This is a genomic window from Arthrobacter sp. Ha26 (assembly GCF_059091705.1).
Genome location: NZ_JBNHGX010000002.1, coordinates 1 through 115,343 on the forward strand (window position 1 = coordinate 1; position 115,343 = coordinate 115,343).

Genomic DNA, 115,343 nt, shown 5'->3' on the forward strand with positions numbered 1-115,343 from the left:
AACCACGGGGTGGCGGCACAGCAAATTCAACCAATTTTTATAAAAAATCGGTATCAACAAACTTGGCACACTATTGAGTTCTCAAACAACAGACACACCCGGCACCACCCAAACAAACGTTCAAGATCGCTCCGGAGCAACTTTTCAAACTTACCCGCTGGACTCTCACTTGTCAAACCGGCGTCCGCGACCCTCATCACCGTGAGGCTTGATTGTCGGTTTTTCCGGCTGACTCTGTGGACCAGCGCGGAAATAAACTCTACCACCACTTGTCCGGGATAGCCAACCGGACCGGAGGCAGCATCCCCAAGCGAGGGCACGCCGGCACGAAAAGGCCCGGAACCACAAGGATTCCGGGCCCTTCGTCACAGGAAACGGGGAGCTAGCGCGTGGATGGTGTTCCGGGCTTGAAGTAGGCGGCACCAAGCGGCGGCAAGGTAACGCTCAGGGTGGCCGGCTGTCCGTCCTGCCCTTCCTCGGTGGCCTTCAGCTCTCCGTTGTTGAGCACACCGGATCCGCCATAGGTGGTGGAGTCCGTGTTGAGCACCTCGGTCCACGCACCAGCCTCAGGCACTCCCAAGGTGTAGGCGGCGTGCGGCGCTCCGGAGAAGTTGATGGCGCAGACCAGGGGGTTGCCTTCCTTGTCCCACCGGATGAACGAGAGGACGTTGCGCTCGGCGTCACCCCCGTTGATCCACTGGAAGCCGCCCGGTTCGTTATCGCGGGTGTACAGGGCCGGAGTGGAAGCGTAGAGCTCGTTGAGGTCCTTGGTGAGCAGCTGCAATCCCTTGTGCGCCGGAATGTCCGCGAGCCACCAGTCGAGGCCGTGTTGTTCGGACCATTCGGCTTCCTGGCCAAATTCCGTACCCATGAAGATGAGCTGTTTGCCCGGGTGGGCCCACTGGTAAGCGAAGAAGGCCCGCAGGTTGGCCAGCTGCTGCCAGCGGTCGCCGGGCATCTTGCGGAGCATGGAGCCCTTGCCGTGGACTACCTCATCATGGCTGATGGGCAACAGGAAGTTCTCGGTGAAGGCATAAACAAGGGAGAACGTGACCGTTCCGTGGTGCCACCTGCGGTTGACCGGATCCTCAGAGGCGTACTTGAGGGAGTCGTGCATCCAGCCCATGTTCCACTTCAGGCCGAATCCGAGGCCGCCGTGGCTGGTGGGCGCGGTGACGCCCGGGAAGGCGGTGGATTCTTCCGCGATCATCACTGCCCCGGGGTGCGTCTTGTACACCGTGGCATTCACTTCCTGCAGGAAGGAGATGGCTTCCAGGTTCTCGCGGCCGCCGAAGCGGTTGGGCCGCCACTGCCCCTCTTCGCGGGAGTAGTCCAGGTAGAGCATTGAGGCTACGGCGTCCACGCGCAGGCCGTCGATGTGGAACTCCTCCAGCCAGTACAGCGCATTGGCCACCAGGAAGTTGCGGACCTCTGTCCGACCGAAGTCGAAAATCAACGTTCCCCAGTCCGGGTGTTCACCCAGCGCCGGATCGGAGTGCTCATAGAGGGGCTCGCCGTCGAACTGGGCCAGGGCCCAGGCGTCCTTCGGGAAGTGTGCGGGCACCCAGTCCAGCAGGACGCCGATTCCCGCCTGGTGGAGTGCGTCCACCAGATACCGGAATTCGTCCGGGTGGCCGAACCGTGAGGTGGGTGCAAAGTACGAGGTGACCTGGTAGCCCCACGAGCCGCCGAAGGGGTGCTCTGCCACCGGCATGAACTCCACGTGCGTGAACCCGAGCCACTTGACGTAGTCCACGAGTTCCTTGGCCAGTTCCTTGTAGCCCAACCCCAGCCGCCAGGAACCGAGGTGCACTTCGTAAACGCTCATGGCGGAGTTGTGCGGGTCCCGCTTGGCCCGGGCCTCCATCCACTCGTCGTCCTTGAACGCATAGGAGGGTTCCACAACCCGGGAGGCGGTCAGTGGCGGGACCTCGGTCCCGAAGGCGAGCGGGTCGGCTTTTTCCACCCAGTGGCCGGCGCGGGTGCGGATTTCGAATTTGTAGCATGCCCCCGCTGTAACGCCGGGAACGAAGATTTCCCAGACGCCGGACGAGCCCAGGGAGCGGAGCGAGTTCTCGCGGCCGTCCCAGGCGTTGAAGTCGCCCTTGATCCGCACGGCCTGGGCGTTTGGCGCCCAGACGGCAAAGGACACACCGTCCACGTCGCCCAGGGACGATTTGTAGTGCTGGACGTGGGCGCCAAGCACTTGCCACAGCTTCTCGTGCCGGCCCTCGCCGATGAGGTGCAGGTCCACTTCACCCACGGTGGGCAGGTAGCGGTAGGGCTCGTCTACGATCACGGGCTCGGCGCCGGGGTAGGTCACGGCAAGGCGGTAGTCCGGGACGTGGCCGTGCTGCAGCGGCTCCATCACGGCCACCCACACGCCGTGCGCTTCGTGTTCCATGGGAAGCTCGCCCGCGGCGGTGATCACGGTGACGGCCTCGGCCAGGTGCTTCACGGTACGGATGGTGACGTGGCCGTAGTCGTCCAGGTGCGCGCCGAGGACGGAATGGGGGGCGTGGTGTTCGCCGTTCGCGATCTGGCCCAAAGTGCCTGCATCCACATGCAGCGGCACCCCGGGATGGTCGGTTCGTGCAGAGCCTGTCATTTCGTTACCTTCCGATGCTGCCCCGGCCTGGTCGCCGGGGCCGTTACCGCTGAGGAGCCGCCTGGCGGCGTTCACGGGGATCGCCAGCCAGTCGGGCCTGTTACGCATTTCATAAACTACTTCGTAGAGTGCCTTGTCCAGCCACAATGCCACAAAGAGGGGCGAGTCCTTGTCCACGGTGCCAGGGGTGACTTCGGCATAGCCTGCCAGGAATGCGTCGGCGCAGTCATCGACCCAGGAGGCGGGCACTTGGGCGCTTTCCTGCTCGCGCTGTGCGGCCCCCGCGGCGTAGTCGAAGGACCTCAGCATCCCCATCACGTCGCGGAGGGGAACGTCGGGAACGTTCCGTTCGGAAATGGGGCGCAGCGGTTCGCCCTCGAAGTCGAGGATCGCCCAGCGGGGAGGTTCCCCTGCATGGCCAGGAACCTGGAGGATCTGGCCCAGGTGGAGGTCTCCGTGGATGCGCTGCAGGGGGCCGGCAGGAACGCCGTCCAGGCCGTCCAGCAGCTTGTTCAGGGCTGTGTCATGAGGCCCGACGGCGGAGGCGGCTTCCGCCCACGCCTGGCGGATGCGCTGGGCTACAGCCGGCCCGATCACCTTGCCGGGTTCGGCTTCCTCTGACTGGCCGAGGGCTTCTGCCAGCCGGCTGTGGACAGTGGCGGTGGCGGCGCCGAGGGCCCGCGCCTCCGCCGTAAAGTCGGTTCCGGAGCGGGCCGCGTCAACAGCGAGGCGCCAGGCGTCAAGCCCGCCGGCCAGGAACTCGTGTGCTACCGCCAATTCCCCTTCCACGCGCCGGGAACGCGTGGCCGGGCCGTCCGGGGAAGGAACACCCTGCGCCAGCCACTCCCCCCTGACCCAGCCGAGGGTGGCCGGGACTTCGGCAGTACGGGCGGAAGTGAGGGCGGCCCCCACCTCAACTTCGGGGTTTATTCCTTCCGAGAGGACACGGAAGAATTTCACGATGGCCGCAGATTCGCCGTCGTCTACAATCACCGAACTGTTGGACTGCTCTCCCGACAGCACCTTGACCACGCCCCGCGCCGTGGGCAGCCTGTGCTCTCCGGGGGTCCGGTAGCCCGCGGCCGTGCCACTGGGCGCCTTCTCCCCGCTGCGCATCAGGTCAAGCCAGGCACCCACAAAGTCCGGATCGTGCACGGCGTCGTAAACCCATGGCCTGGAAGGATCCGTTCCGGCTGCCTCGCCGATCAGGGCACGCTCCATACCTGCCGCCGGTGCCGGCCGGAAACTCAAGGGGACCTGCACCACTTCGGTGCGCCGGCCGCCGTCGGGTCCCTTGGTGGTGACCTTCAGGAGGAACACGGCGAGGGCGGCGTGGCCGGAAGGGTCCTCAAGGCCCAGGCTGCCGGCCTGGGCGACCTCGAAGGCGGGCGTCTTCACGGGGAACCAGCGTTGCCTCGGAAGCCATTCCTGAAGCAGTGCGGTCAGGGCGGGAGTAAGGATGGGCTGGTTCATGTCAGTTCTCAATCGAGAGGATCGGCATAGCCTGCGTGTAGGGGGACGAAGGATTGGATGCTGCAGAGCGGACCCGCAGCCAAAAGAAATCATGGCTGCCAAGGGTCAACGTCAGCGTCCCGTCCTCGTTGATGCCGGGGAACGGCTGGCCTCCGAACACATCCCGAAGGCCGCGTCCGGCGTACTCGGGAATGCGCAGCCGGGCGGCCACTGGATGTTGTGAGAGGTTGAAGGCACACAGGACGGTCTCGCCGTCCACCCCCGCCGAGTTGCCGTCCGGCAGCTCGCGAAGGTAGGCCAGAACGGCGTCGTGGTCGGCCTCGACGTGCCTGAAGGCACCGAGGCCAAACGCGGGATGGTTCCTGCGGACGCTGAGGATCTGCCGTGTCCAGCGGAGCAGGGAGCCCGAGTGGGCGGCCTCAGCCTCAACGTTGGCCATGTTGTAGTTGTAGACCAAGGACTGGATCACGGGCAGGTAGAGCTTGCCGGGGTCCGCGTGCGAGAAGCCCGCGTTGCGGTCCGGGTTCCACTGCATGGGGGTGCGGACGGCGTCCCGGTCCTCAAGCCAGATGTTGTCCCCCATGCCGATCTCGTCCCCGTAGTACAGGAACGGGCTGCCAGGCAGCGACAGCAGCAGGGCATTGATCAGTTCGATCTCGGCCCGGGAGTTGTCCAGCAGGGGTGCCAGCCGGCGTCGGATTCCGATGTTCGCGCGCATCCGAGGGTCCGGCGCGTACCAGCCGAGCATCGCGGCCCGTTCGTCCGCAGTGACCATCTCAAGGGTCAGCTCGTCATGGTTCCGCAGGAAGGTCCCCCACTGCGCGCCCTCCGGAATATCGGGGGTGTCCTTCATCGTCTCGATGATGGGCGCCGCCTTTTGGTCCCGGAGCGCGTAGTACAGGCGGGGCATGATCGGGAAGTGGAAGGCCATGTGGCACTCGGGTTCCTCTTCCGTCCCGAAGTACTCCACCACCTCGTTGGGCGGCTGGTTGGCCTCGGCAATGATGACGCGCCCGGGGTAGCTCTCGTCCACCATGGCCCGGAGCCTGCGGAGGAATTCGTGGGTGGCGGGAAGGTTCTCGCAGTTGGTGCCCTCCTCCTCAAACAGGTACGGGATGGCGTCTGCGCGGAACCCGTCGATGCCCTGGTCCAGCCAGAACCGTACGACGTCGAACAGTGCATCAATGACCTTGGGGTTCTCAAAATTCAGGTCGGGCTGATGGCTGAAGAACCGGTGCCAGAAAAACTGCCGGCGGATCGGGTCGAAGGTCCAGTTCGATTCCTCGGTGTCCACGAAGATGATCCGGGCGTCCTGGTATTTCTCATCGGTGTCGCTCCACACGTAGAAGTCACCGAAAGGCCCGTCCGGGTCCTTGCGCGATTCCTGGAACCAGGGGTGCTGGTCCGAGGTGTGGTTCAGGGGCAGGTCGATGATGACCCGCACTCCCCTGGCATGTGCTTCGGCCACCAGCCGCTTGAAATCCGTGATGGTGCCGAATTCGTCCAGCACAGAGTTGTAATCGGAGATGTCGTAGCCGCCGTCGCGCAGCGGGGACTGGAAAAACGGGGGCAGCCAGAGGCAGTCCACGCCCAGCCACTGCAGGTAGTCAAGCCTGTCGATGAGGCCCGAGAAGTCTCCCGAGCCGTCACCGTTGGCATCCGCAAAAGCTCTGACGAGGACCTCGTAGAAAACGGCCTTCCGGTACCACAGAGGATCGTGCTGCAGGCCCGGCGCATTCAGTTCGAAGGTGCTCTTCGGCGTGAAGTGCTGGCCCGAGCTTTGCGGATTAAAACTCACTGATGCGCTCTCCTCACACTCAGGATGTGTGCGGGCTCCACGTGCGGATCGAGGCGGACGTAGTTGAACTCGCCCCATTCCCAGCTTTCCCCGGAAATGAGGTCCTCGACGTAAAAGCCGCCGTTCGCGGTGAGGTCGTTCGGGTCCAGTTCCAGGGCCGCGAGGTCCAGGGAGACGCTGCATTCCTTGGTCACGTGCGGATCCACGTTGACCACCACAATGATGGTGTCCTTGGACCCGTCGGGGAGCGTCTTGTGCTTGGAGTACACAACGGTGGAATCGTCGGTGCTGTAATGCACGGTCAGGTTCTGCAGGTCCTGCAGCGCCGGGTGCGCGTGCCGCACCTCGTTCAGCCTGGTGATGTAGGGGGCCAGCGTCCGCCCGGAGCGGGCAGCGGCGTCCCAGTCACGCGCCTTGTACTCGAACTTCTCGTTGTCGATGTACTCCTCGGCTCCCGGCCGGGCCACGTGCTCGTACAGCTCGTAGCCGGCGTACACGCCCCACAACGGGCTGGCCGTGGCTGCCAGCGCAGCCCTGACCTTGAAAGCTGCCGGCCCGCCGAACTGGAGGTATTCGGTAAGGATGTCCGGCGTGTTCACAAAGAAGTTGGGCCGGAAGAAGGCCGGGGACTCGTGGCTGACCTCTTTGAAGTATTCCTCGATCTCCTTCTTGGTGTTGCGCCAGGTGAAGTAGGTGTAGGACTGCTGGAAGCCGGCGCGGCCCAGCGCGTGCATCATGGCGGGGCGGGTGAAGGCTTCAGCGAGGAACACGACGCCCTGAACCTCTTTATTGACCTCCGCGATGAGCCATTCCCAGAACCACACTGGTTTGGTGTGCGGGTTATCCACGCGGAATATCTTTACCCCGTGGCTGACCCACAGCAGGACGATACGGAGAATTTCGTTTGAGAGCCCCTCCGGGTCGTTATCGAAATTCAGCGGGTAAATGTCCTGGTACTTCTTGGGCGGGTTTTCTGCATAGGCGATGCTGCCGTCCACGCGGGTGGTGAACCATTCCGGGTGGGACTGGACCCAGGGGTGGTCGGGCGCGGCCTGCAGCGCCAGGTCCAGGGCCACTTCCAGGCCGAGTTCGTTCGCCCGGGCCACAAAAGCGTCGAAGTCCTCGAACGTGCCGAGGTCCGGGTGGATGGCGTCGTGGCCGCCTTCCTTGGCACCAATGGCCCACGGCGAACCGGGATCGTTGGGCCCGGCAATGAGCGTGTTGTTGGGACCCTTGCGGTGCTGGACGCCGATGGGGTGGATGGGCGGCATGTACAGGACATCGAAGCCCATGGCGGCAACGGCATCGAGGCGCCCTGCGGCGGTACGGAAGTTGCCTGAGGTCCAGGCGCCGGTGTTGTGGTCCAGGACGGCGCCTTCGGAGCGGGGGAAGAATTCGTACCAGGCGCCCCGGCCGGCGAGGTCGCGCTCAACAAGCAGCGGGTACTGCTCGGAGACGGTGACCAGCTCGCGGATGGGCTGGTGCGCCACTACCCCGGCCACCTCGTGGCTGAATCCGGCCCCGAGTCGTTCTTCGGTGCTGAGGGACTGGTCGGCAAGCCTCTCGGCGGCGCCCCGGAGGATGCCCCTGTCCCAGTCGCTCCGGAAGTCGTCGTTGGACGCTTCACGCAGCAGCGCGGCTCCTTCGGCGAGCATCAGCTCCACGTCGATCCCGGCAGCCACCTTCACCTCGGCGTTGTGGTGCCAGGTGCCGTAGCGGTCATGCCAGGCCTCGATCAGGAAGGACCAGTTGCCAACGTCCGACGGCGTGAGGATGCCTTCCCAGCGGTCCGTCCCCATGCCGCGTTCCCCGCGCGGCGGTGCCAGCCGCACTCGCTGACGTTCGTTGCCGTCCGGATCCAGGAGCACGGCACTGACCCCCAGCTGGTCATGCCCTTCCCGGAAGGCTGTGGCCCCGACGACTATTCCCTCACCCGGCAGGGCCTTGGCGGGAAATTTTCCACCCTCAACTACCGGCTGCACGGCAGTGATGGGAAAGCGTCCAAACCGCAGGCCGTCAGTGATGCGGCCCTTCGGCTTATTGTCTAATGCGGCACTGGTTCCTGAGTTAGTCGTCACAGGCTCGACGTTAGCGAGAAATGGCCAGGAATGCTAAGCCTGCTCACTAATTTCGTGGCGGTTCGCGTCATTTCGGGGCGCCAACGGTCATTTACCCAAAAGAAACCCGAGGCTGGTTCCGGCTGCGCATGTTGTCGGTTAGTGTGACGCAGGTGAAGGCAATCCGCAGATTTACCGTCCGTACAGTGCTCCCCGAGCCGATCCGCCCGCTGGCCCGGTTGGCCAGCAATTTGCGCTGGTCCTGGCACCGCCCCACGCGGGAACTCTTTGCCGGGCTGAACCCCCGGATGTGGACCGAAAGCGGTGAAGACCCCGTCCGTTTCCTGGGCCTGGTGAGCCGCGAAGAACTGCAGCAGCTGGCCGCGGACCAGTCCGTGGTTGAACGCGTCCGCGCCGCCGAAGAGGACCTTGACCGGTACCTCGAGGAGCCGCGCTGGTACCAGGGCCTGGGACCTGAGACGCCGGCCTCCATCGCCTACTTCTCGCCGGAATTCGGCATCACCGAAGTCCTTCCGCAGTACTCCGGCGGCCTGGGCATCCTCGCGGGTGACCACCTGAAGGCGGCATCGGACCTCGGCGTGCCCCTGATCGGCGTTGGCCTGCTGTACCAGGCCGGATACTTCAAGCAGTCCCTTTCCCGTGACGCCTGGCAGCAGGAAACCTACCCGGTCCTGGACCCGGACGGGCTGCCGCTCACCCTGCTCCGCGAGCCGTCCCCGGACGGCAACGGCCAGCCCGTGCAGGTCTCGCTGCCCCTTCCCAACAACCGCCGCCTGCTGGCACATATCTGGCGTGCCGACGTCGGGCGTGTCCCCCTGCTGCTCCTTGACTCCAACGTCCCGGGCAATGACGAAGCTGCCCGGAGCATCACCGACCGCCTGTACGGCGGCGGCGGGGACCACCGGCTGCAGCAGGAACTGCTCCTGGGCATGGGCGGGGTCAAGGCACTGCGCGCGTTCCAAAAGCTCACGGGGACGGCAGCCCCGGAGGTGTTCCACACGAACGAAGGCCACGCCGGTTTCCTGGGCATCGAACGCATCCAGGAACTCATGGCCGGGGACGAGGCACTGACCTTTGACGAGGCACTGGCCGCGGGCCGCGCGTCCACCGTCTTCACCACGCACACCCCCGTACCGGCCGGCATTGACCGGTTTGAAATCGCCCAGATCCACCATTTCTTCCAGGCCGGCCTCGCACCGGCCGTGCCCGTGGACAGGATCCTGGAACTGGGCCGGGAAAACTACGCCGACGGGAACGCGTCAGTATTCAACATGGCCGTGATGGGCCTGCGGCTGGCGCAAAGGGCCAACGGCGTGGCGAAACTGCACGGCGAGGTGTCCCGCGGCATGTTCTCGGCCCTGTGGCCAGGGTTCGACAACTCGGAGGTGCCCATCACGTCCGTCACCAACGGCGTGCACGTGCCCACCTGGGTGGACAGCAGGATCTCCAAGCTCGCCCGGGACCAGTTCGGCAGCGAAGCGGAGGCCAACGGCCGCTGGGACCTGGCCTACAACGTCAGCGACGCAGACGTCTGGGCGCTGCGCCGCGAGATGCGGGCAGCGCTGGTGGAGGATGTCCGCAAGCGGCTGCGGGCCGCCTGGAAGAAGCGCGGCGCCGCCGACGCCGAATTGGCCTGGACGGACAACGTGCTGGACCCGGACGTGCTCACCATCGGGTTCGCCCGCCGCGTTCCCACCTACAAGCGGCTCACCCTGATGCTGCGCGAACCAAAACGGCTCAAGGCGCTGCTCCTGCACAAGGAACATCCCATCCAGCTGGTCATCGCCGGCAAGTCCCACCCCGCCGACGACGCCGGCAAGAAGATGATCCAGGACCTGGTCCGCTTCACGGACGATCCTGAGGTCCGGCACCGCATCGCCTTCCTGCCGAACTACGACATCGCGATGGCACGCACCCTGTTCCCGGGCTGCGACGTGTGGCTGAACAACCCGCTCCGGCCGCTTGAGGCCTGCGGAACGTCCGGCATGAAGGCTGCCCTGAACGGCTCGCTGAACCTTTCCGTCATGGACGGCTGGTGGGACGAGATGTACGACGGCGAAAACGGCTGGGCGATTCCCACCGCGAACAACGACGCATCGCCGGAGGAACGCGACGATATCGAGGCCGCCGCGCTCTACGAGCTCCTGGAAACCCAGGTTGCCCCGCGCTTCTACGGCAGCACCGTTTCCGAAGGCGCGGGAGCGGCAGGGCCATCCACGACGCCGGGCGCGGAAAAGGTGCCCACGCACTGGGTGTCGATGATCAAGCACACGCTCTCGCACCTTGGCCCGCAGGTTTCGGCCGAGCGGATGCTGCGCGACTACGTGAACATCCTCTACCGCCCGGCTGCGGAGGCCGGCCGGAGCGCCGGCGCAAATTCGTACTTGCAGGCCCGCAACCTCGCGGCCTGGACAGCGAAGGTGCGCGCAGCGTGGCCCCACGTGCATGTGGAGCATGTGGACTCGGTGGGGGTTTCCGAAGACCCGCAGATTGGCGACACCCTCCAGGTCAACGCGTACGTGGCCCTGCAGGGACTCACCCCCGAGGACGTGAGCGTGGAAGTGGCCTACGGCCGGGCAGAGGAAAGCGACACGCTGGCAGACATCACGGTGATGGAGCTGAAGGTCCAGGAGGACCTTGGCAGCAGCCGGCACCTGTTCAGCGGCTCCCTGGTGATTGACCGGTCCGGCTCCTTCGGCTACACCGTCCGGGTGCTGCCGCGGCATGACGCACTGGCGTCCAAGGCTGAACTGGGACTGATCGTCAACGCGTAAGGCCTGAACCCGGGCCTGGCAGGAGAATCGCAGCAGGAGGGACCCCGTGAACGACCGCACCGTGGCAGACCTGATCGTGGACCGGCTCGAAACATGGGGCGTCAGCCGTGTGTTCGGGTACAGCGGGGACGGGATCAACGGGTTTATGGGTGCCCTCCGCCGGGCGGCAGGCCGGGTGGAATTCGTGCAGGCCCGGCACGAGGAAACTGCGGCTTTTATGGCGGTGGGCCATGCGAAGTACACGGGCGGGGTGGGGGTGGTCACCTCCACCCAGGGGCCCGGGGCGGTCCACCTCCTCAACGGCCTGTACGACGCAAAGCTCGACGGCGTGCCCGTTGTGGCCATCGTGGGGCAGCAAAGCCGCACGGTGCTCGGCTCGGCCTATATGCAGGAAATAGAGCTCACGGTTCTGTTCAAGGACGTTGCTGCCCAGTTTGTGCAGCAGGTCAACGCACCCGAGCAGCTGCCCATGGTCCTTGACCGTGCCTTCCGGACGGCCAAGGCCACGGCGTCCCCGTGCGTGGTGATCCTGCCGCATGACATCCAGTCCGCGCCCGAGCCCGAACTCGGACAGGAACACGGAGTGGTGGTCACCGCACCATCCTGGAGTACATCTGCCAAAACCCCGCGCACGGAAGACCTGGAGGCGGCCGCTGCAATCCTCAACGGCGCGGAGAGAGTGGCCCTGCTTGTTGGCCAGGGCGCCCGGCACGCCGGCGCCGAAGTGGTGGCCATCGCGGAACAGCTGGGTGCCGGGATTGCGACCAGCCTGTTGGGCAAGCCGTATGTGGATGAGACGTTGCCCTTCGCCGTGGGCACGATGGGCCATTTAGGAACGACGGCAAGCGCGCACCTGCTGGGCAACTGCGATGCCCTGCTGATCGTGGGTTCGAACGATCCCTGGACGGAGTTCTATCCCCCGCCAGGCGCCGCCCGCGCCATCCAGATCGACATCGACGAGCGGAAGATCGGCAACCGCTACCCGGTTGAAGTGGGACTGGCCGGCGACGCTGCGGCTGCACTGCAGGCGCTCAGTCTGCGGCTGGCGGCACGTCCCCGCGGGCAGTGGCAGGACGACGTCGAGCAGGAGGTGGTGCGTTGGCGCGCCCTCGCCGAAGAACGCGCGGCGGTACCGGCCAGCCCGGTGAACCCCGAGCGGGTGGTGCGGGAACTGAACGGCAGGCTTCCGGCCAACGCCCAGGTGAGTATCGACGTCGGCAGTTGCGTGTACTGGTACGCCCGCCAACTGGTGCTGCCGCCCGGCGTTCCTGCCCACCTCTCCGGCACGCTGGCCAGCATGGGCTGCTCCATCCCCTACGGCATCGCCGCGAAGCTTGCCCACCCGGACCGGCCGCTGGTGGCCCTTGCCGGGGACGGCGCCATGCAGATGGCAGGGATCGCCGAACTGGTGACCGTGGCGCACCGCTGGCGGCAGTGGCAGGACCCCCGGTTTATCGTCTGTGTCTTTAACAACCGGGAGCTCACCGAAGTTACTTGGGAACAGCGGGAGTCCGAGGGCGAACCGCGGTTCCGGGACAGCCAGGAACTCCCCGACTTCCCTTTTGCGGGCTACGCTGACCTGCTGGGCTTGACCGGTATCCGCGTGGAAGATCCGTCGCTGCTGGGCGACGCGTGGGAGCGGGCTTTCGCGGCGGACAGGCCGGTGGTGATCGAGGTGCTGACCGACCCCGAGATCCCGCTCTTGCCGCCCTTCCCGGGCGGCAAGGAAAAGGCGGAAAGCATGCGCAAGGCCCTTGCCGAAGAGAGCGGCGGCGGCCGGGCGCTGGACCTGCTGGACACCTACACCGGGCACGAGGAACGCGGCTAGGCAGGTTTAGGGCACAGGGGGGCTGGGCAAGGGCTGGATTAGAGCAGGACTGCGGTGACGGCCAGGTCCTTTCCGGCGTAGCGCTCTGCGTCCTGGAGGATCTCGCAGATGATCCCGAAGGACCGGTCGCCGCGGAACGGGGCCGCAACCTGCCACAGCACCGTGACCGGCGCGTTGCCGTTGTCCGTGATGCTGTCCGCAAAGTCATGCAGGGAATCGTTGAGCGCATCCAGGTTCACGCCGTAGTGTTCCGGAAAGTTCAGGACCTCGCCGAATGCCTCCAGGACGGCCCTCTTGCTGTCGGCCGCCGGGACCAGCAGGCTGCGGCGCCCCGCGTCGGTCACCTGTTCCTGCAGCTCTTCCAGGGTCCAGGTATCGCCGGAGTAGATCTTCATGGTTGCGCTTAGCTGCCTTCCGCTATGAATCGAAATGTCTCGTAATGATCATCGGTGTAGTACTTCTCGCCGCCGTCACCGGCCACGATCCGCCGGGCTCCACGGTCTGATTCGCGGGGCGTGGGTACCGTGTACTCCCGGTAGTAGCCCCGGTCCTTCCGCGGGAGGACCCGTTCAAAATTCCCGAAAGGCTGGTCATCCTGGCTGTAACGGTAGGGCCCTCCGGCACGGATGAGGGCAAGGGTGCTGCGGGCTTCGGCGGGAAGCGCGGACTCGCGGACCTCCGGCAGCCCTGACGGGTTGTCCCGAGCCGGCGCCGGAACCGAGGCAGGGGGCGCCGCGGGGCGGGCGTCCGTGGCCCGGGGAGCACCGCTGGACGCACCAGGGTCCGGCGTTGCGCTGGAGGTGCCCCTCGCCGTCGTACTTTCCGTCAACTGGCCCAGGACGCCGGTGCCGCCGAACGCCAGCAGGGCCAGTACTATCAGGCCAGCCAGCAGCAAGGGCAGGGCATTGCGGTTGCGCATAGGTTGTCCTCCGGCGGACTACGTGCGGTAGATGCTGATGGAGTTGGCCTCGAGGAGATCCTGCTCCCCCGAAGATACCCTGGTCCCCTGGCGGAGCTCGTGCTGCGGCGAGGTGGTCAACCGCAGCTCGAATATCCGCTGCGGGGCCTCCGCCGCGCTGACCCGCGGGAGGGTGATCTGCACATCCGAGGTGCTGCCGTTCACCACTACCAGCCCGGCGAGGGTGCCGTCTTCAGAGCCCAGCAGGAGCTGCATCACGCGGTGCCGGGGATCATTCCAGCGTTCCATGGACATCGGCTGGCCGGCCTGGTCGAACCAATAGAGATAGGACTGTTCGTCCTGCACCGGGAAGTCGTTGGGCTGCGCGGCCAGGAACTCCTTGCGAAGCCGGATGTACCGCTTGGTGCTGCGGAGCATCTCGTGCGATTCGGGCGTTGTGGTCCAATCGAGCCAGGTGATGGGGTTGTCCTGGCAGTAGGCGTTGTTGTTCCCCTGTTGGGTCCGCGCCAGCTCGTCGCCGGCCGTGATCATGGGCACGCCGAGGGAAATCATCAGCGAGGCCATCAGGTTCCGGCGGGACTGCGCACGCCTGGCCAGGATGGAGCCGTCCTCGGTGGGGCCTTCAAAACCGTGGTTGTAGCTGCGGTTGTCGCCGTGCCCGTCCCGGTTCTGTTCGCCGTTGGCCTCGTTGTGCTTCCGGTCGTAGGAGACGAGGTCGTTCATGGTGAAGCCGTCGTGGGAGGTGATGTAGTTCAGCGAGGCCAGGCGCGACCGGCCGGACGCGGCGAAGAGGGCCGCGGAGCCGGACAGCACGTCCGCAAGCTTGGACACCGACCCGCCTTGGCCGCCGGACTCCAGGGCAGCGCGGTCCGTCAGCCAGAAGGAGCGCACGCCATCCCGGAAGTGGTCGTTCCAGTCCGCCCAGCCCGCCGGAAACCGCCCGGTCTGCCAGCCGCCGTAGCCCACGTCCCAGGGTTCGGCGATGAGCTTCACGTCGGACAGCACAGGATCGGAGGCGATTTCCGTGAGGAACGGGTGCTCGGGATCGAACTCGTTGGCTGCGTTCCGGCAGAGCGTCACGGCCAGGTCAAACCTGAAGCCGTCGATGTGGAATTCGTCCACCCAGTACCGCAACGAGTCCAGGACCAGCTGGACCACCTGGGGCTGGGAGAAGTCCAGGCTGTTGCCGCAACCCGTGGTATCGACGTACTTGCCGTGCCCGTCGGTGCGGTAGTAGCTGTCCTCCCCCAGGCCGCGGAAGTTGAGGGTCTGGCCGTCAGGCCCGCCCTCTGCGGTGTGGTTGTAGACAACGTCCAGGATCACTTCCAGGCCCGCGGCATGCAGCGCCTGGACCATGCCCTTGAATTCGTCCTGGACCGCCTGGGCGCCGGCGTCCTGCGCCGCCCTGGTGGCGTAGTGGGGGTGCGGGGCGAAAAACGCGGCGCTGTTGTATCCCCAGTAGTTTGTTAATCCCAGGTCCTGCAGGTGCGGCTCGTCCAGGTGGAAGTGCACAGGAAGCAGCTGGATGGAGGTGACGCCAAGGCTCTTGAGGTGCTCCACGATGGCCGGGTGTGCCAGGCCGGCGTAGGTGCCGCGGAGTTCCTCCGGCACGTCCGGGTGGAGCATGCTCTGACCCCGGACATGGGCCTCGTAGATGATCGTGTCCCGCCACGGCAGTTTCAGCCGCTCATCCTGTCCCCAGTCGAAGCCTGAAGCCGTCCGCACGCTGGCCAGGAACCCCTCGGACTGGTCCACGGCAGGGCCGTAAGGGTCCAGCAGCAGCGGCTGGCCGCCGTCGTTGTCAATACCGCCTGCCGGTACCGCCACCGGGAGTGACTCCCCCGCGGCTGCTTCACGGAAGCCGTACCTTGAACCGTACGGCAGGTCCTCAACCATCCCGTGATGCACGCCGTGGCTCACATTGGGCAGCGCTTGGACGCGCCAGTGGCCGCCGGGGGCCCTATAGGCAATTTCCAGGTTCCGCACGCCCGGGGCATAGCAGGCAACGTTGGCCGGCGCCGCGGGGCGTTCGCCGTTGGCGGCCGGACCCCTACCGGCCAAATGCCCGCGCGGGACGGTCACGCCGAGGGGAAGGGCTGTTGAGGCGTCGGTAGTGGAAACGGTATCAAAGAGCGGCATGACCATCACCTAAACCCAGCTGCCGCGCCGGACCCGCTACTTTGCCGCACGCTGGCGGGACACTTCGTACAGGGAGATGCCCACGGCCATGGAAGCGTTCAGGGATTCCATGGCCGAGTCGATGGGGATCGACACAATCTGGTCGCAGTTCTCGCGGACCAGCCGGCTGAGGCCCTTGCCTTCCGAGCCCACCACGATGCAGACCGGTTCGGTGGCGAGGGTCAGGTCCGGAAGCGAGACGTCGCCGTCGCCATCCAGGCCCAGGACAAAGATGCCCATGTTCTTGAACTGCTTCAGCGCGCTGTTGAGGTTGGAGGCGCGGGCCACGGGGACACGCACCGCCGCGCCGGCGCTGGTCTTCCAGGCGGAGGCGGTGACGCCCACGGAACGGCGTTCGGGGACGATGACGCCGTGGCCGCTGAAGGCGGACACGGAGCGGATGATGGCCCCGAGGTTGCGGGGATCGGTGATGCCGTCGAGGGCGACGAAGAGGGGCGCGTTTGCGACGTGGCCCTTCTTCCACTTCGCCACGGTTTCCTCTGCGAGCTCGTAAGCGTCCTGGTATTCGTAGGGCGGGATCTGGAGCACCAGGCCCTGGTGGACGGCGTCATCCGTCATCCGGTCCAGTTCGGGCTTGCCGGTCTCCATCAGGGGGATCCCGCGCTCCGCGGCGATCTTCAAGGATTCCTTGACGCGGTCATCCATTTCAATGCGGATGGCAACGTGGAGGGCCTTGGCGGGAATGCCGGCCCGGAGCGCTTCGACCACAGAGTTCCGGCCGGTGACCACTTCTTCGGTGGCACGTCCCTTGGGGCCTGACTTGGCCGCACCGGCGCTGCGCGCACCCGTGCCGCGCTTGGCCGCAGACCGCTCGGAGAGCTGCTTGGCCTTGTGCGCTTTGTGGTACGGGCGGTCCTCGGCCTTGGGTGTGGGGCCCTTGCCTTCGAGGGCCTTGCGGCCATGACCACCGGTTCCGATGGTTGGGCCCTTCTTCGCTTTAACCGATCGGCGACCATTGTTGGCCATTGTGTTCCACCCTTGATTGTGTTGACTGAGTCTGCCTACCAGTCTACTGACCGAAGAAAAATCCGCGGCTCCGGATCATGGGCGTGCTCTGGCGAAGGGGCGGATCAATCCCGTTTCAGGCTCCAGGTCGCCCCGTCCGGGCCGTCTTCCACCAGGATGCCGGCTGACGCCAGGGTGTTCCGGATGGCGTCGGACGCCGCCCAGTCCTTGTCTGCCCTGGCCGCGGCCCGGGCTTCCAGCTGGGCCTGCACCAGGACGTCCAGGGCAGCGGCTTCCTTGGTGTTGCCGTCACCGGTGCCGGCCACGGCGTTGAGCCCCAAGACCTCCGTCATGGTCATCACGGCGTTGAGGGCCTGCGACGCGGCGTCGTCGTCCCCTTCGGCGAGGGCGGTGTTGCCGGCGCGGACAGTTTCATGGAGTGCGGCCAGTGCCCGCGGGACGTTCAGGTCGTCGTCCATGGCCTCGGAGAACGCGCGCACGGCCTCGTCCGACGGCCCGAAGGCACCGGCGGGGCTTTCCATGGCCCCCTTCATGCCGCCGCCGAAGCGTGCGGCGGCTTTGGCGATGAAACCATCAATGCGTTCGACGGCGGCTGCAGCCTCCTGCAGAGACGTGGGACGGTAGTCCAGCACTGAGCGGTAATGCGCCTGGCCGAGGTAATAGCGGACCACCCGGGGTGGAGCGAGTTCCAGCATCTCCGCCGGGCTGATGGTGTTCCCGATGGACTTGGACATCTTTTCGCCCTCGTAGGTGACCATCCCGTTGTGCATCCAGAATTTGGCGAACGGGTGCCCTGCCGCCTGCGATTGGGCCAGTTCGTTTTCGTGGTGCGGGAACCGCAGGTCCAGGCCGCCGCCGTGGATATCAAACTCGGCCCCAAGGTATTTGGTGACCATGGCGGAGCACTCCAGGTGCCAGCCCGGCCGTCCGGCTCCCCAAGGGGACGCCCAGCTTGCTGTGGCCGGTTCCCCGGCTTTGGAACCCTTCCACAACGCGAAGTCGCGGGGATCCTTCTTGCCCCGCGGGTCGGCGTCGGGCGCTGCCTGCATGTCATCGATGTTCTGCCGGGTGAGGGCGCCGTATTTGCTCCAGGAACGGACATCGAAGTAGACGTCCCCGGAGTCGTCCAGCGCAGGGTAGGCGTGGCCGCGGTCGATCAGCTGCTGGATAAGAGCGTGCATCTCCGGGATGTGGCCGGTAGCCCGCGGTTCGTAGGTGGGCCGGGAGACGCCCAGGGCGTCGTAGGCCTTCAGGAATTCCTGTTCGTAGCGGTAGGCCAGGGCCCACCATTCTTCCTGCGCCACCTCGCCGGGTTCCGGGCTGAAGTCCGCGGCGAAGGATGCCTCGGACTTTGCCAGGATCTTGTCGTCGATGTCGGTGACGTTCCGGACCACCGTCACCCGAAGGCCGCGGTACTGGAGCCAGCGGGTGAGCTGGTCGAAGGCAATGGCGGAACGGATGTGGCCAACGTGGGGCATGCCCTGCACCGTGGCCCCGCAGTAGTAGAGGCTGGCCTTGCCCTCGATCAGGGGGACGAAGTTCCGGACTTCGGCGGAGGCGGTGTCATAGAAGCGCAGGGTCACCGCTCCAGATTAGCCGATGGCGCCGGAGTGGCTTGGATACACGAGCGCGGTGGCCACCGCGCTGATGCCTTCCCCCCGGCCGGCGAACCCGAGACCGTCACTGGTGGTTGCCGTCACACTGACCGGCGCGCCCGCGGCCTCGCTCAGAACCCGCTGCGATTCCTCCCGCCGTGGCCCGAACTTGGGCCGGTTGGCCACGAACTGGACTGCCACGTTGCCGATTTCGAAACCGGCGGCCCGCACGATCCGGGCGGCTTCCGCGAGCAGCGTGACCCCGGAGGCGCCGGCAAATTCAGGGCGGCTGGTGCCGAAGTGGGTGCCAAGGTCGCCCACGCCGGCTGCCGAAAACAGCGCATCCGCGGCCGCGTGCGCCACCGGGTCACCGTCGGAATGCCCGGCGAGGCCGCGTTCCCCCTCCCAGTAGAGGCCGCCAAGCCAGAGCGGACGCGGTGCGTCCTCAGCTGCGTAGGCATGGACGTCGAGGCCGATGCCGGTGCGGGGAAGTATCGGTGAAACGTCCATTCCTAGCCTTCCACCCAGCGGGCGCCCAGGGGCCCCTCCAGCAGTCCCTCGGCGAGGATCAGATCCAGCGGGGTGGTGATCTTCAGTGACTGGCTGGAGCCGCGGACGGCGTGGACTGGCGTGCCCAGCATTTCCACGAGCATCGCGTCATCCGTCACGGCGGCGGACTGCTGCTGGTCCAGGGTGGCTGCTGCCTGGTGAGCCTTGAGGAGGGTGCCGATCTGGAAGCCCTGGGGCGTCTGCACAGCGCGCAGTTCCTCCCGCGGAGCTGTACCGGTAACGATTTCCGGGGCCAGTGCGCTGTCCTCGCCGGTGGTGGCGGCCACGGTCTTGACGGTATCCACGACGGCGACGGCGGGAATCACTGCGGCGGCGCCGGCTGCCAGGGCGTCGGTCACGCGGTGGAAGACCGACTCGGGGGTCAGCGCGCGGGCGGCGTCGTGCACCAGGACCGCTTCGATCCCGTCCATCAGGGCAGCAATGCCCGCCCGGACGGAGTCGGCGCGGGTGTCGCCGCCGTCCACAATCGAGAGGAGGGGGCCGCCGTCGGCCAGTTCCTGCCTGAAGTCCTGGCACAGTTGCCGCAGCGCGGTGTCCCCGGCGGGCAGTGCGATGCATACCTGGCTGCTGACGCCGGAGGCGACGATTCCCCGCAGGGCGTGCATCAGGATGGGTTCGCCGCCGAGGGGCACGGCTGCTTTGGGCATGCCGTAGCCAAGCCGCTGCCCGGAGCCTGCGGCTACCAGAATCACTGCGGTGACCGGGCGCGTGGGAGTTTCACTCATGCGGACTAGCCTACGTCCCCGCCGACGGCCCTGCCCGGACCGAAATCCGGGCAAAAAGAAGCCCCGGTGGCACGTGGGTGCCGCCGGGGTTCAATTCTTAGGAAGCCAGGACCTCGTCGAGAACGCTTGCAGCCTTCTCCTCGTCGGTCTTTTCAGCCAGTGCCAGTTCTGAAATCAGAATCTGCCGGGCTTTGGCCAGCATTCGCTTCTCGCCTGCGGAAAGGCCCCGGTCGTGATCGCGGCGCCACAGGTCGCGGACGACCTCTGCTACCTTGATGACGTCACCGGAAGCAAGCTTCTCCAGATTTGCCTTGTACCTGCGTGACCAGTTGGTGGGTTCTTCGGTGAACTCGGCGCGAAGCACATCAAACACGTGCTCCAGGCCTTCCTTGCCCACTACGTCCCGAACCCCAACAAGATCAACATTCTCTGCTGGAACTTCAATGGTCAGATCACCCTGAGCCACCTTGAGCTTGAGATACATTTTCTCTTCGCCCTTGATGGTGCGCATCTTGATTTCTTCAATCTTCGCAGCACCGTGGTGAGGGTAAACTACTGTCTCGCCGACCTCAAATACCATGTGGACATTTCCCCTTTCCCGCAGACCAGTTTATCACGATTCAGGCATATGACCGGCCGGCAAAAGGGCCCCGAACCGCGAAAATCCGCGGAAAAACAGCACAATCGACCCCCTTCACCCCCTTGACGAACGCAGATAATAGTGCATCGCGCGTGCGCTGCCAAGGGTGATATGACGCCCTCGAATCCTCGTTTGAGGGGGTTTGCAGCTAGGCTATGGCTGAATAATTTTTCAAAACCCTCGAGGAGTACGTGACGTGCGTTTCACTGCGATGAACCGGGCCCAGCGCGCCAGACTGGCACTGACGGGGGCCGCCCTTGGCGTCGGCCTGCTGACGGCGGGCTGCGGATACATCACACCCCAGCAGACAAACCAGCAGTACTCCGCATCGGACGGTATCCGCACCGACCTCGGCCCGCTCCAGCTGCGCAACATCCTCATTGTTTCTTCCGGCGAGGATGAGCCGGGCCGCGTGATCGGCGCTGTCTACAATTCGTCCTCCAGCGATGTCACGCTGAAGCTCAACGGCGCCGAGGGCTCCCAGACCGAGGTTCCGGTCAAGGCGAACTCCTACACCCTCCTGAACAGCACCACCGATGCCGCCATCCTGAGCACCAGCGGCGGCGCACCGGGCTCGCTGGTCGACGTCAAGATCAGCGAAGACGGCACCAACGTCAACAGCACCGTAAAGGTGCCGGTGGTTGATGCAACCCTGCCGGAATACGAGGAATACCTGCCCGCCGGCAGCACTCCTTCGCCCAGCACCTCGGCTTCCCCGTCCTCCACGGCATCCGAAAGCGCAACAGCATCGCACTCCGCCGGAGGCACCGGCCACTAAGGCCTGCAGGCACCGTATGGAAAAGGGAGGGGCCGGCCGGCCCCTCCCTTTTTCCATACCACCCGTCTTTCCCATGCCACCCTTCGCTTGGACGCCGCTGCGTCTGCTTTCCCCGGGTTGTGCGGGCCTTGAGTTTGTGCGGTCCTACGGTTCGAACTTGTAGCCGAGTCCGCGGACGGTCACCAGGTAGCGCGGCGCTGAGGGGTCGGGTTCAATCTTGCCGCGGAGCCGCTTGACGTGGACGTCCAGGGTCTTGGTGTCACCCACGTAGTCCGAGCCCCAGACGCGGTCGATGAGCTGCCCGCGGGTGAGCACCCGGCCGGAGTTGCGCAGCAGCATCTCCAGGAGTTCGAACTCCTTCAACGGGAGCAGCACCTGCTCGCCGCCCACGCTCACCACGTGGCGTTCAATGTCCATCCGCACCGGTCCGGCCTGGACCGTGGAGGAGACCAGCTCCTCCGGTTCGCCCTGGCGGCGCAGGACGGCCCTGACCCTGGCGACCAGTTCCCGGGACGAGTACGGCTTGGTGACGTAGTCGTCGGCGCCCAGTTCCAGGCCCACCACCTTGTCGATTTCGGCGTCCTTGGCCGTCAGCATAATCACCGGGACGCTGGAGCGCTGGCGCAGCTGGCGGCAGACTTCGGTGCCGGACAGTCCGGGGAGCTGGAGGTCCAGCAGGACAAGGTCGGCGCCGTTCCGGTCGAATTCGGTGATGGCGTCCAGGCCGTTGTCCACCACCTCCACCTCGAACCCTTCCTTGCCCAGTAAATAGGACAAGGGATCGCTGAACGACTCCTCGTCCTCCACAATCAAGATCCTGCTCAAGCGGTAGCTCCTCGTTCTTTTGCGCCGGCGGCGCGGGGTACTTGCGTGACAGTGGGCTCAACCTGCCCGGCCGCGCCGTAGGCGGGCAGCGGAAGCTCCTCCTCGCCGTCCTGGCCCTCCATCTCCGGAAGGCGGAGGGTGAAGGTGGAGCCCTGGCCGGGCTGCGACCAAAGGGTCACTTCACCGCCATGGTTGGAGGCGACATGCTTGACGATGCTGAGGCCCAGGCCTGTGCCTCCGGTGTGGCGGGAACGGGCCGCATCAACACGGTAGAAGCGCTCGAAAACGCGCTCCTGGTCCTCGGCGCTGAGTCCCTCGCCCTGGTCCGTCACGGAAATCGACACCAGACCGTCCCTGGACCGGACACCGATTCCCACCCTGGTGTTCGCCGGCGAGTAGCGGATGGCGTTGTCGATCAGATTCCGCAGCGCAGTAACCAGGAGGTCCTGGTCGCCGAAGACCTTCCCCTCGGTCCGGCCGCCCACAACAATGCGGATGTTTTTGCTTTCGGCCGGAAGCTGGGAGCGGTCCACGGCCTCCGCGATCACCGTATTGACGTCGACGGGCCCGCCTTCCTGCGTGACGCTGGCGCCCTGCAGCCGGGAAAGTTCGATGATGTCCTGCACCAGGGCAGCGAGCCGCCCGGACTCCTTATGCATGCGCTTGGCGAACCGGCGCACGGCCTCTTCGTCGTCGGCCGATGACTCCAGCGCTTCGGCGAGCAGGGAAATGGCGCCCACCGGCGTCTTCAGTTCGTGCGAGACGTTGGCCACGAAGTCGTTGCGGATTTCCTCGGTGCGGGTGATCTCCGTGCGGTCGTCCGCCAGCAAGAGGATGTATTCCTCACCGAGCATGGCTGCGCGCACCTGCACAATGATGGTTCCCTGCCCCAGCGGTCCCCGCGGCAGCTCCAGCTGCCTTTCCAGGATGACGCCGTCTCGCCGGACCCCTGCCGTCATGTCCAGCAGTTCCTTGTGGACCACAGTGTGACCGCGGACCAGGCCGTAGGCGTAGGCGGCGGGGCTGGCGCGGACCACGCCGTCAATGGCATCCACCACCACGAAGGCCCGTCCGACGACGGCCAGCACCTCGGCTGCACCGCCCGGCAGTGCGAGTTCATCGGCGTCGACATCCAGCAGCTGGCGCTGCTTCTCGCTGACCCTGTAAGCAAGCACTCCGAAGGTACCGAGTGCCAGGCCAACGAGGCCGGCGACCAGACCGATGAGCATAGGATCCACAGCTCCACCTTATGCGCTGGCAGGCGGCCGTCGGGCCGTCCGGACCTGCTGAGCCAACGGTTCAACTAACGTTCATCTTCAAGGACTTAACCGTTTACCGGATACTGGGAGAGTAACGAGTTGGACTGCCGAACGGCGACATGAATTCCTGCTGTCCGGATGCGGGCGGGACGGGAGTTCCAAGGAAAGGACGCCTAGTGCGCAAGGTTTTTCAGGAAGAGCTGACCCAGGTGGGTGACCAGCTGGTGGAGATCTCCCGGCTGGTCAGCGAGGCAATGGACAAAGCCACCACCTCGTTCCAGGTGGCGGACGTGGATCTGGCCCAGGATGTCATCGCAGCGGATGCCCGCATCGACTTCCTGCAGAACAGCCTGGATGAACGGGCCATCGACATCCTGGCCCTGCAGGGTCCCGTTGCCAGCGATCTGCGGATGATCGTGGGCTCCCTGCGGATGAGTGCCTCACTGGAGCGCATGGGTGACCTCGCCCGGCACATCGCCCAGCTGGCCCGCCTCCGTTTCCCCTCGATCGTCATCCCGGAATCCATGACGGCAACATTCAAGAGCATGGCCGATCTGGACCAGGAGATCGCGGACAAGCTCACCGTCCTCCTGGAGACCCGCGACCTGGAGGTGGCACGGGACATCCTGAAGGCCAATACCGCCATCAACGATCTGCACCTCAGCGTCTTCAAGGCCATCGCGGATACGGAGTGGGCCGAGACGCCTGCCACGACGGTGGATGTGGCGCTGGCCAGCCGGTACTTTGAGCGGTTTGCGGACCACGGTGTCTCCGTGGCGCAGAAGGTCACCTACCTGGTGACAGGCGCATGGCAGCCGAACGGCATCGAACACAGCTGACAGCACCTGCTGCTGAAGGGACGACGGCGGGCCGGTCACCAAAAGTGACCGGCCCGCCGTCGTCCCTTCAACCTTCTAACACAGCGTGTTCTTCGGCCGGAGTGCGTCTAAGGGAGGAACGACCGAGCAACCGGCGAAGAACCGCGAAGTTTTACTTTTTACCCTGGTTGGCCACGGCCAAGATTGCCTCTGCAGCGGCATCGGGATCCAGGTAGGTGCCGCCCGGCTTGATGGGCTCGAAGTTTTCGTCCAGGTCGTAGACCAGCGGGATGCCCGTGGGGATGTTCAGGCCTGCGATGGCTTCGTCACTGATGCCGTCGAGGTGCTTGACCAGTGCGCGCAGGGAGTTGCCGTGGGCGGTGACAAGGACGGTCTTGCCGGCCTTCAGGTCTTCCTTGATGTCCGATTCCCAGTACGGCAGCAGGCGGACCAGGACGTCCTTCAGGCATTCGGTGCGGGGAAGGGCGTCGCCGAGGTCCGCGTAGCGCGGGTCGTGGGCCTGGGAGAACTCGGAGTCATCGTCCAGGGGCGGCGGCGGGGTGTCGTAGGAGCGGCGCCACTCCATGAACTGCTCCTCGCCGTATTCGGCCAGGGTCTGGGCCTTGTCCTTGCCCTGCAGCGCGCCGTAGTGGCGTTCGTTAAGGCGCCAGTCGCGCTTGACCGGGATCCAGCCGCGGTCAGCTTTGTCCAGGGCGATGTTGGCGGTGTTGATGGCCCGCTTCAACAGGGAGGTGTAAAGGATGTCCGGGAGAATATCGTTCTCAACCAGGAGCTCCCCGCCCCGTGCTGCTTCCTGGCGGCCCTGGTTGTTGAGGTCTACGTCCACCCAACCGGTGAACAGGTTCTTGGCGTTCCATTCGCTGTGGCCGTGGCGCAGCAGAATCAGCTTGTAAGTCATGATTTTCATCCTAGCCGAGCGCCGCTGCCGGCCGCCCAGCGTTACAGCCGGTGCTCCGCCAGCGTCACGAAACACCCGGTACGGGCCGCAAGGGCGGCAACGATAAGGTGGGGCGGTGGTGCAAAAAGCTGAACGGGTGGCCTCCCCGCAGATATCGGGCAGGAATCCGGCTGGCAGGCAGGGCCGGCCGGTGGGCAACGTCACCCGGGGCACCACCAACCCGAACCGCATGCGCCGGCTGGACCGCTGGCTGACAGGGCCGCAGGCCTGGCGGCTCCGGTCCTCCGCGGACCCTTTGGTGGTGGACCTGGGATACGGCGCCACCCCGGCCACCGCCGTCGAACTTTTTGAACGGCTCTCTGCTGTTCGGCCGGACGTCCGGGTGTGCGGGATCGAGATCGAGCCGGAGCGCGTCCGTGCCGCCCTGCCCCTGCAGCGGCCCGGGTTGAGCTTTCATGTGGGCGGCTTCGAGATTCCGATTCCGGGCAGGCCAGTCCTGGTCCGCGCTTTTAATGTGCTGCGCCAGTATGAGGAAGCGGATGTGCCCGGCATGTGGCGGCTCGTACAGGACCGGCTGTCCGGGGAGGGCTTGTTTATCGACGGGACCTGCGACGAAATCGGGCGGCGGGTCACGTGGGTTGCGCTGGATGCGGAGCGGCCGCTGTCATTGAGCATTTCGGTCCGGTTCGGCAGTTTTGCCCTTCCGTCCGATGTTGCCGAACGGCTTCCCAAGGCGTTGATCCACCGCAACGTTCCCGGCGAACCCGTCCATGCCCTGATGCAGGCGATGGACCGGGCCTGGCTGGAGTCCGCCCCGCACGGGGCCTTCGGGAACCGGCAGCGCTGGCAGTCCATGTGCCGCCTTTTGCGCGATGCCGGGTGGCCGGTGCAGGACGGGCCGGCGCGGTGGCGGCTGGGCGAGCTGACGGTGGACTGGGAAGCGGTGGCCCCGCGGGCCTAAGCGGGGCCCACGCCGGCAGGGTTCCCTGGGCGAACTTGCGAGCCCAGGGGGCCGGTGGGATTACCAGGGACCGTATGGGCCGGTATTGCGGCTGCCGCCTCGGCCTGCATCCTTGACTGCGGGCCGGACGTCAGCCAGGTAGACGGATGCTGCCACGACGGCTGCGAGCCCGAACAGCCCCAGCGTGCCGAAAAGGCCGCCGCCGCTGCCGAAAAACGAGATGACGCCCACCAGTGCGGCGCCGCCGGTGAGTGCCAGCCAGAAAGTCTTGGTCCTCTTGCCAGTGGCTTCGAAGGCATTTGCCCGGTGGCGGGCGCAGTCCACCACGGCCCAGAGTTCAAGCGCAAGTGCCACCAGGGCAAGAAGAAAGAAAATTGCCTGTTCTACAGGCCGAATAAGAAGTTCACCGTCCACAAGCCCAGCCTAGCCGCCCAACGCGTCCAGCGCCTGCTTCAGGTCGGCCCAAAGGTCCTCCACGTTTTCAATGCCTACGCTGAGGCGGACCAGGTTTTCGGGAACACTGGCCGGTTCCGCGGTGTGCCGGCGGCGCCTTTCGATCAGTGATTCAACCCCGCCCAGCGATGTCGCGGGAAGCCACAGTTCCAGCGCGCGCACCAGCGCGTCCGCGGCGTCGGCGCCGCTGCGTCCTCCCGCCGGTGCCACCTGGATGCAAATGATCGAGCCGAACCCCTGCATCTGTGCCTTCGCCCGTGCGTGTCCCGGATCCGTGGGAAGGCCTGGGAACCGGATGGATTCGGTCAGCGGGTGGGCCGCGAGCCGCTCCGCCAGGACCAGCGCAGATGCCTGGGACCGCTCGATCCGCAGGGCGAGCGTCCGCAGCCCGCGCAGGGCCAGCCATGCTTCGAACGGGCCCGCAATGCCACCGTGGATGATCCGGTGGTGAAGCAGTGCGGAGCGGATATCAGGGTTGGACGTCACGAGGGCACCGAGCACGACGTCGGAATGGCCCGCCAGGTACTTGGTCACCGAATGCAGGACGACGTCGGATCCCAGCAGCAGAGGTTGCTGGACCAGGGGGGTGGAAAAGGTGTTGTCCGTGACCACGATCGCTCCGGCAGCGTGTGCGGCCTCGGTGAGGGCAGATATCTCCGCGATCCCCAGCATCGGATTCGTGGGGCTTTCCAGCCAAAGCATGGCAGCGGACCGCGCAGCCGGGCCGCGGGGCGAGAGCGCTTCCTTGACGGCGTCAGTGTCCGCAATGTCCACGGTCCGGAGTTCGATGAAACCCTTTTGGGCAAGCTCGGCGGCCATTACCAGCGAACCCGAGTAGCTGTGCGTCGGCATGACCAGCACTCCCCCGGCCGGAATGAGGGAAAGTGCCGAACTGACGGCGGCGAGGCCCGAAGCATAGAGGAGGCCGGGCAGTTCCGAGCCTTCAAGCTGGCCGAGCGCTTCTTCGAAGGGATCCCAGGTGGGATTGGAGTACCGGCCGTAACCGCGGTCGCCGTCAGCAAGCGGACCGCTGCCGAAGTATGTGGAGGACAGGACGATGGGCGGGTTGACCGGCTGGTCCCTGCCCCTCGGGGGACGTCCGGCGGCCACCACTACCGTCTCAGCTGCCAGGGAAGCCGCTTGCTGCTCGGAAAGACTCATGGAGAAAAGCGTACTGTTCACTGCCGGCAGCCTTAAACGGCGCCACACTTCCTGTCCACATGGCCCTGGCCGCAAACTGCACTTGACGGTGCGGATCGGTAGGCTTGTGAAGTGAGCAAACAACGGGCGGGCCTTTTCATCGCGTTTGAGGGCGGGGACGGCGCCGGCAAGTCCACCCAGGCAGCCCGGCTCGCGGACGCCCTTGAATCGCGGGGACTTAAGGTCCTGCGAACGCGTGAGCCCGGCGGCACCCCCATCGGCGAGAAACTGCGGTCCCTGGTCCTGGACCATGGCCAGGGGCACATCGACGCCCACACCGAAGCCCTGATCTTTGCGGCCTCGCGCGCAGCGCACGCCACCCAGGTCATCCGGCCCGCGCTTGAACGCGGCGAGGTGGTCCTGACGGACCGCTACATTGATTCGTCCGTTGCCTACCAGGGAGCCGGCCGGAACCTTGGCAAGGACGCAGTCCGGTCCATTAATGCCTGGGCCACCTCCGGCCTGGAACCCCACCTCACTGTGCTGCTGGACGTTGACCCCGAAGTGGGGCGGCGGCGCAGGACTGCCGGTGATGCTGCCGAGGACCGGCTGGAATCCGAAGCTGACGAATTTCACGTGCGGATCCGGGATGCCTTCCTTGAGCTCGCGGCCAGCCGTGCCGGGTCCTACCTGGTGCTTCCGGCGCATCTTCCCGTCGATGACCTGGCCGCGCAGATCCTCCAGCGCGTGGAGGCCCTGCTCGCCGCCGCGGAGGTGGGCAGCGCATGACTGTATGGGACGACCTGCAGGGCCAGGCCGCCGTCGTCGAACAACTGCGCCAGGCCGCCAGCGGCGAAAACCTGACACATGCATGGCTCTTTACCGGCCCGCCGGGCTCCGGCCGGTCGAATGCTGCCAAAGCCTTCGCGGCCGCGTTGAACTGTGACCAGGAGGATGTCAGCCGGCGCGGTTGCGGGCAGTGTCCCGCATGCCTGACCATCCTGGGCGAAACCCACTCCGACGTCACGTTCGTACGGACCGAAAAAGTCACCATCACCATCGATGAAGCCCGTGAACTGGTAGCCACCGCAGGCAACCGGCCCTCAGCCGGCCGCTGGCGGATCATCGTGGTGGAGGACGCCGACCGGATGGCCGAGCGGACCACGAACGTGCTCCTGAAGGCCATCGAGGAACCAACCCCGCGGACGGTATGGATGCTGTGCGCCCCGTCCCCGGCTGATGTACTGGTGACCATCCGCTCCCGTTGCCGCAGTGTCGCGTTGCGCCTGCCGCCCGCCGCTGACGTGGCTGCCCTGTTGGTGAAGCGCGACGGCGTGGAGCCGGCTTTGGCGGAGCGTGCGGCCCGGGCGGCGCAAAGTCACGTGGGCATTGCCCGTCGGCTTGCCCGGGACCCTGCGGCCCGGGAGCGCCGCCTGGAGACGGTGCGGTTTCCATTGGGACTGCGCGGGGTCACCGCCGCGGTGATGATGGCGGAAAAGCTGGTTAAGATTGCCACCGCCGAGGCCACCAGTTCAAATGAGGAACGCGATGCCGCCGAGAAGGCGGCGCTGCTGGCAACGCTCGGGGCGCCGGAATCGGGCACGCTCCCGCCGGCCATGCGAAGCCAGGTGAAGCAGCTCGAGGAAGACCAGAAGCGCCGTGCCAAGCGGTCCGTCACCGATTCCCTGGACCGTACCCTGACAGACCTGCTGTCCTTCTACCGTGATGTGATGATCATCCAGCTCGGGAATGCTGTGGAGCTCGTAAACGTTGAGTTGAGGGGTGAATTGGAGGAGTTCGCCAGCCGCTCCACTCCAGAAGCGACCCTTGCCCGCATGGATGCCATCAACAAAGCCCGCGAACGCATTACCACCACCAACGTTGCCCCGCTGTTGACCATTGAGTCCATGGCAGCCAGCCTGATCTAGCCCCTCCAAGGAGACCCGATGACTGCCCGCCCCCTGCCCGCACGCCCCGCATCCTGGGTGCTTGCAGTACGCGCCGCCGGGGCTATGGCCCTTGCCATGGTTCTGGCCAGCTGCAGCCTCATGAACGGCGGCGACCGCAACCAGGAGGCAGCCACTGCAAAGGCCGATCCCTCGATTGTGGCGTCCGCTCCGGCCGGGTTGGAGGAGTTCTACTCACAGGAAGTGGTGTGGGAGCCGTGCGAAAACGGATTCCAGTGCGCCAAGGTCAAAGTGCCCATGGACTACGGCAACCCGGGCGGCGAGGCCATTGAGCTCGCGGCCCTGCGCGCCCCCAGCACGGGGAACAAAACAGGCAGCCTGCTCGTCAACCCCGGTGGGCCGGGGGCATCCGGCTACGATTTCGTCAAGGACGCCGCGGGAACGCACTTCTCGCAGGCGGTGCGCAACGCGTACGACGTCGTGGGCTTCGACCCCCGGGGAGTGAAGCGCTCCGCCCCCGTGGCCTGCATGACGGACGCCGAACGGGACGCGGCCCGAGCCAAGATCTACAACCTGGACACGGACGCCGGCCTGCAGGAAGTGCTGGCGGACAACAAGGCCATCGCCGCCAAGTGTTCCGAGCAGACCGGGCCAGTGCTGGCCCACATCGATACCGTGAGCGCCGCGAAGGACCTGGACATCCTCCGCGCCGTAGTCAACGACGCAAAGCTGAACTATCTCGGCTACTCCTACGGCACATTCCTGGGATCCACCTACGCGTCGCTGTTCCCGGACAACGTGGGACGCATGGTGCTGGACGGGGCACTGGATCCGTCCATCAGCAACGAGGAGCTGACCCGCGGCCAGGCACGCGCCTTCGAAAAGTCCATCCGGGCTTACGTTGAGAGCTGCCTGAAGCAGGATGGCTGCCCGCTGAGCGGAAATACCGATTCAGGAGTGCAGCAGATCCGCGACCTGATCAACGCCGTACAGCAGACGCCCCGCACCGCCAAGGACGGCCGGGTGGTTAACGCCACCATGTTCGTCAGCGGCCTGATTACCCCGCTGTACAACGATCAGAGCTGGCCTGCACTCACCCAGGCCCTCGATGCGGCCATGACCGGCGACGTTAGCCTGATGCTGCGACTCGCAGACCTCGGCGCCGACCGGGCCTCGAACGGCACGTACACGTCCAACTCAACATTCGCGTTCAATGCCATCAATTGCCTGGACTACCCCATGGAGTCCGACGCCGCAGCCATGCGGGCCGAACAGCAGCAGCTGATGCAGGACTCCCCTACCTTCGGGTACTTTTTCGCCTACGGCGGCACCAACTGTGCCGACTGGCCATACAAGAACGTCCGCACTCCGGCGCCGGTGGAGTACACCGGGGAAGCGCCGATTGTGGTCATCGGCACCACCGGCGACCCCGCCACCCCGGTGGAGTGGGCCGCCTCGCTCCGCAAGCAGCTGGGCAACGCCTCCCTGCTGACCTGGAAAGGCGAAGGCCATACAGCGTACGGCCGGTCCAACAGCTGCATTGAAGACCCCGTTGACCGATACCTGGTGGGCGGTCAAGCCCCGGCCGACAACACGGTGTGCTGAAGGCCTCAGCCCTAGGTTCCCGGCCATTTTGACCCGGGTGCGGGGACTCTATTACAGTTGACTCTTGCATGAAGGGCCCGGTTCGTCCGGGAAAGAATGCGGTGCTTCCTTAGCTCAGTCGGTAGAGCGTTTCACTCGTAATGAAAAGGTCATCAGTTCGATTCTGATAGGAAGCTCGGGATAAACCCCGGACAGCCCCTGGATTCAGGGGTTTCCGGGGTTTTTCGCTGGTTAAGCGGCTGGCACTGCCCGGGGGCAGTGCACACTTATGGCACACTTTGATCCCCTTCCAAATACTTCTGGCTCTTAGAGTTGCGATTCTAGCCATCACGGAGAATCTCTTGCCGGAGGCTATGGTGGGGCTATGAGCCTCACCCAGTGGGCTGACGATCTCGCCTACACCCTTAAAAACTCAGGTCATGGCATGGAGCAGGTCACCTTGGCGTCCGCCGAAGATCCCGAGGACTGCGCACTGATCCTCGACACCGCTCGAACAGTCGCAGCTGCAGCGGGATGGCCGGTTACCGAGCTATCACCGAAGGATCTCAGGGAGCTGCAGTCTCTTCCACGACACGGCTACCTGATAATTCACGCAGGTCGGACGGGCTCCCTCACGAGGTGCCCACAGCCGTGGCGGCATTCCAGCACTTAGTCGGTGAAGATTTGCAGGTTGCCCTACTGGTCTTGGGCGCACCGAAAGTCATTCGGACGCTGCGACGAGAACCAGGACTGGGTTGGCTGAGCCGCGCATGGCCCGTGAATGTTCCGAAGTTTCCCGAGGAAGGGTAATAGAACGGTGGCCATGGATCCGCAGCCGAGACAACCTCCTGCTAGCGCAGCTGTTGCCTAGTGCATAGGCACCCAAAAGCCCAGCCAAGCACCCCTAATCAGGGGCAGGAGCGGTTCCACCACTGCGACCCAAGGGCCCACATGCTCGTAAGGAACTACCTTGGGTCCCGATCCGATGCCCACGACCATGTAGAGACCGAATCCAGGCTTTAGGCCCGCGGCCGCAGACTGCGCCCAGACGCTCAACAAGTTTCGGGCCGATCAGACGGTCTAATACCGGCGGTCATCAACGCAGCAGGGCTTGGACAAGCGATTCAGGACCGGATTCTCAGCGGGGTGACCTCTGGCATCCTATTCTCCGCCCATTGGACAACAACGACGTTCCCGCCCCAGGAGCCTTCGTGGGCAAGGACGGGAAACCGAGAAGGGTGCGCTCTGCGAACGGGGCGCGCCTTTTTCGTGCCCTTGGGCTAGGGGGCGGTCAGCTCCGGCAGCTCCCCCAGGAAAACTGTCCGCGGGCCGAGGCCAACTGCCTCAAGGATGGGCCCGCGCAAGCGCCGGAGCGTGCTCCGCGCGGCACGACACAGATGCGGTGACACCGTCCGCCTGGTCGATTTGAAGCCATAAAACTCGACGACGTCCTCACCGAGATTGCCACGGCTGGCAGTTAGGGTGGTCCCGTGAATCCGTCGCCCAGCCCAATCCCCGTCACCGTGGTGGCCCCGCCGCCGGAGTGGTGGCAGATCGTTGCTGCCCTCAGTCCTTTCGCGGTGCTGATCGGCGCCATCGTCGCCGGCATCATTGGCTTCAACCAGATCAAGCAGAAGCGCGAGGCGGACAACCGGGCCGAATGGTGGAAACGGACCCAGTGGGCCTTGGACGCCGTCTACTCCGGGGACCCCAAACGGGGTACCGTCGGGCTGAAGGTCCTCACTGTGCTGGCAGAGAGCAAATTGGCAGGGCCCGGTGAGCTGGACGTTCTGGAGGCCGCATGGGAGGACCCACTCAGCGAGGTGGAGGAGCAGCAGGCTGAGCGCAGCTCTAAGCCGCCCACCCAGGGGACGTTCGTGGCTGGAACGGAAGAGCCGCGCGTGAAGCGCGGCGGTGGCGACGTGCTGCGTGACGGGCCGTTCGTCATTGACGGCACGGGGGCTCGCATTCTCGGGGTGGACGATGAGCCCGGACCACGGGACAATGAAGAAGACGACGAGCCACAACCGACCGGAGGAGGACCACGATGAGCACAGCAACCCATCCGACCCGCCACGGCGCCCACGCGGCCGCGTCAGGCGATTCAACGACGCGCGACCAGGACACCCGGGCCATGCAGATCGCCGCTGCGCAGCTCAGGTTGGTCACAGACCGCCGTCTGGGAAAAACGACCCCCGAATGGGTCAAGCAGCTGGCGGCCGAGAAGCCTCACTCCCGCGCGTCCTAAAGTGTCCTACGACATTGACCACTGACGAGCCGGTCCCTGAGAAGGGGCCGGTTTTCTGTTTTCCCAACAACTCCAATCCTTGCTAAGCCCGCGCTTGGCACATAGGCTCATGCCGTGAGCGGCCGGGACGGTATCCGACAAGCGGAACTGACCGGCAGCCCGTGAAGGATGCAGTAAATGGCAACAGGTACGGTCAAGTGGTTCAACGCCGAAAAGGGCTTTGGTTTCATCGCCCCCGACGACGGAAGCGCTGACGTGTTCGCACACTATTCGGCAATCGCATCGAGCGGCTACCGCTCACTGGATGAGAACCAGAAGGTTCAGTTCGACGTTACCCAGGGTCCGAAGGGTCCCCAGGCAGAGAACATCCAGCCGCTCTAGCAGCACCTAAGAAGGCTGGCCGGCCATTGTGGTCCGGCCAGCCTTCTGCCATGTCTGGCGTCGCCCGCGCGCCCTCTGCGACCGGCGCTGGGCCTCGATGATCAACCTCTACCAGCCACGGCTACCGGAGCGCCGTGCGTAGCCGTTCCGACAAGTCTTCGAGGGATTCGCGCCATTCGGGTTCATCGGCGTCATCCCACAGCTCCGCTAGCTCGGACTTCTCCCCAGCCACCCGCTGGATTGCCTCCAGCGCCCTCTCGACATCCTCCGCGGCGATCTCGGCTCCGTGCGCGGTCACCCAATCAGCGACGTTCTCCGGCAGATCCCCGGTCGGATTGCCCTGGCTGGCTGCGGTAATGTCGGCGGCCGCGATGGCGACACTACCCTCCGGCGCCCCCGACGTAGCCGTTGCCCGTTGCGGCAAGAGCCCCACGAATAACCTCCGGTCCGCCGGATTCGAGCTCGTCCAGCCAGTCAAACGCGTCGTCGTTCTCAAATGGAAGGAAGCCCCATGCGCCCATCGACCATCACCCTTTCCTAGCCGGTTGTTGTTGGCACCAGCATGGCAGTCCCCGGTCGGGTGGCAAGGCATTTCGGCTTATGTGTCCGGAGGGCGATATGCCTGGTGGAGGTGGGAGCCGGCATAGGATTGCCGGTATTGGGGGTCTCTTTGCTTGTGCTTGCGCCGAGGGTATTTCCGCCTCATACCTATCGACCAGGAGAGCACTTGCATCATGATCGCCGGCATCCTCCACTTCGCCAGGCACGGCGGTGCCAGCACACCGTTCAACGGGTGGATGAACTTCTTCCTCATCGCGGGCTCCATTGGCTGCCTCGTCACCGGAATCGTCATCCTGGCCAAGCAACGCAAGCGCGAGGGGCAACCCCTTGGCTGGTGACGTCATTCTCCGGGCTTACCGTGATCGCCTGCCTCGGATTCATGGCCGGCGGAAACTCGGGGCTACCGGGCGCACCGTTGATGATCTTGCCCTTCGCACTGGCCACTCTGGTCTTGGCAATCCTGGTCGTGACGAAGGACAAGTCGCAAGGCCCAATTCAGCACAGGTAAGCTCCTGGACGCCGGCGAGCCAGCAGATCCTACCCGGGAATGTTGAAGAAGGACTTCGGGTCGTCGGCGCCCAGGAGATCGTGATGGAAGGCGACGGCGTCGATCGGCCGGGTGTCCACAAACAGGACCGCAACCTGCCGGGAGTGGACCACGGTGTACCGCACGGGCCCGTCCAGCCAGGAGTGGATCCCGGTGTACTCCCCCACCTCCAGTCCGTCCCCGAGTAGTCCCCGCTCCTCGAGCAGGTCTTAGACAACATTCCAGGCGAGATCCATCAGTTCGTGGATCGCCGCCTCAACCGTTGGAGCCGTCATAGCTCCATGGTCCTCCCGGGGTGTGACAGGATTGCGGACCCTGCGATCGTTTCCTGAGGGGAGTGACCGTGGGCCGGTCCCCCAAGTAATGGCACCATGTCCCCTGCGGGCTCTCGCCCGTGACGGCTCTGTGCTGGACCAGCAGGAGAACGACCTGGAGTGGACCAGCAATGACCCGTTCAGCGCCTGCCCCGGTCCGTTCTCGACTCCCCCAATCATTCTCATTGTGAATTGACGCTGGGTATCAAATCAGACCCAATCCTGGTCTCTGATTGGGGCTAGCAGTCTTCCCCGGCGGGTGGCTGGGAAGGAGCCGTCGCGACCGTCGAAAGCAATGACTTCGCCGCCGACAAGGCCAACCTGCGCGGCGAAAAAGGTTGCCGTTCACCATGCCCTGAAGCGTCGGGGAATGCTCGACGCCGATGCCATTAGTCCCCCGGCGCCGCAGCAATTTATTTTGTAGGCGCTGCGATCAGGCCTTTAGGAAAGCACGCCTCCGAGTTAGGCAGCGTTTGACTTGCGCCTCAACGAGACGCTCCGTAGCCTAGGCCCCACTGCAGCGCAAACATTCATGGACTGCAGAAACACAGGCTCAGCCGAGTCTGAGAAATTCGTATTGGGGGATACATGTCGTACAACAAGCAAGCTTGGAAACACGTCTGCCGACTGGTTGCGACCATCACTGCCGTCATGGCAATCATGGTGGCATCGGTTGGACCCGCCGGTGCCGCTGGCGCCAAGACGATAGCCACGTCCGGCTCAGGCGTCGCCCTGCTTCAACCAACTCCCGCTCAGACGCAGGAGGCCCTGGACCGCCTAAGGCAAGCGAAGTCATCTGACCCGAGTGGCTTCGGGGAGCGGCTTCGCATCATTGAAGAATCAAAACCACTCACCGCTTTTCTTTCGTCCGACAGCCGCTTTGACAGCAGGCTTCAGCAAGAATTCCTAGCTGCTTCAATGCCAACTGACGTCCTTAGGGCCTTGGTCGAACTAACTGACAGCGGTTACCTTTCGCTGGAAGTCAGTGACGGACCGAATAGCTCCAAAATTGCGAAGATCGTCAAGGCAAAGCCAATCATGGTTGGCGGAGGAAAGGGCAGTATGGGCATGCAAATGGCGTTTCCGCAATGCCCTGCAGCTTGGGCAGCACTCTGGGCATGGTGGGGCACCAACGCCGCATTCTGTGGTGCACTCGGATTCTTCGGCCCGATGGCAGCCCTGGGATGCTCAGCCGCCATGGCCATCGCGGGATCTGTAATCGACTTCAACCGAGGATGCTGATGAACAAGAAATCAATCGCAAAAAACTACTGGCTTGCACTCGCGGCTATGTACGGACTGACCTTGAGCGTCGTCGCAGTGGCCGAAACGCCCTGGCCGCTGATCATGGGCGGCGCGTTTATCCTCTTCGCCGTCCTGCATAGCATCCGTTACCGCCAACTAAGCCGAAACATACAGGGCAAACTCGCAACCGCCAGCCCTGGCGTAGGGGTGGTGGGAGCCGTATTCGGCGCCGCGGCGGTCCTCATCCACGGCACTCCAATAGCCCTCTGGGCCGGGCCTCTTCTAGGTGTCATCGCCTTCCTCGGAATGTACCTTTACCTTCACCGGTTTGGACGATTCTTCAGCCAACCAAACGAAACGGCTACCTGACCTGACCTAAACAGGTGGCATGTGCCGAGCTGAAATAGTTGGGCCCTGGATAATATCCAGGGCCCAACTGCGTGGAGCGGCCCGACTAAGGAGAGAGCATGCAGGACAAGAGCTCAAGATCGAATCAGTTAATCCCGAGGATTGGCCAATTCGCTTCCGCGCCGTCCTCCCCGCCCCTTAGAGAGTTCCCACAGGCAGAACGACTACGTCGGGGGGACGTACGAGCATGAGTGGGATCCAGACCTCTAAGCTAGCGCGAACCGTACAGACAGTTCCAGCACCGCCCAGGAAGCCCGTGGCACGGCCGCGCCCAATACCAGCCTCCTGCCCGCAAGGGCCGAGAGCATGAGGTACGGCGCTTGATCCGCGACCTCGCCGAGCTGGCCGCCAGCGGTCACGGGAGAACTGCATGACAACCGGCGTTGACACGTCCTTCAACTACCACGACGATTCCGGCGGGAAGGATCCAGACAAGTACAGCCCGACCCTTCGAAGGCATCACCAGATCCTCTGGAGCAAGGAACTGCCCAAGCGCCGCGGCACGTTTTGCCTGGCACCGGAAAGCGGGTCCAAGCTTACCTACCAGTCCCCGCTTGGCATTCTCCGTCTCTCCAGCGATGCCATTACCACCGGGCTCCTGGGCAAGGCCGCGCGCCTCATACGCACCATTCCCGAGACAGAAATTCCTCCCTACGGCGGCTACACAGCAGGAAGCGCCCTCGTGTTTCCGGGCATTCAGGTTGACGGAAAGTGGACTATCAACCAAGAACGAGGCTGCAACTCTAGGATCTCTGACCGTTTTGACCTGACGTTGGAGTGCATCCGCCGCCACTATCTCGGGATCGAGCCGAACCCTCTCCGGGATGTCCTCAACAGATATGGGAAGTTCTTCGATCTGTTCGGCGGCTTCGACGGTTGTGTCGAGTTCTTCCTGCTGCAGGACCTCTTGAAGACGACGGCGTAACTATCAAGTTCTTCCACCATTTCGACGACTTCAAGACGCCCGCGGTCCCGAAAACCAAAGGCGAATATCTGGAATACCTGCACCGGAAAAACGCCTTCATCGCTGCCCGGAACCGCACGATCGACGCCCAGCCGTAGAGCCAAGTCGCTTCAGTTGAGGCCGCGCCGCCGTTCTAGTAGTCGATGGCCTTCCGATCGATGGACTTGAGCGCGGCGAGCCGTGCTTCCACTTCGGTCTGCTCGCCAAGGTCTTCCAGGGAGGCAAACTGCGCGTCGAGCGATGAGGCTGCGAGTTCCTGCTGGCCGCGGACGGTGGCTTCCTGGCGGCGGATGTTCTCCTCGTAGCGGCCGATGGCCGAGGTGGGGTCTCCGGCGTCCAGGGACTTGAGCGCGTCGTTGACCTGGGTTTGGGCTGCGCCGACGCGGGAACGGTTGACGAGCTCGTTGCGCTTGGACGTGAGCTCACCGAGCTTGCCGCGCATCTGGTCCAGGCCCTGCTTGAGCTTGTCAACGACCTCGTTCTGGGCGGCCAGGTTCGGCGCCTGAGCCTTGGCGGTGGATTCTGCAGTCATCTGCCGGCCGATGGCGACCTTGGCCAGGTTGTCGAACTTGTCAGCGTCCACGTGGTTCCCGGCGGCCCGGAACTCGTCAGCCTTGCGGGAGGCAGCGATGGCCTTATTTCCCCAGCTGTTGGCGTCATTCACGGCGCGGTTGTGGTCATCCTCTGCCATCCGAAGGTTACCGAGTGGTGGCGACGGCGGCTTCGGCCTCGCGGATATTCTCCGAGTAGTCGCGGGCCATTTGGTCCAGCATCTTCTGCGGGTCTTCGGCGGAGTCCAGGAGGGCGTTCAGGTTGGCCTTGGCCAGCTGGGCGACGCGGGCGAAAATACTCTGCTTCACAGGGATCTTTCTATCGGTAATGGATTTCGCATCCTATGTGTACTGCACTGCCGGTGACCAGTCTCGGGCGGCGCCGGATCCGCCCTACTAGGCTGGCTACCCAGTTGGTTAGCGCATGCTCGCCGTGATGTGGACGGCGCCCAACACAGCGGGTACGCACCGCGGAAGGCGCGTGGCTGGCGACCCCGTTTAGCCCGTCCCGGTACGCACAACCTTCCAAGCCAGGAGCCCGTGTAGGCTGACCGGACAACAAGCCTGAGGGGGCAGAGCCAATGAAGCACCACCACATCCTTGCCGTCATTCTCGGGGCGGGACTCCTGTTGATCGGCTGCACGTCGACGCCGAAAATCAGCGCTTTGGAATCCCAGTCCAAAGCAGAGGACCGTCTTCCGCCCGGCATCACCGTCTGGCCAGAGGAGGAAATCCCGACCAGCAGCGTGAGGTTCCTTGTCGAGCACAATCAGATCAGGTACTTCGGAGCCAAAAGTGCCGACGGCCACCGGGCCTGCGTAGCCGCCATACAGACCGACAAAGAACCTTCCTGGGTAGGCGGTTGCTCGGACCTGCGCGATGACAGGGAAATCGTCCATGTGAGCGGACTCGGAATAGCCGAGACAGTCCTGGTTTCGGACGGCTTTGACGTCGACAAGCTCATTGGCGAGGGGTGGGAGCCTATCCACAAGAACATCGTGATCAGCACGCCCTGAGCCCTTCCGGACGTGTCTGTAGGACCGTGGTCCATGTCGGTGAGTTTCTGCACCGCAGCCCCACGAGTGTGGTGGCGATCAAGAGTGCTGAGGTTTACTCCACGGGCTGTTCTTTCAGTTTGTCCTGGGTTTTCCGTCGTGGCGAAGAAAATGAGGATGAGTGGGCTGACAAGCACGCCCTGTTCTTTCAGCCAGGGATGGGTTTTCGCCCCCGACGCGATGGTCCCGATGGCGGCCCTGCCCCCGCTCTTCTTCCAGAGCTGCGGCCAACCGCGCTGGCCGGCCTCGGCGTCGGTGGCGGCACAAACTTCTTGATCAACTCTTAGGGACATTCCACTGCCTCCCTTGCGCCAGGTCCCCCATCATGAGGTCAGCTCGCCGGATACTTCCCGGCCTGCCGGGGCAGGGAGGCTGACAGCCCCCTTCTCAGTTCCGCAATGAGGATGGAGCTACCTACGTGATATTCCGTGTAGCACTCGGCCAGGACGGGGAACCGTCCTGGTGGCTTTATGGGGCCAATGGCGAGCTTCTGGCTTGGGCTGGCAGGTACTACGTTTCGCTGGCGTTCGCCCACAAGGAGGCATCAGCGTTCCGGTCAGCAGCGCTGCAGGCGAAGTATGAAATTTACGCCCACCCGGCCGGAGGATGGGGGTGGAGGGCACTGCAGCCGGTGGACTACTACATGGCGTATTCAGCAGCCGGCTTTGTCAGGGCGGCGCAAGCCCGCCACGCTGCCAGGAACATCAAGAAGGCGGCTCCCCGCGCTTCCGGCCTGGAAGGGGATATCGGCTGATTCAGCGAAGAACAAGGGGCAGTCTTCACGCTGTCCAAGGCATTGGTTATGAGGTTGAAGCCCGTGGCCGTGTAGCTTTCGGCCGCGCTTGCTTAGAACTGGCAGGTTGCCCACCATGGAAGTGTGGGTACCAAGGACAGGCGGCAGCGGTACGGATTTGCGCTGTGTCTGCTGATCCCTGTCAGCGCAGCGGCCGGGTGCGTGTATGACTACCCCGAACCCGTGGGCACGCCAATAACTGGCCCCGGACCTGTACACACCCGGAGAGCTGACGCCACGTCGGAGACCAGATCCCCGGAGCCGTACACTGATCCTTTTGTCCTCGCCCAGGAGGTCAAGAACTACGCTGAGCTGGACCGGCTCCTCAAGGCGGTGCCCGGGCCCGTCCTCCTTTTTGAGGAGGGGCCCCTGGATGGCCCGGTCAGGGGCTTTGGCACGACGGCGAAGGTGCCGGCCACCGGGCGCTACACAATCACTGCAGCCTGTGTTGGTACTTCCGGGGCCAAGGTCGCGGTGGGACAGGAGCACCCCGGTGCCCCCTTCCAGCCGGTGGAGCTCGCGCTGGATTGCACCCGGGCCACTTCCCAGGTCATTGCACTGCAGCAGGGGCACGTATTCGCGCATCTGTTGCTCCCCGGCCCCGGCGATACCCCCTGGACAGGGGCAGTGGGCGGAGTACGTGTAACCGGTTGAGGCGCGTCCCGCAGGCTACGCCATTCTTGAGCTCCCCGGCTGATGCCGTCGGATCACCAGCTTCTAGAACTTCCCGTACCGCGCACGGGCCATCGAGTACAGGCCATAGCAGATCAGCCCTGCCGCGATCGCGGCGAGCAGGAACACCCCGTAGGGCTGGGAACCCAGAGTTTTCAATCCCCCATCCAGGCCTGAGGATTTTGATGGATCCGCGGTCGCCGCGGCAAGAATGACAAGGACGCCCACCACTGCGAGAACAACGCCCTTGGCCGCGTAGCCGATGGTACCGATCCATTTGACCGCCGACCGGCCGTTGCCTGGGTCCTCAAGGTCCTTCATGAACTTCCGGGTTACGCCGCGATAGGCATAGACGGCGCCCACTGCGATGATGCCCAGGCCCAAGGCGATCAGGAGCACCACGCCCGCGGGTGCTCCCATCAGCTTGGCCGTAAAGTCGCTCGCGGACTGGCTGGAGTTCTTGCTTCCGCCAGAGGCGAAGACCGCGAAGATGAAGGCAAGGAAGGCGAAGACCACAGCCTTCCCCAGGGCAGCGCCCGCCCTCTGAAGCTTCTTCTTCGACTCTGTCTCGGTGCGAGCTTCGAAGAAGGCCTCGCTGACCATCCACAGAGCCAACGCCGCGCACGCCGCCAGCCCCGCCCACAGCAGCACAGGACCACCCGGTTTGGACGCGATCGACGCTATCGCACCGGACTGGTCCGCTTCGCCGCCCTGGCCACGGTCCACCTGAAGGGCGATCACGCCAATCAGGATGTGGACCAGCCCGATGAAAACGAATCCGGCCCTGGCCAGGACGCGCAGGACGGGACTTCGGCTCGCCGATGCCGCCTCAGATACCGCACGATTAGCTTTCCCCGAGGCACTGCCCATGGCCGGTCCTTCCCGAGATGTATCTGTTGTCGGAAGTCCGCGGCAGCCGGTGCCCACAACCTTGCGGAATACCTCAGTCTAGGTCCACGTGCCCCGTCCCGACAGGTCCGCAGCACCCTCAAACCGGCCCTGGTGGCGATCGCCGTCCAAAGGTGGTTGTCCCGCAATCACCTGCGCCAGTGATCAGGAGGCGGCAAGAACTGAGGCTGGTCGGAATGGTCGAAGGCTACCGGCTCGCTCACCTGCGGCGCGGGGTGCCGGGTTCCGTCGTAGGCTGAACCTCGCAGGCGACGGAGAGGAGCCCGAGATGGCTGGGACGGCATCGGATAGAACGGCGTTGCCCGGGACTGGCGTGGCCGAAGTGATGGCAGAACTGGCCGGCCTTGAGGACCCACGCGCCCGCGAGGTGAACGAAAAACACGGCGATGACCACGGTGTAAACCTCGGCAGGATCCGGGCAGTGGCAAAGCGGCTCAGGACACACCAGGAACTGGCCGTCGAACTCTGGGCTACCGGCGACACGGCAGCGCGCCTGTTGGCACTCCTGATCTGCCGCCCCAAGGCGTTCCGGCGGGACGAGTTGGACGCGATGCTGCGCGCGGCCCGTGCCCCGAAGGTACTCGACTGGCTTGTGAACTACGTGGTGAAGAAAAGCCCGCACGCTGAAGAGCTTCGCCTGGCCTGGCTGGCTGACCCCGATCCGGTGGTTGCCGGCGCGGGCTGGGCGCTGACCAGCGAACGCGCGGCTAAGCAACCCGAAGGCCTGGACCTCACCGTCCTGCTGGACGTCATCGAAGCTGAAATGAAGGACGCCCCGGAGCGGCTGCAGTGGGCGATGAACACCTGCCTGGCCACCATCGGGATCCGGCACGCCGACCACCGTGACAGGGCGGTCGGCATCGGTGAGCGCCTGGAGGTATTCAAGGACTACCCCACTCCCCCGGGCTGCACCTCTCCCTTTGCCCCCGCCTGGATAGCGGAGATGGTGCGGCGGCAGGACACCTGAGGGTTCTCCCAGCCCGTACCGGGCCGCTCTCTGGACTGGCCATGCCCGGCCTCCGGTGCCCGGCCGAAGCAACAGCAGCCGCCTAAGATGGCGTGCATGGATGACGAGGCCCTGGCAGAGATTGCAAACGAGCTCTACGCCAAGCCCTTGGACGATTTTATTGCCGCCCGTGCCGCTGCGGCGAAGGAAGCCGCCGGCTCGGATAAGCAGCTGGGCGCGGCCGTGCGCGGGCTCCCCAAGCCGTCGGTAGCCGCGTGGGCGGTGAACATGCTTGCCCTGCACCAGCCCGATGTGCTCGCCGGACTGGCTGACCTCGGGGGCCGGATGCGCGACGCACAGGCTTCGCTGGATGCGACGGCGTTGCGCGAACTGGGACGTGAGCGCCGCAGCATGCTGGCCGCCGCCGTCGACACCACCCGCTCGGTGGCGCAAAAGCACGGCCGCTCCATCAGCGATGCCATGGCAACCGACGTCGAGGAGACCCTGCGTGCCCTGACCGCCGATGAGGGTGCGGCCGCGGCTGTCCGGAGCGGCCGCCTCCTCAAGACACTCTCTGCCGATGGCGTTAACGCGGTGGACCTTGAGGGGTCGGTGGCAGTTCCGGCGGCCCTGCCGGCAGGGCCGCCGGCAGCTCCCCCTCGTGCCCCGGGGGAAGCGGGCCAGCCACAAAAGGCGAGGACGACGACGGCGGGCACGTCCCGACCCCAGCCCGACCAGCCACGGCTCCAGGCGGTCCGGCAGACCCCGAGGCCAGCGTCACCGCCAGCCCTGGACAAGGCAAAAGCCGCGTTGGCCGAAGCGGAGGCTGCACAGGCTGAAACTGCCAGGCTCGCCCGGGACCTGCAGGACCAGGCGGACGGGACACGCACCGAGATAGCGGAGCTCCTGCAGGAAACGGCCGAGCTCCGGGCCCGCCTCAAAGCGGCTGAGGACCGGCTGGAGCGGTCCCGCAGGAGCCTGGCCTCCACCGCCGCCGAGGCTAAGCAGGCGGCACGGGCTGCGGACAAGGCAGAGCGGACTGCAATGCTGGCGCAGGAGCGGGTCCTGCGGCTGGGCAACCGTGAGGCGTAGGCCTTGATGTGCAACACGCGGACCTGATTCCAAAGAATGTCAGACCCCGGTTGCACACTGGATTTATGGAAAACGAACTCGTGCAGGAATTTCACGTCACCTACTTCGACGCCGATTGCGGACGTACCCGGGCTGAAGTCTTTGACACCTTGGCAGAGGCAGAACGCTTCGCCGGCCGGCACTGCCATGGCGAGGACAGCTGGGCGGTTGTTGACGCTGTAGCGGTCCAGCACCTCAGCATCGCCGCCTAAGGCTCCCGCAGCCCTAAGCGCGCTTAAAAGCAACAATCCGCGCTGCCCGGCAAGGGCCCTGGCAGCGCGGATTGTAGGGGTCCGGCGGGATTACGCGAAGTCGGACACGGCGGGGTCGGCCCCAATCCGGCCCCCGCCGTCCGCCGTGCGGTCCAGCCCATCGATGGACTCGATGTCCCCGGCGTCCAAAGAGACCTTTAGGGCCGCGAAGTTCTCGCGGATCCGGGACTCCGTGACGGACTTGGGAATGACCACGTTTCCGATGGCAAGGTGCCACGCAACGATCACCTGGGCGGGCGTTGCCCCGTGCTTAGCCGCAATGGCGGCCACAGTCGCGTCCTCCAGCAGCTCGCCACCCTGTCCCAGCGGGGACCAGGCCTGCGTCAGGATCCCCTTCGAGGCGCCGAATTCGCGCAGTCCACGCTGGCTGAAGTACGGGTGCAGCTCGATCTGGTGGATGGCCGGGACCACCCCGGTTTCGTCGATCAGCCGCTGCAGGCCGTCCACCGTAAAGTTGGAAACACCGATGGACTTGACCCGGCCGCGCTTCTGGAGCTCGATCAGCGCCTTCCAGGTGTCCACGTACTTATCCTGCTTGGGCTGCATCCAGTGGATCAGGTACAGGTCCAGCGTCTCCAGGCCCAGCCGGTCCATGGACTCCTCGAATGCGGCGAGGGAGGACTCGTAGCCCTGGTCGGCGTTCCACAGCTTGGTGGTGATAAACAGCTGCTCCGGCGACAGGCCCGAGCTGGCAATGGCCCGGCCCACGCCAGCCTCGTTGCCGTAAATCTTTGCGGTGTCGATGTGGCGGTAGCCGGCTTCGAAGGCCTGGCGGACAACCTTCTCCGCCACGTCGTCCTCAACCTGCCATACGCCATAACCAAGCTGGGGGATCTTGTTTCCGTCGTTGAACGTCAGTGAGGGTGAAAGAGTCATGCTTTTATCCTGCCAAACCAGTAAGGCCGGACGTGGGAAACGGGCAGCGAGTAAGCCACACGCTTAACCGGGAATATCTTCGCGTCCGGCGCCCCGGCCCTCCTCCGCAAGGTGCCTTTCGGCGTCGGCCACCTGCTGGAACACCGCCTCGGCACGCCGGCGCACGGACACGGCCCCCACCGGGACGGGACCAACAGCGAGCCGGAGCATGGCGGCGGCTTCCGACGTGGTGGCCAGTGAATTGCCCGCTTTGGACAGAGCCCGATGGACCCCTGCCAGGCCTGGCGGTATGTCCAGTCCCTCGCTGGGTGAACGCAGCTGCGCTTCCACGCAGACAGCCCTGACCCGTTCCAGCAGCGCCGCCAGCTCATTGGCGATCTCCACCAATTCGGCATAGAGCTGGTCGTCCTCCACCCCTTCGAGGACCTGGTGGAATCGGTCCAAGCCCCGGTGAAAACGGTCATGGGCACGGCGCCACAGCCCGTTCCCCAATTCCGCGTCGTCCTTGCGCCCCTGCCTGGCGGCGCTGAAAAAGCCCAATGAACCTAGAGGTACTGTCCGGGACCGTGGTCCGGGTCGTTCGGCTGGCCTGGGCGCGCCGGTGCACCAGGCCGGGTGGCCGCCGGGGCCCGTTGCGGCTCGCCGTTTTCCCCGATCACCACGCCGGGCGCGATTACCGTGCCGGGCGGGAGCTGGCGGAGCTGCAACTGTGCCGCTGCATGCTCGCGCGCCGCGTGCTGGGCGGCGATCGCGGTCTGGATACCGTGGAACAGCCCCTCAAGCCATCCCACCAGCTGGGCCTGGGCTATGCGCAGTTCAGCATCGGAGGGCGTGGCCTCGTCCGAAAACGGCAGGCTGATCCGTCCCAGTTCCTCCACCAGTTCGGGAGCCAGGCCGTCCTCCAGCTCCTTGATGGAGCGCTCGTGGATTTCGGCGAGCCGCCCACGGGCGGCGTCATCCAGCGGGGCGGACTTCACTTCTTCCAGCAGCTGCCTGATCATGGTTCCGATCCGCATCACCTTGGCCGGCTCATCCACCAGGTCCTGCAGGTTGCTGCCTTTGGGTTTGCCGTTATTGGCCGGTGCGGGCACCGGCTGGGTGTCATCAATGGGGGTGCCCTCTACCGGGAGGTCCTCAGGTGCCTGAGTGTCGTTCGGATCGCTCATGCGTTCATACTCTCATGAGCGATCAGCCCGGGACCCACTCCGTGAACCCGCCAGCGCCCTGTCCGCTACCGGCTCAATCATCCCTGCCACGGCCCCATCAGCAGCACCGGCCCTGGGGGTTGGCGTCCTGGCGGTCCGTCCGGTCCCGCCAGAACTCCCGCTCGCTCAGGGGCGGCGTGGCGTGCCCGGCGGCCCTGTGGTGCTCCAGGTACTTGGTGTAGGCATCCGCGCCCAGGACACCGCCGACGTAGCGCGCAAATCCCCGGAAGCCCCGGTGAACGGCAGCGAATGTGTTGCTCATCAGTGGTGTCCTGCCCGCTCGAAGCGCAACTCGGCGGGGACCTTATCCCACTCAGCCAGCAGCTCCCGCTCGGCGGGAGTGGGAATCAGGCCGGCCGGGGCAAACACGCGTGAAGGTTTGGCGGGGTCCTCGTTGTCCTTGACGGCTGTCCCGTGCGCGCGGTTGCGGAACGCATTGACGGTGGCTAGCAGCGCCGTCGCGATCACGATGATGCTGAGCACCACAAAGATCACGGAGAGCCAGCCCTGGATGGCGGTGTTGCGCACCACAGCCTCCATCGCTGCCACGGACTTCGCCGTGCCAAACTCGGTCTTCCCGTCGGCAAGTGCCTTGCTGAAGGCTGCGTTGTTGGCGAAGTACCCCACCGCCGGGGTGGGCGAGAAGATCTTCTGGTAGCTCGCGGTAATGGTGACCACGGCGGCGAAAGCCAGCGGCAATGCCACCATCCAGAGGTACTTGAAGGTGCCTTGCTTGGCCACGATGGCCAGGCAGACAGCCAGGGCAATGGCGGCCAGCAACTGGTTGGCGATGCCGAAGAGCGGGAACAGCGTGTTGATGCCGCCCAGCGGATCAGTGACACCCATCAACAGCACCGCTCCCCAGGCCCCCACCATGACCGCTGTGCAGAGCCAGGCGCCGGGCCGCCAGGAAGCTTCCTTGAACTTCGGGACGAAGTTGCCGATGGAATCCTGCAGCATAAACCGGGCAACGCGTGTTCCTGCGTCAACGGCCGTGAGGATAAAGAGGGCCTCGAACATGATGGCGAAGTGGTACCAGAAGGCCATCATGGCAGTGCCGCCGATGAACTGCTGCATGATGTGGGCCAGGCCCACGGCCAGTGTTGGGGCGCCACCGGTGCGGGAGACAATGCTCTCCTCGCCCACGTTCGCCGCAGTCTCCGAGAGCAGGTCCGGGCTGAGGTTGACCCCGGCCAGGCCAAGGCTGTTGACCCAGGTGGCGGCTGTCTGGACGGTTCCGCCGGTGAGGGCTGCCGGAGAGTTCATGGCGAAGTAGAGGCCGCGGTCGATCGAGATTGCTGCCACGAGGGCCATGATGGCCACGAACGACTCCATCAGCATTCCGCCATAACCGATGTAGCGGGTTTGCCGCTCCTTTTCCACCAGCTTGGGTGTGGTGCCTGAAGAGATGAGGGCGTGGAAGCCGGACAGCGCGCCGCAGGCGATGGTCACGAACAGGAAGGGGAACAGCGCGCCGGGGAACACAGGGCCGTTCTCCCTGCTGGCGAACTCGCTGAACGCCGGAACGGTGATCTCCGGGCGGACCACAATGATGGCCAGCGCCAGCATCACGATCACGCCGATCTTCATAAACGTGGACAGGTAGTCCCGGGGGGCCAGGAGCAGCCAGACCGGCAGGATGGCTGCGATGAAGCCGTAAACAATGAGGCCCCAGGCGATGGTCACCCGGTCCAGGGTGAAGATGTCAGTGCCCCACGAGGTGTCGGCCACGAGACCGCCACCGATGATGGCCGCCATTAGCAGGACAAACCCGATCAGCGAGACTTCCATGACCTTGCCGGGCCGCATGAACCGCAGGTAGACGCCCATAAACAGGGCGATGGGGATGGTCATACTGACTGAGAAGACGCCCCAGGGGCTTTCGCCCAGGGCATTGACAACCACCAGGGCGAGGATTGCCACGATGATGACCATGATGAGCAGCGTGGCGATCAAGGCTGCCGTGCCGCCGATGACGCCGAGTTCCTCGCGGGCCATCTGGCCCAGCGAACGACCGCCGCGCCGCATCGAGAAGAACATCACCAGGTAGTCCTGCACGGCGCCGGCAAGCACGACGCCGATGATGATCCAGATAGTGCCGGGCAGGTAACCCATCTGGGCGGCAAGAACCGGGCCCACCAGAGGGCCGGCGCCGGCGATGGCGGCAAAGTGGTGGCCGAACAGGACGTTCCGGTCCGTCCGCACGTAGTCCTTGCCGTCGGCCTTGTACTCAGCCGGAGTGGCGCGCCGGTCATCCGGCTTGGTGATGTAGCGCTCGATGACCTTGGAGTAGAAGCGGTAGCCGATCAGGTAGGTACAGACCGAGGCAAACACGAACCAGATGGCGTTCACGGTTTCGCCGCGGATGATCGCGAGCATAAACCAGGCCACGCCCCCCAGCAGGGCAATCGCTGCCCAGAGAGCGATCTTTGCGGGTGTCCACTTCTTCTCTTCCGCCTCGCGGACTGCCTCGTCAACTGCCGACGGCGGGAGAGAGGTATCGGTGGCCACCGCACCTTCCCCTCGGGCTGCGCTCCGTCGATGATCCGGTGTTCCGGCCATGTCTCCTCCTTGAGATTCGTCCCCATCTGCTGACAGGCACCCTACCAACGGGGAGCTTGGACCGGACCGTGTTTTGCCGTGATCAGGACCAGCCTGCGCCGAACGGCAGGCACCCGGCGACGAGCGTCGGGCCACACCGCCGTCGAGGGTGCTGCGGATCCCTTGCGCGGCTGCCCGGAGGGCAGCTCCTAACCCCACGGTAAGCCTGCCGGCGCCAATCAGAAAGACCCCTCGCGGGATCCAACGGCCCTGCTCAGGTCCCCGGGGGTCCCACCTCAGGTGCCCATCGCGCGCCTGGACGCCGGCAAACGCGCACGCGTGAACAGCCATGCCAGCAGCGCGCCGGCCAGCGGAACCGCCACCAGGAGTGCCAGCAGCGGCATCCAGGGGACCTCAACGGCCCTGCGCAACTCAGTGGAGCCGGCAATGAGTACCGCGGGCACGGTCCCGGCAACGCTTCCGAGCACGGTCCCCAGACCGGACGTCAGCAGTGCTTGGGAACCCGCAAGGCTTTTCCGCAGGCGCGGAGATGCCCCAATCCCGGCCAGCGTCACATGGTCGGCCCGGGCATCGGCAAGGGAAAGACCCGTGGTGATGCCTGCAGCGCTGAAAGTGATCAGCGCGCTGATGGCAACGATGGACCACATCATCCAAGCGTCCCCCTGCGGGATGCCGGATTCAGCCCAGAATCCCATGGCAGGTTGCTGGTAGATGGCCGCGATCGCGCCGGATGCGGCATCCCTCTCCGCAGCGGAGGGGAGCCTGCTGAGCTGGATCAGGAGTTCAGCCGGCTGGGGATGCAAGTCCAGCCGCTGGGCTGTCTCCGGCGAAACGACTCCGTAGTAAGGAAGGGCAACGGCCGGTTCAACCACCACCGCGGGAAGCGTGCTGCTGGTCACCGTCTCATGCATGTGGGAGGAATCTGCCGGGTCCTGCATCTGCGTCCGCACATCCTGGCCTTCCAGCACCGCCGTCCCGTCCCGGACGAAGACAGGGTTGGTCACCACCATGCCGCCGGCCTCCAGTACCGCCAGTGCCTCAGGTCCGGCCTCGGCGCCGAGCACGGTACTGATCTCGTCCGCGCCGCCCACCAGGATGGACCGCTGGGAGCCCGGCGACTGGGCCAGCGAACCCCGGCAGCGCCAGTCCTGGGGGTCCACCACCCTCCGTTCCGGTGTCACTGGGCACTCGTTGCCGGCAGGCTTGGCGAGCGAATACTGCAGGCAATTGGAGGTGGCCGTCTGGGCTGGCCCCGACAGGTCAATGCCGGGCCCGAAAGCACAGTTGTGGACATATGCGGGAGCACTCACGGTTCTTGTCCAGGCCACGGTGTCCAGGGCCCCTTCCACGGCGGCGGTGAGCTTAGCCGGATCGACGCTGGCTGGCGGCGCCGTGCTGCCATCCGGCAGGATGGGCTGCTCCAAGGAAAGCGGCAGGAATGCCTGGTTTTCCAGCGCGGTCCACGAATGGTTCTCCCGCATCATGGCTTGCTGGCTGGCCGAAAGGACCAGTGCGGCGCTGGCCAGCGTGGCGGCGGCGAGAATGGCGCCTACAGCCGGTACCGTCCGGCCCCGGTTCCTGGCCGAGTCACGGGCAGCCATCCGCAAGGACAGCGACAGGGCGCCCGTCCGCGCGGTCAGCAGGGTCACGAGGTATCCAGCCAGAAGCACCAGTGCCACGACGGCGAGCACGGCACCTCCAATCAGCAGTGAGGTGACCACCGGCAGTTGCCCGGCCCTCTGGTCCGGATCTGCAGCCGACTCCCCCACAAGCCAGCCGCCGGACAGCAGTGCGCCGGCCAGAATCAGCAGCACGGCACCGGCCACGGTGGTTCGCTTCGCACTCCCGGCGGGGGCGCGGCCGGACTTAAGTCCGCCCATGGCGGCCTGCCTGGCAACCTGGTTGGCCGGGGCCATGGCTGCAAGCAGGCAGCACACTACTCCCAGGAGCATGGCCGCCAGCGTGAGCAGGAGGTCAGGATGGACGCCGGCAAAGCGGGCCGAGCCCATGGAACGGACCCAGTGAACCACTGCCGCCCCGGACCCGAGCCCCAGGGCCGCGCCGGAAAGAACAGCGATGCTGCCAAGCCAGAGCCCTGCGGACGTCACCACGGAGCGGACGGTGGGGGCGTCGGCTCCGGATGCTGCCAGCAGCGCCAGTTCCCGGACCTGCCTTTTAGCGCCGACGGCGAAAGCAGCTCCCGCCAGGAGGCCCACCTCCAGAAGCGCCAGGGCGGCGACCAGGCCGAACGTTGTGTACATCGCCACGGCTCCCGACGATGGCTGCGGCGGCGTGACGCCGTCGATGCTGCGCTCGGCCATGGAGGGCGGGTTGAGCACCACGCTGCGGGAGAGCACGCTGACTCCCTGCCGGTTGGCGGCGCGGATCTGCGGCCAGGTCACGGGTTCGGAGCCAACAAGGTAGTACGACATCCAGTGCGGGGATTTTGGTCCTGCATCCAGCGTCGCCTCCGGCACCTGCCCCGGCTGCAGGAAAATCACTGAGTTCCGGTCCGAGGTGCCCGCATCCCGGATGGTTCCCACCAGCACAAACGTTCCGGCCGACGTCGTGATCTCCTCGCCAAGCCCAAGGCGGAACCTTTCCAGGAATCCAGGCGACACCAGTGCCTCGTCGGCTGACCGTGGTGCCCTTCCCGCCAGGAGACTGAACTTGCCGGCGAAGGCAGGATTCAGCGCGTCCACAACCCTCCCTTGAAGGGACACCAGTGCTGCCCCAACCCCCGTGGTCAGGTTGAACTGCCGCAGGGGCAGAACCTCATACCCCGCCGGAATCAGCCTCTGGGGATCGGCGGCCTCGAAATCGGGATCATACTCTCCGGTGCTTGATGCCAACATGGCGTCATTGAGCGGGTCCTGGACAGAGCTGGCATTGGGTGCCGGCAAGGTGCCGAACCGGGCTTGTGTTCTCCCCAGCTCGTAGTCGACGATTTCCTCGGGCGTTCGTTGGGAGCTTTGGTACAGTGTGGCCGCCCCGGTCATGCCGGCAACCGGCAGCATGATCAGGAGCACGATCAGGAGGGATCGCCCGCGGTGCCGCCTGATGTCCCGGCGGGCCACGCGCAGTGCCACACGGAAGCTGCTTAGGCGTCCTTTCGGGGCCGGGGTGAGGTCGAGCCGCGTCACAGTCCGGCCTGGGCCAGGAGCATGGTGGGATCGTGCATCGCGGCTGCCTGGTCCACAATGCGCCCGTCGCGCAGGAACACCACCCGGTCCGCCCACGCGGCATGCCGGGCCTCATGGGTCACGAGCATCACGGCGGCACCGGCATCAGCCCTGGTCCGCAGTACTTCCATAACCCCGTGGCCGGTGGTGGAGTCAAGGGCTCCCGTGGGCTCGTCGGCGAGGATCAGGCGCCGTTGGCCCACCACGGCCCGTGCAATGGCCACGCGCTGCTGCTGGCCGCCGGACATCTGGTCCATAAAGCGGTCAGCGAGTTCTGGAATCCCTACCTGCCGCAGGGCATCCAGCGCCTGCCTACGGGCTTTTTTCCACGCCGTGCCGTCCAGTTCCAGCGGCAGTGCCACATTCTCGGCGGCCGTGAGCGTGGGCACCAGGTTGAAGTCCTGGAAGACGTAGCCCACGGCACGCCGCCGGAGCCGCGCCAGGTCGTTCAGCCCCAGTCCCGCCAGGGGCGTCGATTCCACAAAGACACCGCCAGACGTCGGGTGGTCCAGTCCCCCGGCCAGCGCCAGCAGGGAGGACTTTCCAGAGCCGGACGGCCCCATCACCGCAACGAACTCACCCGCTTCGATGGTAAGGTCCACATCGCGCAGGGCCGCGACCGACGTGGCACCTTCACCGAAGGTCTTGCTGACCTTCGCAAGTTCCAGGACCTGCTGCGGCCCCTGGACGCTCACCGGCGGCTGTCCGCGTTGAGCGGGGCGGCGTCTTCCGTGACCCCGTTGGACGTTTTGCGCGCCTGGCCCGGCCCGGCTGACTGCGCCTGCTGGACCATCCGGGCCTCACACAGGTCGAGCCAGCGGACCTCCGCTTCGGTCTGGAAGATCAGGGAATCAAGGACCAGCAACCAGGCAGTGTCCGCCGAACGCTGATTGGCGGTGGTGTCCCGCCGTGCCTTGGTGTAATCCTGCAGGGCCCGCATGGAGGCCACGCGCTGGGCCTGGATAATGGACTGGACATCCACTCCGGGCAACGTGACCGCGAGCGCCAGCTTGATGGCGAGCTCGTTCCGCGGCGGGTTGTTCCGCTCCACCGGGGCCGCGAACCAGTTCGTCACCTCCGCCTTGCCCGCGTCGGTGATGCTGTAGACCACGTGCCCGTCGCCGTCGTCGCCTTCCTTGGTGACCAGGGCGTCGCGCTCCAGCCGGTCCAGGGTGGTGTAGACCTGCCCGATGTTCAGGGGCCAGGTGGCCCCGGTGCGGCTCTCGAACTCGACCCGCAGCTGGTAGCCGTACCGCGGCTGGTCCTGCAGCAGGGCGAGGAGGCTGTGGCGGATGGACATTGGTGCTCCTTGCGCTTGGAAAGCGTCGGTATGCACAGTCCCCCAAGGCCTGTGCATACCGCGTATGGCACTGAGCCTAGCGCAGCGCTCTCTGAAGGGCAATACTCAGTATCTATCGGCCCGGGGCCGGCAGTTAGACGAGCAGGAGGATCTTGCCTACGTGGTCACCCGTATCAAAGTAGGCGTGGGCTGCCTGGACCTGCTCCAGCGGAAAGGTCTTAGCCACAAGGGGGCGGATCCGTCCGTCAGCGACCATGGGCCAGACGGCGTCACGGACAGCGGTCATGATGGCGCCCTTTTCCTCCACCGGCCTGGGCCGCAGGGCGGTGGCCACCACCGCGGCGCGCTTCTTCAGCAGCTGCCCGAGGTCCAGCTCCCCCTTGGTGCCACCCTGCAGGCCGATCACCACCAGGCGTCCGTATTCAGCGAGCGCATCCACATTCTGTGCGAGGTACTTGGCGCCAACGACGTCGAGGATCACGTCCGCGCCCCGGCCGCCATTCTGTTCGCGGAGGCTCTCAGGAAAGTCCTCTTCGGCATAGTTGATGGCGATATCCGCGCCCAGGAAGGCCTTCGCGGTTCCCACCTTTTCGTCCGTGCCCGCCGTCGTCGCCACCTTGGCGCCCAAGGCCTTGGCCAACTGGATGGCCATGGTCCCGATCCCTCCGGTGGCACCGTGGATCAGGACAGTTTCGCCCGCCTGGAGCTGGGCAGTCATCACCAGGTTGGAGTAGACGGTGGCGGCGACTTCCGGCAAGGACGCCGCCGTGACGAGATCGACGCCCTCGGGAACCCGCAGGACCTGCTCGGCGGGGACCGCCACCTGCTGGGCATAGCCGCCACCGGCCAGCAGCGCCACTACTTTGTCGCCGAGGGAGAAAGGCTTGCTGACTCCGGTGCCAAACCCGGCTATCCGGCCGGATACCTCCAGGCCGGGGATCTCTGAAGCGCCCGGCGGGGGCGGGTAGAAGCCCCTGCGCTGCTGCACGTCCGCCCGGTTCAGGCCGGCGGCAACGACGTCGATCAGCACCTCCCCCGGTCCTGGTACCGGAGTGTCTGCCTCGCGGACCTCCAACACCTCCGGGCCGCCCGGCTCCGAAATATAGACGGCTTTCATGGAACACTCCCGTTTCTGACTGAATACTCGCTGCAACCAGTGTGCACCGGGCACCTTGTTCGCCTCTGTTTTGTTGCAGGCAAGTGCCTATGAAACACTACTAGTCGAGGAAGGTTGTCCGAGCGGCCGAAGGAGCTAGTCTTGAAAACTAGTGTGCGGTAACCCCGTACCAAGAGTTCGAATCTCTTACCTTCCGCGATTGGGACCCCTGTCCGCCAGCATGCTGGCAGGCAGGGGTCCTTCGTTTTCTCCACGGCAGCCAAAAGCGGCGGCGGCCATTGCCAGTGTCAGACCCTGCGCATAGCCTCTTGGTGTCCCAGCGGAACGAAGATCGGCACGCCCCCGCAGAAACGCGTCCCTCACCTCAGCCCTGCACGGGACGTCGTACTGAACGTGTCACGAACACAGGAGATTGAAACGGCACATGCCGGAATCATGGATGCTTCCGGCTACCGCCCCGACGAAGCCCCTCCCACCGCACCGGTCAAGCCCGCCAAGTGGTACGACGTCCTGGGTGGATCCGTTACAGCATCGCCTGGCTGCAGTACCAGGCGTGCCTGCGCGGTTAGGAACCCAAGGCAAAAGCACGAGGTGCCCCTTCCCGGCAGTCCAGCCGGGGAGGGGCACCTGCTTTGTTGCGGGGTGTAATCGAATTAGCCCGGCAGCACCACCGTCTCCGAGTACGTGGACGAGTCGCCCTTGATGGCCGTGCTGCTGCGGCCATCAACGCCCACCGGGATGTCGCCGGCAATGGTCACGCGGTTCAGCGTGCGGGGCTGGCGGTCATAGTTGTCCGGGGCGTAGTGCTGGGTGATGCGGTTATCGAACAGGACCAGCTGGTCCGGCTCCCAGTTCACGCGCACCACGTTTTCGGGGCGGGTGATGTACGCCTGCAGGATGCGGAGGATGTCCTTGGACTCGGTGTTGGACAGCCCCACGATCCTCAACCGCTGCGCGAAACCGCCAATGAACAGCCCGCGCTCCCCCGTCAGCGGGTGGACGCGCACCACGGGGTGTGCGGTTTCGAAGTGGATCCGGGTGAACTCCCTGCGCCGCTCCTCCGCATTGGCATGCTCAAGGTTCTTCGGCACGGAGTAGTCGTAGTCGTTGGTGTGGATTGCCCAGAGCGTGTCGGCGAAGTTCCGGAGCTCATCGGGCAGGTCCTGGTAGGCCCCGGCCGACGACGAGATCAGGGTCTCCCCGCCGTACGCCGGCAGGGTGACGCTGCGCAGGGTGGATGCCTGGGGCGGGTTGACCACAAACGTCACGTCTGTGTGCCAATTGTTGGCGCTGCCGTTTTCGCTGTCGACGGGCAGCACCGCAGGCTTCCCGTCCACGGATGCCACCGTGGGGTGCGCCTTGGTGAGCGGACCGAACCGGCTGGCGAACCGGACCTGGTCTTCGTCCGTGCGGACGTTCGCCTCCCGGAACACGAGTGCTTTATGGGTGTTCAAGGCTTCGCGGATCTGGGTGATCGTGTCGTCACTGAGCTCGGCGCTGAGGTCCAGGCCGCGGATTTCGGCACCGATGCGGGCGCCCAGCTTGGTGAATTCGAGTTTGGTTTCGGTAATGACGGTCATGGTGGTTCGTTGCCTTTCGTGCGGTTGGTTCAGTTGATTGGGTTGGTGTTCAGTTGCCGGAGCCGACGGCGGTGCGCCAGCGGGAGAAGTGCCGTTCCAGTGCCACGAGCAGGACGTTCACCAGCAGGCCGAGCACCGAGACGGTAAGGATGCCGGCGTACATGTCCGGGATCAGGAAGCTCATCTGGGAATTGACGATCAGGTAGCCCAGGCCCGCTTTGGCGCCGACCATCTCCGCGGCGATAAGCACCAGGATGGAGGAGGTGCCGGCCATCCGGATTCCGGTGAAAATGGTTGGCACAGCGGACGGCAGGATCACCTTCTGGAAGAGCCGGAAGCTGCCCAGCCCCAGGGACCTGGCCGCCCTGATCAGCAGCGGGTCGACCGTCCGGACACCGGCGATGGTATTCAGCAGCACCGGGAAGAACGCAGCGTAGGCCACGATGGTGATTTTCGATTCCTCGCCGATGCCCAGCAGCAGGGTGAACACGGGCAGCAGCGCCAGGGTGGCAGTGTTGCGGAAGAGTTCCAGCAGCGGGTTAAGGAACGAATGCAGCCAGCCGTACCAGGCAATCAGGAGTCCGAGGACGACGGCGGACACCACCGCGATCCCAAAGCCGGACACCGACCGGGTCACGCTGGCCTGCAAGTGGTTCTGCAATTGCCCCGTGTCCAGAAGCCTGGCACCTGCCGTCAGCACTTCGTGCAGCGGCGGGAGGAACACCCTGGTGGCCGGGGCCGCCAGGAACGTCGGGCCGAATTCCCACAATGCAAGGAACAGCACCACCGCGAGCGATTTCCAGCCCGCCCGTGCGGCAAGGCCTGCCAAGGCAGCCAGCCCGGCTGCCGCCGTCGGGCGTGGCTCTGTTGCGCGCGCTGATGGTTCGGCCGGGCGGGAAGGGTCGACGGCGGCGGCCGCCGTGTGCGGTTGGGTCAGCAGTGCGCTCATCAGGCAGCGCTCCTTTCAGCGGGCTCTTCGTCGGGGGCGGTGCCGTCCGGAAGGATCTTCCGGTGGCCGGAGTCCTGGGCCAGCCGGACCTCGTCGTGCAGGAGCGACCAGACCTGGTGGCGGTGTTCCACAAAGGCCGGGTGGGAGCGGATGTCCTCGTCGCCGTCCCGGTCCGGGATGTTGATGTCAACAATTTCCTTGAGCCGGCCCGGGCGGGCACTGAGCACTGCCACGCGCTGGCCAAGGTAGACAGCCTCGTCGATGCCATGCGTGATGAACACGATGGTCTTGCCTGTGGCTTTCCAGATCCGCAGGAGCTCGTCCTGGAGCTGTTCGCGGGTCTGGGCGTCCAGGGCCGCGAAGGGTTCGTCCATCAGGAGGATGTCCGGCTCATAGGCGAGGCTCCTGGCGATGGCCACGCGCTGCTTCATACCGCCGGACAGTTCGTGCGGATACCGGTCCTCGAACCCGGCCAGGCCCACGAGGTCCAGGAATTCACTTGCCTTTGCGGCCCGCTCCTTCCTGGACAGTCCGGTGTTCTCGAGGCCGATGGAGACGTTGGCCGATGCCGTGCGCCAGGGAAACAAGGCGTACTGCTGGAAAACGACGGCCCGGTCCTGGCCGGGGCCTGTCACAGGCTTGCCGTCCACCAGGACGGTTCCGGAGGTGGGGCTGGAGAGCCCGGCGAGCAGGTCCAGCAAGGTGGTTTTGCCCGAGCCGCTCGGGCCCACCAGGGTGAGGAACTCACCGGCGGCAACGTCCAGGCTCAGGTCTGACAGGGCGGTGAGCACCGTTGGCCCTGCCTGCCGCCGGCTCGCCTTGCCCTTTCCCTTGGCCTGGCGGACGGCAAACTCCTTGGTCACGTTATGAAGTCTGATCTTGGGGGTCATCTCTTATCCTTTGGCGGTTGCTGCCGGCGCGGAGGTCTCCAACAGGTTGAACTCGTTCGTGTAGAGCTTGGTGGTGTCCAAGGCGCCGTTGATGATTCCGGCGGACTTCAGGTAGTCCTCCCACCGGGTGAAGTCCTGGTCCTGGATCCGCCCTCCCGGCGATGCCACGCCCACGCTCTTCCAGTACTTCAGCGCCTCGGTGCTTTCGTTGCGGCCGCGCTTGGCAATGATGTCCTCGAACTTCGCGATGACCTGCTCCCGCGGCGTGGTCCGCTCCCATTCGATGGCTTGGGCCACTCCGGTCACCAGGGTGCGGCTGGTCTCCGGGTTCCTGGCCAGGAAGTCCTTGCGCAGGACGTACTGGCCCGCGTCGAATGGTCCGCCGATTACCCCGACGTCGGTGAAGAGGGCCCGTATGCCGCCCTCGGCGAGCGCCCGGTCCTGCAGCACGCCGCCCAGGGTGCCCACGTCCACCTGCTTCTTGCGCAGGGCCACCTCGGTTTCGTTGGGCGGCACCACCACGAGCTGAACCTGCTTGATTTCGTCAGGCGTGAGCCCGCTGTTCTTCAGGTACGTGGTAATCACCGCTTCGTGGTGGGCGCCCAAGGTGTTGACGGCAATCTTCTTGCCGATCAAGTCCCTCGGGGTTTTGATCGGGCTTCCTTCCTCCACGTAGTACCCGGTGAACGTGTCATTGTCCTCGCCGTAGTAGTTGACGACGGCCTGGACCGGCGCGCCGGCCTGGATCAGCTTGGTCACCGCACCGGTGAACGCACCGCCGATGTCCGTCTGGTCGGTGGCGACCGACTGAATGCTCTGGGGTCCGCTGGTGGTGTTGCTGACCCACTGGAGTTTCACGTCGCCCAGGTAGCCCAGGTCTTCGGCCACTTCCAGCAAGGAAACGCTGTTGGGTGAGCCCTGGTAGCGGACGGTTTTTGTTTCCGTGCCGCCACCTTCTGCGCCTGGCTGGGCCGTTGCCGGCCCTCCGCACCCGGACAGCGCCAGCATGAGTGCCGCGGCGGCAGCGATGGCTGCTGCCACGCCTGCGGCGGGGCGGGTTCGTGCGGGGAGGGGTCCGTGTGTCATGGTGCTGTACTCTCTGCTGTTCGTCGGGAACCGGCGTAGTTGCGGTTCGGCTCAGTTGCGGGTTCGGCCCGGGCTGGCCGTGGGGACAACTAGAACAGGAAAGAATCCGGGGCAGAAGTAGCTGGTTAACCCTTGGAAATCCCGGGAAATCCGGGGAAATCCCAGGACGTGCGGCGTCATGGGACGTTCCGTGGCGTTGGCTGCTGACCCTCGGGGACACCGAAGGCAACACGCCGAAATACCGGTTAATACCCTGTAAGGGAAACGGGCCACGGAAGGTCACGTTCGGCCACGCGATGTCCCGCGGCGACTTCCGGGCGCAACGAATGGAGCCTGCGAGCGGGCGGATTTATGGGGGCCCCTGGCCCCCGGCGCAAGTCGTAATGGCCGCAGCCCGCCAAGCCCCTCCGGGAAGGCCAAATTATTTCTTCCCGGAGGCGGTGGATGTTACGTGTGGACGTCAGGCTCCCAGGATGGCGCCGGCGATCTCGTCAGCGTCGCGCAGGGTCCGCTGGCCGCTGCGGTAGTTCGGGCCGCCGGGCTGGAAGGCCTCGGCGGCAATGGCCGTACCCCACTGGACGGACGAGAGCTGCAGTCCCAGGACGTACAGGCCTTCCGTCACGGAACCGTTGGCTGCCACCGGGCGGTAAGGGTGCGGCTCCACGTCCAGGCCGGTGGACTGCACGGGGGCACCCTCCACGGTCATCATGAGGCGCGGCCGTACCAGCCCGTCCGCCAACAACTGACCCAGGAGGGGTGAATCGTTGGCGGAGACCCTGTTGCCCGGCGCCAGTGCCTCCACCATGGTCTTTGCCGCCACCGGCCGGTCATCCACCCACGGCGAGGCCGCGGTGAAGACGCGGTTTTTCCGGTCCACGGCGAACTTCGGATCGGGCCCCACGAAGCTCACCACCCCGGCACTGGCCAGGGCAGCAAGCTGCTCGGCACGCAGGGCCGGCGGCCCGCTGGCGAGCCCTTCCACAAATGATTCAAACCAGCCACGCAGTCCCGCCACCCACGATTCGTCGGTGATGCCGCCGTCGGCCGCTGCTGTTTTCAGGACGGCGCGGCCGTGGTGCAGTGCCCCGATGGCCATCTTGACGGGGTCATCCTCGCCGAGGGCGGACCGGCGGGCATCATCGAGCAGGTAGTCCACGACGGCGGCGTCCAGTTCGGCGCGGGAGGCAAAGGAGCGTCCTGCCAAGGGTGCGGCGAGCGCCGGCAGGTCCAGCCGGTGCCGGGGCCCGACGTGGACGGCGAGTACGCTGTCCACGCTGTCTTCCCAGTTCGCGGCGCTGTGGGCGTGCGGGTGGAGGGCTTCGTCAAGTGCGGCCAGGAATGCCGCGGGGTCTGGGACGGCGTTTGGCTGCGAGCGCACCAAGGTTGAGTAGTACGCCCAGAGCGCGTCGCGGTGCAGGAGCGGCCAGAAGTCGTGGTCGAACGCCGGGCGGATGCCTGCGGTACGGAAGCGTTCCAGCGCCGCCTCGGTGAAGTAGCGCAGGGTGACCGACGCCGGGTAGTAGCCGCTGAGCGCCGCCTTGGCACGGTAGGGCGTCCCGCGCCGGGAGGCCGCAATGATGTGCGGTTCCTGGCCTGAGGGCTCGTAGCGGAGCGCCGTGCCGTTGCTGAGGAACTTTCCGCCGCGGCCCTCGGTCAGCTGGACCATGGTGTCGAAGAAGTTCAGCCCCATCCCGCGGACCAGCACGGGTTCGCCGGCCGGAATCCGGGACCAGTCCACGTCCGCAGGAACCGCCGGCGGCAGGTACTGCAGGCCCAGCTGCCCCGCCGCGGCCTGCAGCTCCCGCTGTTCCGGGTTGAGCCGGGAGGGGATGTGGCCCAGTGCGAGCACCACGGATCCGGTGTGCAGCGATTCCCCGGTGGCCAGGCCGACGTCGAACGTTCCGCCGCCTGCGGGGCGCACGGACATTGCCGACGTTTCGTGGAAACGGATGGAGACGCCGTCGGGCAGGTTTCCGGTAAGGTCCTCCACGATTCCGCGCAGGTAGCGGCCGTACAGGGCGCGGCTGGGGAAATCGCTCGCTTCCAGGACGGCAAGTTCTGCCAGCTCTTCCTCGGTCAGGGAAGGCGAGGGATTTTTCCGCTGCCAGGCCCGCCACTGCTCAAAGGTTGTACCGGCGATCGGCGCCGCCAGGGCGGGGTCCTCCGGGATCAGCGTGGGGTAGAAAGACTGGGTGTTCATCAGGAACAACCGCGGCTGCTGTGGCTGCCACACGTGGCCGGGGCCCGCGGGATAAGGATCAATCACATCGATGTGGAGAGGCGCCAGTGCGGAACCTGAAGCGCTGTGCGCGGCATACCGGGCCAGCAGCCGTTCCAGGACGCTGGTGCCCCGCGGACCTGCCCCGATGATGGCGGTCCGTATGCTTTGCCTTATTTCCACGGCATCCAGCGTACGGGCTGAAAACAAAGTATGCGCTGACCGCTTGACTTGCCAGCCGTCCGCGGATGTTGTTTGGATGGGGCGCATGACCACCACTGCAGCTGTTCCAGCGCCCGCCCCCGGTTCCGGCGACATCCCCGGCACCGACCCGCAGGGCATTGCGCCCGAGCCCACGGACGAGAACGTCTGGCTTGAGGACATCTACGGCGAGGAGCAGCTTGCCTGGGTGAAGGAGCAGAACTCCCGCACCGAAGACCTGCTTGAGGACGCCGATTATGTGCAGCTTGAGGGCAACATCCTGGAGGTGCTCGACTCCACGGACCGGATCGCCATGGTGGGCAAGCGCGGCGACTGGTACTACAACTTCTGGAAGGACCGGCAAAACCCCAAGGGCCTCTGGCGGCGCACCACGTGGGAGAGCTACTGCTCGGAGACGCCGGACTGGGACGTCCTGCTGGACGTTGACGCCCTGTCCGCCGCCGAAGGTGAAGAATGGGTCTTCCACGGAGCCACCTTCCTCCGCCCTGCCGCCGGCGAAGATTACCGGCATGCGCTGCTGGCGCTGTCCCCCGACGGCGGCGACGCGAACCGCTACCGGGAATTCGATGTGGCAACGCGGAGCTTTGTGGACCCGGCGCAGGGCGGCTTTGACCTGCCGACGGCGAAGGGCAATGTGTCCTGGCTGGACGCGGACACACTGCTGGTGGCCTCCACCGCGGAGGGGCTTCCACGCACGGCCTCCTCCTACGCCCGCACCGCCGTTACCCTCAAACGGGGTTCCTCCCTCACCGAGGCACCCCGCCTGTTTGAGGTGCGTGAGAACCACATGATGGCCGTGGTGGCGCACGATTCGACACCCGGCTTCGAACGGACCTTCGCCGTTGACTACATCGACTTCTACAACCGCAGCAACGCGGTACTGCGGGATGGCGCCTGGGTGGGGATCGACGTTCCCACCGACGTCAACGTCAGCGCGCACCGCGAGTGGCTGCTGTTCCGGCCCCAGCAGGACTGGGTGCTCGACGGTGTCGCCTACCCGGCGGGTTCGCTCCTCGCTGCTCCGTTTGAGGACTACCTGGCGGGCTCGCGGGAGATGTCGGTGCTGTTCACCCCGGATGCCGCCACTTCGCTGCAGTCCTGGAGCTGGACCCGGAATTTCCTGCTCCTTAACCTGCTGAAGGACGTGTCCTCCGAGATCCGCGTCCTTGACCCGTCCCGGCCCGGCGGAGCCCCGGACGCTGCCTGGGCTTCAGTTCTGCTCGATGCCTGCCCACCGCTGCACGACGTCAACGCCTACGCCGTGGACGACGAAGACGACACCGACGGCGGTGCCGGCGACGACTTCTGGCTCGTCGCCACGGGCTTCACCACCCCCAGCACCCTGATGCGGGGCACTTTGGAGCGCGCCGCTGACGGGACCGGCGGCGTGGTGAGCCGGCACTCGGTGGTGAAGACGTCGCCGTCGTTCTTCGCGGACGAAAACTATGAGGTGCAGCAGCACTTCGCCGTGTCCGACGACGGCACCCGGGTTCCGTACTTCCAGGTAGCCTCGCGTGACCTGGCCCTGGACGGGCAGAACCCCACCCAGCTGTCCGGCTACGGCGGTTTTGAGGTCTCCCGCACTCCTGCCTACAGCGGCACGGTGGGCAGGGCGTGGCTGGAGCGCCGGACGTCCCAGTCCGCCGGCGCAAACGGGGAGGCGGCGCACTCCCGCGGCGGTGTGTACGTGGTGGCGAACATCCGCGGCGGCGGCGAGTACGGGCCGGCCTGGCACCGCGCGGCCCTGCAGGAAAACCGGTACAAGGCGTACCAGGACTTCGCGGCCGTTGCCCGCCATCTGATCTCCCGCGGCGTCACCTCTCCGGAGCGGCTGGGGTGCGTCGGCGGGTCCAACGGCGGCCTGTTGGTGGGGAACATGCTGACCCGGTACCCCGAACTGTTCGGAGCGGTTTCCTGCGGCGTGCCGCTGCTGGACATGCGCCGCTACACCAAACTTTCGGCCGGCCACTCGTGGATCGCCGAATACGGCGACCCGGACGTGCCGGAGCAGTGGGAGTACATCCGCACCTTCTCCCCTTACCACCTGCTCAGGGACGGGGTGGAGTACCCGGAGACGTTTATCTGGACGGCCACCTCGGATGACCGGGTGGGTCCGGTGCAGGCGCGGAAGATGGCTGCCCGGATGCTGGCCATGGGCATCCCCAATGTGTGGTTCAACGAAGCGCTGGAGGGTGGACACGCCGGAGCATCGGATAACCGGCAGGCAGCGGCATTGCAGGCCCGGAGCCAGCATTTCCTGTGGAAAGCGTTGGCCGGCGGGGACTCGTAAATTGGCCCTTGTGGTGCGCAAGGCTGGGCCCGGCGACGTGGAGCAACTGGCGGAGGTCCACGTCCGCTGCTGGCAGGAGACCTACCGCGGCATGCTGTCCGAGGAGTTCCTGGCGTCACAGAACGCCGGTACCCGGCTGCCGCTGTGGCGCCACCTGCTGGAGGCTGCGGAGCCCGCGCCGGTGTGGGTGGCCTCCGACGGCGGCACTGTAGTTGGCTTTGCTGGTATCCGCAGGGAGCCCAACGTTTCTTCGCACGGCTTCCCGCCGCCGTCGTCCGGTGAGCTGGAACTGTGGGGGCTGTACCTGCTGGCATCACACCAGGGGCTCGGCTTGGGGCGCCGGCTCCTTGCAGCGGCGCTGGGCGATCAAGCGGCGAGCCTGTGGGTGGCTGCGGACAATGCGCGGGCCATCAGTTTTTACGGGCATTTCGGTTTTGCGACTGACGGAGCGGCGGACACCATCCCGGAGTGGGAAAACCTGCGCGAAATCAGGATGGTTCGGCCGGAGCAGGCTGCGCGCCTGTAGTCGCTCGTAGTGCCTCGCTGGTCCCCCTTGGTGTCGCCGGCCCCTCCGCGAAGGCGCCCTGTCGGGGGCTGTGCGGTTCCGGCTATCCGTTTTGCACTGTGTGCCCGCTTCTGCGTATCCTTGGTGGGCTAGGAATAGCAATTGGAGACGTGCCAGAGCGGCCGAATGGGCTTCACTGCTAATGAAGTGTGGGGCACAACTCCACCGGGGGTTCAAATCCCCCCGTCTCCGCGTTTGGCCCCGGTCCTGGACCGGGGCCTTTTGCGTCCCTCACCCTGTTGCCTGGAAGCTCCCTGTTGCCTGGGAAGCTCTCCAAGTTCCCGCCGCAAATTGGGCAACGCTCCTTCGCTTCCCGTGCCCGAACCGCCCACGTCCTGCCGCTTGGAGACAGCCCGTCCGGGGTACGGACACCGGAAGCCCCGCGGGCGGCGGCGGTGGAAGGATGGGCAGATGGCAGGAAGAAACACCGTGGATGAGGCCCCCGGCACCACCCATGTATGGAGCCCACGCCTGGCACTGCTGGTGGCCGCGACCTTCTTTATGGAGTTCCTCGACGGCACAGTCCTCACCACGGCAATCCCCAACATTGCCGCCGACTTCCATGTTCCGGCCGCAGACGTGAATATCACCATGACGGCCTACCTGCTGACGGTTGCCATGGGCATCCCGCTGAGCGGCTGGCTGGCTGAACGGCTCGGGGCGCGTAGGGTTTTCTGCCTGGCCATTGCAATTTTCACCCTCGCATCGCTGGCATGTTCGTTGAGCCAGGACCTGGCCGCGCTGACTTTGAGCCGCGTGGCCCAAGGGTTCGGCGGCGCCATGATGGTTCCCGTCGGCACCCTCCTGGTGCTCCGCGGGACGCCCAAGGCAGACCTGCTCCGTGCGACGGCATTCCTGGTGTGGCCCGGGCTCCTGGCACCTGTCCTTGCACCGCTGGTGGGCGGGGCCCTGACCACCTACCTGTCCTGGCATTGGATCTTCCTGATCAACCTCCCGCTCGGCGTTGCAGCGTTCATTGCCGCACTGCGGCTGGTTCCCGCGGCGGCGGGAGATCCGGGACGGCTGCTGGACTGGTTGGGGCTGCTCCTCACCACGCTGGGCGTGGGCGCCTTGGTGGTGGGTCTGGAGCTGGTGAGCGGCCATCCCGAAGCCCCCTGGGCAGCCCTGAGCGCCGGATGCGGTGCCGCGTTCCTCGCCTGCGCGGTCATGTGGATGCGCCGGACCCGCAACCCGCTCTTTGACCTGAATGTTTTCAGCACCCGGACCTTCCGGGCCATGGCAACGGGCGGGTTCGTCTACCGGTTGACCATCAGCTCCGTTCCCTTCCTGCTGCCACTGATGTTCCAGGCCGGATTTGGCTGGTCCCCGCTGCACGCCGGAGCGATGGTGGCGGCGGTCTTCATTGGCAACATCGGCATCAAGCCGGCCACCACACCGCTGATCCGCCGCTTCGGTTTCCGGGCCATGCTGGTATTCGCGTCGCTCGCGTCTGCAGCTACCTTCGCACTGTGCGCCCTGCTGACGGCGGAAACGCCCCAGGCGCTGACGTTCGCGCTGCTGGTCTGCAGCGGGGCCTTCCGCTCCATCGGCTTCTCGTCCTACGCCTCCGTGCAGTACGCGGACATCGCACCTGCCCAACTGACCTCTGCGAACACTGTTTCCGCCACGCTGGTGCAGCTGGCAACCGGCGCCGGAATCGCAGTGGGCGCCTTGCTGATCCGCGTGTTCGACGGGCTGGGCTCCTTTCCGGACGACAACGCCGGGCCATTCCGCGGAGCTTTCCTCGCAATGGCAGTGCTGATGCTCGCAAGCACGACTGACAGCCTCCTGCTGCCGCGCCACGCCGGGGCCGAAGTCAGCCAGCGTAAAACCCAGCGGGCCTGAGCCAGCGGTTCAAACCAACGGCTCCAAACCAGCGGTTGCTAGCCAGGCCGCATCAGCAGGCGCTCCCGGACCCGCTACCTGCCTATCAGACCCGCTGCCTACTGTCAGCCGGCCTGGGCCAACACCAGCGGAAGCACAGCCCCAGCTCCGGCTTGCCGAAGGGCGCGGCCGGCCACCGTCAGGGTCCACCGGCTGTCCGTCAGGTCATCGACCAGCATCACTGCCTGGCCGTTGAGCCCGTTGAGCGCAGCGGCAAGCTCGGGCCCCACCACCAAACGGTCCCAGACGCCGGCGAGCCGGTAGGCACTGTTGCCGCCACGGCCCCCGGTTGGACCACCGTGTGCCAGCTGCAGCCCGCCGAAGTAGGGGATCCGCCCGATGTCCGAAATTCCCTTGGCGAGGGACTCCACCAGTTGCGGTTTGCTCCTGGAGGGAATGCTGACGATGGCGGCCGGCCTGCCAACGCCGCTCCAACCCGGGGTGCGGGCGTCTCCGGTACCCCATTCCCGCAGGACCTGAACGCAGGCCTGCAGCATGCCCGGATCCACGGGCCGGTCCTCCGCGCCCGCAGCGAAGAGTTCCCGCAGCGCGCCACCCCAGCCAAGATCGGTCAGGCGGGCCAGGACACGTCCCTCTGCAAGGCCTTCACCCGGCTTGAGCTTTCCCTTCACGGGTACACCCAGGCGTTCCATGCCGCTGGGCCATTGCAGGCGCGCCTCCAGGACCCCGCCGGCCCTGCTGAGCGTCTGGCTCGCCGCCTCCGTGGCAGACTCCGCTATCTCAGCCGGGAACCACCGGCCCGCGCAGTTGTCGCAGCGGCCGCAGGGCTTGGCGGTCTCGTCGTCAAGGACGGAGGTGATGTACTCCATCCGGCACCCTGCCGTGTCCTGATAGATCACCATGGAGTCCTGCTCGTCCACCCGCGCCTCGGCGATCCGCCGGTACCGCTCGGCGTCGTAGATCCACGGCTGGCCGGTGGCGCGCCAGCCGCCGCCCACCCGTTCCACGGCACCGTCCACGGACAAGACTTTGAGCAGCAGTTCCAGCGGGGTGCGGCGGAGGTCCACCCGTGCCTCCAGGGCCACCGTGGAGAGCGCCGTTCCGGCCTCGCCCAAGGCAGTGAGGACGGCGGCGGCCTTTTCTTCTGAGGGCATCGAGGCAGTGGCGAAGTACTGCCAGATGTCCCGGTCCTCCGCGCCGGGGAGGAGCAGGACGTCGGCATTGGCGGCCCCTCGGCCGGCGCGGCCCACCTGCTGGTAATAGGCCACCGGGGAGGACGGCGCCCCAAGGTGGACCACAAAGCCCAGGTCCGGCTTGTCGAAGCCCATCCCCAATGCCGAAGTGGCTACGAGGGCCTTGACCTGGTTGTCCTTGAGCAGCTGCTCGGCACGCTCCCGGTCCGCGGGATCGGTGCGGCCGGTATACGCCAGCACGTGGTGGCCGGCTTCGGCGAGGAGCCGTGCAGTGTCCTCGGCAGCAGACACGGTCAAGGTATAGATAATGCCGCTGCCCGGAAGATCTGCCAGGTGGGTCAAAAGCCAGCCGAGGCGCTGCTTGGAGTCCGGCAAGGACAAGACACCCATCCGCAGCGAATCCCGGCCCAGGGAACCGCGGATGGTAAGCACCGAGTCCCCCAGTTGCTCTTCGATGTCATGCACCACGCGGGAGTTGGCCGTGGCCGTGGTGGCCAGCACCGGAACAGTTTCCGGCAGTTGGGTGATCAGGTCCGCGATGCGCCGGTAGTCAGGACGGAAGTCGTGGCCCCAGTCGGAAATACAGTGCGCCTCATCGATCACCAGCAGGCCTGTCCGCCGGATCAGCTCCGGCAGCTGGGTTTCCCGGAAGGTCGGGTTGGTGAGCCGCTCCGGGGAGACCAGCAGGACGTCCACCTGGTCCGCGGCGAGCTGTTCACGGACGTTGTCCCACTCCAGCTGGTTGGCGGAGTTTATGGCAACGGCGCGCACCCCCGCGCGGGCGGCGGCAGCCACCTGGTCCCGCATCAGCGCCAGGAGAGGCGAGACGATGAGGGTGGGCCCGGCACCACGGCGGCGCAACAGCAGTGACGCCACAAAGTAGACGGCCGACTTGCCCCAGCCGGTGCGCTGGACCACCAAAGCCCGCCGGCCGCCGTCGACCAGCGCCTCAATGGCCTCAAACTGACCCTCGTGGAAGGCAGCCGCGGGGTGCCCCACGAGCTCGCGAAGGACCTCAAGGGCTTCACGGGAGGTTGCGGAAGGGGAAACCGGACCTGCGGACGGTGCACCGTCCGGCACGGGCTCCCGAAAATCCGGGGCAGGCTCAGATGTTGCTGTGGCGTACTGGTTATCGACCATTGATTCAGTATCCCAGCCGCCCCTGACACCCGGCACCGGGACCACCTGCTATGTGGAAATTCACAGGCCTGGCCGCCTCCTCCACCAGCACTTCCGCGGTCCACGTAAGATAAAGCCCGTGACTAGCGAACAGACAACGACTTTTGACCTCTCGGCATCCTTCAAGGCGTATGACGTCCGAGGAATTGTTGGCGAGTCCATCACGGCCGAAATCGTCGAAGCCGTGGGGGCCGCGTTCGTGGACATCCTGCAGCTCCAGGGCCAGACCATCCTGGTGGGCGGCGACATGCGCCCCTCCTCCCCCGAGTTCAGCAAGGCCTTTGCGGACGGTGCGGCCACCCGTGGTGCGGACGTCGAATTGCTGGACCTGATCTCCACCGACGAGCTCTACTTCGCCTGTGGTTACCTGAACCGTCCAGGAGCCACTTTCACCGCCAGCCACAACCCCGCCGGCTACAACGGCATCAAGATGTCCAAAGCGGGGGCAGTGCCCATCTCCTCCGAAACCGGCCTCAAGGACATCCAGGCCCTCGCCGAGCAGTACCTCAACACCGGTTCCATTCCGGCCGCGGAACAGCGGGGGCAAATCAGCGTCCGCGATGTACTCAAGGACTACGCCGAGTACCTCCGCAAGCTGGTGGACCTGTCCGGCTCGCGCCCCCTGAAAGTAGTAGTGGACGCAGGCAACGGCATGGCCGGCCTGACCACTCCGGCCGTCCTGGGTGACACCCTGCTCCCCAAGCTGCCCCTGGACATTGTTCCCCTGTACTTCGAGCTGGACGGCTCCTTCCCCAACCACCCAGCCAACCCGCTGGAGCCGGAGAACCTCCGCGACCTGCAGGCTGCGGTGCTGCAGCACGGCGCGGACATCGGCCTGGCCTTTGACGGTGACGCCGACCGCTGCTTCGTCATCGACGAGAAGGGCGAGCCCGTCTCGCCGTCGGCCATTACCGGCATGGTTGCGCGCCGCGAAATTGCCCGCGCCAAGGCCCTGGGCGAGGCAACCCCCACGATTATCCACAACCTCCTCACCTCGCGCGCGGTGCCTGAGCTGGTGGAGCACGACGGCGGCCGGGCGGTACGGACGCGCGTCGGCCATTCCTTCATCAAGGCAGTCATGGCGGAGGAAGGGGCAGTGTTCGGCGGAGAACATTCAGCACACTTCTACTTCCGCGACTTCTGGAACGCGGACACGGGCATGCTGGCCGCGATGCACGTCCTGGCAGCCCTCGGCGAGCAGGACGGGCCCCTGTCTGAGCTGGGCCGCGAGTACGAACCCTACGTATCGTCCGGCGAAATCAATTCCGAGGTCGAGGACAAGGCAGCGGCGGTGGAGCGCGTGCGGGCCGCTTTTGCCGGCGAGGACCTCACCATCGACAAAATGGACGGCAGCACCTTCACCGCCAATGACGGCAGCTACTGGTTCAACCTCCGTCCGTCAAACACCGAACCGTTCCTCCGGCTCAATGTTGAAGCCACGGACCGCACCACCATGGAGCGGATCCGCGACCACGTCCTGTCGATCGTACGGGCCTAGCCTGCCCATGGTTGAGGACGACGGGCTGGAATCCGGGGCAGATACCGGGCAGGAATCCTGGCGGGATTCGGTCCCGGAAAGCACTGCGACGGACCTTGAGAACCTGCTGGGGACAGGCATCAGCGCAGCCCAGGAACAACTCCAGCGCAACGGCGGCTTCCTGCCCTTCGCCCTGACCGTGCAGAACGACGGCGAAGTCCGCCTGGTTGCCGTCACGCCGGCGGATGCGGACGAGGGCTCGGACGGCGACTTCGATGCCGACGGCATGATCAGCGACCTCACCGCCCTGCTGCGGCAAAACCGGGACGAGTTCCGGGCCGCGGCGGTGGTCTGCGACATTCTCCTGGTGGAGGAAGAGTCGGACGCCATCCATGTGGCAACGGAGCACCGCGACGGCCAGGTCTTCGCGGCGGTCCTGCCCTATTCAGCCGACGCAGCCACCCGGACCTGGAACTTCGGCGAGCTTTCGGCTGACTCGAGCGAGCCCAGCATCTGGGTGGACTAGACCGGGCCGGCCCATGAAGATCAACGCCTTTGCTGATGTGAGCCTGCGGGCCCTGATGGTGCTGGCCGCCGTCCCCGGCGGCACGCTGCTCACCACGCAAAACATCGCCGATACTGTGGGGACGCCCTACAACCACGTCAGCAAGGCGATGGCAAAGCTTCGGAACCTGGGCCTGATCGAGGTGGAGCGTGGCCGGACCGGCGGTTCCCGGTTGAGCCATGCCGGACGGATTGCCACCGTGGGACAGATCCTGCGGCAACTGGACACCCGCACGGATGCGGCAGAGTGCGTGGCTGCCAGCGGCAACTGCCCACTCATCAACGAGTGCAAGCTCCGTTCCGCCCTGTCACGGGCCCGCGAAGCGTTCTACCGCGAGCTTGATACGGTAGTCATCGCCGATCTTCCCGCCTCGGGACAGATGGCGCCCGTCTTCGAAATGATCGGCCTCCGGCCCGGGCTGTAGCTCCTGCCGATGAGGCCCCGGGGCAGCGCCATCTTCCCTGCGCCGAACCACATGCCGCCACCTCGCCGTTCGATTTGGCCTCTAACTTCTACAAGGTGTAGAACTTGGGATATGAATATACGCATTTGCAATGCAGGTATTCACTAAGGCCGGACGAAGGCCCCGGCCGCTACCTCAGGAGTTCCTATGCTCTCGGACAAATCCCGCCCTGTCATCGAGGCCACGCTGCCGCTCGTCGGTTCCCGCATCGGCGCCATCACGCCCAAGTTCTACCAGCGGCTCTTCGCCGCGCACCCCGAACTCCTGGATGGCGTCTTCAGCCGCTCCAACCAGCGATCGGGCAACCAGCAGCAGGCGCTGGCAGGCAGCATCGCGGCCTTCGCCACCCATCTCATCAACAATCCGGGCACCCTGCCCGAGACGGTCCTGTCCCGCATTGCGCACCGGCACGCCTCCCTGGGCATCACCGAACCGCAGTACCAAGTGGTCTACGAGCACCTGTTCGCGGCCATCGCCGAAGACCTGGCAGAGGTGATCACGGCGGAAATCGCCGAAGCATGGACCGAGGTGTACTGGCTTATGGCGGATGCCCTGATCAAGCTCGAAAAGGGTCTCTACGCCGCACAGGCCAATGACAGGATGTGGATGCCGTGGCGGGTAGCGGCAAAAACTCCGGCGGGCGCAGGATCCATGACTTTCACCCTTGAGCCCGCTGACGAAACTCCTGTGACGCCCGCCCTCCCCGGCCAGTACATCAGCGTCAAGGTGGTCCTGCCGGAAGGCCTGCGCCAGGTGCGCCAGTACTCCCTGTCCGGCGAGGCGGGCACCCGCCGCAGTTTCACCACCAAGCTGGACGACGACGGCGAGGTTTCGCCCGTGCTTCACAACAGCGTGCAGGTGGGTGACATCCTGGAGATTTCCAACCCGTGCGGCGAAATCACCCTCAAGGACGGTGACGGTCCGGTGGTGCTTGCCTCCGCCGGCATTGGCTGCACCCCCACCGCGTCAATCCTGCGATCACTGGCTGCGGCAGGTTCCGGGCGGCAGGTACTGGTGCTGCATGCCGAAAGCACCCTGGACAACTGGGCACTGCGCACCCAGATGACGGACGACGTCGAACGCCTGGACGGTGCCGAACTGCAGCTCTGGCTGGAACGGCCGGAAGCAGGGGCCAAGGAGGGCTTCATGTCATTGCGCGAGGTGGACCTGCCGGCCAACGCCTCCCTGTACCTGTGCGGCCCGCTGCCGTTTATGAAGAATATCCGCAACGAGGCAATCAACGCCGGCATCCCGGCCACCCGGATCCATTACGAGGTATTCGGCCCGGACATCTGGCTGGCTTCTTAAACTGCACGACGCGGACACATCTACGGCGGCCCCGCACCTTCGGTGGAAAGGTGCGGGGCCGCCGTCGATCTTAAGACGCCGTTGTACTTAAGAAGACTCGCCCAGCCGGGACTTCAGGTTGGTGAGCTCGGACTGCAGGGCCTCCGGCAGGGAGCCGCCGAAGTTTGCGAACCATTCCTCGATGGAGGCAAGCTCCGTGGCCCATTCGGTGGGGTCCACCTTGACGGCTTCCTCCACCTGGGCGGGGGTCATGTCCAGGCCGTCAAGGTCAATGGAGTCGCCGGTGGGGACGAAGCCGATGGCGGTTTCCACCGCATCAGCCTTGCCCTCGAGACGCTCGATGGCCCACTTCAGCACCCGGGCGTTGTCACCGAACCCGGGCCATGCGAAGCCGCCTTCGGAGTTCCGGCGGAACCAGTTGACCAGGAAAATCTTGGGCAGCCGCTCCGGGTTGGCCTTGGCGGACAGGTTGACCCAGTGGTTCAGGTAGTCACCGGCGTCGTACCCGATGAAGGGCAGCATGGCCATCGGATCGCGGCGGACCACACCCACGGCCCCCGCTGCGGCAGCAGTGGTTTCCGAGGACAGGGTGGCACCCATGAAGATGCCGTTGGACCAGCTGCGGGCCTCGGTGACCAGGGGGATGGTGGTCTTGCGGCGGCCGCCGAACAGGATGGCGGACAGCTCAACGCCGTTGGGGCTGTGGTACTCCTCGGCCAGCATGTCGATCTGGTCGATCGGGGTGCAGAAACGGGAGTTCGGGTGGGCGGCAGGCTGGCCCGCATCCGGTGTCCAGGAGTTGCCCTGCCAGTCGGTAAGGTGCGCCGGCACTTCCTCCGTCATGCCCTCCCACCAGACGCCGCCGTCGTCGGTCAATGCCACGTTGGTGAAGATGCTGTTGCCCTTGGCGATGGCACGCATGGCGTTGGGGTTGGTGCCCCAGCCCGTTCCGGGAGCAACACCGAAGAGCCCTGCTTCGGGGTTGACGGCCCGCAGTTCGCCTTCCTTGCCGAACCGCATCCAGGTGATGTCGTCACCCAGGGTCTCCACCTTCCAGCCCTTGATGGTGGGATCGAGCAGGGCAAGGTTGGTTTTGCCGCAAGCGGACGGGAAGGCGGCCGAGACGTAGTACGTCTTTTGTTCCGGTGAGGTGAGCTTGAGGATGAGCATGTGCTCGGCCAGCCAGCCCTCATCGCGCGCCATGACGGAAGCGATGCGCAGGGCGTAGCACTTCTTGCCCAGCAGGGCGTTGCCGCCGTAGCCCGAGCCGAAGGACCAAATGGATCGCTCCTCAGGGAAGTGGACGATCCACTTGTCCGGGTTGCAGGGCCAGGGGACGTCCGCCTGGCCGGCTTCCAGCGGAGCGCCGAGGGAGTGCAGCGCGGGAACGAAGAAAGCGTTCGTTTCGGTGATGCGGTTCAGGACATCGGTACCGATGCGGGCCATGATGCGCATGGAGGCCACAACGTAGGCGCTGTCAGTGATCTCGACGCCGAATTTGGGGTCTTCTGCGTCAAGGTGGCCCATCACGAAGGGAATGACGTACATGGTCCGGCCGCGCATCGAGCCGGAGAAGAGGCCGCGGAGCTTCTCCTTCATCTCGCCCGGCGCCATCCAGTTATTAGTGAAGCCGGCATCATGCTTGTTCTCGGAGCAGATGAAAGTCTGTTCCTCCACCCGCGCTACGTCAGCGGGATCGGAGAAAGCGGCAAAGGAGTTCGGGAAGAGGTCCTGGTTGAGCCGGGTCAGCGTTCCCGCCGCCACCAGTTCGTCAGTGAGGCGGGTGTTCTCCTCTTCGGAGCCGTCCACCCAGTAGATACGGTCCGGCTGCGTTAGCTCAGCAACCTCCTCGACCCATGCCAGCAGCCCGGCATGTGTGGTGGGTGCGTTATCAAGCAGCGGCTTCTGCGCCAGATCGCCCATTGCGGTTCCCTTCCTCGGGTTCATCGGTGTGTGCTAAATGCTATGGTCCGGACCACTGGAGTTTTTTGGACGTATGCTGACGTTTTGGACCTCGCGAAATGCAGTTCCGCGCGAATTCAAGGAATTTCCCGCCGGATTTGCATTCTTAAGTGACGAAGGTCACCTATACCGGTCTAGTCGCTCAGATTACATCCCTTTCGATTTGGCATCGCGGCCAACCCTCGCGTAAAGTAATTCGAGGTTCAGGGAGAGCGGTTCTTCTCCTGGGACACAAGATGCGCCCATAGCTCAGCTGGATAGAGCGTCTGTCTACGGAACAGAAGGTCAGGGGTTCGAATCCCTTTGGGCGCACAGACAAGGTCCGCACCGGTTCGCCGGTGCGGACCTTTTGCTTTGCGCAGGCACCTGGCAGCGCCCCTCTGCAGCGCCGCCTCTGCGGCCCGGCCCCCTTGAAGCCAGATCACCCTCGAGCCCCCACTTGCAGTCCGCCGCTCCGCCTGTCACCTGGCCTGCCCGCCCGCTCAGCGTAGGCTTTCCCCATGATGCCCGAGGCAGTTTTGCGCGAATTTGATGTTGTGGTGATCGGCGCCGGCGCCGTGGGGGAAAACGTGGCGGACAGGGTTGTCCAGGGCGGCCTCACGGCTGTAGTGGTGGAAGCCGAACTGGTAGGCGGTGAGTGCTCCTACTGGGCATGCATGCCGTCAAAAGCCCTGCTCCGCCCCGGCACGGCCCTCCATGGGGCCCAGACTTTGCCTGGCGCCAAGGAAGCCGTGACCCAGACGCTCGATTCCGCAGCGGTACTGAAGTATCGGGACTATATGACGTCCAACTGGCAGGACGGCAGCCAAGTGAAGTGGCTGGACGATACGGGTATCCAACTGGTCCGCGGCCACGCCTGGCTGACCGCGCCAAAATCCGTCGAAGTTGCCGGGCTGGACGGGAACTCCTACCGGCTCCAGGCGCGTCACGCCGTGGTGCTGGCCACAGGCTCCACGCCCAACACTCCCCCCATCGAGGGACTTCAGGACCTGCAGGTGTGGGGAACCCGGGAGGCCACCTCCGCCAAGGAGGTCCCGGACCGGCTGGTGGTGCTCGGCGGCGGCGTGGCCGGTACCGAACTGGCCCAGGCTTTTGCGCGGCTGGGCTCCACAGTCACCCTCGTGGCGCGCAGCGGGCTGCTGGGAAACTTCCCCGTGGAGGCTGCCCGACTGGTCGCTGCCGGGCTGCGCGCGGACGGCGTGGAGCTCCGGCTGCACACGGCCACGGACAGCATCACCGAGAACGACGACGGCACTTTCAGCCTGCAGTTGGGTGACGGTTCCAGCGTGGCAGCGGACAAGGTCCTGGTGGCCACCGGGCGCCATCCCGCCCTGGAAGGACTGGGCCTGGAGAGCGCCGGCTTCGCGGCCAACGAGGCCGGACACCTGAAACTCAGCACGGATAATACGGGCCTGGTTGACGGGGCTCCCGGCGAGGAACCGTGGCTGTATGCCGTCGGCGATGCGGCCGGCAAAAACCTGTACACGCACCAGGGGAAGTACGAGGCCCGCGCCACCGGGGACGCCATCGCCGCCCGCGCCAAGGGGGAACTGGCCGGCGTCGCACGGGACTGGAGCCGTTACGCGCAGACAGCCAACGAGCACGCGGTGCCGGGGGTTGTCTTCACCGATCCGGAACTCGCCTCGGTGGGCCGCACCCTTGAAGCCGCCCGGAAGGATGGCTACAACGTCTCTTCCGTGGAACTTCCCATCCAGGTGGCAGGATCCTCTCTCCATTCGGAGAACTACCAGGGCTGGGCACAGCTGGTGGTTGATGAGGACCGCAGGGTCCTGCTGGGAGCCACGTTCGTCGGGCCTGATGTAGCAGAACTCCTGCACGCGGCAACCATTGCAGTGGCGGGCGAAGTACCGCTGGACCGGCTGTGGCATGCCGTGCCCTCGTACCCCACCATCAGCGAGGTCTGGCTCCGCCTTCTGGAAAAGTACGGCCTGTAGACCTATTTGAACTGACCAGTCAGTTTAGATACACTGGACGGAGCAACCGTCGGTGAAAGGCACTTCTTGCTCTCTGCTCAGCAGCTCCATGTCCGCGGCCGCCGCGACCCCCTGCTCCCGGCCACCTCTTTCCAGGCCAGCCGTGGCGAGCTGATGCTCGTGGCGGGCGAACGGCAGGATCACCGCACGGCACTCGCCCTCGTGCTCAGCGGCCGCATGAAAGCCACCAGTGGATCCGTCAGCTGGGATGGCAACCTCGGGATCAAGCGGGTGCGGCTGGCCAGCGCGCTGGTGGACGCTCCGGGCGTCAATGAGCCCGAGCGCCACCTCAGCGTCCGCGATCTTGTTACCGAGGACCTGGCCCTGATTCCCCGCCGCTACCGCGGGGCCCTGCTCAGCAACCCGTGGCTCAAGGTGAACAGCTTCGAGGACATCGCGGACCAGTGGATCGAGCAGCTGGACCCGTTGCGCAGACTGGAACTCCTGACCGCCCTGGCGCTGGCCAATCCCCACACGGACCTGCTGGTGGTGGACTCCCCCGACCGGCACAGCGCCGACCCCGCCAACTGGCTGCCGCGGCTGGAGCAGCTGGCATCCGACGCCGGGCGGCCGCTCGCCGTCGTGGCTACCGTAGCTGCCCTGCCGCCGTCGTGGTCCGGCCCCTTTGCCAGCATTGGCAACGCTGAGCCGTTGACTGAACCCGGCAGCGAAACCGACGCAGCGGCGGAGAGCCCTGTGGAAGACCAGCAACGTGAACTCGAGACCGAGGATGCCAAGTGACAGTACTGCGGCTGGCCCGTTCAGAACTCAAGCGGATGACCGGCGGGCTGCTGCCCAAGCTGACCATCCTCGCCCTCACCATGGTCCCCCTGCTCTACGGCGCGGTGTACCTCTACGCCAACTGGGATCCCTACGGCAACCTGGACCAGATCGACGCCGCACTGGTGGTTGAGGACGCCGGTGCCACCTCCAGCGACGGCACCCCGCTCCATGCCGGCGCGAAGGTGGCCGAGAGCCTGGTGGAGGGCAATGTCTTCCATTGGATCCCGGTGGCCAACGGGCAGGAGGCCGACGCAGGGGTCAGCAGCGGCAAGTACGCCTTCGCCTTGAAGATCCCGGAGGATTTTTCTGCCCACCTCGTCTCCCCCGGCAGCTTTGATTCCGCCAGCCAGGCAATGCTCAACGTCACCACCAACGACGCAAACAACTACCTGCTGAGCACCATTGTGGACAAGCTCACCACCTCCGTGCACAGCACCGTGGCCGCAGACGTTGGCGAAGAGACCGCCAACCAGCTCCTCACCGGCTTTGGCACCATCCATACGCAGATGGTCAAGGCAGCCGATGGCGCCGGGCAGGTGGCCAACGGCGTGGCCGCACTCCGGGACGGAACGGCCACCCTCCACGATGGAACCACCAGCCTGCGCAACGGTGCTGACGAGCTCTATGCGGGGCAGCTGAAGCTGCGTGACGGCGCCAACCAACTGACCGACGGCGCCGGCCAGCTGAGCAGCGGCCTGTCCGTCCTGAAGGACAAGACGGCCACCTTGCCCGGCGACGCGCAGACCCTTGCGGCAGGCGCCGCTCAGGTGGCCGCCGGCAACGCGCAGCTCAACACCAAGGTCCAGGATGTGGCCGCCCAACTGGAGGCGGCCGACCAGGGCCTGCGCACCCGGGTGGTGGAGTCAAACAACAGGCTTATCGCCGCCGGCGTGCTCACCCAGGCCCAGGCGGACAGCATCCTGGCGGATTTTGATGCCGCGGCTGCCTCAAGCCCGGTGGCAGCAGCCAAAACGAAGATCCAGACCGACACTGCCCAGATCCAGCAGCTGGCGGACGGTTCGGAGGCTGTCAGCGTCGGCGCAGCCCAGCTTGCCGCCGGCACCCCCGCCTTGAAGGAAGCCGTCGCCCAGGCTTCCGGCGGTGCCGACCGGCTCCACACGGGGGCGGCAACGCTGGCCACAGGTGAGCAGGCAGCCGTGGACGGTGCTGCCGCCCTCGCCCAGGGCGCACATCAGGTGGACGACGGCGCGGGGCAGCTCGAACAGGGAGCGGGCACCGCCGCTGACGGCTCCAGGACCCTGGCCGATGAACTCGGCAAGGGAGCCGGACAGGTTCCCAACCCCGACGACGCGCAAAAGAGCAACTTGTCCCGCGTAATCGCCGATCCCGTGGCCGTCAGCAACGTTTCGCAGGCGAAAGCCGGCTCCTATGGGGCGGGACTGGCACCGTTCTTCCTGACCCTCGCCCTGTGGATCGGTGTCTTTATGCTGGTCCAGGCCATGCGGCCGCTCACCCAGCGCGCCCTGGCCTCGAATGCCCGCTCATGGAAGATAGCGCTCGGCGGCTGGCTGCCCTTTTTCGCGGTCTCCGTGGTGCAGGCCACCCTCCTCACCCTGGTGGTCAACCTCGCGTTGGGCCTGGATGCTGCCCATCCGGTCCTGATGTGGCTCTTTATGCTGGCGGCAGCCATGGCGTTCAGCGCCATCATCCAGGGAATCGTGGCCCTGCTTGGCTCCCCCGGCAAGCTCGTGGTGCTGATCCTGCTGGTGCTGCAGCTGGTTTCCTCGGGTGGCACTTTCCCCTGGCAGACCACTCCGCAGCCCCTGCATGTGGTGCATGAGATCCTGCCCATGGGCTACGTGGTGACCGGGATGCGCCACCTGATCTATGGTGCCGACCTGTCGATGATCGTCCCCACCATCCTGGGCCTCCTGGGTTACACGGCCCTGGGGCTGGTGATGTCCACGCTCGCCGTTCGCAAGGGTAAATTCTGGACACTGAAGACGCTGCAGCCGGAGATCGCCGTATGACCAGCCAAGAACCGGCGGATCAGGAGCCGATGAAGAAGCTGCGGCCTGCACGGACGACCGCCACACGCCAGAAGCTTTTCGACGCCTCCATGGAGCTGATCGGCGAGCGGGGCGCGGCGGGTGTCACCGTTGATGAAATTGCAGCAGCTGCCGGCGTCTCCAAAGGGACGGTCTACTACAACTTCGGCAGTAAATCGGACCTGATCGCGCAACTGCTGCGGCACGGCGTCGATATCCTCAAGGGGCGGCTCCAGGGCACTCTGGAAGAAGGGGGCGCGGCAGCTCCTCACACCGATCCCCTGCTGGCCATGGAAGGCATGATCGGGCAGGCCATGGACTTCATGGCCGAATACCCGTCCTTTGCCCGGCTGTGGGTCAGCGAGAACTGGCGGACACCCAGTGAATGGCAGGGAACCTTCACCCTCCTGCGCGGGGAGCTCCTGGAAGTCATCGGCGCCGCGGTGGAGAACGTTGCCCGCGCGTACCCCGTGGATCCGGCCGTCTCGCGCGGCAGCCTGGAGACAGCCATCTTTGGTGCCTGCTTCGTGGTGGGGCTGGACCGGCAGACGTACAACCCGGAGCGCACCCGTGACCAGAGCGTTGCAGCAATCATGGCGATCATGCGCGGCTACGTCTTGAAGGATGCTGTACCTCAGGGATGATGGTGCACATGCGTCATATGGGGAACAGCGGAAAATTTGCCGTCATCACCGGCATCGTGGCGGCGGGGCTCCTGGTCCTGACGGGCATGACGCTGGCCGAGCCGGTTTTTGCCGCATTCCTTGGCACCCTGGCGCTTGCCTACGTCGCCGCCATCTGGGAGGTCCTGGCCCGGGGGCGGCGTCTGGTCCTCCTCGCGACCGGTGCGGGCACCAGCCTCACGGTGGGGTTCGCGCTGGCTTTTGTCAGCACCTGGGAGCTGGCGTTCGACGGGCAGTCGTCATTCATCGGAACCCCGCTCCCCACCGATGATCCTGACAACTACTTCATGGGAGCCGCCGCCTCTGCCGTGGCAACGCTCCTGGTCCTGTTCCTCGGTGCAGCATGGCCCACAGGCAAGCAGCTAACGCCGGCGGCCCGTCGGCCCGCCGATCCGAAAGGCGGTCCGGCCCCCGCCTCCCGCCCGGCGGCCAAAAGCGCCGTGGCTCAGCGGACTTCCGGCCCCCGCGCCCCGGCGCGGATACCCGTGGCAGCCAAGCGGCCGCCGTCGTCCGGTTCTCCCGCGCGCAAGCCTGCCACCCGCCCAGGTGCCAACTCAGCCCCGCGGCGGTGACCCCGCCCGCCGCCAAAAGTTACTACCGCTGTGGCCACCCCACTCAAGAGCAGCAGCCCGCCTGCCAGTTCCGCGGGCGTTGGCACCTCCCCCAGCATCAGCCATGCCGCCGTCATCCCCACCACGGGCACCAGCAGCGTGAACGGAACAACGGCCGACGACGGGTGGCTGGCCAGAAGCCGGTTCCAGATTCCGTAGCCCACAAGGGAAGCGAACACCGCTGTGTAAATGGCGCTCAGAACCGTGGGGGCCTGCAGGGTGGTGAGCGTGCCAAGCACCGCGTCCGGGCCGTCCACAAGCAGTGACAGCGCGGCGAGCGGCAGCGGCACCACGGCACCGGACCAGACCACCAGCCCCAGCCCGGAAGCGGCCTTGGCTTTGCGCGCGATCACGTTCCCGGCAGCCCAGGACAGTGCGGCGGCCAGCACGATTAACAGGGGCAGGATCGGCGCCACTGCGCTGCGGCCCACTGCCACGACTGCAAGGCCGGCGACGCCCAGGACAACGCCGGCCAGTTGCTTGCGGTGCGGCTTCTCACCGAGGAACAACGCGGCAAGCAGGACGGTCAGCAGCACCTGGGCCTGCAGTACCAGGGACGCCAGTCCAGCCGGTATGCCCAGTGCCATGGACAGGTACAGGAGGCCGAACTGGCCGGCACTCATGAAGAGCCCGACGCCGGCAATTGCCTTCCAGCTGACGTTGGGCTTTTTGACGAAGAAGATCCACGGGAAGACGACCAGCACGAAGCGCATGGCAACGAACAGCAGGGGCGGCACCTCGTGTCCTGCGGGGTGAAGGCCGATGTCGATGGCCACGAAGTTCAGGCCCCAGAGCAAAGCGACCAGGGCGGCGAGGAGGGAATCTCGGAGGTTCACGCTTTTACTGTCTCAGACTGCTCCTTGAAGCACCAGCGTTGAATAACGTGTAGAACCTTGTACATTTACTTCATGATCGACATTGGTTCGCTCCGCGCACTGGCCGCCGTTGAGCAGCACGGCTCGGTGGTGGCGGCTTCCAACGCCATGGGCTTCAGCCCTTCGGCCGTTTCACAGCAGATCAAGAAGCTGGAGAAGGAGGCGGACTTCGCTGTGCTGGAACGCCGGGGCCGGGGTGTCCTGCTCACGGAGCGGGGACTGGCCCTGGCAGCGTACGGCCGCCGGATCCTGTCCGAGCTGGAAGAACTGCAGTCCACATTGCTGGCGGATCCGGCAAAGCCGAGCGGTACCCTCAGGGTGGTTGCCTTCTCCACCGCATGCCGCGGCCTGGTGGGTCCGCTGCTCGCCCGGCTCGCCTCTACTGCCGCAGAACTGGATCTCCGCGTCCTGGCGGAGGATCCGCGCGAGGCCGTGGCCCGGGTTGCCAACGGGGAAGCGGACCTGGGCCTGGTGCATAACTGGAATTCCGTGCCGCTGGTCATTCCGGAGCACCTCACACTCGACTGGCTCTGCGAGGACATCGCTGACGTGTTGGTTCACAGCAGCCACCCGCTGGCGGGGCGTGCCGGCGTGGAACCGGCAGACCTTGTTGACGAGCGCTGGATCAGCACGCCGCACGGGGCTATCTGCAATGAAGCCCTGCTGCGGATCTTCGCCGACCTGGGCCGGGTTCCCGACATCCGGATCTACGATCCCGATTTCGCCACCCACATTGCCTTGGTGGAACAGGCCGCAGTTATCGCGCTGGTCCCCCGGTTGGGGAGGCCAATATTGCCCCCGGACGTAGTGGCGGTGCCTGTGGCTAACCCCGTCCAGGCCCGTCAGGTAGGGATTGTGCACCGCAGGTCCATGGCCGAGAGCCCGGCCATCCGGCACGTCTCCGGGCTCCTGCGGGAAATCGCCGACGCCAACTGACGGACATGCAGCGACTGGCCGGCGTCCTTGCCTATTGCGTTGGTGGGCGCTGCGCTAGTGGGCGCGCGGCACCTTGAATTGTGTGATGCGGGCGTCCTGCCCGTCCAGCTCAGCCCACGACTTCTCGGTTTCGAGGACAGTGAGGGCGCTGGTGGGGAACCGTGTGGCGGCGTCCATGTAGGCGTCGTGGTCTGAGTCGCGTGAGGCCAGGTGCATGGCGAGATCCTGGACGCCGGGAAGGTGCGCGATCAGCATCAGCGTTGTGACGGTGTCCGGAACGTGGTTGACCACGGCCAGCATCCTGAGGGCGGAGGCCGCGTACAGGCCGTCCTCAAGCTTGGGCGTGGGCGCCTTGTCCCCCAGTTCAGAGCATACCCAGGTGCAGGTTTGCCGGGTTCGAAGCGCGCTGGAGCACAGGATGAAGTCGGGTACGACGTCGTGCTTGAGCAGCCACTGCCCGGCCAGCGGTGCCTCCCGGTGGCCCCGTTCCGCCAAGGGACGCTCATGGTCAGCCACCCCGCCGGGCCAATCCGCCTTTGCATGGCGCATAATCACAAGGCGTCGAAGATGGTGCTCAGTCATGGCCCAAGCCTAGCCCGGTGTAAACAAAGCGCCCGCCCCTAGGGGCAGGCGCTTCCGAGTAAGTGCTAGATCGAGTATTCCGGAGCGGCCCAGACAACAACTTCGGGGTGCTCGTAGAACCGGTAGCCCTGTCCACGGACGGTGCGTACGGTGTTGGCGAGGCGGCCCAGCTTGGAGCGGAGGCGGCGGATGTGGACGTCGATGGTGCGCTCGTTGGGCACCTCTTCGGCGTTGCGCCACAGGCCTTCGAGCAGTTCATCGCGACCGACGGTGCGGGTTCCGTTTTCCACGAGGTAGTTCAGGAGTTCGAACTCTTTGAAGGTCAGGTTCAGCGATTCGCCGTCGAGGTGTACTTCACGGCGGGCGAGGTCGATCAGGACTCCGGAGGGACGCGGTTCCTGGGGCTGCTGCGGCCGTGGCGTTTCGGTGCGCTGCCGGGTGTTGACGGTGGGATCGCCGAATGTGGAGCGGACGACGTCGAGGGCTGAGCCGGGTGTGCCGGCGGGTGCCACTGCGACGGCGGCGTAGCTCTCGGCTCCGGACACCAGGGACTGGGCGTAGGCACGGATTTCCTGGGCCAGCTTGGCGATGGAGGTACCTGCGGCAGCCGCAGTTTCCTCGTCGATGCCCATGTAGAGGACGAAGCCGCGGGCCACGTTGTCGTTTGCCACGGGGCGGACGGCACCGGCACCTGGCACTACGGGGGTCGGAGCGGTCACCGGCGCGGACTCGGCCGGGGTGACGGTGCGGAGCTGGCCGTAGGAGTTGGGGTTGTAGCCCTGGGGTGCGTAGCCGGAGGCGGGGAAGCTGCTTCCGGGAGCGGTGGGGGCGAGCGACGGGCGGGGCGCGAAGCCGGGGCGGAGGCCGGAGGGCTGGCCAGCCTTGGCGGCGTTACGGACAGAAATGTGGACGTATCCGGATGCAACTGACATGGATGCTTACCTCAATGTGAATGGCCGTCAATGACGGCTCGAATGCTGGGTTCCCGCGCTGAAATTGGGGAGGGACGCCCGACGCTGGGCTGGGGGGCGAATGCCTGGAGAACTTCGAGGGGTGGGAAGGTCAGGCGTACATTCGACAACAGCGCATGTCGGCAGCAGCGGATGTGCTGGGCCAATAGTCTGCGGCTGCAGGTGCTGTTGAGTTCTTGTTCACAATGAGAGTGTGCAGCGTAACAATGCTAACTTGCAAGTAACAATGGACCGATTAGTCCGCATCATGAGACAAAATCCGCGTTTGTGGTGTAGATCACGATTTTGGTGCACCGCCAGAACGCCATTCATTATCCGCCAAAAGCAGCTCACTCCGGGTACTTAGGGAACTTAATTCGGCCGACCCCCGCATTTTCGCTTTTTTCTTCAAACGCGCCGGGATTACCAAAATTGCCCCCACCGAAGGCACCGCTGTCCAGCCGAGAGCGTGCTTTCGCCCAACTCCTGGTCCGGTAAACCGTGCTGGCCCCGCCCTTCGACAACCCAGCTGGCGAGGCCGTCATTCACAGCGGGGCACAGGAAGCGCAAAGCCCGGGCTCAACGAGTAATCGGGGAGTTGTTCCATGGCCACACCGAACTCCATGACCAACAACCTGGGACGTGACCCGCTGGACGCCCGCGGCCCAATCGTTGGTACCGTCAACGCCAGCATCCGGAACGGCCGGGTGAAAACGGGAGGATTCCTCGCTTCAGACACCACCCACCCGCCCCCCCGACTGCCGGTGACAAGCAGGACCTGCTGGCCCTTGACAGCCAGCCCGTGGACCTCATGCTCTCCAACGGTGACTACCGGTTGATCGCCGTGAAAACGAGTTGAGGCGACGCACTGGCGAGGGGACTCCCGTTGCCGCGAAGGAAAGTACGCTCACGTCCCTGGTATGAACTCAGACGCGGCGCGGAAGGGCACCGGAGAGCAGTCCGGCGCCTCCGCCGCTGAAGGTACCACCGGACTGGAACTGTCCATCATGGATCGTCGTCCAGGCGCACGGGGGAAGGGTAACGGTGACATCACGGCCCGGGCGCACCAGCGTTACCCTGCAGCTCCCGCTGCCGGTCCTTTCGTGACATGAAGGAGCAAGGCGACGCGCCGTCGTCGTGATCTCTGTTACCAAAATGTGACTTCTACGCCCATCTCCTGTAGCGTCGATGGGGTGAGGCTCCTGACCGGGAGCCCATATCCGGATGACGCCAAGCTCTGCCGCTTCCCGGATTCCGCTTGAGCAACGGCAGAGGCGGGGGACCCACCGTCCCGGGCAATGACTGCCCTTGGGGTTAAGCCAGCACGTGATTTTTCCGTGCGGCCGGATGCCCTCATCCGAACCCGACAGCTAACTCCGCAGGTGTGAGAGGCGATTCATCATGTCCAAGTTCCTGGTTAAACCGCGCCTGAAATCCGGGTCTGCACCCCGCGCCGAGCACAATGCCGGCAAAATCCCCTTCGTCGGCAAGCGGGCAGCCGTGTTCGCCGCATCCGCTGCACTCCTCATCGGAGTAGGCGCCGCCGGACAGGCCACCGAGTCCAGCATCCGGGTTTCCGCCGCCGCCGAAACGCAGGCTGCCGATACCCAGTCCAACCTCAGCATCGAGAAGAGCGAAATCCGGGCCAACCCTGCCCCCGCAGCGGCTCCCGAGGAGATCGCAGTGGCCCCGCAGGCGGCAGAGCCCGCCCCGGCACCCGCCCCCGAGCCTGCACCGGCCCCCGCTCCGGAGCCCGCCCCGGCACCCGCCCCCGAGCCCGCCCCCGCACCTGAGCCCGCCCCGGTGGTCGCAGTCAACGACCCCGCAGGCGCCCAGGCTTACGCCGCGGGCCAGCTCGCCACCTATGGCTGGGCTCCTGACCAGATGCAGTGCCTGCAGACCCTGTGGACCAAGGAGTCCGACTGGACCACCACGGCCACCAACTCAAGCAGCGGAGCGTACGGCATCGTCCAGGCCCTGCCCGCCGAAAAAATGGCCAGCGCCGGCGGGGACTACCTCACCAACTACCGCACGCAGATCAACTGGGGCCTGAACTACATCAAGGAGCGCTACCAGTCCCCTTGTGGCGCACTGAACTTCCACCTGTCCAACAACTGGTACTGATCAGGCACTGAACCGGAGGCCGGCGCGCCTGCACCTGGTGGAGTGGCGGAAGCCGGCGTGCCGCGGGCACGAGTGCCAAGACCCCTGAAACGGGGTCGCGGCGTATTGCCAAGGTGGTGGCGGACCTTACAGCCGGAAAGAAATGACCGTCCTGCCTTCGCCGTCCTTGCTGGTTTCGACGGCGACCGCGCTGTAGTCCTGAAGGTGCAGAACACCATCGGGCAGCGGACCGGTGTTCGGTCCAACCGCCACCGTGCGGATGCCGGCGGCCACTCCTGCCGCGATTCCCGCTGGAGCGTCTTCGAAGACCACGGCCTCTGCGGGTTCCACGCCAAGGTTGGCTGCGGCCTTCAAGTACCCTTCGGGGTCCGGCTTGCCGCGGGTCACCAGCTCAGCGGTCACTGCAACAGCGGGCATGGGCAGGCCTGCTGCTTCCATCCGGATGTCAGCCAGGACGCGGTCAGCGGACGTGACCAGGGCGACGGCGTCCGCCGGCAGGGCTGCCAGCAGCCGGGCGGCGCCGTGCAGGGCGATAATGCCTTCGGTGCGGACCCGTTCCATGGCCCCGAGCTCCGCCGTCAGCGCTGGGATATCGGCCCCCGCTGGAGCGAACCGGGTGACGGTATCACGTGCCTGCACGCCGTGCGAGGTCCGCAGAATCTCTTCGAGATCCAGTCCGTAACGCGCGGCGAACTCACCCCACACCTGCTCCACCACAGCAGTGGAATCGACCAGGGTACCGTCCATGTCAAAGAGGACGGCGCGGCAGGTCAGGATCGGCGTTGAGGCCGGAGCGGAGGCGTTCATGGTCCCCATTCTGCCTCAGCCTCCCGCTGTGTCAGCCTTCCCTGCCCGGGATGTACTGCACGGCCCACCTGTTGCCGTCAGGATCTGCGAAGTACACGAAGTGGCCCCAAGCCTGCACGTCCACATCGCTAACGTCCACCCCATTGTTTTTCAGGTGCTGGTGGGCTGCGTGGATGTCACTAACCACGAGCTGGAGGTTCGAGCCCGTGCCAGGAGGCGCATCACTGAGCCCTTCCCCTATACAGATAGAGCAGGCTGAGCCACGCGGCGTCAGCTGGACAAAGCGGATGGAGTCCGTGGGACGCTCATCAAAGTCCGCGTTGAACCCCACCTTGTTGACGTAGAAATCCTTGGCGCGGTCCACATCGGACACAGGGACAAACACAAGTTCCAGTTTCCAGTCCATTCGCACAGGCTAGCGGCGGGATGCGGAACGGGAAAGACTTGAGGACTATCCTGCGATGCCGTAAAGCCTGTCGCCCGCGTCCCCGAGACCGGGGACGATGTAGGACTTTGCGTTGAGCTTTTCGTCGATGGAAGCCAGGACGATGGTGACGTTCGCGCCGGACAACTCCTCCTCCAGCTTGGCCAGGCCCTCGGGGGCGGCCAGGAGGCAGATGCAGGTGACGTCGGAGGCACCGCGCTTGAAGAGAAACTTGATGGCTTCGCGCAAGGTACCGCCGGTGGCGAGCATGGGGTCCAGGACAAAGATCTGGCGATCCGTGAGGTCCTCGGGGAGCCGCTCGGCGTAGGTGATGATGTCCAGGGTTTCCTCGTCCCGTGCCATGCCGAGGAACCCCACTTCTGCGGTGGGAACGAGCTTGGTCATACCCTCCAGCATGCCCAGGCCCGCGCGCAAAATGGGAACCACCAGCGGGGTGGGCTTGGTGAATGCGGTACCCACGGTCGTGCTGACCGGAGTTTCGATGGTGACGGGTTCCGTGCGGACCTCGCGGGTGGCCTCATAAGCGAGCAGGGTTACCAGCTCCTCCGTCAACTGCCGGAAGACCGGGGACGGGGTGTTTTTGTCCCGAAGGACGGTGAGCTTATGGGCGACCAGGGGGTGGTCCACAACGAGAGTGCGCATGGGTCAAAACTATCACCCGGGGTGTTGGGCACTTTCCCGCCGTCAGCCGCCTGTGCCAGACCGCGGGGAGCCGCCGTCGCGCCTTCCGGAAGTGCCGCCGTCGTACTCTGCGGCTGTGTCTCTGGCCTGATCCCGCTCCATGCCCCGCTGCGTATCCCTGTCCTGCTCCGTCCCGGCGCTCTGGTCCCTCTCGGCCGTGTGGTCCTCGCGGATGACGGGATGTTCGAAGGTGGGGGCCGGTCCGGCGTGCTCCCGCTTGCGGATGAGATGGAACAGGCGGTGGGCCAGGATCACCATGCATACCCACGCAAGCCCGAGCAGCCACCCGGCCATGACGTCCGTGAGCCAGTGGTGGCCCAGGAAGACGCGGCTCAATCCCATGGCAATGATGAAGATGACGCCAGCAGTAATGGCCGTGATCCTGGCCCACAGGATCTGGAACTGCAGGCACATGATGTAGACCAGGACGCCGATCACCACTGTTGTATTCAGTGTGTGCCCGCTCGGAAAGGATGGCGTTGACTCGTAGGGCGGCACTGCCTCTGAGTGGTCGGGGCGGGTCCTGCCCACCAGGCGCTTGCCTTGCGTGGTGGCCATCGTGGAGACGAGCGCTGCACCGCCCACCAGGACGATGGGACGCCAGGTCCGGTTCAGGAATGTAAGCCAGGCAGTGAGGATGCTGGCCAGGATCGGCATTCCGATGCCGCCGCCCACGTTGGTGAAAGTGGTGACGACGGCATTCAACTCCGGATTCCGCAGAGTCTGCGAGTATTCCAAGGCAGGAATATCAAGGCGGGCCAGCCCTTCGTCATCCACCACATTGGCGTAGACCTCGGCACCCAGCAAAGCCAGGGTGAGTACCAAAGCCCCGCCGACGATCATGGTCAGCCACAGCGCGGCATAGGGCTTGATCCACTTGTCCACACGGTCTCGGACGGTGCTCACTATGCCTCCCGGCGGGTGTACGTCACGGGCTCTGGGTATCCTTCGAAACTATCATTGAGCCATGGTCTCCGCAGAAAAGAATCATGACGTGTGGATGGGCCTTGCCCTGGCGGAGGCGCGCCGTGCCCTGGTGACCGGGGATGTGCCGATAGGCGCCGTGGTGATCGGGCCCGACGGCGGCGTGCTGGGTAGCGGGCGGAACCAGCGGGAGGAACTGGGAGATCCCACTGCCCATGCCGAGGTGGTGGCGATCCGCGAGGCGGCGGCGCAGTTGCGGGAGATGTCAAGGGCCGACGGCGGTCAGGGAGACGGGTGGCGGCTGGCAGATTGCACGCTGGTGGTGACGCTGGAGCCGTGCGCCATGTGTGCCGGGGCGATTGTCCTGGCTCGGATTCCCCGCGTGGTTTTTGGGGCGTGGGACGAGAAGGCGGGGGCCGCCGGCTCGGTGTTCGATGTCCTCCGCGAGCGCCGGCTCAATCATTGGGTTGAGGTCTACGCGGGGGTGCGGGAAGCCGAATGCGCCGGGCTGTTGCGGGACTTTTTCGTGGGGCACCGGACGCAGATTTAGGCTTTGCTGTTATTCGGTCACGCAGGCTTTCCAGCTGGTCTTCTGCGCGGGCACCGGCATTTACCGCTCGGCGTCCCTCTGTGCCGGGGTGTTCGAGCGGATGGTGTCCTCGATGGCGCCCAGCACAATCCTTGCTGCCTGGTCCCACCCCGGCAGCCTGTTCCTGGTTACGAGGGCTGCGGTCCGCCACCCCTCCCTGATGCTGGCCTCGTGCAGCCACTCCTGCAGCACCCCGGCCAGCAGTGCCGGATGTTCCGAACCACCGGGTTCCGGAAAATCGACTGCCGTCCCCGGGAGCAGTCCCCTGTTGCCTCCATCCGGTACTGCAAAGCTCAGGGCCTCCACAGCGCCGGTCCCTGCACGGACTACCACCGGGATACCGTGGGCCAGCGATTCCGTGACCACCATGCCGAAAGCCTCGGCCTGGGAAACCAGGACGGTGAGGTCTGCCCGGTTCCATTCGTCTTCGAGGGCCTGGCCTTTCAGTTCACCGGTTATCAGGACCCGGCCCTCCAGCCCGTGCCTGGCGACAGCCGCACGCACAAGCCCGGCATATTCAGGGTCTGCCTCGTCTGACCCCACCAAGGATGCGGTCCACTCGGATTCCTGGATGCGGGCCAGGGCTTCCACCACCAGCAACTGGTCCTTGTTCGGCAGCAACGCGGCCACGGTAATGATGTGCGGCGGAACCGAGCCTTCCGCCAGCGGCGCGCTGTCCGTTCCGGGCAAAGCGACGCGCAGACTCTGCAGCCCATGGCGTGCGGCGAGGACGTTCGCCGCCCAGCTGCTGGTGCAGATGACTCCCGACGCCGCGCGAAGGGCACGGGCCTCGCGTTCCAATGCCCCTGCCCCCGACTCTTCGGGCACAGGCATGTGGACCAGCACCCAGGTTTCCCGCCCCGCCTTCGCTGCGAGCTCCAGCTCGTCCGGGACGTCCACGGCGACTAGCCCGTCCACTACGCTCACGGTGGTTGCCGTTCCTGCTGCCGGTTCCCAGGCGCCGATGAGACTGCCCAGCCGTCGTCGTTCTTTGGCGCTGGCCTTGGGCCAGGAACCTTCGACGGGCAGCACTTCGATGTCGGCGCCCAAAGCGCGGAGACCCGTCACCAACCGCGCGTTGTAAACGTTGCCGCCGGAGTTGTGGCGGATGTTGGCCGGAACGAGAAGCTGGAGGGAGCGCATTGGATCAGGCGGCGGGGAGTTCCAGCGAAAATGTTGCCCAGGCGTCTGGGTTTTCCCGCAAGGTGACGTCGATGCCGGCGAGCTGGCCGCCGTCGTCGTCATTCTTCAGCTTTTCCGCCACGGACTGGGCAACGTACTCCGCCAACGCCTCAGTGGTGCTGAGCTTGCCCTCGAAATCGGGGTGCTCGTCCAGGTTGCGGTAGTTCAGGCCAGCCAACACCTCTTCAATCATGGTTCCGGCGGCGCCGATGTCCAGGACGATGGCGTCATCGTTGAGCGTGCGACGGCGGAACGACACCTCTGCGACAAACGTTGCCCCATGCAAGGCCTGCGCAGGGCCGAAAGCCTCCCGGGGAAGGCTGTGGGCGATCATAAAGTGGCGGCGGACTGTCAGGCTGAACATGGGTTACCTCTGCTCTTCCGGGGCTGCTTCGCGGACTGTGTTCTTGGGGTTGGCGTTCTTGGAGTGGGCGTCCTGGGGGTATTCAATGACATGGCACAGTGCGTCCCGCGTCCCGTCCGCCAGTTCCTGCACCACGTCGGGCAGCTCGGAGAACGGTGACGATCCTGTGAGGAACGCGTCGAACACAGGATCCGCGAGGAGTGAGACGGCCAGGTCCAGGCGGTCCGCGTTGGTCCGGCGATGCCGCCGCGCCCGCGCCACTACTCCCACCTGGCTGGCCCTGATGGACAGGCGTCGTGCATGGAAGTCCTCTCCCAGCGGCAGCGTGACCTCCCGGTTGGCGTACCAGGACATCTCGATGACGTCGCCTTCATCGCCGACGAGCTGAAGGCTGCGCTCCAGCCCTTCCTGGCTGGCGGAGCAGTGGAACACGATGTCGCAATCGGCGAGGGCGTCATCCGGGTGTGTGAACTCCACGCCCAAGTTGTCTGCCAGCTGTTTTCGTCCCGGATCCAGGTCTACAAGCTGGAGGCGCTGCAGCGGAAAAGTCCTCAACAGGGTGGCAACCATGCCGCCCACGAGACCTGCCCCAACAACGGCCACTCGGTCGCCCAAGCGGGGACCAGCCTCCCACAGGGCATTCACCGCTGTTTCCACCGTTCCGGTCAAAACTGCACGCGGTGACGGTACGTTGTCCGGAACCTTGGTGAGCGAGTCCAACTCCACCACGTACCGGTCCTGATGCGGATTCAGGCAAAACACGCGCTGACCCATCCACTCAGCCGGTCCCTCCTCCACCACGCCCACCGAGAGGTAGCCGAACTTCACGGGCCCCGGGAAGTGGCCCTCCTGGTGTGGAGCCCGCATCTGTTCTGCAACGCGGGGCGGGACTGAGCCGCGGTGGACCACCATCTCGGTGCCTTTACTGATGCCCGAGTACAAAGTACGGACCAGGGCCTCGCCCTCACCGGGAGCGGGCAGCTCCTCGGGCCGCAGCTCGCCGTGCTCCCGGGCTGTGGTCCAGTAAGCCGTTGCATGTATTGGCGCACGTGAATTAGTCATCGTGCTGATGAATCTAGCGGGCCGAGTGCCTTGGGGAAAGTTGGACACCGGTTCATCCCGCATTGCGGCTGCTTCACCCCCAGCGGGCATTCCATAAGAAAGGCAGGCGTCATCACCGAGCATGGTCACGTACCACCTCATTGCGTGATTCCAGCCTGTGCCCGGCAGGAAATCTCCCAGGCGGATCAAGGATCTTCTGCGACGAGACAGATTCCGGCCAGTGGGGTGGTTCCCAGTCCTGGTGTTCGCTTTTGTAGTGCCGGCCGGTGGGTGAGGTCCAGCCGGGTGGTTCGGTGGTGGTGGCGGGGGTGGGTTTCCAGGCGCTGGTGTGGCGGAGTTTGTGGTGTTTCGGGCAGGGTTGTCCGAGGTTGCTGATTCCGGTGGTGCCGCCTTGGTGCCAGGCGAGGATGTGGTCGGCCTCGTTGTCGAGGGAGTTGTTGTTGCAGCCGGGGAACGGGCATTTGCCGTCCCGGAGCATGAGCCATTTCCGCATCGCGGTGCCCACCCGGTAGTTGGTGCGGCCGATTTCCAGCGGCGCCCCGTCCCGCGGGTCCACCAGCACCCGGTAGAACGAACCCGCCCCGTTCGCGACCAGGTCCCGTGCCATCGAGGGCGGAATAGGCCCGAACCCGTCCAGCACCGCGGGCTCATCGGTCAATCCCATCAGCGAAAACACCGGCACCATGACCAGCACCTGCGCCCGGATTGAGGACCCCGGCCCGGCGCTGCCGTCTGCCCCGCTGTTCAGGAGCGCTTCGGAGAAGATGTCGGCCCGTGACTGGGTCAGGGTGCGGCCCTCGTTCGGGCCCTGCTGCCCGCGGGCGATGGCGGTGAGCCGGTTCCAGATCGCCGTGGCCTGGTCCGCGGGAAGGTGCGCGGCGACCCACGCCATCCCGTCACTGTCCGGCCAGTACTCCACCCGCCTGTCCGCGACACCCTTGGCGTGCCGTTTCTTTAGGCTCTCCGGGTGGTGCCGCTCCCGCCAGCACCGGGCTTTGGCCTTGAACCGGTACGCCGGCATCTCCCCGACAGGGCACCCTCGTGCCGGGTCCGGCACATCGGGGTCCAGGAAGTGTGCCTCCAATGCCGCGGCTGCAGCCGTGTCCAAGCTGGCGGTCTGGTCCACCATGGTCCTGGCATGCGCCCAGGAGATCGTCCCGGCCTGCAGCGCCGCCAGCGTCCGGGGCAAGGAGGTGGTCAGGGCGTGGGACTCAGCCAGCAATGCACCGGCGGCGCGGTCACCAATTGCCAACACACACCCGACCTCGGCCACGAGGCTCCGCTCCTGCCCCGCCGACTCATACGCCGAGGCAGGTGGGCCGTCCAACGCCTTCATCGCCCCGGCCAGCACCGCCACCGCCGCGGCTTTCACCGCCGCGATCTTCGCCTCCGACCGCCCGACAGCGGCTAGAACATCCAATGCCGCATCCGCAACCCGCTGCAACGGATCATCATCAACTGACCCGGATGAATCGTCGCTGACGGCACCGCAAGCACCACCGGGAACGGCAGGAACTCCACCACCCAGCGCAGCCATAAATGCCGCAGCAGCAGCATCCACCGCGCCTTCCGCCTGCACCACCACCGGCTTCGCTTCCATACCTCCATCATCGTGAGGGGGTCTGACAAAACAGGGCCCTGAGCACGTCCGGCCAAGACTTTCGTGAATTTTTTTGATGCCTCCCTCGGCGCCCAACTGACTAAGCCCTACAGAGCTCCAGGGGCGCGGCACGCAAGTTTCACCGCCTGCAAATCCAGCCGATCGCCGTCGCCAAGCCCGAGCCAATCGCCGTCATCAAACCCAGCCGATCGCCGTCGTAAATGCCGCGAAAGGGCAGGCTCGCAGAACTGAAGTTCCGCATATGGCCCGCCCCGTTTTGGGGATGGGCGCCTTGCTCCGGTACCCTATTGAGGTTGGTGACGTGTCCGAGCGGCCGAAGGTGCAACACTCGAAATGTTGTTTGGTGTAAAAGCCAACGTGGGTTCAAATCCCACCGTCACCGCCAGAGAGAAAGACCCCGGTTCCCTTGTAGATAGGGCCACCGGGGTCTTTTGTTTACCGCAAATTGCGACGCAATCAATAAGTTCCTGAACCTCCTATTGCCGCAGCGTCCGCGACCTCAACAATCGCCTCGATCTCCACGGCGAAGCCGAACGGAAGGGAACTGACGCCGATAGCCGAACGGGCTGGCAACCGCTCCTTGCCGAACGCGATCGCAAGTACTTCGGTGGCGCCATTGGCAACAAGATGGTGCTCGACGAACTCGGATGTGCTGTTCACAAAGATAAGGGCCTTCATGAAACCGGTGACTTGGCCCAGTCCGCCGATACGGTCACGCACTGTGCCGAGCAGGGCAAGCATGACGGCTCGCGCAGCCTCTTTTCCTTCGGCTGTTGTAAGGTCCAATCCCAATTTGCCGCAATGGATGGGCTCTCCGTCTGCAAAAGCCCCATGCCCTGAAACGTAGAGGACGTCCCCACGTTGAGCGACGAGGGCAAAGGTTCCCACCACCGGATGCGGGGCCGGCAACGTCAATCCTGCCGCGGCCAGCTTCTGCTCTGGCGTCATGCTGTAATCCTCCGGGCATATGCAAAATCACGGGAAGCGGAGTAGAAAACCCACTGACTTAAACTCCCCCGGCGATTGGGACCATGCGCCAAAACAGCGATGCAGTGAGCATCCGAGGGCCTCGACCAGCTGGTTGAGGCCCTCACCGGTGGTTGGAATCAGCGGCCCTTCCTACATCCGGCCGGCGGTGAGGTCTGCCTCGGCATCAGGATCCATGCGCTCGGTTTCCTGTGCACTCAGCGAGGGCGCAGGTTCTTCCTTGGAAGCCTGCATGGAGCGCCAGACGGCCGACCCGGCCGCCGCTACTGCCAGAAGCCCCAAGAGCCACCACCACAGGCTTGACGCCGAGCGGACAGGACGGTCAGGAACGGGCTTCCTTACCTGTGCAGGCGCTTTCGGCCCTACTCGCCTCAGCTGTTCCTGGACCCGGGGAGTAAGCGTCTCCACGCCGCCGGCAAGCTCTTCCGTCACCCGGCGCAGAACCGCCTGGAGGCGCGGGGAGGCTGTCTCAATGCCCGAATCCAGCCCCGCCACGGCTCTCTGAAGCGCACCCTGCACCCCAGGCGTGGCCCATTCCCTGCCCTTGGCCAAATGGTTCAGAAGGTTTTCGGAAAGCCGATGGACCTGCTCGGTTTCAGTCGTTGGTTCTGCTGTGCGCATGGCTGCCTCCTTGGGGTGATGGATGACCAAGGGTACGGCGGGCAGGACCCCCAGGGATAGGGTCTTTGGAACCGCGACACCCTGGGTCCATCCTTGACCGGTTTTGCCCACGACGAGTGCGGTTGCAGCCGCCCACCCTGACTACGTCTTACGAAACCTGTGGACGGTGGTTCGCTGCCAGCGCGGCGAGGTCACGTATCAGCCGCTGCACCTCATGTTCCCGGCCCCGGGAAGGCGGAGTTTGTACTGCATGGGGCCTCGCCAAGCGCTTCCGGGGCGGAGCGGGGACAGGAGTTCGAACCGGGGCCGCTGTAAGTGTTTCCTTGGCCGCGAGCGGATTGCTTTTGCCCATTGCGTCCCCCTTGACGTAGTCGTTTCTGGGAAAACCCGGTTCTTGTACGGACACTCTAGGAAACCAAGGGGGTCATGCGGAAGGAATTTTGTCCATCATCAGGACTTATTGCTGCAATCTTGAGGTTCGCGCCGTCATGGAGCATCTACCGCTGATCGCGAAGGTGTGGAGCTGGCGACGGCTGGGGGAGGCATCCGTGGTCTCAGGCGAACACCACGTCGCCAGCTCCGGTCTTGACCCTACGGTCTCTACCTGGTGGGCGCCCGAGTAACAGGTACGCGTTTCCTGAAGCCGGGGTACGCGCCCCACCTCTCATGCTTCCGGCGAAAGGCTGAGGGTCCTACGCCTACAGGACCCTCAGCCGGTCCTGACTGACGATGCTCAGGTCGAGATGAGCTCCATGACCCGTCCCTGGTGAAGTGCCCTGTAGATGTCATCTCGGATCTGATTTGCTTCCGGTGCCGTCAACGTCCGTTCAATGGGACGCAGGGTAACCCGGATGAGCGCATTGGCTTGCCCTGGTTCGATCTGCAGGCGGTCCCTGGCAGCGCTCGGCAGGTCTTCGTAGCCCGTCAGCCCCAACAGTTCCACCGACTCAAGATCGTCGATGCGGGGGCCAAGCGCCTGACGGACCTCGTCACCCAGTATCTCCCTGTCGAAAGATCCTGCGACGACGATCGAGATGTCCCGCCGAATGGACGGGAGCAGGGATACGGGCTGCCAGGGCCTCAGATCCAGCATCTGGGACTTGATGCGTTCATCGGGGGCGCGCAAGAGCCGGATATCGGGGATTCTTTTGCGCAGCATCAGCGCCCTGTCCAACCCCATGCCAAGGGCGAGGCCGGACCACCGTGCTGGATCCAGGCCCGCATCGGCGAACAGATGGCCTGCCATCATTCCGCACTCAGCCAATTCCAGCCATTCGTCGCCAACCAACACGTCCAGCTGGAAACCGTGGGTCGTGTAGGGGTGCACGGCGGGTGTCAGCCGCCACTTTGCGGCCGGCAAGACCGCGTCCGCAAGAACAGCCACCATGGATTCCAGGTCCGACGGCGTCAGGTTGGGAGAGGAAGATATCCTCCACAGATCCGCCTGGTGGGGCGCCCCAACGTGGGTGCGGTCGATGGCATCCCTTCGGTAAACGAGCCCCGGCATCACCATCAGCTCGTCCAACGGCGCATCTGCTGGCAGATTTCTCAGCAGCGCTGGAACTGAGGCCGACGTGTGGCTCCTAAGCATCACTGTTGGACTGACGTACCGCGAATACCTTTGGTCCCGGGTCACTGTGGATGCATCGAAGCCCAATGTGTCGTAGTTGTCGCTGACTGACACCAGCGGGCTGTTGCGAACTGTCCGGGCAGGGACGTTCCAATAGCTCGTGAGTGCCGTTGTCACGTTGACGAGCAGTTCCTGCATGGCATGGCGGCCTTGCGCAGGATCAGATAGGTCCCGCAGGGCCAGTGCGTCGCGGAGCTCCGTGAGGGTCAAATATGTGGTCATTGGTAAGTCCTCGGCTTGGTTGGGTCGGTAGTCTTCCCCCGATCCAGATGGCCGCCAGGACTTAGGCGTGCGCCTCGAAGCCCTCGCGACCGGTGACCGGTCGGGGGCTGATAAATCGCCGCGTGCACTGCATGTAAATAAGGCTAGCAGGGGGTGTTTGCGGTTCGCGCCGTTGTACACCGCTGACCGCCGTGGTAACTTTCGGGTGATCGTGATCAATCGGCAGGAGGTGAGTCCCATGAACGCAGTATCCGCAATGGGTGCTCCCCTGCAGTCCACGATCGCGCGACAGAGGTAGTCGCCACCGGGAGCGCCACCACAGGCAATTCGCGAAAGGCGACTCCCATGAATTCATCTCCTCACACCCTTTCAAGAGACGGCCGGGCCCTGGTCCTCGGCGGCGGCGGCTCGACAGGCAATGCCTGGCTCATCGGCGTCATGGCCGGCATGTTCGACGCCGGGCTGGATGTGACCACCGCTGACCTGACCGTCGGCACGTCAGCCGGCTCGACGGCAGCCGCCCAGATAGCCGGGACGGCTCCACCCGAACTGTTTGCCGCCATCCTCGCCGCCGCCCCACAACGGCCTGTTCCGGTTGGATCCGACCGGCAACGGGCTGCGAAAAGGCCCGTGGCAGAGCATCTGGAGAGGATCAACAGAATCATCGCCTCCTCCGAAGATGCGGCTGACATGCGCCGGAGAATGGGCGCGGCGGCACTCGACCTGGAGGCCGCGTCAGACGGCTCCTGGCAGGCACAGTGGCGCGCCGCCGTCGCCTCACGGTTCCCCATCCACACCTGGCCGGAACGGAGGGTGCTCATCACCGCGGTCGATGCCCGGAGGGGTGACCCGGCGGTATTCGACCGCGAGAGCGGAGTGGACCTGGTGGACGCTGTGGCCGCGAGCTGCTCCAGCGGCCTTCCCTACAGGATCGGTGAGAGCCGGTACATCGACGGCGGATACCGGTCCAATGCCGAAAATGCCGACCTGGCAGCGGGATACGGACGGGTGCTGGTGCTCTCGCCGTTCGGCGGAAGATCATTGGCGCCACTGCACTGGGGCGTGCAGCTCGCGGCCCAGGTCGCCGCGTTGGAAGCGGCCGGCAGCAGGGTCGAAACGATCTTCCCGGACACCGGTTCCGAGCATATGTTCGGCGCCAACGCCATGGATCCCTCGCTTCGTCCGCATGCCGCCCGGGCCGGTTACGAGCAGGGCAAGGCTTTGGCAGCGCAGCTTACGGATTTCTGGCGCTAACGCCCGCGCACCCGGTTCAACCCTGCAGGCGTGACGGCAGCTGATTGGGGACCTGCTGTGGCAGGTCCCCAAGAGGCCCGGTTGCCCTGCCCAACAAGCCACCAGCCGCTCCCCCACTGCTGGTAAGAGGCCGGGACGGCGCTACAACTCCCGGCTTGGACACCCAACCGAAAGACTGCCCCTGAATTGGGGCACCGTTACAAATTTTGTAGCAGCAGGGCTGGATACCATGGGCTGACCGGACAGAGCCGTCCGGCCCGATCGACGCAGAAGGAACCCATGACCGCGGTTACGGTGGACGATATCCTCTCGGATCTCCCCCTGGGGTTTGCGAGCCTCGTTCTCCGCCCGGCGAGCGGTTCCAGCATTGAACGCTTCCTGATCGCCGATGCCGAAGATGAAACGTCCGACGGCGCCGGCGCCTTTGTCCTTTTGATTGGAGTTCGCGGGCGCTCGGCTTTGCCCGCACTGCGGCGGCTCCTGCAGAACCCGCCGCCAGTGGTCGCCGTCAAGGGTAGCCGCGAAGAGCTCTCCGAGGCCGAGGAACTGCTGCGCGGTGCCGGCACCGGCCTGCTCCTGGTGAACCCGACTGCCGATTGGGACCGCCTGCTCTCGATCGCAAAGGACAGAATCCAGCCGCGCAGCTACCAGAGTGAAGTGCTGACGCTGCTGGAAGAAGACCTCTTTGCCATCGCGCAAACCACTGCCCGGCTGACATCGAGCCACGTGGTGATCGAGGACGCGGCCAACAAGGTGCTGGCATACTCCACCGTCTCCAACGACATCGATGAGCTTCGGAAAGCCTCCATCCTGGCCCGCCGGGGACCGCGCAAATACGAATTGTTGCTGAAGGACCTGGGCGCCTACCGCGAACTGCACGGGACACGGCTGCCCGTACGTGTACCGGCCAGGCCACAGGACGGGCTGCGGGAACGGGTGGCCATCACCCTCTTCGCCGGGGACCGGATCATGGGCTACATCTGGCTGCAGGAAACGGGCGGCGGCTTCGGCCCCGACGTGGACCATGTCCTGAAAGGTTCGGCTGCCAGGACCTCCGCGGAGCTGATCCGCTACCGCAACCAGCAGTCCGTGCATATGCGCGAGGACCGCGTCACCCGGATCCTCTCTGGCCCCGCGGAGGCCGCGGCCAGCGCACACAGCGAGAAGATCTCCGCGGAGCGGCCGGCAGCCCTGATCCTGATCGGAATTTCGGACGCAGAAGCGCAGGCCGATGACGCCGCATTGAAGCACGGCGAGCTCGCAAACCTGGCATCAATCCACGCGGCTGCTTACAAAGCATCAGCAATCGTGGGGCAGTTCAAGGGGGACACTGCCGTGATTGTCCCCGCCCTGCAGTCCGCAGCAGCGGAAGCCGGGCTCCGGGGCCTGGCCGAAGCCATCGTCCGGGATGCCGGCAAACACCTGGGCATCACCCCGTTTGCGGCCGTGGGCCCGGTGGTCCCGGATCTGGTGTCCCTCCACTCCATCACCAGCATCACGGAGGCGCTCCTGGGCTGCGTGGGCAGGTCCGGGCACACGTCCGTGGCCACCGTGGATGATTTCGAAGGAGAGATCCTTTTCCGCGAGGCCGTACGGAATTTTTCGTCCTCGCCGTTCCGCCACCGCAGCCTCTCCGCCCTCCTCCGCGAGGACGCTGAGCTGGCGGAGACCCTGCGGATGTACTTCGAATCGTCCCTTGATGTCGCGGAATGCGCCCAACGGATGAAACTGCACAAAAACACGGTCTATTACCGGATCAGCAAGGCATCCAGGGTGACCGGCCTGGACTTCGGCAACCCCCGGGACTCGCTCGTGGCCCTGCTCCACATCCAGGAACGGGCCGGAACATCCACACAACAATCGGGCAGGAAATGACTACAGCACTTGAGGCACCGCCGCTCGGCCCCCTCCTCGACGACCTCGTCCACGGCCACCGGCCGCGGCGGGAAACCGGCTCCGTCCCGGCGAATATCCCGTTCCTGGCAAACGTGCCCTTCGATAAGTTCGGGATAGCCGTCGCCACCACATCCGGCCAGGTTTTCAGCTCCGGTGACGCGCACGTCCCCTTCTCCATCCAGAGCATTTCCAAGGTGTTCACCCTGGCCATGGCACTCCAGGGCGACACAACGGGCAGGCTATGGACCCGGGTACTGCGTGAACCCTCCGGGACCGCCTTCAACTCCCTGGTCCAGCTGGAGGTGGAACACGGAATCCCGCGGAACCCCTTCATCAACGCGGGCGCCCTGGTGGTCACCGACCACCTGATGGAAGAAACATCCGACGCCGCCACGCAACTTTTGCGGTTCCTCACCGCAGAGTCCGGCAGCACCGGCCCATTCATCGATGAAGCGGCGGGAGCCAGCGAGCTTTTGGGCAGCAGCCGGAACCTGGCCCTGGCCCATTTCCTGAAGAATTTCGGCAACCTGAAGCAGACCGCCGAATCAGTGGTGGAAAATTACGTCCGCCAATGCTCCATCATGATGACCTGCGTTGAGCTCGCCCAGGCCGGTCTGTTCCTGGCCCGGGAAGGCCAAGGAAGGCTTGGTCCCGTCCTGTCCCGAAGCGATGCCAAACGGGTGGGCTCCATCATGCTGACCTGCGGCATGTACGACGCCGCCGGTGAGTTCGCCTACCGGGTGGGCCTTCCCGGCAAGAGCGGTGTGGGCGGCGGCATCCTGGTCATCGTTCCAGGCCAGTGCACCATCTGCGTCTGGAGCCCGCGGCTGGACGCCAAGGGAAACTCCGTTGCCGGAACTGCCGCCCTCGCCGATCTGTCCGACCGCACCGGCTGGTCAGTCTTTTAAGACTGCAGCCAGGGAAGCCCCCAAAAAACTTTCCCCACCCCAGTTAGATCTCCCCAGATCGAAAGGATCACCCATGCCCAACAACCCCAATGACGAGGTTGCAGCACACGAGATAGACGGCGGGCATGCGCATGCTTCCGAGACTGCGCTGCATGCCGAGGACAAGGGCTATCACAAGAATTTGAAGCCCCGGCAGATCCAGATGATCGCGATCGGCGGTGCGATCGGTACCGGCCTGTTCCTGGGCGCTGGCGGGCGCCTGAACGCTGCCGGCCCGTCGCTGGTCATCGCCTACGCGGTGTGCGGGTTCTTCGCGTTCCTGATCCTGCGCGCCCTGGGCGAACTGGTCCTGCACCGGCCTTCCTCGGGCTCGTTCGTTTCCTACGCCCGGGAATTCTTCGGCGAAAAGGCCGCGTTCGTTTCCGGCTGGTTCTACTGGATCAACTGGGCCACCACCACCATCGTGGACATCACCGCCGCGGCCCTGTACATGAACTTCTTCGGCAACTACATCCCCTGGATGGCCGACGTCCCGCAGTGGGCCTGGGCCCTGACCGCCCTGATCGTCGTCCTGGCCCTGAACCTGGTCTCGGTGAAGGTCTTTGGTGAAATGGAATTCTGGTTCGCCCTGGTCAAGGTCGCCGCCCTGGTCATCTTCCTCATCGTGGGCACCTACTTCGTCATCTTCGGCACCCCCGTGGACGGCCAGCAGGTCGGCTTCAGCCTGCTCTCCGATAACGGCGGGATCTTCCCCAACGGCCTGCTGCCCATGATCATCCTCATGCAGGGCGTCCTGTTCGCCTACGCCTCCATCGAGCTCGTCGGCACCGCCGCCGGCGAAACCGAAAACCCCGAAAAAATCATGCCCAAAGCCATCAACTCCGTAGTCTTCCGCATCGCGGTGTTCTACGTCGGCTCCGTGATCCTGCTGGCCCTGCTGCTGCCCTACACCTCCTACCAAAAAGGCGTCAGCCCCTTCGTCACGTTCTTCGGCTCCATCGGCATCCAGGGCGTGGACGTCATCATGAACCTCGTCGTCCTCACCGCCGCCCTGTCCTCCCTCAACGCCGGGCTCTACTCCACCGGCCGGATCCTGCGCTCCATGTCCGTCAACGGCTCCGCCCCCCGCTTCGCCTCCCGGATGAACAAAGCAGGCGTGCCCTACGGCGGAATCGCCATCACCGCCGGCGTCTCCCTCCTGGGCGTGCCGCTGAACTACCTCGTCCCGGCCGATGCCTTCGAAATCGTCCTCAACGTCGCCTCCGTCGGCATCATCATGACCTGGGCCACCATCGTCCTGTGCCAGATCCAACTCAAACGCTGGGCCGACAAAGGCTGGCTCGAACGCCCCTCCTTCCGCATGTTCGGCGCCCCCTACACCGGCTACCTCTCCCTGCTCTTCCTCGTAGGCGTCCTGATCATGGTCTTCATCGACTCACCCCTGACCATGCTCGTCACCGCCATCGCCTCCATCCTCATGGTCTTCGGCTGGTACGCCTGCCGCAAACGCATCCGCGAAATCGCCGAAACCCGCGAAGGCCACACCGGCCTCTCCCCCGTCATCGCCAACCGGACACCCATCAGGTAAGCCAGCAGCACCCGCCACCAGCCACGCACACCCAACACCAAAGAAAGACCATGACAACGGAACCCGCATCAGCCCTGACCGCATCACCCGCCCGGCCCGCCGCCGTCGTAAGCCCGCAGCACAACCCGCAGGGGAATCCGGAGGGAAGCCCACAACCAGCAACCAAGTCCGCCGGGCATGTCATTGTTGATTCGCTCGTGGCCCACGGCGTGGAACGCACGTATGTGGTTCCTGGGGAGAGCTTCCTGGACGTGCTGGACGGCCTGCACGCCTCGGATATCGAGACCATCGTCTGCAGGCATGAGGGCGGCGCCGCCTACATGGCGGAAGCCGACGGAAAGATGAACCAGCTCCCCGGCGTTGCGATGGTGACCCGCGGTCCCGGTGCCGCCAACGCCCACGTCGGGTTGCACACCGCATGGCAGGACTCCACCCCGATGCTGCTGTTCGTGGGCCTGATCCCCTTCGCCCACCGGGACCGCGAAGCCTTCCAGGAGTTCGACATCAAGGCCTGGTTCGATACCGGCGCCAAGCGCGTGATGGTCCTGGACCATCCGGAACGGGCGTCCGAAATTGTGGCTGAGGCGATGTTCGCCGCCATGAACGGACGGCCGGGCCCGGTGGTGGTTGGCCTGCCGGAGGACATCATCCGCCAGCAGATCGACCCCGCGATCCATCCGGCCATTCCTGTGGCAGCCGGCGGCATGAGCAGCACGGACGCGGCAGCCCTGCGGAGTGCCCTGGCGGAATCCAGCAAGCCGCTGTTCGTCACCGGCGGGAACGACTGGACCCAGGCAGCGGCCGACCAGCTGACGGACTGGCTGGAACGCCACCAGATCCCGGCAGCAGCTGAGTGGCGGACGCAGGGAACGGTGTCCTTCGATTCACCCTCCTACGTGGGCCCCATCGGCTATGGCCGGCCCCGCCCCACCTACGACCTGCTCGAGGAAACCGACCTGCTGGTCTTTGTGGGGACGGTCCCGGGGGACGTCATCACGGACGGGTTCGTCTGCCGGCAGGACTGGAACAAAAAGAACTTCCTGGTGACCGTGGACCCCTCGCTTCGCGGCCGGTCCGGTCCGGTGTCGCGGCAGATCTTGGCGAAGCCTGAGGCTTTCGTGCGCGAGCTTGAGGACATCGACCTGCCGGTCAAGGAGGAGTGGAAGGCATGGACGGAGCGGATGCGCGGCGAGCAGGAGCAGTTCGCCGCGCTTCCTCCGGCGGCGCCGGCGGCGGGTCAGGCCAGGATGGACACCCTGATGGCGAACCTCGTGCCCAGGCTGCCGGAGGATGCCATGGTGACCTTTGGCGCGGGGGAACACACCAACTGGGCCCACCGCTACTTCCCCACCCGCCGCTATGCCTCCATGATCAGCGCGCGCAACGGCTCGATGGGCTACTCGGTGCCTTCGGCCATCGCGGCATCCCTGGCAGACCCCGCGCGGCGCGTGGTGACCATCGCCGGGGACGGGGAGTTCCTCATGAACGGCCAGGAACTGGCCACCGCGGCCCAGTACGGTGCCACTCCCCTGGTGGTGGTGATGGACAACCAGGAATACGGCACCATCCGCACCCACCAGGAGCGGCACTATCCGTCGCGCGTCTCGGGCACCCAGCTGAAAAACCCTGACTTCGGCCTGATGGCCAGGGCTTTCGGCGGGTTTGGGGTCACCGTCACCGAGGACAAGGACATTCCGGCCGCGCTGGATGCTGCCCTCGCCGCCATCGACCAGGACGGCGTCTTCGCCCTGATCCACCTCGTCGTCGAACAGCGCGTAAAGGCCTACTGAGAGATGCCCGCGCGCAGCAGCCGCGCGGGCTCAGCCTGGCACTGACGAAGAGCAGCGGGCGACGGCGGGAGGTCCCGCCGTCGCCCGTTGCTGTTGTGTGGGGGTCAAGCAGCTCCCTCTGCCACTTAGAGCCGGGTGTCGAAGGATCCGCAGAACACGTTGTCGTTGAACGTGCCCTGGAACGCGGACTTGCCCTGGATCTTGTCGATGGTGGCCCGGATGGCCTCCCGGGACCCGGCATGGGCATGGATGGCCGTCTTCACCATGGGGACGTCAATCAGGTGGTTGGGCTGATTAAGCGACACAAACACCGTGGGCACCTCGGTGACGTACCACGGGATCTCCGCGGCCATGGGCGAGGACCACTTGATCCGGATGGCTGCCTCCTGGGCGAACCCCTTAACGTTGGCGAACACGAACGCGGCGTCGTACCGGTCCGCGTAATCGCCGGTGGCTTCCTCGGACAGGACCCGCATGAAGTTCATGCCAGTCTCCCCCGCCGCTTCCCGCTGCTCCGCAGTCTTGAAGACATGCACCTCAAAGCCGGCGGCCTCCAGCTCTTCCTTGACCGTGTCCAGGTAGGCGAGCGGGTCGGCCCTGGTGAAGTCCGCACCGCCGGAAATACCGTAGAGGCGGATTCGCGGATGAGTCTCCGGTGTAATGGGCAGGTTGCCAGCAGTGTCCTTGACCAGGGTGACGGTCTTCTCCGCGACCTCCGCCGCAATGGCCCGGTGCGCCTCGCTGCCGATCACGGCCAGCGCCTCCGCAGGCGGCACCAGATCCGATGCGCGCTTCCGGTGCAGCCCCAGGGACGCTTTCAGCCCCAGGATCCGGCGAAGCGCGTCGTGCAGGCGCTGTTCGGTGATGACGCCGGACTTGTACCCGTCCAGCATGTAGCCGAAGTCCTCGGCGGGGTTGCGGAAGAACAGGAACATGTCGCAACCTGCCGCGATGGTGGCCGGCACCAGGTCCTTGCGCTTCACGGCCTGTGTGAGGCCCACCATCAGCGAGGCGTCGGTGAGCACCAGCCCGTTGAAGCCGAGTTCGCCGCGGAGCAGGTCCTGCAGCAGCTCCGGCGCGAGCGTCGCGGGACGGATGTCCGCATCGGCCAGGCCTGGCCGGAAGTGCCGGGACAGTTCCGGCGCGCCGATGTGCCCTACCATGATGGACTGCACGCCGTGGCCGATCATCTCGCGATACACGTGCCCGTAGGTGCGGTTCCACTCCTCGTAGCCGAACGTGTTGTAGGAGGTGACCACATGCTGGTCGCGCTCGTCCACGCCGTCGCCGGGGAAGTGCTTCATGGCGCACACGGTGGGGGATTCACTGATGCCGTCGAAGTACTCCTTGGCCCGCTCCACCACAATCTCCGGGGTGTTGCCGAAGGACCGGGTGGAGATGACCGTGTTCCGCCAGTTGTAGTGGATGTCCACGATCGGGGCAAAGGCCCAGTTGCAGCCCAGCGCCGCGGTTTCCACACCGGCCACCTGACCCATCTGGCGGGCTATGCCCTTGTCCGGATGCGAGCCGGCCTGCAGGTGCGTGGACACAAAGGTTCCGTCGTCGCAGCTTCCGGCTCCCCCCATTTCCGGGTTGGACGCCACCAGCAGCGGAATCCGGGTCTTGGCCTGCGCATAGCGGATGTGCTCCTGCACCGCGGCCGAGGGCCCGGGCCGGTAGCGCATGCCGCCCACGTGGAAGTTCTCCAGCACGCCGTCGAGGTACTCCGGGGAGTAGTCGTTGTTGTGGTTGATGAACAGCTGGCCGATCTTCTCCTCGAGGCTCATCCCGGCGAGGGTGGACTCCACCCAGGCGACCGCGTCGCCGTCGAGATTAAACGGCGCAGCCTGGAGGTCGACGTCGAACTGCCGCGGCCGGGTGCCTGCGGCGTCCGCAGTGCCGGCAACGTCGGCCGGACGTCCGACGGCGGCAATCCCGGCGAGTGCCTCCTGCACTACCTGCTGTACGGGGGCGGCGATGTCCACGACGAGGCCGGCTTCGTCGGCGCCGAGCGGTTCCAGCGTGGCGAGCTGGGACTCAAGCAGGGCGGGCGGCATGAAGTGCCCGGTCCGTCCTTCGGTGCGTGCCCGCAGGACCTCTTTGCTGCCGTGGAGGTGCAGGAAGATGGTGTCGGGAGCCTGCGCGCGGATGGCGTCGCGGTAGCTGCGGCGCAGTGCCGAGCATGCCAGGACCATGCCGCCGTCGCCCGCGTTGGCCAGCTTGGTGCCCACGGTGGCGAGCCAGGGCCAGCGGTCCTCGTCCGTCAGGGGCGTGCCGGCCGCCATCTTGGCGACGTTTTCCACGGGGTGGAGGGAATCGCCGTCAAGGAACGGAACACCGAGTTCCCGCGCCACGAGGTCGCCGATAGTGGTCTTGCCGCAGCCGGACACGCCCATCACGATGATGCGAAGATTGGGCTGGTCTGTGTTGGGTTGTTGAGTGTTCACCAGTCGTGGACCGTTCCGTCGATGAGGCGGTTGTAGGGCAGGTAGGCCTGCTGGTAGGGGTAGGCTGCGGCGGCTTCTTCGTTGAATTCAACGCCGATGCCGGGGTTGTCACCGGGGTGAAGGTAGCCGTCAACGAACGTCATGGATTGTTCGAAGACCTCGTTGGTCTTGTCCGAGTGCTGCATGTATTCCTGGATGCCGTAGTTATGGATGGCCAGGCCCACGTGCAGCTGCGCGGCGAAGCCAACCGGGGAAATGTCCGTGGGTCCGTGGAAACCGGACTTGATCTGGTACTGCGCGGCAAAGTCCATCACCTTCTTCAACGGGGAGATCCCGCCAAAATGGGTGGAAGCGGCCCGGACGTAATCGATCAGCTGTTCCTTGATGAGGGTCTGGTAGTCCCACACGGTGTTGAAGATTTCACCGATCGCCAACGGGGTGGTGGTGTGCTGGCGGACCAGCCGCAGCCCCTCCTGGTTCTCCGCCGGGGTGCAGTCCTCCAGCCAGAACAGGTCATACGGTTCCAGCGCCTTGCCCAGCTTCGCGGCCTGGATCGGGGTCATCCGGTGGTGCCCGTCATGCAGCAACGGGATCTCCGGGCCGAACTCATTCCGCACCGCCTCAAACACCGTCGGCAAATGCCGCAAGTAAGCCCTGGTGTCCCAGTCCTCCTCCACCGGGAACGCGCCCCGCCCGGCCGGTTCATAGTCATACCGCTCCCCCGAAGCCTGCGCCTGCGCAGCAACCCCGTACACGGCCTTGATGCCGGGCACGGCGGTCTGGATCCGGATCGACTTGTACCCCAGCTCCAGGTGCTCCCGGACGGAGTCGAACAGGGACGGCAAATCCGCACCCGAAGCATGCCCATACGCGCGCAACCCGTTCCGCGACGCCCCGCCCAACAGCTGGTACACCGGCATCCCCGCCAGCTTGCCCTTGATATCCCACAACGCCATATCCACCGCAGCGATCGCAGCCATCGTCACCGGACCACGGCGCCAATACGAGGACCGGTACAGGAACTGCCACGTGTCCTCGATCCGGTGCGGGTCCTTCCCGATCAGCAACTGCGCCACATGCTCCTTCAAATACGCAGCAACAGCCAACTCACGCCCATTCAACGTGGCATCACCAATACCGGTCACACCATCCTCGGTGGTGATCCGGAGGGTCACGAAGTTCCGGGACGGACTCGTCACAAACACGTCGGCGGCAATGATTTTCACGGCAGGTCCTTTCAGGGGCGGGGCTGGCTGGTCAGGGTTATGGGGGTTACTTGGTGGAGGCACCGGAGGGGGCGGCGACGGCGGCAGATGAAGTCACGCCGCCGGGAAACGACGAGCCACCCGGGGCAGTGCCCTCCGACGTGGCTTCGCCGCCCGCACGGCGGGCGCGGATGTCGGCAAGGATTTCGGCATGCAGGGCGTCGGTCAGCTTGTACTTGGTCATGACCAGGAGCGCAAGAATGGTCAGGACTGCGGGGATGGCCCCCGCTGCCACCTGGATACCCTGGACAGCCTCAGCCGTCTGGGCGGCGCCGGACTTGTAGCCACTCAGGGCCAGTGCGTAGGCGGCCAGCGCCCCACCCACTGCCTGCCCGGTTTTGCGGGTGAAGGAGAACAGGGCGTAGGTGATGCCTTCAGTGCGCACGCCGGTTTTCCACTCGCCGTACTCCACGGTGTCGGCCTCCAGGGCCCACACCACGATGCTGACTGCCATCACGCCCACCAGGCTGATGACCAGGCCACCGAATCCGATCCAGGTCTGGCTGCCCGGGGTCAGGAATACGATGGCGCCACCAATGGCTGAGATGGCGGCGGCATAGACATAGATGTTCTTTTTGCCCACAGCGCGGACCAACCGGGGCATGACTGCCGCCAGGACGAAGGTCAGGACCAGCTGGATGATGGACAGGACCGGGTACAGGTCCAGCCGGCCGAGCACGTCACGCAGGTAGTACAGCTGGACGGAGGTCAGCGCCAGGTAGCCGGACAGGAAAAGGAAGGAACTGAGGCACAGCATCAGCAGCGGCTTGTTGCCCTTGAGGGTGTCCAGGCTCTGCTTGAGGGTGACGTTCGGTACGGCACGGTGGACGCGTTCCTTGGCCGTGAAGACGGTGAAGAAGTAGAGCGCCGCACCAATCACCACGAAGGCCAGGGTGATGCCCGTAAACGTTGCCTGCAGGTCCGCGCCGGGCTTCACGAGTGGAGCCACGAAGATGCCCAATGAGGAGCCCACCAGGGCGGCTCCCACCATGCGGGCGGAGCCCAGCTTCGCCCGCTCCCCCGGATCCTGCGTCATCGCCCCGGCCAGGGAGCCGTAGGGGATGTTGACCAGGCTGTAAGCCAGGCCCAGTGCCGCGTAGGTGACGTAGGCGTAGAGCAGGGTGCCGGATTCACCGATCTGCGGCACAGAGAACGTGGCGACGCTCAGCAGGAGCAGCGGGATGGAGCCGAACATGATGAAAGGCCGGAACTTGCCGAACCGCTTGCTGAACGCGCGGTCCACCACACGGCCGGCAAGAACGTCCGCGAATGCGTCAAAAACGCGGACCACCAGAAGCAGGGTTCCGGCGGCAGCGGCAGAAATGCCGGCAACGTCGGTGTAGTAGACCAGCAGGAACATGGTGGCGGTGGTGAAGGCCAGGTTGTTGGCGGCGTCGCCGGCGCCATAGCCTGCGATGCTCAGTTTGCTCAGCTTTTTCATGGTGTGGGCTCCTTTACCCGGGCGGCCTGGGCGGCCAAATGAAGCGTGAGAAGTATTTGGGGCCGGCGGTGCGCCGGGGGTCTGCTCTGCCTGTAATCCTAATCACCTGGCAAACAAATGGCAAGCGGTTGCCAAAATATCTATTGAAATTTCAATGAAGAGGGCTGCCCTGCGCCTTGGACGACGTCGGGCAGCCCCCAGGGAGGATGGTGTCAGCAGGCAGCGGGACGCTTCGCTGCCGTCCCGCACAGGCCGTGCACGAGTTCCACCACACCGGCGTCGCCGGCGAGTAGGGGGTCGACGACGGCCAGCAGCGCCTTAGTCCGTTCGGTTCCCTGTAGTTTGTTGGCAGCGGCCACGGCGTCGCCCCGGGGGTCCTGGAAGCCTGCTGCAGCAACGCTGTAATCCATCCACGAGGCGATCATCAGTGCGGCGCCCGCACCTGTCCGGCCCGCCGCACGTTCGGCCTGCAGTACGGGAACGGCACGCATCCGCAGCTTGGTGCTGCCGTCCAGGGCAATCTGTGCCAGGTTGTGCGCAATCCTGGCGTTGCCAAAACGGGCCAGGAGGGCTTCCCGGTAGGCCGGAATGAGTAGTTCGGTGCCGGGAAGGTTCGCTTCCGCCTCGTCCCAGAAGGCTTCCACGGACCGGCGGCACTCCGGGTCTGCCAGCGCCTCGGCCACGGTGCTGTGGCCCCTCAACTGTCCGGCGTACGCGAGCAGCGAGTGTGCGCCATTGAGCAGCCACAGCTTACGGTTCTCATACGGTCTGATGTCCTGGACAAACAAGGCACCGGCGTCTTCCCACCGGGGTCGGCCGGCGGGGAAGTCCCCACTGAGCACCCAGCTGGAGAAAGGCTCGGCCACCACCGGCGAATTGTCCCTGTACCCGCACGCATTGCGGACGTCGGCAAGATCCTGGCCGGTGGTCCGTGGCGTGATGCGGTCAACGGACGTGCTGACGAAGCTGACGTTGCCATCAATCCAGGCGGCGATCCTGGCATCCCAGGCCTCGGCAAATCCTCCGACAGCCTGCCGCGCAACCGTTCCGTTGTTGGACAAGTTGTCGCAGCAGACCACGGCGATGGGTCCGGAACCCGCGTCCCTGCGGGCGGCGAGCGCCAGCACTAAGCGTCCCAGCGGCGTGGCCGGGCGTCCGCTGCCGGAAGCCAACAGCGCAAGATCCGTCCCGACGTCGGGCGCGGTAGTATCCAGCTTTCCGTCCGCACCCAGCCCGTAGGCTGCCTCGGTGATGGTGAGGGTCACCAGGGCAGTCCCGGGCGCGGCCACCAACTCCGTGAGCCGTTGCAGGTCTGCGCCGTCCACGGCCTCCACGATGCTGCCCACGACGGAGAAGGAGTCCCCGGTGTCCGCCCGTTCAACCAGCGTGTACAACCCGTCCTGCTCAGCGAGGGCAACGGCGGCGTCCGGCCGCCGGCCGGTGAACGCGGCGATTCCCCATTCCGCGGAGTCGCCGGCCTGGTGCGTGTACCAGGCCTGGTGGGAGCGGTGAAAGGCCCCCAGGCCCAGATGGACGATGCGCACCGGTGCCTTGGGGGCGGGATGGAATGTGCGGTTCAGCAGGGGGAGGTCCGCGGCTGCGTTTTGCCCCTCGGTGGATGGCGCGGTTGCGGAGGTCCGCAGTTCAGTGCTCACAGCTTGAAAACCCGCCGCGGTGAACCGTCCACAATGTCGACGATGAGTTCGTGGGCCCGGTCCTCGCTGACGCGGTGTTCGGCCACCAGCCGGGCCAGGAAGGAAGCTTCGATACGGCGGGAGGCGTCATGCCGGGCAGGAATGGAGCAGAAGGCGCGGGTGTCGTCGATGAAGCCCGAGGAACGGGAGAAGCCTGCGGTCTCGGTGACCGCCGAGCGGAACCGCAGCATCGCGTCAGGGGCATCCAGGAACCACCACGGCGCACCGATGTACACGGACGGGTAGAAGCCGGCCAGCGGGGCGAGTTCACGGGAGAACACCGTTTCGTCCAGCGTGAATAGCACAAGGTGGAAGTCCTTGGCAGTGCCGAAGTCCTGCAGGACCGGGCGGATGGCCTCCGTGTAGTTGATGGCGAACGGGATGTCGTGCCCGGTGTCCGCTCCGAAGGTGTTGAAGGTGGGCTCATGATGGTTGCGGTACGAGCCGGGGTGGATGGTCATCACCAGGCCGTCCTCGACGGACATCCGCGCCATCTGGTACATCATGTGCGCTTCGAAGTCGTTGCGGTCCTGTGCAGTCGCCTTGCCGGAACGGGCGCGGTCAAACAGCTTGGCTGCGTTCGTGGCCTCGAGCTTTAGTGTGGCCGGGGTAAGGACGCCGTGGTCGGCGGAGACCGCGCCGTGCTCCACAAAATAGCGACGCCGGTTCTCCAGCGCGGTGAGGTACGCGCCATAGCCCGTTCCGCCGTCGGCCCCTGCCGCGATGAGCCTGTCGACGTTTTCGGACCACGACGGGTGGGCGATATTGAGGTAGGCGTCAGGGCGGAAAGTGGGGAGGACGCGGCCATGGAACGTTGGGTCCTGGGCGATGGCCTTGTGGCTCGCCAGCGAATCCAGGGGATCATCGGTGGTGGCCAGGACCTCGATGTTGAAGTCCTTGAACAGCTCGCGGGGCCGGAAGCCTGGCTCCTGGAGTTTGGCCGAGATCGCGTCGTAGGTCGCATCGGCTGTCTCCGCGCTGAGTTCGCCGTCCAGGCCGAAGACGCTATGGAACTGGGTGCGGAGCCAATAGCCCGAGGCGGTGCCTTCGAACAGGGGCCAGGCCTTGCAGAACTGGCGCCATACAGAGCGGGAATCGGGCTGGGAGATGCCGGAGTCCCGGAGCTGCCCCAGCGGGACGCCGCTGGCGTGGATCAGCCGGGTGACGTAGTGGTCAGGGCTCACCAGCAGCGCTGCCGGATCCGGGAAGGGGCTGTTTTGTTCGATGACCGCGGCGTCAACGTGCCCGTGCGGGGAAATGATGGGGAGGTCCTCAACCCGCTGCAGGAGATCGCGCGCAATGCGGCGGGTTCCGGGATCAGCGGGCAGGAGCCGGTCTGGGTCGGCGGCAATCGATTGTGACATAGGTCAATGGTCCGGGTTCAGCGCGGTTCTTGTCAACCGGTTGCCAAAACTTGCCATCCGGGTTTCCGTTGCGGCATCTGCCGGGCGGGATTTTATTCGGGCATGCCCGGGCCCCGGGCTTAGCCCTTTCCCAGGAACCTGCCGCTTGAACCGCGCAACACCAGCTCTGTCTCCACCCGGACAGTACCCGCCGGATCCCCGTTTCCGTGGAGCAGGTCGAGCAGCAGGGCGGCGGCTTCGGAGCCGCACTCCCCCAATGGTGAACGCACGGTGGTCAATGGCGGCGTGGTGAAGTCCGCACCGAAAATATCGTCGAAGCCCACAATGCTGATTTCGTCAGGCACCACCATGCCCGCGGCTTGCAACTCCTGCATAAGACCTATGGCCAGGAGGTCGTTGTAGGTGAGCACGGCCGTGGCGCCGGTGGCGAGGACGTCGCGCGCAACCTGCCTGCCGCCGTCGACCGTTGGTTTGCTGGACTCCACTCGTACCGCCTCCAGCCGGGACCAGTCACAGGCGGCCTGGACCCCTTCCCAGCGCCGGGCGGACATCCATGACCTTTCCGGGCCGGCCACGAAGGCGATCTTTTTGTGGCCGTTGGCCGCAAGGCTGCGGACGGCCTCCCCAATGCCTTTTCGGACGTCGGGGATGACACAGGGAACGTCCTGCACCTCGCGGTTGATGACCACCACCGGTTTGTCGCGGGCGAGGGCGCGGATGTCGTCGTCGTCCATGCGGGGGCTGGCGAGGATCAGGCCGTCGGCGGTGGTCATCATGCGGCGGGCAGTGGTGAGCTCGGTGACGGCGGACTCCGCGGATTCGGCCAGGACCAAGGTGTAGTCCCTGGCCGTGCCGGTAGTTTCGGCGCCCCGGATAATGTCAAAGAAGGTGGGGTTGGTGATGTCCGCGACGATCAGGCCGAAGGTATTGGTCCGGCCCGTTGGCAGGGCCCGGGCGAACGGGTTGACCTGGTAATTCAGCTCGGCGGCAGCGTCCTCGATCAGCTTCTGCGTCTTCGCGCTGACGCGGCCAGGCTTGCTCAACGCTCGGGACACCGTCGAGGGATTGACGCCGGCAACCTTGGCGATGTCGTAGATGGTGGCGTTGCCGCTGCCGTCACGGGCGCGTTTCTTTGAAGCTCCCGTTGATGCGGCAGGGCCCTGCGTCTTGGGTTCGGTCACCGCCCCATCCTAGCCACGAACGTTCCAACTGAGTCGCAGCAAGTGTCGTTTGGAGCGCTCAAAACGACACTTGCTGCAGCAAAGTTAGGCAAGGGGTTGCCGCGTCACACGCGCTCGGGGAACTTGCCCTCTTCGCTGATGCGCTTGTTCAGCTCCCGCATGTACTCCTCCTCGTCAAAGTCGAGCGGCACTTCGCGCCCGGTCCAGCTTGAGAGGTGGATGGCGTTGGCCAGCCGGACGCCGTTGATGCCGTCGGAACCCGGAGCGAGCAGCGGCGTGCCGTCCAGGATGTTGGCTGCGAAGTTTTCCAGGACACCGGCGTGCTGCCCGCCCCAGGCGGACTCGAACTCGATGACCTCGGTGCTGTAGAACTCCTCCCTGTCCAGCTGCCCCATAAAGAGCTTGCGGACGTCGTCCATATCCATGGAGTCGCTGAGTTCACGCTCTGGCCTGGTCAGCCGGGTGACCGTGGCGGTCTTTGAGTTTTCGACGACGATCTTGCCCTGGTCGCCCAGGACTTCAAACCTGTCGGTGCCCACAATGTCGTGGGTGGCAGTGACGAAAACGCCCGTGGCACCGTCGCCGTAATCCACCACCGCGGTGACCTCGTCTTCGACGGCGATGTCCCGCCGGAAGCCGTACGCCACCTTGGAGTACACCGACTTGGGGGCGCCGCAGATCCACTGCCACAGGTCCAGCTGGTGCGGGGCCTGGTTGACCAGGACACCGCCGCCCTCGCCGCCCCACGTGGCGCGCCACTCGCTGGAGTTGTAGTAGCCCTGCGGGCGCCACCAGTTGGTGATGATCCAGTTAGTGCGGCGGATGCTGCCGATTTCGCCGTTATCCACGATTTCCTTGAGCTTCTTGTACAGCGGGTTGTTGCGTTGGTTGAACATGATGCCGAAGGACAGCTCCGGCTTGGAGGCCGCGAAGTCGTTCAGTTCCTTGACCTGTTTGGTGTACACACCAGCCGGCTTCTCGACGAGCGCGTGGATGTTGCGCTTGAGCGACTCAATGCCGATTTCGGGGTGCAGGTAGTGCGGAACGCACGTGACGACAGCGTCGATGTTGCCGCTTTCGAGCATCGCGATGTAGTCGTCGTAGAACGGCACCTCCGGATATGACGCGGCAGCCAGTTCCTTTTTCGCCGGCTCGGTGTCGGTGATGGCTCCGATTTCCATGTTCGGGACGAGGCCGTCGGTGATGAACTTGGCATAAGCGCCGCCCTGCTGTCCCAGGCCGATGATGCCCAGGCGTACTTTCTTGCTCACAGTTGTTTATCCTTCGTCGTTGGTTGAGCTTGTCGAAACCCTAGAAGAGGCCGCCGTGGCCCATGGCCACCAGGTTGTCGTAGGACGTCTGCAGTGCGTCCCACACCGTTCGGCCGTACAGTTCGTCCTGCTCCACCAGGAGGTACCGGGCGCCCGCTGCTTGGGCGGCAGGAATGATGGACGGGAAGTCCAGGTTGCCTTCGCCCACTTCGGCGAACTGCACAACGTTCTTGAATTCCGCCATGAATCCCCCGAAATCGCCCGCCTCCAGGAGGCCGAACGAGGATTCGGGCATCTGCCCGATCCGGTAGTCCTTGAGGTGCACCATGGCGGTCCGGCCCGCGTACTTTTCCAGGGTCCGGACCGGGTCCAGGCCGCCGCGCTGGACCCAGTGCACGTCGATTTCCATCCCCATGGCAGGGGAGTTCTCCGCGATGACGTCGAGCATGTACTTGCCGTCAAACTTCGAGAATTCCACGTGGTGGTTGTGGTAGTACAGGCTGATCCCGTGTTCCTGCAGCCGCTCGGCGTACCCGTTGGCCTCCTTGGCAAAGGAAATCACGGCGTCCAGGGACTTCATGGCTCCGAACGGCAGCATCCCGATCCGCAGCAGCGAACTGTCCAGCCGTTTCGCATCGTCCACGATTTTGTCGAAGTTGTCAGCCAGCGATTCGACAGGCATACCCTTGCGGCCTTCAACGGCAACGGAAAGTGC

At 65.3% G+C, this 115,343-nt stretch carries 98 protein-coding genes, 5 tRNA genes, 2 pseudogenes and 1 riboswitch (1 of these 106 running past the window's edge); of the genes and pseudogenes, 46 read left to right on the plus strand and 59 right to left on the minus strand.

The genetic code is table 11. The features are described 5' to 3' along the window. Positions 1-382: 382 nt before the first annotated feature. Genes AC5RVY_RS05470 through AC5RVY_RS05480 form a run of 3 tightly spaced genes read right to left on the minus strand, consistent with a single transcriptional unit; the run spans position 383 to position 7,957 of the window. Positions 383-4,081, minus strand: a complete 3,699-nt coding sequence (locus AC5RVY_RS05470) for a 1,4-alpha-glucan branching enzyme (protein ID WP_493953714.1) — start codon at positions 4,079-4,081, stop codon at positions 383-385. 1 nt (position 4,082) lies between these two features. Beyond that, on the minus strand, positions 4,083-5,879 hold the full coding sequence (gene treS / locus AC5RVY_RS05475) for a maltose alpha-D-glucosyltransferase (protein WP_493953715.1): 1,797 nt from the start codon (positions 5,877-5,879) through the stop codon (positions 4,083-4,085). Beyond that, on the minus strand, positions 5,876-7,957 hold the full coding sequence (locus AC5RVY_RS05480; RefSeq protein WP_493953716.1) for an alpha-1,4-glucan--maltose-1-phosphate maltosyltransferase: 2,082 nt from the start codon (positions 7,955-7,957) through the stop codon (positions 5,876-5,878). Before AC5RVY_RS05480 ends, treS begins: the two co-directional genes overlap by 4 nt. Before the next feature lie 152 nt (positions 7,958-8,109). Between AC5RVY_RS05480 and glgP the strand changes: the two genes are divergently transcribed. Together glgP and AC5RVY_RS05490 are read left to right on the plus strand one after the other, a co-directional pair. After that, positions 8,110-10,731 carry an alpha-glucan family phosphorylase gene (gene glgP / locus AC5RVY_RS05485; protein ID WP_493953717.1) on the plus strand — a complete coding sequence of 874 codons (2,622 nt, stop codon included), beginning with the start codon at positions 8,110-8,112 and terminating at the stop codon, positions 10,729-10,731. Between the two features lie 46 nt (positions 10,732-10,777). Further along, a complete protein-coding gene (locus AC5RVY_RS05490) occupies positions 10,778-12,559 on the plus strand; it encodes a thiamine pyrophosphate-requiring protein (protein WP_493953718.1) in 1,782 nt (593 codons plus the stop codon). Between the two features lie 38 nt (positions 12,560-12,597). On the opposite strand, the gene AC5RVY_RS05495 is transcribed toward AC5RVY_RS05490, so the two are convergent. The 8 genes from AC5RVY_RS05495 to AC5RVY_RS05530 all read right to left on the minus strand — a co-directional run bounded on the left by AC5RVY_RS05495 (position 12,598) and on the right by AC5RVY_RS05530 (position 20,113). Next, the gene (locus tag AC5RVY_RS05495; RefSeq protein ID WP_493953719.1) at positions 12,598-12,954 is read right to left on the minus strand and encodes a barstar family protein; all 357 of its coding nucleotides are present in this window, start codon (positions 12,952-12,954) and stop codon (positions 12,598-12,600) included. Positions 12,955-12,962: 8 nt separating this feature from the next. After that, a complete protein-coding gene (locus tag AC5RVY_RS05500; protein ID WP_493953720.1) occupies positions 12,963-13,478 on the minus strand; it encodes a guanyl-specific ribonuclease in 516 nt (171 codons plus the stop codon). Between the two features lie 18 nt (positions 13,479-13,496). Beyond that, the gene (glgX, locus tag AC5RVY_RS05505; RefSeq protein ID WP_493953721.1) at positions 13,497-15,623 is read right to left on the minus strand and encodes a glycogen debranching protein GlgX; all 2,127 of its coding nucleotides are present in this window, start codon (positions 15,621-15,623) and stop codon (positions 13,497-13,499) included. Between the two features lie 30 nt (positions 15,624-15,653). After that, a complete protein-coding gene (rlmB, locus tag AC5RVY_RS05510) occupies positions 15,654-16,643 on the minus strand; it encodes a 23S rRNA (guanosine(2251)-2'-O)-methyltransferase RlmB (protein WP_493953722.1) in 990 nt (329 codons plus the stop codon). A gap of 104 nt (positions 16,644-16,747) precedes the next feature. Further along, positions 16,748-18,226: a cysteine--tRNA ligase gene (gene cysS, locus AC5RVY_RS05515; RefSeq protein WP_493953723.1), complete on the minus strand. Its 1,479-nt coding sequence runs from the start codon at positions 18,224-18,226 to the stop codon at positions 16,748-16,750. A gap of 9 nt (positions 18,227-18,235) precedes the next feature. After that, the gene (gene ispF, locus AC5RVY_RS05520; RefSeq protein ID WP_493953724.1) at positions 18,236-18,748 is read right to left on the minus strand and encodes a 2-C-methyl-D-erythritol 2,4-cyclodiphosphate synthase; all 513 of its coding nucleotides are present in this window, start codon (positions 18,746-18,748) and stop codon (positions 18,236-18,238) included. A gap of 2 nt (positions 18,749-18,750) precedes the next feature. Continuing rightward, positions 18,751-19,533 carry a 2-C-methyl-D-erythritol 4-phosphate cytidylyltransferase gene (gene ispD / locus AC5RVY_RS05525; protein ID WP_493953725.1) on the minus strand — a complete coding sequence of 261 codons (783 nt, stop codon included), beginning with the start codon at positions 19,531-19,533 and terminating at the stop codon, positions 18,751-18,753. Positions 19,534-19,630: 97 nt separating this feature from the next. Further along, a complete protein-coding gene (locus AC5RVY_RS05530; protein ID WP_011690592.1) occupies positions 19,631-20,113 on the minus strand; it encodes a CarD family transcriptional regulator in 483 nt (160 codons plus the stop codon). A 271-nt stretch (positions 20,114-20,384) separates the two neighbouring features. Here AC5RVY_RS05530 and AC5RVY_RS05535 point away from each other — a divergent pair, with 271 nt between their 5' ends. Next, complete coding sequence (locus AC5RVY_RS05535; RefSeq protein WP_493954253.1) at positions 20,385-20,951, plus strand: hypothetical protein; 567 nt, start codon at positions 20,385-20,387, stop codon at positions 20,949-20,951. A 144-nt stretch (positions 20,952-21,095) separates the two neighbouring features. Here the strand turns inward: AC5RVY_RS05535 and AC5RVY_RS05540 are convergent, their stop codons facing one another. Together AC5RVY_RS05540 and AC5RVY_RS05545 are read right to left on the minus strand one after the other, a co-directional pair. Next, positions 21,096-21,776, minus strand: a complete 681-nt coding sequence (locus AC5RVY_RS05540; protein ID WP_493953726.1) for a response regulator — start codon at positions 21,774-21,776, stop codon at positions 21,096-21,098. Further along, positions 21,773-23,005 (minus strand): sensor histidine kinase, encoded by a 1,233-nt coding sequence (locus tag AC5RVY_RS05545; RefSeq protein ID WP_493954254.1) that lies wholly within the window; start codon positions 23,003-23,005, stop codon positions 21,773-21,775. The genes AC5RVY_RS05540 and AC5RVY_RS05545 overlap by 4 nt, the downstream gene beginning before the upstream one ends. A gap of 206 nt (positions 23,006-23,211) precedes the next feature. Here AC5RVY_RS05545 and phoU point away from each other — a divergent pair, with 206 nt between their 5' ends. Then, positions 23,212-23,874, plus strand: a complete 663-nt coding sequence (phoU, locus tag AC5RVY_RS05550) for a phosphate signaling complex protein PhoU (protein WP_493953727.1) — start codon at positions 23,212-23,214, stop codon at positions 23,872-23,874. 151 nt (positions 23,875-24,025) lie between these two features. Here the strand turns inward: phoU and AC5RVY_RS05555 are convergent, their stop codons facing one another. Beyond that, on the minus strand, positions 24,026-24,772 hold the full coding sequence (locus AC5RVY_RS05555) for a phosphoglyceromutase (protein WP_493953728.1): 747 nt from the start codon (positions 24,770-24,772) through the stop codon (positions 24,026-24,028). Positions 24,773-24,887: 115 nt separating this feature from the next. On the opposite strand from AC5RVY_RS05555, the gene AC5RVY_RS05560 reads away from it, so the two are divergent. Next, the gene (locus AC5RVY_RS05560; protein WP_493953729.1) at positions 24,888-25,733 is read left to right on the plus strand and encodes a class I SAM-dependent methyltransferase; all 846 of its coding nucleotides are present in this window, start codon (positions 24,888-24,890) and stop codon (positions 25,731-25,733) included. A gap of 60 nt (positions 25,734-25,793) precedes the next feature. On the opposite strand, the gene AC5RVY_RS05565 is transcribed toward AC5RVY_RS05560, so the two are convergent. Together AC5RVY_RS05565 and AC5RVY_RS05570 are read right to left on the minus strand one after the other, a co-directional pair. Further along, positions 25,794-26,147: a DUF2516 family protein gene (locus tag AC5RVY_RS05565; RefSeq protein WP_493953730.1), complete on the minus strand. Its 354-nt coding sequence runs from the start codon at positions 26,145-26,147 to the stop codon at positions 25,794-25,796. 9 nt (positions 26,148-26,156) lie between these two features. Then, positions 26,157-27,347: a trans-sulfuration enzyme family protein gene (locus tag AC5RVY_RS05570; protein WP_493954255.1), complete on the minus strand. Its 1,191-nt coding sequence runs from the start codon at positions 27,345-27,347 to the stop codon at positions 26,157-26,159. A 111-nt stretch (positions 27,348-27,458) separates the two neighbouring features. Here AC5RVY_RS05570 and tmk point away from each other — a divergent pair, with 111 nt between their 5' ends. The 7 genes from tmk (at position 27,459) to AC5RVY_RS05605 (ending at position 33,446) form a co-directional block, all read left to right on the plus strand. Continuing rightward, on the plus strand, positions 27,459-28,115 hold the full coding sequence (gene tmk, locus AC5RVY_RS05575) for a dTMP kinase (RefSeq protein ID WP_493953731.1): 657 nt from the start codon (positions 27,459-27,461) through the stop codon (positions 28,113-28,115). Further along, positions 28,112-29,254 (plus strand): DNA polymerase III subunit delta', encoded by a 1,143-nt coding sequence (locus AC5RVY_RS05580; RefSeq protein WP_493953732.1) that lies wholly within the window; start codon positions 28,112-28,114, stop codon positions 29,252-29,254. Before tmk ends, AC5RVY_RS05580 begins: the two co-directional genes overlap by 4 nt. 18 nt (positions 29,255-29,272) lie before the next feature. After that, on the plus strand, positions 29,273-30,838 hold the full coding sequence (locus AC5RVY_RS05585; RefSeq protein ID WP_493953733.1) for an alpha/beta hydrolase: 1,566 nt from the start codon (positions 29,273-29,275) through the stop codon (positions 30,836-30,838). Between the two features lie 103 nt (positions 30,839-30,941). Next, a tRNA-Thr gene (locus AC5RVY_RS05590) sits at positions 30,942-31,014 on the plus strand. A 1,293-nt stretch (positions 31,015-32,307) separates the two neighbouring features. After that, positions 32,308-32,868, plus strand: a complete 561-nt coding sequence (locus tag AC5RVY_RS05595; protein ID WP_493953734.1) for a hypothetical protein — start codon at positions 32,308-32,310, stop codon at positions 32,866-32,868. After that, complete coding sequence (locus tag AC5RVY_RS05600) at positions 32,865-33,065, plus strand: hypothetical protein (protein ID WP_493953735.1); 201 nt, start codon at positions 32,865-32,867, stop codon at positions 33,063-33,065. The genes AC5RVY_RS05595 and AC5RVY_RS05600 overlap by 4 nt, the downstream gene beginning before the upstream one ends. 177 nt (positions 33,066-33,242) lie before the next feature. After that, positions 33,243-33,446, plus strand: coding sequence for a cold-shock protein (locus tag AC5RVY_RS05605; RefSeq protein WP_012622991.1), 204 nt, complete (start codon positions 33,243-33,245; stop codon positions 33,444-33,446). A 121-nt stretch (positions 33,447-33,567) separates the two neighbouring features. Here AC5RVY_RS05605 and AC5RVY_RS05610 read toward each other — a convergent pair whose 3' ends face one another. Continuing rightward, positions 33,568-33,879 (minus strand): DUF4259 domain-containing protein, encoded by a 312-nt coding sequence (locus AC5RVY_RS05610; protein ID WP_493953736.1) that lies wholly within the window; start codon positions 33,877-33,879, stop codon positions 33,568-33,570. Further along, the gene (locus AC5RVY_RS05615) at positions 33,827-33,967 is read right to left on the minus strand and encodes a DUF4259 domain-containing protein (RefSeq protein WP_493953737.1); all 141 of its coding nucleotides are present in this window, start codon (positions 33,965-33,967) and stop codon (positions 33,827-33,829) included. Before AC5RVY_RS05615 ends, AC5RVY_RS05610 begins: the two co-directional genes overlap by 53 nt. A gap of 213 nt (positions 33,968-34,180) precedes the next feature. On the opposite strand from AC5RVY_RS05615, the gene AC5RVY_RS05620 reads away from it, so the two are divergent. Then, positions 34,181-34,345, plus strand: coding sequence for a hypothetical protein (locus tag AC5RVY_RS05620; protein ID WP_493953738.1), 165 nt, complete (start codon positions 34,181-34,183; stop codon positions 34,343-34,345). 199 nt (positions 34,346-34,544) lie between these two features. On the opposite strand, the gene AC5RVY_RS05625 is transcribed toward AC5RVY_RS05620, so the two are convergent. Next, positions 34,545-34,721 carry a hypothetical protein gene (locus AC5RVY_RS05625; protein ID WP_493953739.1) on the minus strand — a complete coding sequence of 59 codons (177 nt, stop codon included), beginning with the start codon at positions 34,719-34,721 and terminating at the stop codon, positions 34,545-34,547. A gap of 735 nt (positions 34,722-35,456) precedes the next feature. Here AC5RVY_RS05625 and AC5RVY_RS05630 point away from each other — a divergent pair. The 3 genes and pseudogenes from AC5RVY_RS05630 (at position 35,457) to AC5RVY_RS05640 (ending at position 37,582) form a co-directional block, all read left to right on the plus strand. After that, positions 35,457-36,110: a hypothetical protein gene (locus tag AC5RVY_RS05630; protein ID WP_493953740.1), complete on the plus strand. Its 654-nt coding sequence runs from the start codon at positions 35,457-35,459 to the stop codon at positions 36,108-36,110. Then, positions 36,110-36,481 carry a hypothetical protein gene (locus tag AC5RVY_RS05635; protein WP_493953741.1) on the plus strand — a complete coding sequence of 124 codons (372 nt, stop codon included), beginning with the start codon at positions 36,110-36,112 and terminating at the stop codon, positions 36,479-36,481. The genes AC5RVY_RS05630 and AC5RVY_RS05635 overlap by 1 nt, the downstream gene beginning before the upstream one ends. Positions 36,482-36,890: 409 nt before the next feature. Further along, positions 36,891-37,582: pseudogene (locus AC5RVY_RS05640) on the plus strand (DUF6994 family protein). Between the two features lie 35 nt (positions 37,583-37,617). Here AC5RVY_RS05640 and AC5RVY_RS05645 read toward each other — a convergent pair. Then, a pseudogene (locus AC5RVY_RS05645) lies at positions 37,618-38,344 on the minus strand (PspA/IM30 family protein). A gap of 272 nt (positions 38,345-38,616) precedes the next feature. Here AC5RVY_RS05645 and AC5RVY_RS05650 point away from each other — a divergent pair. The 3 genes from AC5RVY_RS05650 to AC5RVY_RS05660 all read left to right on the plus strand — a co-directional run bounded on the left by AC5RVY_RS05650 (position 38,617) and on the right by AC5RVY_RS05660 (position 40,537). Further along, positions 38,617-39,051 (plus strand): hypothetical protein, encoded by a 435-nt coding sequence (locus AC5RVY_RS05650; protein WP_493953742.1) that lies wholly within the window; start codon positions 38,617-38,619, stop codon positions 39,049-39,051. Positions 39,052-39,508: 457 nt separating this feature from the next. Beyond that, positions 39,509-39,844: a hypothetical protein gene (locus tag AC5RVY_RS05655; RefSeq protein ID WP_493953743.1), complete on the plus strand. Its 336-nt coding sequence runs from the start codon at positions 39,509-39,511 to the stop codon at positions 39,842-39,844. A gap of 123 nt (positions 39,845-39,967) precedes the next feature. After that, a complete protein-coding gene (locus tag AC5RVY_RS05660) occupies positions 39,968-40,537 on the plus strand; it encodes a hypothetical protein (protein ID WP_493953744.1) in 570 nt (189 codons plus the stop codon). 63 nt (positions 40,538-40,600) lie between these two features. Here AC5RVY_RS05660 and AC5RVY_RS05665 read toward each other — a convergent pair whose 3' ends face one another. Further along, entirely contained in the window at positions 40,601-41,425 is an 825-nt protein-coding gene (locus AC5RVY_RS05665; RefSeq protein WP_493953745.1) for a DUF1206 domain-containing protein, read from the minus strand. A gap of 307 nt (positions 41,426-41,732) precedes the next feature. On the opposite strand from AC5RVY_RS05665, the gene AC5RVY_RS05670 reads away from it, so the two are divergent. The 3 genes from AC5RVY_RS05670 to AC5RVY_RS05680 all read left to right on the plus strand — a co-directional run bounded on the left by AC5RVY_RS05670 (position 41,733) and on the right by AC5RVY_RS05680 (position 43,753). After that, positions 41,733-42,431: a DNA alkylation repair protein gene (locus AC5RVY_RS05670; protein ID WP_493953746.1), complete on the plus strand. Its 699-nt coding sequence runs from the start codon at positions 41,733-41,735 to the stop codon at positions 42,429-42,431. Positions 42,432-42,527: 96 nt separating this feature from the next. After that, entirely contained in the window at positions 42,528-43,502 is a 975-nt protein-coding gene (locus tag AC5RVY_RS05675; RefSeq protein ID WP_493953747.1) for a hypothetical protein, read from the plus strand. A gap of 65 nt (positions 43,503-43,567) precedes the next feature. Next, positions 43,568-43,753, plus strand: a complete 186-nt coding sequence (locus AC5RVY_RS05680) for a hypothetical protein (RefSeq protein WP_493953748.1) — start codon at positions 43,568-43,570, stop codon at positions 43,751-43,753. Between the two features lie 90 nt (positions 43,754-43,843). Here AC5RVY_RS05680 and AC5RVY_RS05685 read toward each other — a convergent pair whose 3' ends face one another. From AC5RVY_RS05685 to AC5RVY_RS05725, 9 genes are all read right to left on the minus strand, one after another. Then, complete coding sequence (locus tag AC5RVY_RS05685) at positions 43,844-44,689, minus strand: aldo/keto reductase (RefSeq protein WP_493953749.1); 846 nt, start codon at positions 44,687-44,689, stop codon at positions 43,844-43,846. 63 nt (positions 44,690-44,752) lie between these two features. Continuing rightward, positions 44,753-45,229, minus strand: a complete 477-nt coding sequence (locus AC5RVY_RS05690) for a hypothetical protein (RefSeq protein ID WP_493953750.1) — start codon at positions 45,227-45,229, stop codon at positions 44,753-44,755. 5 nt (positions 45,230-45,234) lie between these two features. Next, positions 45,235-45,855: a bacterial proteasome activator family protein gene (locus tag AC5RVY_RS05695; protein WP_493953751.1), complete on the minus strand. Its 621-nt coding sequence runs from the start codon at positions 45,853-45,855 to the stop codon at positions 45,235-45,237. Between the two features lie 97 nt (positions 45,856-45,952). Beyond that, a complete protein-coding gene (locus tag AC5RVY_RS05700; RefSeq protein WP_493953752.1) occupies positions 45,953-46,156 on the minus strand; it encodes a YbdD/YjiX family protein in 204 nt (67 codons plus the stop codon). Continuing rightward, positions 46,156-48,456, minus strand: a complete 2,301-nt coding sequence (locus AC5RVY_RS05705) for a carbon starvation CstA family protein (protein WP_493953753.1) — start codon at positions 48,454-48,456, stop codon at positions 46,156-46,158. The genes AC5RVY_RS05700 and AC5RVY_RS05705 overlap by 1 nt, the downstream gene beginning before the upstream one ends. 275 nt (positions 48,457-48,731) lie before the next feature. Then, positions 48,732-51,545, minus strand: a complete 2,814-nt coding sequence (locus AC5RVY_RS05710; RefSeq protein WP_493953754.1) for an FtsX-like permease family protein — start codon at positions 51,543-51,545, stop codon at positions 48,732-48,734. A gap of 50 nt (positions 51,546-51,595) precedes the next feature. Further along, a complete protein-coding gene (locus AC5RVY_RS05715; RefSeq protein WP_493953755.1) occupies positions 51,596-52,333 on the minus strand; it encodes an ABC transporter ATP-binding protein in 738 nt (245 codons plus the stop codon). Beyond that, positions 52,330-52,938 (minus strand): PadR family transcriptional regulator, encoded by a 609-nt coding sequence (locus tag AC5RVY_RS05720; RefSeq protein ID WP_493953756.1) that lies wholly within the window; start codon positions 52,936-52,938, stop codon positions 52,330-52,332. The genes AC5RVY_RS05715 and AC5RVY_RS05720 overlap by 4 nt, the downstream gene beginning before the upstream one ends. A gap of 133 nt (positions 52,939-53,071) precedes the next feature. Next, positions 53,072-54,055: an NAD(P)H-quinone oxidoreductase gene (locus tag AC5RVY_RS05725; protein ID WP_493953757.1), complete on the minus strand. Its 984-nt coding sequence runs from the start codon at positions 54,053-54,055 to the stop codon at positions 53,072-53,074. A 108-nt stretch (positions 54,056-54,163) separates the two neighbouring features. Between AC5RVY_RS05725 and AC5RVY_RS05730 the strand changes: the two genes are divergently transcribed. After that, a tRNA-Ser gene (locus AC5RVY_RS05730) sits at positions 54,164-54,251 on the plus strand. 457 nt (positions 54,252-54,708) lie between these two features. Here the strand turns inward: AC5RVY_RS05730 and AC5RVY_RS05735 are convergent. The 5 genes from AC5RVY_RS05735 to AC5RVY_RS05755 form a co-directional block, all read right to left on the minus strand. Next, entirely contained in the window at positions 54,709-55,635 is a 927-nt protein-coding gene (locus AC5RVY_RS05735) for a TauD/TfdA dioxygenase family protein (protein WP_493953758.1), read from the minus strand. A 49-nt stretch (positions 55,636-55,684) separates the two neighbouring features. Further along, entirely contained in the window at positions 55,685-56,584 is a 900-nt protein-coding gene (locus AC5RVY_RS05740) for an ABC transporter permease (protein ID WP_493953759.1), read from the minus strand. Then, positions 56,584-57,474: an ABC transporter ATP-binding protein gene (locus AC5RVY_RS05745; protein ID WP_493953760.1), complete on the minus strand. Its 891-nt coding sequence runs from the start codon at positions 57,472-57,474 to the stop codon at positions 56,584-56,586. Before AC5RVY_RS05745 ends, AC5RVY_RS05740 begins: the two co-directional genes overlap by 1 nt. Before the next feature lie 3 nt (positions 57,475-57,477). Continuing rightward, entirely contained in the window at positions 57,478-58,560 is a 1,083-nt protein-coding gene (locus tag AC5RVY_RS05750; RefSeq protein WP_493953761.1) for an ABC transporter substrate-binding protein, read from the minus strand. 460 nt (positions 58,561-59,020) lie between these two features. Further along, complete coding sequence (locus AC5RVY_RS05755) at positions 59,021-60,961, minus strand: FAD/NAD(P)-binding protein (protein WP_493953762.1); 1,941 nt, start codon at positions 60,959-60,961, stop codon at positions 59,021-59,023. A gap of 85 nt (positions 60,962-61,046) precedes the next feature. On the opposite strand from AC5RVY_RS05755, the gene AC5RVY_RS05760 reads away from it, so the two are divergent. From AC5RVY_RS05760 to AC5RVY_RS05775, 4 genes are all read left to right on the plus strand, one after another. After that, positions 61,047-63,290 carry a prolyl oligopeptidase family serine peptidase gene (locus AC5RVY_RS05760; RefSeq protein WP_493953763.1) on the plus strand — a complete coding sequence of 748 codons (2,244 nt, stop codon included), beginning with the start codon at positions 61,047-61,049 and terminating at the stop codon, positions 63,288-63,290. Between the two features lie 10 nt (positions 63,291-63,300). Continuing rightward, a complete protein-coding gene (locus tag AC5RVY_RS05765) occupies positions 63,301-63,816 on the plus strand; it encodes a GNAT family N-acetyltransferase (RefSeq protein ID WP_493953764.1) in 516 nt (171 codons plus the stop codon). A 143-nt stretch (positions 63,817-63,959) separates the two neighbouring features. Next, positions 63,960-64,047: transfer RNA gene (locus AC5RVY_RS05770), tRNA-Ser, on the plus strand. Positions 64,048-64,266: 219 nt separating this feature from the next. Next, the gene (locus tag AC5RVY_RS05775; protein WP_493953765.1) at positions 64,267-65,700 is read left to right on the plus strand and encodes an MFS transporter; all 1,434 of its coding nucleotides are present in this window, start codon (positions 64,267-64,269) and stop codon (positions 65,698-65,700) included. A gap of 104 nt (positions 65,701-65,804) precedes the next feature. Here AC5RVY_RS05775 and AC5RVY_RS05780 read toward each other — a convergent pair whose 3' ends face one another. Beyond that, positions 65,805-68,033 (minus strand): RecQ family ATP-dependent DNA helicase, encoded by a 2,229-nt coding sequence (locus AC5RVY_RS05780; protein WP_493953766.1) that lies wholly within the window; start codon positions 68,031-68,033, stop codon positions 65,805-65,807. Positions 68,034-68,151: 118 nt separating this feature from the next. Here AC5RVY_RS05780 and AC5RVY_RS05785 point away from each other — a divergent pair, with 118 nt between their 5' ends. The 4 genes from AC5RVY_RS05785 to AC5RVY_RS05800 all read left to right on the plus strand — a co-directional run bounded on the left by AC5RVY_RS05785 (position 68,152) and on the right by AC5RVY_RS05800 (position 71,885). Beyond that, complete coding sequence (locus tag AC5RVY_RS05785; RefSeq protein ID WP_493953767.1) at positions 68,152-69,570, plus strand: phosphomannomutase/phosphoglucomutase; 1,419 nt, start codon at positions 68,152-68,154, stop codon at positions 69,568-69,570. Between the two features lie 7 nt (positions 69,571-69,577). Beyond that, positions 69,578-70,075, plus strand: coding sequence for a hypothetical protein (locus AC5RVY_RS05790; RefSeq protein WP_493953768.1), 498 nt, complete (start codon positions 69,578-69,580; stop codon positions 70,073-70,075). Positions 70,076-70,088: 13 nt separating this feature from the next. Next, a complete protein-coding gene (locus AC5RVY_RS05795; protein ID WP_493953769.1) occupies positions 70,089-70,538 on the plus strand; it encodes an RrF2 family transcriptional regulator in 450 nt (149 codons plus the stop codon). Positions 70,539-70,724: 186 nt separating this feature from the next. Beyond that, complete coding sequence (locus tag AC5RVY_RS05800; RefSeq protein WP_493953770.1) at positions 70,725-71,885, plus strand: globin domain-containing protein; 1,161 nt, start codon at positions 70,725-70,727, stop codon at positions 71,883-71,885. Between the two features lie 87 nt (positions 71,886-71,972). Here AC5RVY_RS05800 and AC5RVY_RS05805 read toward each other — a convergent pair whose 3' ends face one another. Continuing rightward, on the minus strand, positions 71,973-73,808 hold the full coding sequence (locus AC5RVY_RS05805) for a phosphoenolpyruvate carboxykinase (GTP) (protein WP_493953771.1): 1,836 nt from the start codon (positions 73,806-73,808) through the stop codon (positions 71,973-71,975). 277 nt (positions 73,809-74,085) lie between these two features. On the opposite strand from AC5RVY_RS05805, the gene AC5RVY_RS05810 reads away from it, so the two are divergent. The 5 genes from AC5RVY_RS05810 (at position 74,086) to AC5RVY_RS05830 (ending at position 79,277) form a co-directional block, all read left to right on the plus strand. Beyond that, positions 74,086-74,159: transfer RNA gene (locus tag AC5RVY_RS05810), tRNA-Arg, on the plus strand. Positions 74,160-74,347: 188 nt separating this feature from the next. Beyond that, a complete protein-coding gene (locus AC5RVY_RS05815) occupies positions 74,348-75,802 on the plus strand; it encodes a dihydrolipoyl dehydrogenase family protein (protein ID WP_493953772.1) in 1,455 nt (484 codons plus the stop codon). A 66-nt stretch (positions 75,803-75,868) separates the two neighbouring features. Further along, entirely contained in the window at positions 75,869-76,582 is a 714-nt protein-coding gene (locus AC5RVY_RS05820) for an ABC transporter ATP-binding protein (RefSeq protein WP_493953773.1), read from the plus strand. Further along, positions 76,579-78,615, plus strand: coding sequence for a YhgE/Pip family protein (locus tag AC5RVY_RS05825; RefSeq protein WP_493953774.1), 2,037 nt, complete (start codon positions 76,579-76,581; stop codon positions 78,613-78,615). Before AC5RVY_RS05820 ends, AC5RVY_RS05825 begins: the two co-directional genes overlap by 4 nt. Then, positions 78,612-79,277 carry a TetR/AcrR family transcriptional regulator gene (locus AC5RVY_RS05830; RefSeq protein WP_493953775.1) on the plus strand — a complete coding sequence of 222 codons (666 nt, stop codon included), beginning with the start codon at positions 78,612-78,614 and terminating at the stop codon, positions 79,275-79,277. The genes AC5RVY_RS05825 and AC5RVY_RS05830 overlap by 4 nt, the downstream gene beginning before the upstream one ends. Positions 79,278-79,761: 484 nt before the next feature. On the opposite strand, the gene AC5RVY_RS05835 is transcribed toward AC5RVY_RS05830, so the two are convergent. Further along, the gene (locus AC5RVY_RS05835) at positions 79,762-80,763 is read right to left on the minus strand and encodes an EamA family transporter (RefSeq protein ID WP_493953776.1); all 1,002 of its coding nucleotides are present in this window, start codon (positions 80,761-80,763) and stop codon (positions 79,762-79,764) included. Positions 80,764-80,835: 72 nt separating this feature from the next. Between AC5RVY_RS05835 and AC5RVY_RS05840 the strand changes: the two genes are divergently transcribed. Further along, positions 80,836-81,738 (plus strand): LysR family transcriptional regulator, encoded by a 903-nt coding sequence (locus tag AC5RVY_RS05840; RefSeq protein WP_493953777.1) that lies wholly within the window; start codon positions 80,836-80,838, stop codon positions 81,736-81,738. A 54-nt stretch (positions 81,739-81,792) separates the two neighbouring features. Here AC5RVY_RS05840 and AC5RVY_RS05845 read toward each other — a convergent pair whose 3' ends face one another. Both AC5RVY_RS05845 and AC5RVY_RS05850 read right to left on the minus strand, forming a co-directional pair. After that, complete coding sequence (locus AC5RVY_RS05845; protein ID WP_493953778.1) at positions 81,793-82,320, minus strand: SixA phosphatase family protein; 528 nt, start codon at positions 82,318-82,320, stop codon at positions 81,793-81,795. Positions 82,321-82,385: 65 nt separating this feature from the next. Next, positions 82,386-83,252 carry a winged helix-turn-helix domain-containing protein gene (locus AC5RVY_RS05850; RefSeq protein ID WP_493953779.1) on the minus strand — a complete coding sequence of 289 codons (867 nt, stop codon included), beginning with the start codon at positions 83,250-83,252 and terminating at the stop codon, positions 82,386-82,388. Positions 83,253-84,190: 938 nt separating this feature from the next. On the opposite strand from AC5RVY_RS05850, the gene AC5RVY_RS05855 reads away from it, so the two are divergent. Beyond that, positions 84,191-84,382, plus strand: coding sequence for a hypothetical protein (locus tag AC5RVY_RS05855; RefSeq protein ID WP_493953780.1), 192 nt, complete (start codon positions 84,191-84,193; stop codon positions 84,380-84,382). A 123-nt stretch (positions 84,383-84,505) separates the two neighbouring features. Further along, positions 84,506-84,666: riboswitch (cyclic di-AMP (ydaO/yuaA leader) on the plus strand. Between the two features lie 5 nt (positions 84,667-84,671). Beyond that, entirely contained in the window at positions 84,672-85,394 is a 723-nt protein-coding gene (locus tag AC5RVY_RS05860; RefSeq protein ID WP_493953781.1) for an aggregation-promoting factor C-terminal-like domain-containing protein, read from the plus strand. Positions 85,395-85,520: 126 nt separating this feature from the next. Here the strand turns inward: AC5RVY_RS05860 and AC5RVY_RS05865 are convergent, their stop codons facing one another. The 4 genes from AC5RVY_RS05865 to AC5RVY_RS05880 are packed head-to-tail and all read right to left on the minus strand — an operon-like array spanning position 85,521 to position 88,233. Beyond that, on the minus strand, positions 85,521-86,201 hold the full coding sequence (locus tag AC5RVY_RS05865; protein ID WP_493953782.1) for an HAD-IA family hydrolase: 681 nt from the start codon (positions 86,199-86,201) through the stop codon (positions 85,521-85,523). A 31-nt stretch (positions 86,202-86,232) separates the two neighbouring features. Beyond that, positions 86,233-86,607: a glyoxalase superfamily protein gene (locus AC5RVY_RS05870; protein ID WP_493953783.1), complete on the minus strand. Its 375-nt coding sequence runs from the start codon at positions 86,605-86,607 to the stop codon at positions 86,233-86,235. Between the two features lie 45 nt (positions 86,608-86,652). Further along, a complete protein-coding gene (gene upp, locus AC5RVY_RS05875; RefSeq protein WP_493953784.1) occupies positions 86,653-87,288 on the minus strand; it encodes a uracil phosphoribosyltransferase in 636 nt (211 codons plus the stop codon). A gap of 42 nt (positions 87,289-87,330) precedes the next feature. Next, entirely contained in the window at positions 87,331-88,233 is a 903-nt protein-coding gene (locus AC5RVY_RS05880) for a phosphatase PAP2 family protein (RefSeq protein ID WP_493953785.1), read from the minus strand. A 61-nt stretch (positions 88,234-88,294) separates the two neighbouring features. On the opposite strand from AC5RVY_RS05880, the gene tadA reads away from it, so the two are divergent. Next, on the plus strand, positions 88,295-88,801 hold the full coding sequence (tadA, locus tag AC5RVY_RS05885; RefSeq protein WP_493953786.1) for a tRNA adenosine(34) deaminase TadA: 507 nt from the start codon (positions 88,295-88,297) through the stop codon (positions 88,799-88,801). 60 nt (positions 88,802-88,861) lie between these two features. Here the strand turns inward: tadA and AC5RVY_RS05890 are convergent, their stop codons facing one another. The 4 genes from AC5RVY_RS05890 to AC5RVY_RS05905 form a co-directional block, all read right to left on the minus strand. Then, on the minus strand, positions 88,862-89,983 hold the full coding sequence (locus AC5RVY_RS05890; RefSeq protein WP_493953787.1) for a glycosyltransferase family 4 protein: 1,122 nt from the start codon (positions 89,981-89,983) through the stop codon (positions 88,862-88,864). Positions 89,984-89,987: 4 nt separating this feature from the next. Then, positions 89,988-90,386 (minus strand): 6-pyruvoyl trahydropterin synthase family protein, encoded by a 399-nt coding sequence (locus AC5RVY_RS05895; protein ID WP_493953788.1) that lies wholly within the window; start codon positions 90,384-90,386, stop codon positions 89,988-89,990. Positions 90,387-90,389: 3 nt separating this feature from the next. Beyond that, entirely contained in the window at positions 90,390-91,448 is a 1,059-nt protein-coding gene (locus AC5RVY_RS05900) for a zinc-dependent alcohol dehydrogenase (RefSeq protein ID WP_493953789.1), read from the minus strand. Positions 91,449-91,560: 112 nt separating this feature from the next. Continuing rightward, positions 91,561-93,048 carry an HNH endonuclease signature motif containing protein gene (locus tag AC5RVY_RS05905; RefSeq protein WP_493953790.1) on the minus strand — a complete coding sequence of 496 codons (1,488 nt, stop codon included), beginning with the start codon at positions 93,046-93,048 and terminating at the stop codon, positions 91,561-91,563. Positions 93,049-93,364: 316 nt separating this feature from the next. Here AC5RVY_RS05905 and AC5RVY_RS05910 point away from each other — a divergent pair. Further along, positions 93,365-93,454 (plus strand) — tRNA-Ser (locus tag AC5RVY_RS05910). Between the two features lie 71 nt (positions 93,455-93,525). Here the strand turns inward: AC5RVY_RS05910 and AC5RVY_RS05915 are convergent. The 3 genes from AC5RVY_RS05915 to srmL form a co-directional block, all read right to left on the minus strand. After that, the gene (locus tag AC5RVY_RS05915; RefSeq protein WP_493953791.1) at positions 93,526-94,017 is read right to left on the minus strand and encodes a RidA family protein; all 492 of its coding nucleotides are present in this window, start codon (positions 94,015-94,017) and stop codon (positions 93,526-93,528) included. Positions 94,018-94,188: 171 nt separating this feature from the next. Further along, entirely contained in the window at positions 94,189-94,677 is a 489-nt protein-coding gene (locus tag AC5RVY_RS05920; protein ID WP_493953792.1) for a hypothetical protein, read from the minus strand. Positions 94,678-95,410: 733 nt separating this feature from the next. Continuing rightward, positions 95,411-96,529 (minus strand): PheS-related mystery ligase SrmL, encoded by a 1,119-nt coding sequence (gene srmL / locus AC5RVY_RS05925; RefSeq protein ID WP_493953793.1) that lies wholly within the window; start codon positions 96,527-96,529, stop codon positions 95,411-95,413. Between the two features lie 345 nt (positions 96,530-96,874). On the opposite strand from srmL, the gene AC5RVY_RS05930 reads away from it, so the two are divergent. The 5 genes from AC5RVY_RS05930 (at position 96,875) to AC5RVY_RS05950 (ending at position 103,965) form a co-directional block, all read left to right on the plus strand. Continuing rightward, complete coding sequence (locus AC5RVY_RS05930; RefSeq protein WP_493953794.1) at positions 96,875-97,783, plus strand: patatin-like phospholipase family protein; 909 nt, start codon at positions 96,875-96,877, stop codon at positions 97,781-97,783. A gap of 279 nt (positions 97,784-98,062) precedes the next feature. Then, positions 98,063-99,658, plus strand: coding sequence for a PucR family transcriptional regulator (locus AC5RVY_RS05935; protein WP_493953795.1), 1,596 nt, complete (start codon positions 98,063-98,065; stop codon positions 99,656-99,658). After that, positions 99,655-100,587 (plus strand): glutaminase, encoded by a 933-nt coding sequence (locus tag AC5RVY_RS05940; RefSeq protein WP_493953796.1) that lies wholly within the window; start codon positions 99,655-99,657, stop codon positions 100,585-100,587. Before AC5RVY_RS05935 ends, AC5RVY_RS05940 begins: the two co-directional genes overlap by 4 nt. Positions 100,588-100,660: 73 nt before the next feature. After that, positions 100,661-102,175 carry an amino acid permease gene (locus tag AC5RVY_RS05945; protein WP_493953797.1) on the plus strand — a complete coding sequence of 505 codons (1,515 nt, stop codon included), beginning with the start codon at positions 100,661-100,663 and terminating at the stop codon, positions 102,173-102,175. A 50-nt stretch (positions 102,176-102,225) separates the two neighbouring features. Beyond that, complete coding sequence (locus AC5RVY_RS05950) at positions 102,226-103,965, plus strand: thiamine pyrophosphate-dependent enzyme (protein ID WP_493953798.1); 1,740 nt, start codon at positions 102,226-102,228, stop codon at positions 103,963-103,965. Positions 103,966-104,090: 125 nt separating this feature from the next. Here the strand turns inward: AC5RVY_RS05950 and AC5RVY_RS05955 are convergent, their stop codons facing one another. The 8 genes from AC5RVY_RS05955 to AC5RVY_RS05990 all read right to left on the minus strand — a co-directional run. After that, complete coding sequence (locus tag AC5RVY_RS05955; RefSeq protein ID WP_493953799.1) at positions 104,091-106,412, minus strand: gluconokinase, GntK/IdnK-type; 2,322 nt, start codon at positions 106,410-106,412, stop codon at positions 104,091-104,093. Further along, positions 106,409-107,638: a D-mannonate dehydratase ManD gene (manD, locus tag AC5RVY_RS05960; RefSeq protein WP_493953800.1), complete on the minus strand. Its 1,230-nt coding sequence runs from the start codon at positions 107,636-107,638 to the stop codon at positions 106,409-106,411. The genes AC5RVY_RS05955 and manD overlap by 4 nt, the downstream gene beginning before the upstream one ends. Before the next feature lie 46 nt (positions 107,639-107,684). Then, complete coding sequence (uidB, locus tag AC5RVY_RS05965; RefSeq protein WP_493953801.1) at positions 107,685-109,118, minus strand: glucuronide transporter; 1,434 nt, start codon at positions 109,116-109,118, stop codon at positions 107,685-107,687. A gap of 212 nt (positions 109,119-109,330) precedes the next feature. Beyond that, positions 109,331-110,701 (minus strand): mannitol dehydrogenase family protein, encoded by a 1,371-nt coding sequence (locus AC5RVY_RS05970; RefSeq protein ID WP_493954256.1) that lies wholly within the window; start codon positions 110,699-110,701, stop codon positions 109,331-109,333. Between the two features lie 68 nt (positions 110,702-110,769). After that, a complete protein-coding gene (uxaC, locus tag AC5RVY_RS05975) occupies positions 110,770-112,176 on the minus strand; it encodes a glucuronate isomerase (protein WP_493953802.1) in 1,407 nt (468 codons plus the stop codon). 119 nt (positions 112,177-112,295) lie between these two features. After that, positions 112,296-113,357 carry a LacI family DNA-binding transcriptional regulator gene (locus AC5RVY_RS05980; RefSeq protein WP_493953803.1) on the minus strand — a complete coding sequence of 354 codons (1,062 nt, stop codon included), beginning with the start codon at positions 113,355-113,357 and terminating at the stop codon, positions 112,296-112,298. A 104-nt stretch (positions 113,358-113,461) separates the two neighbouring features. Further along, entirely contained in the window at positions 113,462-114,628 is a 1,167-nt protein-coding gene (locus AC5RVY_RS05985; RefSeq protein ID WP_493953804.1) for a Gfo/Idh/MocA family protein, read from the minus strand. Positions 114,629-114,668: 40 nt separating this feature from the next. Beyond that, positions 114,669-115,343 carry the 3' portion of a sugar phosphate isomerase/epimerase family protein gene (locus AC5RVY_RS05990; RefSeq protein ID WP_493953805.1) on the minus strand. 162 nt of this gene lie beyond the right edge of the window, so the window shows 675 of its 837 coding nt (coding positions 163-837); the start codon falls outside the window, past its right edge — the gene reads right to left on this strand; the stop codon is at positions 114,669-114,671.

Coding starts and splice junctions, on each gene's coding strand:
- AC5RVY_RS05470 (WP_493953714.1), bottom strand. CDS start 4,081: ATGAACCAGCCCATCCTTACTCCCGCCCTGACCGCACTGCTTCAGGAA.
- AC5RVY_RS05495 (WP_493953719.1), bottom strand. CDS start 12,954: ATGAAGATCTACTCCGGCGATACCTGGACCCTGGAAGAGCTGCAGGAA.
- AC5RVY_RS05500 (WP_493953720.1), bottom strand. CDS start 13,478: ATGCGCAACCGCAATGCCCTGCCCTTGCTGCTGGCTGGCCTGATAGTA.
- glgX (WP_493953721.1), bottom strand. CDS start 15,623: ATGGTCATGCCGCTCTTTGATACCGTTTCCACTACCGACGCCTCAACA.
- rlmB (WP_493953722.1), bottom strand. CDS start 16,643: ATGGCCAACAATGGTCGCCGATCGGTTAAAGCGAAGAAGGGCCCAACC.
- ispF (WP_493953724.1), bottom strand. CDS start 18,748: ATGGACGTTTCACCGATACTTCCCCGCACCGGCATCGGCCTCGACGTC.
- ispD (WP_493953725.1), bottom strand. CDS start 19,533: ATGAGTGAAACTCCCACGCGCCCGGTCACCGCAGTGATTCTGGTAGCC.
- AC5RVY_RS05530 (WP_011690592.1), bottom strand. CDS start 20,113: ATGGTATTTGAGGTCGGCGAGACAGTAGTTTACCCTCACCACGGTGCT.
- AC5RVY_RS05535 (WP_493954253.1), top strand. CDS start 20,385: ATGAACCGGGCCCAGCGCGCCAGACTGGCACTGACGGGGGCCGCCCTT.
- AC5RVY_RS05545 (WP_493954254.1), bottom strand. CDS start 23,005: ATGCTCATCGGTCTGGTCGCCGGCCTCGTTGGCCTGGCACTCGGTACC.
- AC5RVY_RS05555 (WP_493953728.1), bottom strand. CDS start 24,772: ATGACTTACAAGCTGATTCTGCTGCGCCACGGCCACAGCGAATGGAAC.
- AC5RVY_RS05570 (WP_493954255.1), bottom strand. CDS start 27,347: ATGAGTCTTTCCGAGCAGCAAGCGGCTTCCCTGGCAGCTGAGACGGTA.
- AC5RVY_RS05580 (WP_493953732.1), top strand. CDS start 28,112: ATGACTGTATGGGACGACCTGCAGGGCCAGGCCGCCGTCGTCGAACAA.
- AC5RVY_RS05585 (WP_493953733.1), top strand. CDS start 29,273: ATGACTGCCCGCCCCCTGCCCGCACGCCCCGCATCCTGGGTGCTTGCA.
- AC5RVY_RS05600 (WP_493953735.1), top strand. CDS start 32,865: ATGAGCACAGCAACCCATCCGACCCGCCACGGCGCCCACGCGGCCGCG.
- AC5RVY_RS05605 (WP_012622991.1), top strand. CDS start 33,243: ATGGCAACAGGTACGGTCAAGTGGTTCAACGCCGAAAAGGGCTTTGGT.
- AC5RVY_RS05615 (WP_493953737.1), bottom strand. CDS start 33,967: ATGGGCGCATGGGGCTTCCTTCCATTTGAGAACGACGACGCGTTTGAC.
- AC5RVY_RS05620 (WP_493953738.1), top strand. CDS start 34,181: ATGATCGCCGGCATCCTCCACTTCGCCAGGCACGGCGGTGCCAGCACA.
- AC5RVY_RS05630 (WP_493953740.1), top strand. CDS start 35,457: ATGTCGTACAACAAGCAAGCTTGGAAACACGTCTGCCGACTGGTTGCG.
- AC5RVY_RS05635 (WP_493953741.1), top strand. CDS start 36,110: ATGAACAAGAAATCAATCGCAAAAAACTACTGGCTTGCACTCGCGGCT.
- AC5RVY_RS05650 (WP_493953742.1), top strand. CDS start 38,617: ATGAAGCACCACCACATCCTTGCCGTCATTCTCGGGGCGGGACTCCTG.
- AC5RVY_RS05665 (WP_493953745.1), bottom strand. CDS start 41,425: ATGGGCAGTGCCTCGGGGAAAGCTAATCGTGCGGTATCTGAGGCGGCA.
- AC5RVY_RS05670 (WP_493953746.1), top strand. CDS start 41,733: ATGGCTGGGACGGCATCGGATAGAACGGCGTTGCCCGGGACTGGCGTG.
- AC5RVY_RS05675 (WP_493953747.1), top strand. CDS start 42,528: ATGGATGACGAGGCCCTGGCAGAGATTGCAAACGAGCTCTACGCCAAG.
- AC5RVY_RS05680 (WP_493953748.1), top strand. CDS start 43,568: ATGGAAAACGAACTCGTGCAGGAATTTCACGTCACCTACTTCGACGCC.
- AC5RVY_RS05685 (WP_493953749.1), bottom strand. CDS start 44,689: ATGACTCTTTCACCCTCACTGACGTTCAACGACGGAAACAAGATCCCC.
- AC5RVY_RS05695 (WP_493953751.1), bottom strand. CDS start 45,855: ATGAGCGATCCGAACGACACTCAGGCACCTGAGGACCTCCCGGTAGAG.
- AC5RVY_RS05700 (WP_493953752.1), bottom strand. CDS start 46,156: ATGAGCAACACATTCGCTGCCGTTCACCGGGGCTTCCGGGGATTTGCG.
- AC5RVY_RS05705 (WP_493953753.1), bottom strand. CDS start 48,456: ATGGCCGGAACACCGGATCATCGACGGAGCGCAGCCCGAGGGGAAGGT.
- AC5RVY_RS05720 (WP_493953756.1), bottom strand. CDS start 52,938: ATGTCCATCCGCCACAGCCTCCTCGCCCTGCTGCAGGACCAGCCGCGG.
- AC5RVY_RS05725 (WP_493953757.1), bottom strand. CDS start 54,055: ATGAAAGCCGTCTATATTTCGGAGCCGGGCGGCCCGGAGGTGTTGGAG.
- AC5RVY_RS05735 (WP_493953758.1), bottom strand. CDS start 55,635: ATGACCGTCATTACCGAAACCAAACTCGAATTCACCAAGCTGGGCGCC.
- AC5RVY_RS05740 (WP_493953759.1), bottom strand. CDS start 56,584: ATGAGCGCACTGCTGACCCAACCGCACACGGCGGCCGCCGCCGTCGAC.
- AC5RVY_RS05745 (WP_493953760.1), bottom strand. CDS start 57,474: ATGACCCCCAAGATCAGACTTCATAACGTGACCAAGGAGTTTGCCGTC.
- AC5RVY_RS05750 (WP_493953761.1), bottom strand. CDS start 58,560: ATGACACACGGACCCCTCCCCGCACGAACCCGCCCCGCCGCAGGCGTG.
- AC5RVY_RS05760 (WP_493953763.1), top strand. CDS start 61,047: ATGACCACCACTGCAGCTGTTCCAGCGCCCGCCCCCGGTTCCGGCGAC.
- AC5RVY_RS05775 (WP_493953765.1), top strand. CDS start 64,267: ATGGCAGGAAGAAACACCGTGGATGAGGCCCCCGGCACCACCCATGTA.
- AC5RVY_RS05780 (WP_493953766.1), bottom strand. CDS start 68,033: ATGGTCGATAACCAGTACGCCACAGCAACATCTGAGCCTGCCCCGGAT.
- AC5RVY_RS05790 (WP_493953768.1), top strand. CDS start 69,578: ATGGTTGAGGACGACGGGCTGGAATCCGGGGCAGATACCGGGCAGGAA.
- AC5RVY_RS05795 (WP_493953769.1), top strand. CDS start 70,089: ATGAAGATCAACGCCTTTGCTGATGTGAGCCTGCGGGCCCTGATGGTG.
- AC5RVY_RS05800 (WP_493953770.1), top strand. CDS start 70,725: ATGCTCTCGGACAAATCCCGCCCTGTCATCGAGGCCACGCTGCCGCTC.
- AC5RVY_RS05805 (WP_493953771.1), bottom strand. CDS start 73,808: ATGGGCGATCTGGCGCAGAAGCCGCTGCTTGATAACGCACCCACCACA.
- AC5RVY_RS05815 (WP_493953772.1), top strand. CDS start 74,348: ATGATGCCCGAGGCAGTTTTGCGCGAATTTGATGTTGTGGTGATCGGC.
- AC5RVY_RS05830 (WP_493953775.1), top strand. CDS start 78,612: ATGACCAGCCAAGAACCGGCGGATCAGGAGCCGATGAAGAAGCTGCGG.
- AC5RVY_RS05840 (WP_493953777.1), top strand. CDS start 80,836: ATGATCGACATTGGTTCGCTCCGCGCACTGGCCGCCGTTGAGCAGCAC.
- AC5RVY_RS05845 (WP_493953778.1), bottom strand. CDS start 82,320: ATGACTGAGCACCATCTTCGACGCCTTGTGATTATGCGCCATGCAAAG.
- AC5RVY_RS05850 (WP_493953779.1), bottom strand. CDS start 83,252: ATGTCAGTTGCATCCGGATACGTCCACATTTCTGTCCGTAACGCCGCC.
- AC5RVY_RS05855 (WP_493953780.1), top strand. CDS start 84,191: ATGAACTCAGACGCGGCGCGGAAGGGCACCGGAGAGCAGTCCGGCGCC.
- AC5RVY_RS05860 (WP_493953781.1), top strand. CDS start 84,672: ATGTCCAAGTTCCTGGTTAAACCGCGCCTGAAATCCGGGTCTGCACCC.
- AC5RVY_RS05865 (WP_493953782.1), bottom strand. CDS start 86,201: ATGAACGCCTCCGCTCCGGCCTCAACGCCGATCCTGACCTGCCGCGCC.
- AC5RVY_RS05870 (WP_493953783.1), bottom strand. CDS start 86,607: ATGGACTGGAAACTGGAACTTGTGTTTGTCCCTGTGTCCGATGTGGAC.
- upp (WP_493953784.1), bottom strand. CDS start 87,288: ATGCGCACTCTCGTTGTGGACCACCCCCTGGTCGCCCATAAGCTCACC.
- tadA (WP_493953786.1), top strand. CDS start 88,295: ATGGTCTCCGCAGAAAAGAATCATGACGTGTGGATGGGCCTTGCCCTG.
- AC5RVY_RS05890 (WP_493953787.1), bottom strand. CDS start 89,983: ATGCGCTCCCTCCAGCTTCTCGTTCCGGCCAACATCCGCCACAACTCC.
- AC5RVY_RS05895 (WP_493953788.1), bottom strand. CDS start 90,386: ATGTTCAGCCTGACAGTCCGCCGCCACTTTATGATCGCCCACAGCCTT.
- AC5RVY_RS05900 (WP_493953789.1), bottom strand. CDS start 91,448: ATGACTAATTCACGTGCGCCAATACATGCAACGGCTTACTGGACCACA.
- AC5RVY_RS05905 (WP_493953790.1), bottom strand. CDS start 93,048: ATGGAAGCGAAGCCGGTGGTGGTGCAGGCGGAAGGCGCGGTGGATGCT.
- AC5RVY_RS05915 (WP_493953791.1), bottom strand. CDS start 94,017: ATGACGCCAGAGCAGAAGCTGGCCGCGGCAGGATTGACGTTGCCGGCC.
- AC5RVY_RS05920 (WP_493953792.1), bottom strand. CDS start 94,677: ATGCGCACAGCAGAACCAACGACTGAAACCGAGCAGGTCCATCGGCTT.
- srmL (WP_493953793.1), bottom strand. CDS start 96,529: ATGACCACATATTTGACCCTCACGGAGCTCCGCGACGCACTGGCCCTG.
- AC5RVY_RS05930 (WP_493953794.1), top strand. CDS start 96,875: ATGAATTCATCTCCTCACACCCTTTCAAGAGACGGCCGGGCCCTGGTC.
- AC5RVY_RS05935 (WP_493953795.1), top strand. CDS start 98,063: ATGACCGCGGTTACGGTGGACGATATCCTCTCGGATCTCCCCCTGGGG.
- AC5RVY_RS05940 (WP_493953796.1), top strand. CDS start 99,655: ATGACTACAGCACTTGAGGCACCGCCGCTCGGCCCCCTCCTCGACGAC.
- AC5RVY_RS05945 (WP_493953797.1), top strand. CDS start 100,661: ATGCCCAACAACCCCAATGACGAGGTTGCAGCACACGAGATAGACGGC.
- AC5RVY_RS05950 (WP_493953798.1), top strand. CDS start 102,226: ATGACAACGGAACCCGCATCAGCCCTGACCGCATCACCCGCCCGGCCC.
- uidB (WP_493953801.1), bottom strand. CDS start 109,118: ATGAAAAAGCTGAGCAAACTGAGCATCGCAGGCTATGGCGCCGGCGAC.
- uxaC (WP_493953802.1), bottom strand. CDS start 112,176: ATGTCACAATCGATTGCCGCCGACCCAGACCGGCTCCTGCCCGCTGAT.